Source organism: Treponema pallidum subsp. pallidum str. Nichols (assembly GCF_000410535.2).
Classification (GTDB): Bacteria; Spirochaetota; Spirochaetia; order Treponematales; family Treponemataceae; genus Treponema; species Treponema pallidum.
In genome coordinates this window covers 455,514-570,856 of the sequence record NC_021490.2, presented here as the reverse complement: position 1 = coordinate 570,856, position 115,343 = coordinate 455,514, and the positions used below count along the sequence as shown (strand labels likewise).

The window sequence follows — 115,343 nt, the reverse complement described above, 5'->3', positions numbered from 1 at the left end:
TGACTACCTCAGATAGGTCAGTGCGGTAGATTTCTTCAAGGGTGTACGGTTCACGCTGCTCAAAATCATCGCGCGAATATAGGCGATAGCACGTGCCTGCGCGTACTCTGCCTGCGCGTCCACGCCGCTGGTTACACGAAGCCTGAGAAATAGGAGTTTCGTCCAAACTTGCAGTATAGGAAAGCGGGTTATACGAATTTAACTTCACCAAACCAGAGTCAATGACGGTAGTTACATCGTCAATGGTGATGGATGTTTCTGCAATATTCGTTGCGATGACGACTTTTCTTTTTCCAAATGGCGCGCGGTTAAAAACTTGCTCTTGTTCTTCTTTACTCAATCTTCCATAGAGGGGCAAAAGAAAGAGCTTGCGGAACCAACGTTCATGGGAAAGACGGGTAATACAATTTTTAATAGAACGCTCCCCTGGCAGAAAAATGAGTATGGCACCTTTGTCCCTTGAAGCGATAACACGCTCAACGATACAAACGATCTTTTCTAGCAAGGCGGCCTCCGCTTCCTTTGTATGAGTAGATGCAGGCGTATCAGGAGGATCGAAAATAACAGTGACCGGGTATGCAACCGCATCTATTTTGATGACAGGGCACTCATTGAAATAGCGGGAAAACATGGCCGTGTTGATTGTGGCAGAGGAGATGACGATGCGGAAATCATGCCGCTGTTGCAAGACGCGCTTAAGCAATCCTAAAATAAAATCAATGTTGAGACTCCGCTCATGCGCTTCATCTACCATGATGATGGAGTATTTACTGAGGAGTGGGTCGAGCTTCATTTCTTGCAGAAGGATTCCATCAGTCATTACTTTTATTTTTGTTTCGACATCTGTGTGATCCTCAAAGCGCATTTTGTATCCGACAATGCCGGGCTGCACGTGGAGCACCTGCTTGGCAATGAACTCGCTTACAGAGAGGACAGCAATTCTACGCGGCTGGGTGACGCCGATAGCACCACCTTCATTGTATCCTGCTTCATGAAGAATGAGTGGCAGCTGGGTAGTTTTCCCAGATCCGGTGGGGCTTTCGACAACAATGACGTGATGGTGCGCGAGCGCGCTAAGAATTTTGTCTTTCTGAGAGTAGACGGGCAACTGCTTGTAACTGAACATGATTGCAAGCTCCTCTTACTGCGTGTGGATAGGACAGGATAGAAAAAAGAACCAGAAGTGGGAGTGGTGCGAACGGGCGGTAGGGAGCGTCCGCACGCGCACTGCGCGGACGGTGCTGAGAGTACAGAAAGACGGAGCGACCAAGCGCTAGTCATTGACACGTTCTTGATATTCATTCGTCTCTGTATTTATCAGGATCTTCTCTCCTTGCTTGATAAATAGGGGAACGCGCACGACAAGACCCGTTTCGGTAGTCACAGGCTTTGTGGCGCCAGAGACGGTATCCCCCTTAAGATACGGCTCGCTGTGTGCAACACGGAAAACCATTTTGGTGGGAATTTTTATGTCAATGGACTCCCCGTTCCAAATTAGGATGTCGTATTCGTCCCCTTCGCGCAAGTAGCGCTCTCTTCCTGGGACATTCCCTTTGGAAACGAAAATCTGTTCAAAACTGCGGGTATCCATAAAGACGAAGCATTCCCCGTCATCGTACTGATACTGAGCGCGGTGGCTGTCTACAACCGCATCTTCGACTGTATCTGAGGTCTTAACTGTCTGAGTGAGCACAGAGCCGTCACGAAGATGTTTCATTTTAACGCGCGCAAACGCAGCACCCTTACCCGGGTTTACGAACTCGCGCTCGACAACCAGGTACGGAGCACCTTTATGGAGCAGGACCGTCCCCTTTGCGATATCTCCCCCTCTAATCATGTAATTCCTCTCTTATCTCCTAGTAAACGTCTTGCACGACCTGCGGGGGCGCAGTATACCGCGCAGGTATATTTTTTAAAAGGCCTCGAATGGAGGCATTGACTTTTCGTCCCTTGCCTGGATACTAGGCGCCCTATGGCGAAGAACACTGATATTGAGCACGACGCGCATGAGCCGGCCGGGCACGGGGATGTGCGTGAGTCTGCCGTGGAGAATCCGTCTGCTTCGGCAGTGTCTGACGGGGAGGAGCGCGCCACGTTTGCGCCGGAGGTTGCTCCGCAAACCGATACCGAATCAGCGCAAGGTGCAGCACAGGAGTCAGAGCCAGAGGTACAGCGCGCAGGAGAAGCTGAAAAGGGTGTACCAGAGAAGGCTAAGGCAGTAGTGCCGCTTGATGAGTTGTTGCCGCAGAAGGTCCACTTAATTCCGCTCACCGGACGGCCTATCTACCCGGGTATTTTTACTCCGCTTCTGATAAGCGATGAGGACGATGTGCGTTCGGTGGAAAGTGCGTACAGCGATAGTGGTTTTATTGGGTTGTGTTTGGTGAAAACCGACACGCAAAACCCAACTATCAGTGATTTGTACGAGGTAGGATCGGTCGCTCGTATTGTGAAGAAGATTAATCTGCCAGACGGTGGGTTAAATGTTTTTATTTCTACACAAAAACGTTTTCGCATCCGCAAGCACGTGCACCACAGCAAGCCTATCGTAGCGGCAGTGCAGTACCTGTCCGATCTTATTGAGGGGGATCCACTCGAGATAAAGGCACTTGTGCGTGGCCTTATTGGGGAAATGAAGGAGCTTTCTGAGAACAATCCACTTTTCTCAGAAGAAATGCGGCTGAATATGATCAACATTGATCACCCCGGCAAAATCGCCGATTTCATCGCGAGTATCCTGAATATTTCAAAAGAAGAGCAGCAACGCACGCTAGAGATTCTGGATGTGCGCAAGCGCATGGAGGAAGTCTTTGTATATATCAAAAAAGAAAAAGACTTATTAGAAATCCAGAGAAAAATTCAAAATGATTTGAACAGTCGGGTGGAGAAAAACCAACGCGAGTATTTTCTGCGTGAAGAGCTGCGTTCCATCAAGGAAGAGCTGGGTCTTACCACCGATCCAAAGGAGCGTGATCAGCGGAAGTTCCGTGCGCTAATAGATTCGTTTCACTTTGAAGGGGAAGTGAAAGAGGCTGTGGAGAGCGAATTGGAAAAGCTCTCCCTTACAGACCCGAATTCCCCTGAATATTCAGTGGGTCGAACGTACCTCGAGACGGTGCTCTCTTTACCTTGGCACGCTCCTGAGAAGGAGGAATATGACTTAAAGAAAGCTCAGAAACTGCTTGATGAAGACCATTATGGACTCGAGAATGTCAAAGAACGGATCGTGGAGTATTTGGCGGTGCGAAAGTTACGCGCCGATACCAAAGGCTCTATCATCCTGCTGGTAGGTCCGCCGGGTGTGGGAAAAACCTCGGTGGGCAAGTCGATAGCGCGCGCCATCCACAAGCCCTTCTTCCGTTTCTCGGTTGGAGGGATAAGCGATGAGGCCGAAATCAAGGGGCACAGACGTACTTATATCGGCGCCCTGCCGGGTAAGGTGCTACAGGGGCTGAAAATAGTAAAAACTAAGGCTCCCGTGTTTATGATCGACGAGGTGGACAAGATTGGTTCTGGCGCGCGCGGCGATCCTGCGGGGGCTCTGCTGGAGGTGCTTGATCCGGAGCAGAACACTACGTTCCGCGATCATTACTTAGATTTGCCCTTTGATCTCTCTCATATCGTGTTCGTGCTCACTGCCAATAGCACCGATCCTATTCCCCGTCCACTGCTGGATCGCGCTGAGATTATCCGTCTTTCCGGTTATATCGATACGGAAAAGGTTGAGATCGCAAAGCGCCATCTGGTGCCAAAAACGCTGGAGAAGAATGGTTTAAAGCGTGCGTGCGTCTCTTATCGGAAGGAGGTGTTGCTACACCTGGTCCATTCTTATGCGCGGGAGTCTGGGGTACGGGGGCTAGAAAAAAGCCTTGACAAGCTGCATCGCAAGCTTGCCACCGAGATCGTGTTAGGGAAGCGATCGTTTGATGACAAGTGTTTGATGGATGAAGCTCTCATAGGGACCTTTTTAGGGAAGCCCGTGTTCCGCGATGATATGCTCAAAGACGCGAACAAAGTTGGTACTGCGGTGGGTTTAGCCTGGACTGGCATGGGGGGAGACACGCTCCTTGTTGAGGCAATTACTATACCAGGAAAAGCAAGTTTTAAGCTCACTGGGCAGATGGGAGCGGTTATGAAGGAATCCGCTTCTATTGCCTTGTCCTGGCTGCGCCGTTACAGCGCGCAGCAGCGTATCGCTTCGCCGAATTGGTTTGAAAAGCGCGCAATACATCTGCATATCCCCGAGGGCGCAACCCCAAAGGACGGTCCGTCCGCGGGGATTACCATGACCACCACGCTCTTCTCGTTGCTCACCCAGCAGAAAGTAAAGCCTCGCCTAGCGATGACTGGAGAACTCTCACTGACCGGACAGGTGCTCCCCATCGGGGGATTGAAGGAAAAGACTATCGCCGCACGGCGCGGTGGTATCAAGGAGATCATCATGCCAAAAGCGAATGTGCGGGATCTGGACGAAATCCCCGAGCACGTCAAGAAGGGCATGGTGTTCCACCTAGTTGAATCGATGGAAGAGGTCCTTTCTCTCGCCTTCCCCAAGGGGAAGCGTGTCCGTGCTGGCACTGCCGCCCAATCTGCTTCTCCTGAAACCCTTACAGGCTGACGTATGCGCTTTCGTGCACGCGTATCTCAGTCAACTGCGAAGTGCGTCGTGTTCACAGGAGGCGGCACGGGAGGACACATTTTCCCGGGAATTGCAGTTTTTCAAGCGCTTGCGCAGCAGGCGGCGGTGCGTGTCGTGTGGATTGGTGCAGCGCGTGGTGCTGATCGCTCCATAGTGGAATCTGCCGGATTAGAGTTTTGTGGTATCACCGCTGGCAAGTGGCGTCGGTACGCGAGTGTGCGCAATTTTTTTGATGTATTTCGAGTGCTCGTCGGTACGGTGCAATCCTATTGTATCTTGCGCGCTTTGCGCCCGCAGGCACTATTTTCTAAGGGAGGGTTTGTGTCCGTGCCGCCGTGCATCGCAGCGTGGCTTTTGCGCATACCCGTTGTCACGCATGAATCGGATATCAGTCCAGGACTTGCCACACGCATCAATGCGCGTTTCGCCGATCGTATTTTAGTCTCTTATCCGCACACGTCCTGTTATTTTCCCCGTGCGCGACGCGCAGCAGTTCACTGCACGGGGAATCCTGTGCGACAAGATTTTTTTTCTGCACAGGCAGAGCGTGCATACCAGTTTTTACGCATTGACCAAAAAAAGCCATTGCTCACAGTCCTCGGAGGAAGTAGCGGTGCGCGTGACCTAAACGCGCGTGTTCTTTCATGTAGCACCTTCCTTACCGAACGCTTCTATCTTGTCCATCAATTTGGCGCAGGCAACGAGGACCAAATGCATACTATCACCAATTCGCTTAGCGTCAATGCTCGGCATGCCTACATGTCGTTTCCTTTCATTCAGGCACATCTGCCCGATATACTCGCCGCGAGCGCACTGGTACTCTCTCGTGCTGGTGCGAACGCGGTGTGGGAGTGCGCAGTGCTCGGTAAACCAATGATTCTTTTTCCTCTCGAACGAGGGAGTTCCCGTGGGGATCAGATTGAAAATGCAGAATATTTTAGCGCACACGGTGCTGCGTGCATCCTTCGTGCTCAAGATGAAAAGGGACATCAACTGGTGTCTTTGCTCACAGAACTGTTCCATCCTTCCTGCGCTAGGATAGAGGAGATGGCACGTGCGTCTTACACACTTGGAATTGGCAATGCCGCGTATGATATTGCGCAGCAGTTGCAGACTTTCATAAAGGAGGGGATGTGACAATCAGTACCCTGGATCTCATTCTTGGAATCATCATGGGGATAGTGACCGTCCGTGCCACCATGCGCGGGTTTGTCGATGAGTTCTTTTCTAAGGCAAGTATCCTGTGCGCAGCAGTTGTTGCAATACTGTGTCATAAAAGGCTCGTGCCCTTGACACGTGTGTTGTTAGGCCACAGTATTCTGCTTCCGTGTATAACGTTCTTGATTACCTTTATGGGCGTCTATTGCGTTATGCTCTTCCTCCGTTCACGTATGCGCACGTATGCTACGCGCGATCTTATCAGTGGTTTTAATCAGGTGTTTGGCTTTTTTTTCGGGATAATTGAAGGGAGTGTACTACTCACTGTTATCCTTTTGCTTTTACACGTGCAGCCTTTTGTATCTGTTTCGCATATGTTGCATGAAAGCGTAATTAACACTGTTCTCTCTCCCCTTGTCTTAGATGGCGTTCGCTATATGCGCCTGAAGATGTAGGCGCGTTTTCGTGTTCGAGAACATTGTCGGACAGCCAGCTACTGACCTTCTGCGCGATGATGTTATGCACGCGCGTCTTCCTGCTGCGCTCTTATTTGTTGGACCACCCGCTAGTGGCAAGCTAACTGCTGCACTTGAGCTTGCGCGCGTGCTTTCCTGTACGCAGGGGGGCGTGTGGCAGTGTCCTTGTGCACCCTGTGTGCAGCATACGGAGTTACTTTCTCCAGAACTACTCGTGATGGGGATAAAAGATCTGATCCTCGAAATACGCGCGTCGGCACGTGCCTATATGTCAGTGCACACGCAGGGTACGCGCTATCTTTTTGTGCGGGCAGTGCGTAAACTCATTACACGCTTTGACGAACGACTGTGGGATAGTGATGATACTCGTTTCTCTGCCGCGGTTTCGAGCATTGCTGAGCTCGACCAGGAGCTCGCATCACTCCCCGCACAGGGAGACCGACGTACCACTCCAGAGCAAAAAGAAAGAGTGCAAAGGATATGCGTGATCGCCGAAAGGCTACAGCAGGAGTCACTCTATACCCAATTACCCGTACAGCAAATACGAAACGCAATTCAGTGGGTGCGTCTTACACCCTCAGGAAGAAAGAAAGTGCTGATCATAGAACACGCGCACGCGATGCATGAATCTGCACGAACTGCTTTTCTAAAGATATTAGAAGAACCTCCGCGCGATACGCTTTTTATCCTCACTACCGCTACAAAGTATGCAATCATGCCTACTGTCCTTTCGCGTGTGCGCAGTTATTCTTTCAGAGAAAGAAGTGTTGAACTCCAATGTGCAGTAATTACACGCGTATTTCATGACAGACCGACCGATGCAAAAAACACACAGGGTGTACTCTTGCACTATTTATATCAGTTTTTGTCGTTTTCTTTAGAAGAGGTGCAAACGTCCGTGATGTACTTTTGGCTGTATGTGTGCCAGCACGCTAGGTGTATCGGACGCATCATTCCTGATACTTGGGTTTCGGTAGGTACTCAACCTCAAGTATCAGGAATGGATCTTACCTCACTTGATTCTACGCTGCATTTTTTCCAAGCTCACAAACAGCAACACGCCGTGTCCCTTTTTTTCTCCTTACTCGTCAGGCACATGCGCACCCTGCAGCGCACCACCGAGTACTCCGCACGGAATACAGAATGCTTCGCACACATTGCTCACTGTATCGAACAGGCACATCGCAATGTGCAGTTGTGGAATCTAACAATACAAGGGACTCTCGAACACTTAGCACACACCATCGCGAATCATCTATGAGAGATTTTATTGCACGCGCGCTAAAAAAGTCAGCGAAAATGAATGACTCTCAACTGAGAAATATGATTGAACTTATTGCCAACGAGTACACCTTGTTGGATGCACTTATGGATTCTCTGAATTACGGACTTATCGTGTTGGACTGTTTACACATTCCATTAAAGACAAACCGAGCAATTGCACGGCTCTTGGGTAAACCACTGCCTTCAAATCCTCGCAGGCCACTGTGGCATTATCTTGATGACGAACACATTGCGCAGTTCATTGTGGCAATTATTAAAAATGAGGTAGGAAAAGCACGCGCAGAATTCATTGTACAAAGACAAGGTGAAACATTGTATCTGGAAGTATCCTTATTTCCGCTAATTTGTGACCAAAAGATCCGCGGAAGTATTATCGCAATACATGATATCACAGAGAAAAAACAAGAAGAAATCTATAACCGAAGGCTAGAAAGTCTTGCAAATTTAACGAATCTTGCAGCAACCGTTGCGCACGAAATCAAGAATCCCCTAGGAGCAATGAGCATTCATCTGCAATTACTACGTAAGAATTTTAGTACCTGTAGTTTCGAAACAAATAAAAGAATCCAAAAACACCTCCATGTGGTAGAGGAGGAAATCGAACGGCTCAATAGAATTGTCACCGGCTTCCTTTCTGCAGTTCGTCCCTTAAAACTAAATATCACACGGCTGAGCGTTTTTGATCTTGTTACATCCATACGAGACACATTTATGAAGCCTTCACCAAAGCAGAACTGTCTTTCTCTGTACATATGCCACACAATCTTCCCCACATACGAGGCGATGAACACCTGCTAAGACAGGCATTGGTAAACATTATCACTAATGCTAAAGAAGCCATGCAAAGAGGAGGGGCCCTTGAAGTCTTTGTCCATAAACAAACTGACCACATCAGTATCAGTATTTCGGATACAGGAGAGGGAATTGATGCCCGAAATATTCACAATATTTTTGAGCCGTACTTCACTACTAAAACTGAAGGTACGGGGTTAGGGTTAACCTTAACGTTTAAGGTGATTAAAGAACATGGCGGTGACATCAGTGTGTCCTCTACTGTTGGACGGGGTACGTGTTTTACTCTCCTTTTACCCATAGATAAATTGGGACGATCGCTTTTACAAGAAAAAATATCCACCCACCTAAGACATACGAGTAAAGAATAAGGAAATGCGATGAAATTCAGTATTCTCGTACTAGATGATGAAAAAAATATCCGTGAAGGTTTGCAAATGGCCCTCGAAGATGAAGGATATGAGGTGTTTACCGCAGAGGATGGAAATACAGGGGTAGAGATTGCCCTCAAAGGGGATATCGATCTTATTATCACTGATTTAAAAATGCCTCGTATGAGCGGGGAATTGGTGCTGCAACATGTGCACGCGGTGTTGCCCGATATTCCTATCATTATTCTCACCGGGCATGGCACAGTAGAAAATGCAGTTGAAGCAATGCACAAGGGAGCTTACGATTTTTTAACTAAACCATTGGATCTTAACCGATTGTCTTTGCTTGTGCGCCGGGCGCTACAAAACCGAGAGTTGATCGTTCAACATCGAGAGTTAATCAAACAAATAGGAAATCGCACCTCATTCGAGAACATTGTAGGAGAAAGTCCTGCAATGAACAAAGTGTTTGACATGGTAAAAAAGGCAGCCGCCTCAAAAGCGTCCGTGCTCATTACTGGAGAAAGCGGGGTCGGTAAAGAACTTATCGCGAATGCAATCCATAATCTTTCGCCGAGGAAGGCAAAACCTTTAATTAAAGTACACTGCGCTTCTTTTGCAGAAGGAGTGTTGGAAAGTGAGTTATTCGGTCATGAAAGGGGTGCCTTTACCGGTGCGGTCAATCGCATGAAAGGTCGTTTTGAACTTGCGCACGAAGGATCAATGTTTCTTGATGAAATCGGAGAAGTAAGTATGGCTGTGCAAATAAAACTACTCCGTGTGTTACAAGAACGTTCATTTGAACGTGTAGGTGGAAGAGAAACAATAAAAGTTGATGTACGCGTAATTTCTGCAACAAATCGTAATCTTTTAGAAGAAATTAAACGCAATTTGTTTCGAGAGGATCTTTATTACCGATTAAATGTTGTGCACATTCACGTTCCTGCGCTGCGCGAGCGCAAGGAGGATTTGCCATTACTGATTGCAACATTTCTTAAAGAGATTGCAGAAGAAAACGGTAAAAAAATTACCTCTATAGATCCTCAGGCCCAGTCTGCACTGCACGCGTATGATTGGCCTGGTAATATTCGTCAGCTGAGAAACTGCATTGAAAGCGCTGTCATTATGAGCTCAGGTCCTGTTATCCACATAGAGGATCTCTCAGAGCCAATTCGATCTCTCGGTGAAACCTCTTCCATACGCATTCCTATAGGAGTGAGCATGGAGGATGCAGAAAAGGAAATCATCCTCCAGACACTGGAAGCACAAAAAGGTAATAAGAGCAAAACCGCAGACGTGCTTGGCATTGGGAGAAAGACGCTCTATCTAAAATTAGATCAATACACGAATACAAGCTTTGAACCTGATGCCGCAGCAAAATCATGAAACGTGCTTTGATAATCACCGGAGGTGAATATGCACCCTATGAGTTTGTGCAATATTACCTGCCTGCGTACGATCTGCTCATTGCCGCTGATTCAGGGCTTGATACCGCATTGCAATTTGGTCTTGTGCCCGATTTTGTTATTGGAGATATGGATAGCGTTAAGGACAACCTGTTCATACAGGCGTGTGATAAAACGCGCACACACCTTTTCCCCCGAGATAAAGATTTTACTGATACTGAGCTTGCAGTCACCCTTGCGCACCAATTGGGAAGCGACGATTTGAGCATCGTCGGAGGGGGTGGGGGAAGGGCAGATCACTTTTTATATTTCATGCGTCTTTTTGCCGCACCTCTGTCACCGCGTCTGTGGCTGTACAGACATGGACTGGGATATTGCTTTGGGGAAGGATGTGTTACACAACAGTTATGTATTGGAGGAGTGGATAATACTTCTTTTTCTTTCTTTCCCGTTGGAGATGCTACAGACTATTCGCTCTCCTCTGAAGGATTGCATTGGCCCCTCGATGGGGTGCCGTGGCACACTCATGTAAGTATGAGTAATCGCAGCAGCGCACCTGTCGTGCGCGTCGAAGCACACCGGGGGAGATTTTTGCTTTTCCTTTCTCCCCTCGGACGTTACACCATTGATCATCACGAGCGGGGTATTGCGTGCACGCACAGAACGTAGATATTGCGCCGGGCAGTACCTCGACCGTTTCCATCATAGTGGGTATTGACCCAGGACTTGAATCTACCGGATACGGCGTTATAGAAGCAGGGGGAGGCAGTCTGCGCTGTCTTACCTACGGGGTGATTGTTACCCAAAGCAATCAGCCATCTGCTGCACGACTCAGACACATCTTCGATACCCTGCAACAGGTAATCTCAATATATCAACCTCAGTATTGCGCAGTGGAGACAATCTATTTCGCAAAGAATGTAACCAGTGCGTTGTGTGTTGCGCAAGCGCGTGGGGTTGTATTACTTGCTATGGCACAACAGCACATTTCAGTAGCTGAATACGCACCGAATGCGATTAAAAAAGCAATAACTGGTATTGCCCAAGCAGAAAAAAGACAGGTACAGCATTTGGTAAAAATTTTACTCAATCTTAAGGATATACCTCATCCTGATCACGCTGCTGATGCCCTAGCGGTTGCTGTTACCCATGTACACTGTTGTATGTCTTCAAACTATGCGGTAGGTTCAACGCGCTCTAGGGGAGCGTACGTTACGCTGTACAAAAAAGGTAAGAGATGAAAAGCAAGAGTTCTTTGTTGAAAAGTGGGTTGCTGCTTTCTCTTTTAACACTTGTCTCTCGTGTATTGGGTTTAGCGCGAGAAGTAGTGAAGTCTACGCTTATGGGGACCAGTGCGACAGCAGATGCATTTACCGTTGCATTTATGATCCCAAACCTTTTCCGCCGACTGTTTGCAGAAAACGCCATAAGTGTTGCCTTCATTCCCGTCTTCACACAGCACTACTCAATGCCGAGTTCAGCGCAAGTGCCATGTTCTTCTAAAACGAAGGAGTTTCTTTCAGCTATCTTCACACTGATGAGTAGTGTCACTGCAAGCATTTCTCTTATCGGTATACTCGGTGCTCCGTACATCGTGCGATTATTTGACACTGATCAGTCATTAACCGTTTCATTAACCCGCTTGATGTTTCCCTATTTATGGATGATCTCTCTCGCAGCTTTCTTTCAAGGTATGCTGCACAGTATTAAGGTATTTGTCCCCTCAGGATGTACCCCAATATTTTTTAATGTCAGTGTCATTTTTTCGATGTACTTTCTGAATGTGTCACATATGAACGTGGCTATTGCTGCAGCAATAGGTGTTCTTATAGGAGGATGTGCGCAAGCACTCTTCCAGCTAATATTTGTATATATGCATGGGTTTCGTTTTACGCTCCAGTCTCCTTTAAAAGCAATGCACGATGAAGGTGTGCGACGAATCATTGCGTTACTTCTACCGACAACTGTTGGCATTGCAACCTATCTTCTAAATGACCTGGTGTGTACTGCGCTTGCAACCTCTGTTGAGATAGGAGTTGCTGCGAGTGTGCAATATTCACTTCGTATACAAGAACTTTTATTAGGAATATTTATCGTTTCTCTAAGCTCTGTGGTACTTCCTGATCTTTCTTTCCATGTTATGAGAAAAGATTGGCAATCGTTTGAGGACCTCCTGATAACAGCGATAAAAATCGTCATGCTTATTACAATTCCTGCGACATTTTTCGTGTTATTTTCAAGTGACCGTATCATAACGCTCGTGTATAAAAATGCTATTTTTAACGAACTATCCGTGCGCATGACCGCTACCATATTTCGATGGCATAGCGTGGGAATGCTTGCTATTGCGCTGAATCGCGTTCTCATCTCCGCCTTTTACGCGCAGCACAACTCTTTTGCCCCTATGATTGCAGGAACTATTTCATTTGTGACAAATATCATTTTAGCAACACTGCTCTTTATTCCCTTAGGAGGTAAGGGCATTGCATTTTCTCTGAGCGCGGCGAGTATGGTACAGACCGTTTTTTTATGGATGTTTTTAAAACGATCGTGGCAGATAACTATCCCTTCACTGTATAAAACTTCCCTTTACTATGGAGTGAAAATAACTTTATTTTCTGTAATCGCGCTGGTACCCACATGGGCAAGTTCTTTTTTTACGGCGTATTTTTTTCCTGGCTCCCATAAAATAATTTCTCACGGTGTCCCCTTATGCGTTGAGGCTCTTATTTTTTCGTGTACTGGCTGCATACTCCTTTTACTTTCACGGGACGAATTTGCTTACAAAGCATTACGCTCCATACGTTTTTGCCGGTAAGATCACTTACACTCTAGATACCAACTTCAAACATACCTGGTGTTTTTCTCGCACGCGTTCTCACCATCGGTAATGGATTCCAATTTATTGAAAGACTAATTGAGGAAACAAGAGGAGATATTTGCCGAGACCCTGAAGAAGAGGATTCCGAGTGTAAGCGATACCCAAAACGAAGCGTCCAATCTTTTAAGTAATGTGCAAGTTCAATATTCAAGGTACGTATTGGGAACAGCGCAGAACTCTGTTTCATTTCATCCCAAAAGTATAACGATGAGACAAATGCATCCCACAGCTTAGTTTGTGGAGATTGCGATGACTGGGTGGGAAAGTAAGGCGTTAGTTTCTCATTTTTAATCACAGTGTTTATAGAAAGATCGAGAAATTTATAGATGGAAAAAGTTATTAGCGGAGAAAAACTGATATGACTTTTATCCAGATCTTTAAAATTAATCTCTAACGAGGAAGACAATGTCCCCTGTATTTTTATACGCCGCTTCCAAAAACGTACTGTCAACGGAAAATCATCATGAGACAACGTGAGCTTTAATTTACTTATAGAAAGACCATTATTTCCAGAAGGTGCAGCCTTGCCAGATTCCCCCTTTAGAAGATAAGAAAGAGAAAAATACTTCCAGCCGAGCGACACTTCATAAGAATCGCTCATACTTTTTCCAATATCGTATACGTAGGTTTGTTTACAGGTTATTTCGTAAGGCATTCGAAAATCTAATTCAGCGCGTACCTGCGGTTTATCGAGAAAGCGTGCAGAGAGCGTCGCAGAGATATACGGAAAAGAAAGAAACGTCGCAATGCTATACGCATATGGTCCGGGCGCAAAATGCACACTGACACGTATCTGCTGTGTATATCCATACAGTGAAAAAGCAGCATTTGCGGTGATGCTATGATCACGTACATGTAATGAACTTTTCCCAGTAGGTCGAGACGAGTCGTATAGCACGGGGGTAATTGACCAACCGAGAAAACTTTCTCGAAAAAAGGAATCTGCAGAAAAAGGATACACTGCAAGATTATTCGAACTCTGCACTAAAGCGGAGTTCTGAAATCCATTTTGTTTTGCAGGTGGTTGACTATGAATCGGATATCGGTGCTGCAGAGTGCACTGTATCCCGTTTGACATGCGAATTATATCATTTACACACTGAAACTGAGAGCGAATGGAAAAATCTCCTCGTATTGTCACATGCTGTGATTGCAGATCATTCCACTTTATTTTCGACGCGTCATCCCACGAACCGTGATTGAACTGTGCATCGTACACGATGTCACCTTTACCTTTGTAATCTAAAGCGTATCGCGTAAAAACATACGCATGATCAGTACCAGTACGACGTTCATTTTCTTCACGAAATTCTGGCATAAAAAAATCGAAGGTAGAATCAGTCTCGCTGTTCTCCTTTGATACTGCAGGGGACTGTTCAGGAGGAGAACCCTCCCTAGATAACCCGTCTGCAGGAGTGTATGCAAGTGGATTACGTATTTCTTTTGGCGCGTACGATTCTTTTTGTTGAGATTTTTGTCTTTCCCACACATGAGAGAACAGCGTACCAGAGAACGACAATCCTGCTCGAGATTCCATCGAATGAGGGTAGAAGAAGTTACGCTCTGGAGAAGAGTTGTTTTTTTTACTATCAGACTTCGAATTAAAATGTACGGTGAACGAAATCGGATCGAGCGAAAAATCGCGCAACCAAGGATGAAGTACAAGCCAGACAGGGCGCAGCGAAGCAGAGATTTTCCAGTCATAGCTGCTTATGGTGCTTTGCGTAAGCTCTCTGAGCGATCGAGGACTTAAAGCAAGATGAAACCAGTTGAGATCTTCACTCCGTTGTAAAAAATCAGTAGAAAAAAAGGGATCAGAAATGATTGGCACATGCACATCTACATACAAAGGTGTCTTATGAAAACGAAGTGCACATTCTGCATAATAACGAAATGGCACCTGCATCCCAAATAGATAGCTTTTATCCCACATCACTTGGCCGGTGGTATCATAGATAGAGTAGGCGCCGTTACCTCCTTGGTGCACAGTTCTCGAAGCGCCAATGTATGCTGAAAACCGCACAAATGGGAGATAGTCTTTTGCTTGAAAGAAAGTACTGATACCTGCCATACCTCCCAATGCAGAGTAATAGTCCGCACTTATTTTTAAATAGTTTGGTGCCTCCTCCTGCGCAGGAGACTGTGTTCCAAAGGAGGGTGGGTACGCACTCTTTGGCCGTTTTCCTAACAGATATGTGGTCGTCTGAATGAACGCTCCTGCTCTACTGCGCAGACCAAACACCGGATTACCAATAAACTCGTCTTTTGGGTAATAGAAAAAGGGAATGTATAAAAGAGGAACAACCCCAAATGACAATACCCCGTGTGAAAATGCTAACTGATTATTGGGCAGCAACCATATGTTCTTTGTATGAACACTCCATAGTGCTTGTTCAGGATCTTCCTCAGTGGAAAGCGTCGCTTGCTTCAAAATTACTGATGTATACGCATCGCTGTGTATGATTGGAGACTGGACGAACAAAACCTGTTGCCCTTTGATTGGTAAGGTAAGAGAACCGTCAAGAAATAATCCTTTTAAAGTTTTTAGTTCAAAAATAAAACGCGTTCCACTTATTTCAATAGTTTTCGTTTCTCCTTCAGTTCTAGAATAGCGAACGTTTCCTGTGGAATACAGAATTTGGGCAGAGGTGTTGTAGACAGTTTGATCTGAAAGAATCGTTGCGGTAACGCTCCCATCATCAATGGAAATGGAAACATTCCCGGTAAAGACTACCAACTGATCTTGCAAATCAAAGGGGGACAGCGGCACGCGGCCGGTACTTTCCAATATAGGTTGTCCAGTTTCAGAAAGGCGCGTAGTTTCCTGTGCCGAATTAATAATAATTCTTAATTTGCGTAGACCACTTTCACCAAAGAGGGGACAAAAAAGAAAGAATATGCCCCAAATTGGATACCATGCTCTCATGTCTTTTTACACAGCACCTCTTTGATGTACCAACCGGTGCGAGACTCAGTTATCTGGGATACTGCTTCAGGGCTTCCCTGTGCAACGATAGTTCCACCGTGCATTCCTCCTTCAGGACCTAAATCGATAACACAGTCTGCCTGAACAATAACATCCATGTTATGTTCGATCATCACAACCGTATTTCCCTGATCTACCAAGCGTTGAACAACCTCCATTAATTGGATGATATCGGCAAAATGCAATCCGGTAGTAGGTTCGTCAAAGATATAGAGAGTTTTTCCTGTCGCACGCTTTGAAAGCTCAAGTGCAAGTTTAACGCGCTGGGCTTCTCCCCCTGACAACGTCAGAGCAGACTGTCCTAAGCGCACATACCCAAGCCCCACCGAGCAGAGAGCTTCTAGCTTTCGTACTATAGGAGGAACAGCAGAAAAAAAAGAACGCGCTTCTTCGATCGTCATGTCCAGCACATGGGAAATGTTCTTGCCCTTATAAAACACAGCTAATGTCTCCCGGTTAAACCGGGTGCCGTGACACACATCACAGGTAATGTACACATCAGGTAAAAAATTCATTTCAATAGTGATAACGCCATCACCTTTACAATGCTCACACCGTCCTCCAGGAACATTGAAAGAAAAACGTCCTGGTTTATATCCCCGCATTTTTGCTTCAGGAACCTGGGAGAACAGCATTCTAATATCTGTAAACACACCCACATAAGTTGCAGGATTTGAACGAGGAGTTCTCCCGATAGGACTTTGGTCTACATAAATTACTTTATCTAAATGCTCCGTCCCCTCAATCGAGGAAAATTTTCCTTCAGGAAGTCTGCCGTTCATCACACGGTTGTATAACGCAGGATATAGCACATCAATTAAAAGCGTTGATTTACCCGAGCCGGATACTCCGGTAATGCAGGTAAAAGTACCGAGTCGAATACGTACAGAAATGTGTTGCAAGTTATGTTCATGGACGTCATGCACCGTAAGAACATTTCCATTTCCCGTTCTCCGTACTGCAGGAATGGGTAATGTAATTGCACCGGCAAGATACTGACCAGTAAGACTTGCTTGCACCTGCATAACTTCAGGTGGACTGCCTGCGGCGACAACATATCCTCCGTGAACACCCGCACCGGGGCCGAGATCTACAATATAATCTGCTACGCGGAGCGTTTGCTCATCGTGCTCTACCACAAGCACTGTGTTTCCCAAATCACGCAAATGAAGAAGCGTTTGGATCAGTCGTTCATTATCCCGCTGATGCAAACCAATAGACGGTTCGTCCAGTATGTACAAAACCCCTGTAAGGCGCGAACCTATCTGGGTTGCCAGTCTAATTCGTTGTGCTTCTCCGCCGGATAACGTGGCAGCAGCCCGTTCCAAGGTGAGATATCCAAGACCCACGTTCTGAAGAAACTCTAGGCGATCGGTAATTTCTTTCAGGATCTGTTGCGCAATTGTCGCTTCTACTTCTGTCAGATGGAGAGTTTTAAAAAACTCACACGAATCATCTACAGACAGCGCACTGAGTGCGTGGATGTTTTTTTTTTCTATAGTCACCGCAAGCGACTCTGGCTTTAAGCGCATCCCTCGACACGCTTCACATGTACGCACCGATAAATACCGTTCATATACCTCGCGCTGTGAGTGAGTACATGACTCTGCGTATCTCCTGTGCAGCTCGCTAAAAATTCCCGGCCACGGCTTAATGTAGCGTGCGGTACGAGAGCCATCTTTTCGTTCATGGGAAAACTCAAGAGCCTCGCTGCCACTTCCATGCAGGATAATATCCAGTGCGTGTTTTGACAGATTGCGTACCGGATCATCGAGAGAAAAATGGTACTTTTCTGCGAGTGCAGCAAACCGCACACGGTTCCACTCATGCTCAGGTTTAAATGGCAAAAAAGCACCCTCGTTAAAAGAACGGTTTTGATCAGGGACAATGCGATCTAAATCAAATGTCTGCATAATCCCCAGTCCTGCACAGCTCGGACAGGCACCAAAAGGTGCGTTAAAAGAGAACAAGCGAGGCTGCAATTCGGGTACGGAGACATTACAGTGCGCGCACGCGTTTTTTTGCGAAAAAAATAACTCAGACGGCAGGAGAGCAGATGTTTCTATCTTTCCGGAAACGGTCCCAGAATTCTCTCCCTGCACTAAGACGGTCAACAGCCCATCTGCATAGCCTAGCGTCGTCTCTACTGATTCTGTTAATCGTTTACGTACTGTATCTGACAATTGAATTCTATCGACAACTATATCGATAGAATGCTTTTTTTGCTTATCCAACGAAATGCGCTCGTGTAAGTGGAGCAAAGCCCCGTCAATACGAGCTCGTACAAAACCATCTTTGCGTGCAGCTTCCAAGACCTTGTGGTGTGTACCTTTTTTTCCTCGCACCACCGGGGCAAGCAACTGAATTCTGCTTCCCGACGGCACGGTCATGAGGGTATCAACAATTTGGTCAACGGTTTGTTCCTTGATCTCCCGCGCACAGTGCGGACAATGCGCGCGTCCTATGCGGGCAAACAGCAGACGATAGTAGTCATAAATTTCTGTGACAGTACCAACCGTTGAGCGAGGGTTACGCTGCGTAGTTTTTTGCTCGATGGCAATCGCAGGAGAAAGACCCTCGATAGAGTCAACATCCGGCTTATCTAACCGACCTAAAAACTGGCGAGCGTATGCAGAAAGGGACTCCACATACCGACGCTGTCCTTCTGCAAAAATAGTATCAAACGCAAGCGAACTCTTGCCTGAACCAGAAAGACCGGAGATCACCACAAGCGCATCTCGCGGCAACATAACATCAATATTCTTCAGATTATGCTCACGCGCACCCTTTATACACAGATTACGAGCAGCAGAGCCCACGCGAACGTCCTGCGACACGTTCTCCCTTTCTACGCGATCCCCATCCATAAGAGGGCAGACTATGCGCAATTTTTATGCTTTATGCAATTCCACTCCCTTCGCGGCAGACCGCATTACACCGTTCCTCCAAGCAACGCGACAATTTTTTCACTCTGCGCAGACTGTACGATGAACATCAGCACACTTCCCTCAAGCAGAACCGTATCTCCTGAAGGAATGAAAGAGCCACGCACCGTTGAGATGAGCAGCACCAAGAAGCTTCCGTGCACAGCGATATCCTTCAGGCGCTTGCCTACCAGGGGGGACTGCGCGGAAATAGCGAACTCAACGATTTCTAGCGATCCGTCGCCGATAGTATGTATGCCAGTGACGTGGGAACCGGCCAAATGGCTCATAATAGCGTCAACCACTACGTCTTGATAAGAAACAGCAACATCGATGCCAATTTTCCCCGCAATATCCTCCATAAGGGAGCTGTGTACCAATGCAACAGCCCGAGGCACTCCGAGCGTCTTCATGTATGCGGCTGTAATCATATTCAGCTCATAGTTATTAGTGGTGGTAATCACCAGATCAAACGTGTCCGGCGTAATCTCTGCGAAAAAAGCCTCATCTGTGACATCACCATGATAGGCAGTAACGTGCGGAAATTGAGCACACACTGCCTGGGTTGCCGTTTCACTCTTATCAACCAATACAAGACTCGCACGCTCCCTTGGAGAAAGACTGAAGGCACTACTGAAAAAGTGCGGCTTGCATTTTTCTGCTACATCCTGTGCCACGAGCGTACCTACCGCGCTCATGCCAATGAGTGCAATTTTTTTTACCGGATGTATTTTAAAACCCGCCAGCTCATAAAAACGTCCCATATGTTCAGGCGCACAGAGTACTGACAGGCGCATACCAGAAGCGAGCATGGTCTCCCCTGAGGGAATTACACTCCTCCCCCGAACTTCAAAAGCAACGGCAACAAAAGAAATTTTTACCAGACGACGCATATCAGAGAGCGTGATACCATCGAGGCCGCTGCCCTTTGCAATAGGAAAACGGGCAATTTCATACGGTGCATTTTTCAATGGGATGACATCGCTGATGGCACCCTGCTCGACGGTGCTCACTACCGCACGCATCGCTTCCTTATCCGCAGATATGAGAAAGTCAATACCAAAAATACAGCGCGACTCACGACACACCGCGTGAGCGTAGTGGTCATCGTGCGTTTGGGCTATTTTAATCACTCCGGCATTCAAGTCGGCGGCTATACCACACAGTACTATGTTAAGTTCGTCAACCTCGGTGACCGCAACAAACGCCTGTGCCTTTGCGATACCTGCCTCACCCAGGGTAGCGCGGTGATCTTTTTGATGACGCACGAGCGCTTGTGCCCCCGCGGGAATTTTACGGGGGACAGGCTCATGCGCGGCAGCAACAAGCGTAACCTGATGTCCCCTCGCGCTCAAACGACGCGTAAGTTCACGCCCATTCGTACCGCATCCAACAACAATAACCCTCATGTCCGAAGGCCATAGTAGCACGAAATTTTTTTGCATGGCCAGCGCGCAGAACACGGCGCACAACGCCTGCCACTCATATCTTTTTCAAAAGTACCACTACCTGTGCGGTAACCGCCGCACCAGATCCAACAGGTCCGAGGCGTTCGGCAGTCTTTGCCTTAACAAAAACACGTGTTACGTGCGTGTCCAGGGCCTGCGCAAGCGATGCGCGCATCGCTTCCCGAAATGGGTGTAATGCAGGCTGCTCAAGACAGACAACAGCATCGAGATTCACCAGCCGCCAGCACGCTGCGCGCACCAGTTGCCAGGTATGGCGGAGCAACGCGCAAGAATGTGCGTCTTTCCATCGTCCGTCACAAGAGGGGAAAAACGTGCCAATATCCCCCAGGCCTGCTGCACCCAAAAGGGCGTCAATGCTCGCATGCGCAAGAACGTCTGCATCCGAATGACCCTGCGCTCCCTTCTTACTGGGAATATGTATCCCTGCAAGTATCAGCGGTCTTCCTGCACACAGCGCGTGCATATCAGTCCCCAGTCCAACGCGCAGGGCACCTTCTTCCGTACACGGCAGGACTGATATCCCCCTCGTGAGAGCAGGCTCCGATGCCCGCTGCTCCAGATCCTCCGGATAGGTAATCTTTACATTACTGCGTTCACCGGCGCAGACATGTACGGTCCCTCCGTAGCGAGCGTACAGCTCGCTGTCATCAGTATACTGTTCCCCATCAGTAGCAGCGCGGTGATGGGCAGCGCACAGCGACGCGTAGCAAAAACCCTGAGGGGTTTGTGCTAAGCGCACTCGACTCCGTATAAGATGCGTTTCGATACTCCCATCGGCAGCAACACCCTTGGGAGTATCCGTCGCCTCTATAACCGGCACTGCCGCTCCATAGCGACAGGTAGCCTCAAGTACAGAATGAATAAGCGCAACACTCACAAAGGGACGTGCGCCGTCGTGCACCAGGACCACATCGGGCGCATGCGTAGCCATCGCGTCAAGCCCCGCGCGCACAGACGCACTGCGTGTATGTGCACCCGGCACGTAAAGAATGACTGGACGCGTACGAGACGGGAACGCCGAAAGACGCGAATCACACGCCACTTGACTTTCTGCGTACGCAACTTCACCTGCAGGAACGGTAACAACGACAAGGAAGAACGACCGCGCCTCAAGGGCACGCACGAGTATCTCAGAAAGGAGGCAGACACCAGGCTGCCTGGAAGTTAACGGCAAGTACTCCTTTTTCTGCACACACGCACCACCTCTGCGCATGCGTGCAGAGCTGCCTGCAGCGGTGACAAGCAACGCGGCGCGGGTCACCCGGGCACATCCACCGTACCCGACACAACTGGGTTTTCCTTTGCCTTTTCCAAATAGCCATGGATGAGCGTTTCAACCTCAGGGGGTCGCAGCCCCAGCGCAAAACACATCTCATCCTGAAAAATACGGTATGCAGAATCATAGAGCCTTCGCTCCTGGATAGGCAGTTCCTTGACTTTACTCCGGTGGTAGAGCGAGCGCACAACGGCCGCATTGTCCAAGATACCACCACTTTTAAAAAGGTTTAAATTGACCTGATAACGCATTTTCCAATCAAGAGGACTAGGATCAAAATCCTCAGACAGAAACCTCAACGCGCGCTCTGCTTCCTTCCTTTTGACAATGGTTCTAATACCCAGTTCCTGTGCTTTATCCACCGGAATAAGCACCGTCATATCTGACTCTTCCAAGTAAATGACGTAGTATAGCAGCGTCTCGTTCTTAAATGTTTTTTCGCTTATTTCCTGCACCTGACCGACGCCCTGTCCTGGATACACCACGTGATCGTGGGGACGAAACGCACACGCCTTACCCATGGGGCCAGCGTAGCACAAACACGGAAAAAAGTCAGTGGGAAGAGGAAGGGGAAAAACGAGGGAACTCCACCACGCCCGAGTAGCCATAACACAAAGAACGTGTAGACTGGCGCACCCTTTTGTACTACTATGCGCGCCATGGCTTGCGTGCGCCGAGTGCGAAATTTCTGTATTGTCGCGCACATTGACCACGGTAAATCCACCCTTGCTGACCGACTCATCGAAAGGACGCGCGCGGTAGAAGAGCGTCTGCAGCACGCGCAGATGACCGACAACATGGAACTCGAGCGAGAACGAGGTATAACTATTAAAAGCCACGCCGTGTGTATTCCCTACACGGATGCACACGGCACCGAGTATGTGTTGAACTTTGTAGACACGCCGGGACACGCGGATTTTGCATACGAGGTGTCGCGCGCAATTGCTGCCTGTGAGGGAGCGCTCCTGGTGGTAGATGCAACGCAGGGAGTTGAGTCGCAGACGATCTCAAATCTCTACTTAGTTTTAGAGCACAATTTGGAAATTATCCCTGTTATCAATAAGATCGACCTGCCTACGGCAGACGTGCCGCGTGTGCTCCAACAGGTAGAGCACGACCTGGGCTTGGATCCCGCCTCTAGTGTGTTGATTTCTGCAAAAACGGGAGAGAATGTCGACGCGCTCTTTGATGCAATTATCACGCGTATTCCTCCCCCGCAGGGGAGTGGTACGGCCGCGCTCCAAGCGTTAGTATTTGACTGTCACTATGACCAGTACCGCGGGGTAGTTGTCCACATTCGTGTTTTCGAGGGACAAGTCACAAGTGGCATGGTTATTCGTTTCATGAGCAACGGGGCAGAGTACCGTGTAGAAGAGACGGGTGTCTTTGTATTCAACCTTATTGCACGTGAAGCGCTGTGTGCAGGAGATGTCGGTTACCTGAGTGCAAATGTAAAAACGGTTTCAGATGTACAGGTGGGGGATACCATCACAGACGCGTCCTGCCCATGTGACACGCCGCGTGCTGGATTTAGACGGGTAAAGCCGGTGGTCTTTTCCTCGGTGTATCCGGTGGACACTGATGAGTGTGAGCAACTGCGCGAAGCATTGGAGCGACTTGCCCTCAACGACGCAAGTATTTCCTGGGAACGAGACTCATCCTTAGCGCTGGGGCACGGATTTCGCTGTGGTTTTCTAGGACTGCTTCATCTTGAAGTAGTGCAGCAGCGTTTAGAGCGAGAGTTCAACCAGACAGTCATTTTTACTGCGCCTCAGGTGCAATACTATGTGTTTCTAAAAACGGGACAGCGCATAGTGTGTGACAACCCAGCCCATTATCCTTTGGAGCAGGAGATTGCACAGGTGCATGAACCCTACATCCGTGCAACTATCATTACGCCGACAGAGGTGCTCGGTGCTGTCATGACGCTCTGTATTGAAAAGCGCGCGTACCAAACAGCGGTGAACTATTTAGATCAGAAGCGGGTGGAACTGGTATACGAGATGCCCCTTGCGGAAATTCTCTTTGGGTTTTACGATAGGCTCAAGAGTATTAGCCACGGCTATGCGTCTTTTGACTATGAGCTTATAGAGTCGAAGCTCACAGATCTGGTGAAAGTTGACATCCTTATTAATGGGAAGCCGGTAGACGCGCTTGCGCAGTTGTGCTATCGACCGCATGCCCGCAGAAGGGCGCAGGCGGTGTGTGCTCGCCTGAAAGAGGAGATTTCCCGTCAGCAGTTCAAGATTGCAATCCAAGGCTCAATCGGCGGGCAGATTATCTCGCGCGAGACGGTTAGTCCGTTCCGCAAAGATGTACTTGCTAAATGCTACGGAGGTGACATCACACGTAAGCGAAAGTTGCTGGAGAAACAGAAGGAAGGGAAAAAGCGAATGAAGATGGTGGGGGATGTGGAGATCCCGCAGACTGCCTTCCTGTCGGTGCTAAAAGAGGCTTCCGACGCCTAAGGGTTTCAGCGCTGTTTTTTAGAGTCCTCTCCGTCTTGCAGGGGGATGTTGCAAAAGCGATGGTCCGTCATGCTGCGGTGTAGACTTAGGTATCTGGATAAGTAGACAGAACACACATTATACGCAGCAAAAACAGAAAAAGAACAGGCGGGGAGGGCGACGCGCGCCCTCCGGGCCGCACTAAATCTTACCGATTAAATCAATACCAGGCTTCAACGTCTTTGCTCCAGGCTTCCAACGAGCAGGACAAACCTGATCCCCATGCTTAGCCACAAACTGTGCTGACTGAACCTTGCGCAAAAGCTCATCCGCATCGCGCCCAATACCCATGTCGTGTACCTCGAAAGCTTTCACAAGGCCTTCAGGATCGACCACGAACGTACCCCGCAGCGCATGCCAAGTGTCTGGCAACAACACTCCAAAGAAACCCGCAAGCTTTCCCGCCTTGTCAGAAATCATCTCGTAGGGCAGATTCTTTATCGTGTCTGTCGCATCCGCCCATGCCTTGTGCACGTACTCACTGTCCGTAGAAACCGAATATACCTTACAACCAATCTCCACAAAAGACGGATATACGCGCGCGAGATCCGCAAGCTCGGTGGGGCACACAAAGGTGAAGTCGGCCGGGTAAAACATAAACACCGCCCAGCTACCCTTAATGGATGCGTTAGAGACCTCCGTAAACTTCCCCCCGACATACGCAGGAAGCTTAAAGTCTATAACCCTCTTGCCTATGAGACTCTCCATAGCAACCTCCCAAACGTTCGCACTCTAGCGCAAACTATAGGAAACAAACGGGGAAAAGTAAAGTCTTTCACACGTATCCCCCGGGTCACCACACCATCACGCAGTACGTTCAGAAACAAGGCGAACGCTGGCTTTTTCCTCTTGTGTAACTACCTTCTTCGTAATGCATAGCTCCTTTTTCCCTTTCAGAGACGGTGCCTCAAACATAGCATCAAGCATTAATCTTTCCACAATAGAGCGCAAACCCCGCGCCCCCGTTTTTTGATCAATTGCCTGCTGAGCTATTGCGTCCAAAGCGTCCTCATCAAAGACAAGACGCACGTCATCCAACGCGAATAACGCTTCAAACTGACGGACAATAGCATTTCGCGGTCGTACCAAGATATTGCGCAGATCCTCTTTAGAAAGAGCATCCAAGGCGACCGTCACCGGCAGACGGCCGATAATCTCTGGGATTAATCCAAATTTCACCAAATCATCCGGAATGACGTCCTCGTGCATCAGTTGCAGACCTCGCTCCTTTACCGTTTTTACATCTGCTCCAAAGCCAACCGGATTCTTACACACTCTCGTACCGACAATACCATCTAACCCAACGAACGCACCACCACAGATGAACAAAATGTTCGATGTATCCACCCTGAGCATGTCTTGGTTTGGATGCTTGCGACCCCCCTGCGGAGGCACCGATGCTATCGTTCCCTCAATTATTTTCAAAAGCGCCTGCTGAACCCCTTCACCCGACACATCACGCGTAATAGACACGTTCTCGCTCTTACGCGAAATCTTATCGATTTCATCAATGAAGATAATCCCCCGTTCTGCGAGGGCAACATCTCCGTTCGCATTCTGAACGAGCTTTAATAAGATATTCTCTACGTCCTCACCCACATAACCGGCCTCGGTGAGCGTAGTAGCATCTGCTATCGCAAAGGGGACCTTCATTTTCTGAGAAAGTGTCTTAGCCAACAGCGTTTTGCCTGAACCTGTCGGCCCAATAAGCAGCACGTTAGATTTTTCAATCAATACCGAATCAATATCCAAAGACCTACCTGCCACCCGTTTGTAGTGGTTGTACACCGCAACCGATAGCACCCGCTTGGCCAAATCCTGCCCAATAACGTACTGATCAAGGTAAGCTTTCAACTCTAAAGGAGTTGGAATCTCCTCTTTGGTCATGAGCGCAAGTGCCGACGGCTTGCGATCACGCAAGTATTCTGCACACCGCTCCACACAATAATTGCAAATAGAAACCCCATGACCGGTCACAATCCGGCGTCGCTCATCTTCTTTTTTTCCACAGAAAGAGCAGCCCAATACCAGATCCCCCTTAGACCTGAGCATGCTTTCTCCTCTTCATTACCGTATCTACGATACCATACGAACACGCCTGCTCCGCGGAAAGGAAGAAATCTCGCTCCATATCCTCCCGCACCTGCTCCTCTGACTGCCCAGTGTGCAACGCGAAATACGCAATCGTCAGCGTCTTTAGGCGCAGGATCTCCTGCGCCTGGATGCACACATCACTTGCCTGCCCCTGTACGCCACCCCACGGTTGATGGATCATCACCCGAGAAGACGGAAGCGCAAAACGCTTGCCAGGCGCACCTCCTGCCAGTAACACTGCTGCCATACTCGAAGCCTGTCCTAAGCAAATGGTCTGCACCTCAGGGCAAATGTGCTGCATCGTATCGTACACTGCAAGCCCTGCAGTAACCGCCCCGCCAGGACTATTAATGTACAGGCTGATATCCTTATCTGGATTCTGAGACTCTAGAAAAAGTAACTGCGCTACAACTAAATCCGCCACCGCGTCAGTGATCTCCCCGTCTACGAAAATAATACGGTCCTTCAACAAGCGGGAAAAAATGTCATAGCTCCGCTCTCCACCCCCCGACTGTTCAATCACGTAGGGAACCAGATTATGCATACGTTCACGCACGGGACTGCTCCTGAAGAAAGTCAGTCAAAGACTGCTCCGGCCCACACTCAGTCACACATCGTCCGAGCAATTTCTGGCACAGCTTCCGTTCTCGTATTCCTTCACACAGCGCACGCCGTTTTTCCTCCCCTGCATAATACTCGCGTACCCGCTCCTCTTTGGAACCTGTTTTGGACGCAATGCGTACGTACTCCGTCTCAATTTCCTCAGCAGAAACAGACACCTGCTCCTGCTTAAGAAGGAGCTCAACAATCACACGCTGCTTCAGGTGCTCTTCCACCTCCGGACGCCACTGCTGAAAAAACTGCAGCTTATTCTGCGGGGTGCCCGACAGGCTCACCCCAAACTGACGCATCACCAACGCCCAACGAGACTCCATCTCCCCCACAACCAAAGATTCCGGCAGAGAAAAAGGATTCTCCCGCACCAATATACGCAACAGCTGCCGCCTCTTATACTCGTGCAGCGCTGCCTCCAACGCTTCCGCGAGGTTTTGCCGCACACTCCGTGTCAGATCGTCAAGTGTGCGAAAAGCATCGCTCACATCTTGCGCAAGCTCATCATCAAGACTCGGCAACTGACGCTGCTTGAGCGCCTTAAGCGTTACCCTCACCTGAGCGGCTTCGTCCTTCAGCATACCGGCCCTTTTAGCAAAGAGACACCGCTGTCCTAATTTCATACCCAATATATCTTGCCCAAGCGCAAAGGGACCTTCCTCCACCCCAAGCGTAAAGACAACGCCGGCGCGCTCAGTACCCGGACGAACGGCACCTGAATCGTCAACCTCGTGATAATCGACGGTGGCAATGTCCCCTACCTCTGCACACGAATCTGCACCCTTATCAGTAACCAGCGCATTGCGCTCCTGAATACGCGTTAACTCTCGAGAGACGTCCTCTTCTGTGACCGACACAGTGGGCACGGACAGCGAAAAGCCCGATGTGTTGCGTAGTTCAACGGAAGGAAATACGTCGTATATGACAGCAAAAGAGAAATCCTCGTCAGGATCGAACACTGGCTTTTTCTTAAGCGAAGGACGGGAGATAGGAAGAGGCTGACTGTCCTGCGACGCCTGGGCAAACCCCTCCTCCAGAGCTTTTTCCATGAGGGCCGCCGCTGCATCTTGCCGAATAGCACTTCCATACTTCCGCTCAAGCACTGCAAGAGGAACTTTCCCCTTGCGGAAACCAGGAAGCCGCGCACGCTCAAGATATTCCTCAACAAAACGCTGATAATGCCGCTGCGCATCCTCGCGCGCGACGACCACCTCTAGCTCAACCTGAGATTGTGCAAGCGCGGTGAATTTTTTTTGAAGTTCCACAAGCCCAGATCCTTAGGAAGAAATACCTACGTCCGCAACGCCTCGCACGGTCCAAGCAGGATGCAGCAAAGCGCTGAAAAAGCGGGAAACGGGGATCGAACCCGCGACTTCCACCTTGGCAAGGTGGCGCTCTACCACTGAGCTATTCCCGCACAGGCGCCCTGCGAGAGGAGGGACTTGAACCCTCATGCCAGAGGCACTAGATCCTAAGTCTAGCGTGTCTGCCGATTCCACCACTCTCGCACGGAAGAGATGCGGCAAGCAAAAACTCGCCCAACAGGATGCAGACACCCAACCGCCCCTGAGCCATGCAGGCTTCGAACCTGCGACCCACAGATTAAGAGTCTGTTGCTCTACCAACTGAGCTAATGGCCCGTCCTCCGACACCCTCCCCCCAGGATCACATATCATGCAAAAAGGATCAAGATGAATCGTATCGTCGCGTCCCACGCACCTCCTCTTTTCGCTCAACATTTCCTTCAATCAGTCCAAACCTCTAGGAAGATATCCAAGTCGCCGAACACAACAGGGGCGTAGTAGGGGATTGACTGTGCAGTCACTGGGTCCGTCGGGTTCACCCTACAAGGAACACTCCGTTTGCCGTACTCGTTCCGCATAGGCCCTGTCTTTAGGTATAAACTCCCTGCCCCATACGCCGGCACCCCTTTTTTGCAGGAACGGTTTCCTAAACGAGCTATCCGTGCTACCCTGGCAGCCGACCAGGGAGGGCGCGTATGGATCAGCATACACGTACACGCGATCTTGTTTCTGCATTTTTTGGGCGCTTTCACTTTGATGTCCAGGGACCTTCCGTCCGCACGGTTGTCGACGTGTTGCGCGCAGATATGGTGCGCGGCTTAGAGGAAGAGGCGCAGCTTCCTCCCCGTATGGGGAGTGCACTTGCGATGATTCCCACTTGGGTGGCGCCCCCCCGTGTATCCCCCTGCAACCGACGCGTGATAGTTATCGACGCTGGAGGAACCAACTTTCGCTCGTGCCTCGTACGCTTCGGCGACAGTGGCACACCTCACATCGAGAATTTAGAAAAACGTCCCATGCCCGGTACCACCCGTGAGTACTCAAGGACAGAGTTTTTTGGAGAAATTGCAGACAACCTGGCACGTCTGAAAGGTGCAGCGGACTGCATTGGCTTTTGTTTCTCTTACCCTATTCGTATCAGACCTGACGGTGACGGTGAGGTTATTCAGTTTGCGAAGGAAATCAAAGCTGCTGAGGTCATCGGCACGTGTGTCGGTGCTGGTTTGACAGAAGCGCTAAGTGCTCGGAACTGGCCTGAACTCCGTTCTCTCAAAATGCTCAATGACGCAACGAGTGCGCTGCTTGCAGGTTTTTTTGCGGCACCAGAGGGGTGTTCGTTCAGTTCATACGTAGGTTTTATTCTTGGCACTGGAATGAATTCTGCGTATCTGGAGCCAGACCCTATTCCTAAAATTCCTGCGCATCACACACCTCAGGTGGTAGTGTGCGAATCGGGAAAAAGCAACAAAGTACCGCGCAGTGTCTTTGACGAATTATTCACTCAAACTACTGCCGAGCCGGATATTGCACACCTAGAGAAGATGTCCTCGGGCACCTACCTCGGTCCCCTTGCTTCCGTTGTCGTGCGGCTTGCGGCACAAGAAGGTCTTTTCTCACACGCAGTACACGCTGCACTCAGTACGGTTTCCTTTACACTCGTGGATATGGATCGTTTTTTATTTGCTCCCTCTGTGTCCACCACCACGTTGGGCGCGTTGCTCGCACCGGGCACCGACACAGACCGAGAGATTCTCTTTCTTTTGCTCGATGCGGTAGTTGCACGTGCAGCACGCATCGCTGCGGGAGTAATCGCCGCCTCAGTATTAAAAAGCGGTGCTGGGTATGATCCGCTTCGTCCCGTGTGCGTGCTCGCAGAAGGCACCACGTTCCAACGCACCTACCGCCTACGCACCCGGGTTACTTCCCACCTGCAAGCCTTTTTGACTGAGGAGCGCGGTGTGTATTTCGATATCATTTCACTTGAAAACGCCGTAACGCTCGGCTCTGCACTCGGAGGACTCAGTTCGTAGGCATATGCCTAAACGGACTGATGATCCTGTGAGAGATAGCGCCGTGCAGTGCTTCCTGTCATCTTCTCGTCGGCCGCGTGTGGCTGAGCGGCCGTGCTCGCCTTCTGGTGCGAACGCGCTCTCCCTGTCTCTAGGGGAGTAACTTCCACGCCGAGTGTATCTTCTCAATCTTGTACACGAGTAGTGCCTTCCCTCCATGGTTCATGATTACATCCACTCGGGTCGGGCTCTCGAAGACAATGGAGTCCACCCGCACGTTTTGCCGCGACGGCACGAACACGTGTATAAAATAATCGCGTAGGTGCCGCAAACGAACACCCTTCTTTGGCAGGGCGTCCGAGCTCTGCTGCAATATGTCAGGCATTGAGTACGCGCGCCGATATGCGTCGGAAAGATACACAAGCCACTTGTGATAGTCACGTTCGGCAGTGATACGATTCAAATGCGCCACCACATCTTGCAATTCTGCCTTTGTACGCTCATAGTCTGAGCGCGTGATGCGCACGGTGCCGAAGGTGGCGACAACGCCCGCACGCTCCTGCGGACTGTGAACATTCACCTTTCCATCGTTCTGCACCCACTTCTGGACGCGGGGCTGTGTGCATGAAACACTGCCCCACAATACACTTCCGATTAAGTAGCATACTTTTCCTCTTGCAAATGCGCTCCTCACTACACGCCCACCAGCGTACACAGAGTAGGATCGTTGAAGAGCTTTGCGTACCCCTGTGCCGACAAGCCCAACTTATCCTCCAGGTACGGATTTGCACCATGATCCATCAATAGCCGAATTAATACATGATCTTTCCTACCCACTGCCAACACCAGCGCCGTTTGACCATTTGAACCTCGCACGTTTGGATCTGCTCCTGCATGCAAGAGCAGACGCGCAACAGTTCGGTTCCCAATTTGAGCTGCTTCCATCAGCGCAGAATACGCGCGATCGTCAGATAACTGATCTACTGGCGCACCGCGCGCAATAAGTTGCGCTGCCATCTCATCCTGACCCTCCCGCACTGCCAAAGACAACACAGGCGTACCGCGTGCGTCTTTCAACGCAGCGCTAAATCCTGCATCCAAAAAGAGATTGACAATATCAATATTCCCATCCATGACTGTCGCGATGAAATTTTCTTCAAAACATGGATAACCGCGCTCTAACAGCGCAGTGCGTGCGACACGCTTCTTTTTCTGCCTTACAAATCTCTCGTGCTCGACACGAAAGAAATCCTCAAACGTCTCCTCCTCAAGTAAAAAGACCAAGTCGCGAAATACATGGATATCCCTGACCTCCGTTGTTGTAGCCAAGAGCAGCACGTGCATACCACGCCCACAAGCAACTCCAGAAAAGAAAATAAAAGCCGGATCGCGCATGGGCTCATGCGCGTACAAAAAAAACACATGCGTTGCATCCTGTACCAACGCCAAAGGCGTACTGCACGGTGATGTGTCGTTCCACACCTGCTCAATCGCATGCGGTGTTACCGCGCATCCTTGTGCACAAAGCACCTCGCATATCGCAGCAACTGAATGCGCTCTTCCTTGATCATAAAAGAGAACCACCTTCATACCAAATGTCCTTTCCTTACTCTATTTACAACTGCCTTGCATTGATACTCATCAAGAGTCCCGTTGCAATCATCGCGGTCCACAGAGACGATCCACCATACGAAAGGAGCAACAGAGGAATACCCGTAATGGGCATGATTCCCATGGTCATGCCCACGTTAACTACAAAGTGAAAAAGGAACATACCCAACACACCGCTTGCGATGAGCTTACCGTACAAATCATCAACGTGACTCATGATGGAAAGCGTATGCAGAAAGAACAACAGATACAAACCAAACACTATCACCCCGCCAACAAAACCCCACTCTTCAGAAAGAATGCTGAAGATAAAATCAGTACTCTGCTGCGGTAAAAATCGATAATGGCTCTGCGGTCCTCTCAAGTACCCCATTCCAAACGCACCGCCACTGCCAATAGCGATCATTGACTGGATAATGTGCCATCCCGCTTTGAGTGGATCTACCTCGGGATTGAGAAAAATGATCAGGCGCATCATCTGATACGGTTTTAAAACCCGAACTCCCAGCAGCGATGCGCCATAAGAAATACTCACCATTCCCAAAGCGTAAGTAATCCAGTAGTAGTATTTTCTTCCAGAGAGCAGGTACCCTACCACCGCTACCGCAGACGTAGCGCTGAGAGAAAAAAACACAAACAGCGACAGCATACGCGAATCTGCAATGCGCGTAGCCACCCCCTGGTATTGCAAAAAGGTTTGCTCCCAAAGGGGCAACAGTGTAAAGAGCAAAGTCAGGAGGACCACACAAACCACCGCGAAAATCAAACGGAGAGGAAATCCTGCAATAAAACACATAACGAGAAAAATCGGCAGGTACACGGATGCAGTGCCGAGATCCGGCTGAGACAATATGAGCGCCATGGGCAGCAAGGTAATCACCCCCGCTTTCGCAAAGCGCTTAAGCATAGGCTCACTCTGAGAATAAACAAGATAGTGCGCTAAGTATAATATGTACGCGATCTTTGCAAACTCAGAAATCTGAATGCCGAATTCTCCCACACCGATCCAGCTTTTTGCACCATTTACATACCGCCCAAACAACCGCGTGTATATCAGCAGCAATATAAAACCTGCAAAAATAAGCGTTGTTCTATCCTTGAACCTGTGGTAGTCGTACATGCTCACAGAAAGCATGAGCACCACACCCATGACGGCCCACACTATTTGTTTTAGGTATTCTCTGGAAATAACGTGTCCCTCTGAATTTACCCCGGAAGAATAGATGAACAAGATACCAATGCTGGTCAACGCCAGCATGGTCAGAAGCAATAGGTAGTCAAAATCACTGACACCGCGAATCCTCATTCCTGCCGACTCCTTGCCGGCACCCCAAGGGAAATGCCGTACGACTTGAGCGACTCAACTGCTTGCTCATAATCCTCATTCGCAAAAATACCCTGAAAAATGATATTGGTTGCAAACGGCGCCCACCATTCCCATTCGTTTCTTGCCTCTACCAGTACCACAACGACCACCGCTTCATCCGGGGGGCGATGATAAGGCCCATACGCTGCCATCCACGAATGCCACCGATTGTGAAAACCTACTTCTGCAGTACCAGTTTTCCCTGCCAGGGACACGGTCTTATTTTTCATTGCATACTGGGAGGAGCCACGCGTGACAACCGAATGCATATCTGCGCGCACGTGCTCGAATATCTCTGCAGGAATTTTTGCTGTCTTTAATACCTCAGGTTTATGCCTAAATAGCACTTCGTTAGTACGAGAGTCCCGAATTTCCTTGAGTAAATGGGGCCGATAAATGACGCCATTGTTAACGGTCATCGCGACCATGTTTGCCACCTGCAGAGGCGAGACAAGCATGTAACCCTGCCCGATAGCGAGATTCATAGTGTCTCCATCCAACCATTTTTCATGAAACCGACGTTCTTTCCATTTCGGTGTTGGAACCATACCCTCTGTTTGACTGGGTAAATCGATGCGCGCCGATTTGCCAAATCCAAAATCGTTGATGTACGAAATCATGCGGTCGATGCCAAGATAGTCTCGACAGACTGTCCAGTAATAAATATCACACGACTGCTCAAGCGCACGACGGAGATCTACCTTGCCGTGCCCAGGCTTTCTGATATGACAGCGAAATAAGCGATTGCCATACTCGATCTCTCCTGGACAGTCCACCGTCTTTTCATGGGGGAATGCCTTCTCTGCCAAAATAGCGGTTGACATGACAATCTTGAACGTCGACGCAGGCGGGTAACTTGCATTCACAACACGGTTAAGCAGAGGGAACCGTGTATCATGTGAAAGCTGCGCATACAGTTCGTGGGCGTTATGCTGAGTGAAAATGTTTTGGTCAAAGTACGGATAAGATACCATAGCAAGTACTTCTCCCGTTGTCGGTTTCAGTACCACTGCCGCTCCGATACGAGGACCGAGCGCGTCTTCTGCAAGTTTTTGTATACGCCGATCGATGGTGAGCACGAGGTTATTACCCATGCGAGGAGGGTTAGTAACCGAAGTGTTTTCTATGTATCGCCCACGGGCATCGACGGTCCGGTACTCGTGTCCCTCTTTCCCTCTCAGGACCTCGTCGTATTCTTTTTCAATTCCAGCCTTTCCAATGAGACTGTTGGGCCTGTACCCTTTACTGTAAAATCGTTTGAGCTCTTCTTTTGTAATCTCCCCCACATATCCGATAACGTGAGCGAATGATCCTGTTTCAACGTAATTTCGTACTGGTTTTGAATACCAAGAAACGCCCGGCAGTTCATCAATTATTTGGGCGATAGCAGTGATGTCCTCGTAACTCACGTTACTGCGCAACTCCACCGTTTGAAATGAACGGCGGACCGCATCAGGAATTTTCTTTCGAATATCCGAAATAGGTACGCGCAGAATATGCGACAATTTGTTGAGCACCGTATCGAACTGCTCAGGCGGAACCTCTCCGGGGATCATATCAACTGCAAACGAATTGACATTCAGCACCATGGGCAGATCCGCGTGGCGATCAAAAATCTCCCCCCGTTGTGCAGGAATTACTTTACTACGCTGAGATATGTTCAGCGATTTTTTTTTGAACGAATCCCCCCGCACGATTTGAATGACAAACAGCTGCCGCATGTACAACAGCATAACCAGCACGACGAGCCAGGTGAGAACCTTTATCCTAAAAAGCATATGACGATCAGGAAGGAGAGAAAAATAACGCATCTACGAAGAAAACCTCTTATAAAGAAAAGTGGTCGGAAACATATTCAAAAGCCCGAATACAAAGGGGACAAACACAATATTCAACGTCATTTCTATCCAAAGCTGCCGTGAAAACACGCTATACACTTGGATATTTGGACCAAACACTCCTCGCAATACCAACACCAATCCCACCTTGAAAATCATTGCAAAGCCTGCCAGTACCGCGGGGGCGAATACTCTATCGATATGATATCTTCCCTGCACCTTTCCTACCATAAAGCCTATAGTGGTGAAAACGAACGAATGCAAACCAAAGGGAGAGATAGAAAGGAAGTCAAAAATAATTCCTGCAATAAATCCAGTCCATATCCCTGCCACCACGCCATTGTGAATGCTCGTGAACAGTACTACGAGCAAGACGAGATCTGGCATAATGGATAAGTACGAAACGTGTACGAACACTGCCATCTCTACAATGCTAAAAAGAAAAGAGGTACCTACAGACCAGGCGATGAGCCGTATCATCCGTGCGGTCCTTCTTGGGACAAGGACAGGTCGAGGATAAAAACGTATTCCAAACGGAAAAGGTCTAAAACGGGGTCAAGAGAAAGTTCAAGAGAAGTTTCATGGTCGTGGAGTTTAATGTCCCGCACCTTCCCGACGGGTACATCTTTCGGGAAAGGATAATTTTCCCCCGAAGTTACCACGAGGTCGCCGACACGAATACTTCCCTGTCCGTGCTTCTTCACATAACGCATTAGAAGGGGAAAGTCACTACCCCCCTGTCCACTAATCAATCCCCGATACTGAGCACGCTCAAGTTTTCCGGCAACATAGAATTGGTAGTGATAAAGCGGCACTATCATACTCGTGGTACGCGAAACCTGCACCACTTTTCCAACCAACCCCAATGTGTCACTTTGAAATGCAACAACAGGCATATTCTTGCGCACCCCGTGCCGCGCACCCCTGCTAACAACAATACCGGAGTACAAATTGTCGGGGTCAAAACCTATAATCTCTGCAGGAATGTTGCGCGTTGAAAGCTCGCGGGAAAACCCAAGCATGGCGCGTAGCCTTTGATTTTCCTTTCTCAAACTTTCGCGTGATCCTTGCAAGAATTCGTAGTCTTTCAGTTGTTCGCGCAAGACCTCGTACCGCCTTTGCACCTCTGAGAGGGTTTTCAACGTCTTGACCGTATGAGTAACAAAAAAAGAAACCGAAGCTGCAGCCTTCTCCACGCGGGAGGTAACGGAGAACCCCACATCCCTAAAGCTTACAATCAGCTCCCCTCCTGAGAAGACCAAGAGACCTGAGGAAACAAGCAAAAACACGATAAAGGTGAATAGATCAGAGTCTATTCTAAAAAAAAAAGCCTTTTCCACCTAATCATGAATTCAGTCCCGCATACAGACTACGATCCCCTGAAATATCCTTGTAGACTTCGTGGTACCTTCCTGCGCCGATAGCAACACAGTTCATGGGATTCTCTGCAAGGATAACCGGCACATGCGTTTCCTTAGAAATAAGTTTAGGGAGACCTTTGAGGAGAGAGCCTCCGCCTGTCATGACGATGCCCCGTTCGACGATATCCGCAGCCAACTCAGGAGGCGTTCGAGCAAGCGTCCGCTTAATTTCTTCCACTATCTGCGTGATAGGCTCTTTGAGCGCCTCACGTACTTCAACAGAATCTATCTCAAGCCTGCGAGGAAGACCGGTGATGGCGTCGGTTCCCTTGACCTCCACCTTTTCAATATTCTTTTCCGGAGAAGCATTCCCTATTTCAATTTTCAAACGCTCTGCAGTCTGCTCCCCAATAATCAAATTGTGAACGGATCGCACGTGCTTGATAATGGCCTGATCAAACTCATCGCCCCCAACACGAATTGCATTCGTGACCACCATACCCAAGAGCGAGATAACCGACACCTCCGTGGTACCCCCCCCGATATCACACACCATGTTCCCTGCCGGTTCTTCTATGGGAATATTAGCGCCAATGGCTGCAGCAAGTGACTCCTCAAGTACCTCCACCTCCCCAGCCCCGGCCTTACTAGCACTCTCGTGCACTGCTCTGCACTCCACATCCGTGATACAACTGGGAATCCCGATGACCATCCGCGGTTTAATGAGCCTGTGGCGCGGCAAAATTTTAGAAATAAAGTAACGAATCATCTTCTCGGTAGTATCCATGTCCGCGATCACACCGTCTTTCAACGGCCGTATCGCAACGATATTTCCCGGAGTTTTCCACAACATGCGCTTCGCGTCCGAGCCTACCGCAACTACTGACTTCGTTCCCCGCTCAACTGCCACCACAGACGGCTCATTGACGACAATCCCTCTTCCTTCCACATAGATAATGGTGTTACACGTGCCTAGATCGATACCCACGTCAGCAGAAAATCGTCTGAGAAAAAACATGGCACCTCCAAGCTATTTCAGGTTCAGCTTCACGCGTGTTGGCTCGTGCAGTGGATTCAGCCTCAGGGCACGCCGCCACTCCGCCCGCGCCCTTACCAAATCCGAACCCATCTCATACAGAACCCCGCGATGATAGTGGGCCTCCGCAGAGCGCTCATCCTTTTGCAAAACCACATCCAGCTCTCGCTCAGCCTCTGCAAGGTTGCGCTCAGACAAATACAGCGCAGCAAGCCTATTCCTGCACTTTAGCTCAAGCAAAACATCCTTTGTTTTCCCGATGGTATCATACAGATACAGCTTCGCCTTCGAAAAATCAGAAAGTTTTTCATAACACTCTGCCAGCGCGTAGAGCACAAGATCAGAGGGCTGTGCAGCGAGAGCCTGCGTGAACGACTCAACCGCCTTTTGCATATCTCCGAGCAAAGAGGCAGACATGCCACGAAACTCCGCCAAATCCGCAGCCCTGAACCCTGCGTTATAGGCAAGATCCAGGTACTTCACCGCCAAGTCAGCGTAGTAATACCCACGCTGGTAGTAGGCTTTGCCAAGGACATAAGAAACGTTGGGAACTTCTGCAGGGCGCACCACATGCAACGCGCGGCGCAAGGACACAATAGCACTATTGAGGTAGTCGTAACTGACAGAAAGGTCAGTCTGCTCTGAAAAGATATAGTAGGCAGCAAACCCATGCAGCGCGAGCATCTCAGCGTCGAACACCCGCCTCTGGAGAATTTCAGCCGCCTTATCGTACACCGCTTTGTAATTACCATTCTTCCAGTCCTCATACACGCTGCGCGCGCTCGGCAACCCACGGTAGTACCGACGGTAACGCCACGCACCAACCCCCACGCCCACTACCAGGGCGAAAAAGACCGAAAAGAGGAACACGGAATTAGGCAGTTTCCTCCGCCCCGGGAAGAAACTCTGGTGCCCGCTCCGCCTTAGTAGAAATTCCATCGATACTCTAAAAAAACAGAGAACTGGTAAGCCGGATTCTGTCAAGGATAATCATCTGTCTCACTTTATATATCGCTATATAAATTTATGCAATCAACCCGCAAAACAGGATCGGAATATCCTTTGCTGCTCGATCTTGCTCCTGATGAGGCTTGCCGTGCCGTTTTGTCGCCAAAACGCGGTGAGCTCTTACCTCGCCCTTTCACCCTTACCCAAAGGCGGTATATTTTCTGTGGCGCTTGCTGTCAGCGGCACTGCAGAGAGCCGCTGCCTAGTAATTAACTAGCATCATTTCCGAAGGAGTCCGGACTTTCCTCTGCGAGAAACCCGCAGCGACTATCTGCAGTTCTCTGTCACCCCATTTACCAACCTCTCTATATCTCTTCCCGGTCACCTCCCCCAAATCCTCCAGATTCTTCTGGATAGACAAGGTCCGACAGACTGCCCAGGTCCTCTTCATCAAAGAAGGTCATCTCAGGCTCATCTGTCTCCTCATAGTAAAGAATCCGACTGCAATAGGGGCAGTACACGATACTGTTCCCTTCACGTACGCCGGTTGAAAACTGCGCGGGCAAAATCATGTGGCACCCTGCACACACGTTCCCCCGCACGGGTACGATACCCACGCCCTGCTTACTTTTGATAATACGCTCAAACTTAAAGAGTACATCCCGGTCAAGATCTGGAGAAAGACGCCGCTCTTCCTCCTGTAAACGCAACACCTGCTCCCTTTTACCACGCACCTCTGCGTCGACGCGAGCCTTGTTCTCCGTAAGCTCCCTCTCCTGCTGCACAATGTCTTCTTGATCAAGCTTAATTTCTTCTGCCAAACGCTTATAAGCTACATCCGAGCGCGCTACCTCGGAGCGCAATGCAACCTCCTGCCGCTTCGCCTCCTGAATCTCCCTATCGAGCGCATCGTACTCCCGCTGCGTGCTAATGTTGTCCATCGCAACTTCCGCATCCTCACGCCGCTTCTCTGCCTTGCACAACTCGGTGGTCAGACGGGCAACTTCTTCGCGCACAGATTCGTATTCGACATTCTTTTCAATAAAACTTTCTTTACAACGCGTTAGCAACTCTTCCTGAGCGACTAAGAACTTCGGCGCCTCTGCAATCTCGGTTTCCAAGCGATTCTTCTGCGCAAGCACCACCTGCAGTGCCCGTAAGTTCTCGAAAACATTTGCAGGAACCATAACATACCCCTAACTGTCAAGGAAATCCTTCAATCTTCTGCTGTGTCGTGGATGACGCAAACGCTTAAGGGCCTTCGCCTCTATCTGCCGAATACGCTCACGCGTCACATCAAAGTACAAACCGACCTCTTCCAACGTTTGAGAGTAGTCTCCATCGAGACCAAAACGCATTCTCAAAACTTCGTGCTCCCTCGCAGGAAGAGCGGAGAGGATAGATCGCACTTCCTCTTTAAGCAAGACTCTTTCTGTAACTCGAGAGGGATTTTCCACGTCAGCGTCAGGGACAAAGTCACCCAAGGAAGAGTCCTCCTCCTCTCCAATTGGAGTTTCAAGAGAGATAGGCTCGCGCGCAACACTTTTTACCTGCTTAACTTTTTCAACTGTCCAACAGAGCTGCTGCGCAATTTCTTCATCAGAAGGCTCACGCCCAAACTTTTGCAACAACTGCCGAGACTCACGCGTCACTTTATTTATCTGCTCTATCATGTGTACCGGAACCCGAATGGTGCGCGCCTGATCGGAAATAGAACGGGTAATTGCCTGGCGAATCCACCACGTCGCATACGTGGAAAATTTATATCCCTTGCGATATTCAAACTTTTCTACCGCCTTAATCAGCCCAATATTGCCCTCTTGCACGAGATCAAAAAAAAGCAATCCACGGTTTGTGTACTTCTTTGCAATCGACACAACTAAACGCAGATTAGCATTAATGAGCTTATCCTTTGCCTTCTTGAGCATGACATGACCCCGGTGAATTGCCCGCGCCATGGATAAAATACCGTCGATGGTATTTTCAAAGTCATACTCGATGCGTCGCAGCCTGCGTGTCACTTTTTGAATCTGTGTATAGATCTCTTGAATACAATCTGCAGACATACCAAGCGTCTCTTCCAACTTTGCACGCTGACGGGGCACGGCCAGACCACGCCCAATCTTGCGCATGTCACACAGGTCAGCAATCATAAGTTGCTTTTCGTGGCGATCTTTACGCCGCTTGTATTCCCGTATTTTTCGCGCGGTGTCCAAAAATTTTCGAGAAAAGCGATCTATCTCCTCTAATTGCAAGTCCACCTTTTGTAAACAGGAAAGCAACTTGTCGCGCTGCTTACACACTTCTTCATCACTACTCAAAACCGTCACCGGCTCCCCACGCTCATCCAGCCGCTTTTTCATTGCCATGTAATGACGCATTTCAGGATACAAGGAGCGAAGCACCTCTCCGTATGCCTGTTTCAGACGCCGGCGATCGGCCATCTCCTCGCTGATTTCCTTTCTCGTACGTCCGCTTTCTGCAGGATCCAAAACCGCAAGAGCTTTTTTAGAAAGACTGCGCCCAATGTGATAAAACTCAGGAAGAAGGAGCCCAGACTGGGTAATAATGTCCTTTATGATGCCTTCGCCCTCTTCCATCCGCTTTGAAAGCATGACCTCTTGCTCCGCAGTGAGCAACTTTTCTTGGCCGATATCACGCAGATAGAGTTTCACCGGATCGTCAAGTGCAATATTCCGCGCGTTTGACAGCAAGTTCTGCCGTGCCCCACGGCTACTGTCGCACAGCTTATCACGCACGCGCTCAGTTGAAAGGGGGAACGACCCATCGCCATCGTCCGCGGCAGGTCCTTTCAGCCCTGCAAAGACTTCGTCTTCTAGCTCCTCCTCTTCAGAGGAGAAGACCTTTATATTCTCCTGCTCAAGCATATCAAGCACATCATGTAGCAGCTCTTCTGTCTCAACGCCATAGTGCGCGAGTATGTTCTCGACCTCATCATGCGTTATAGCCTTCTTCTCCCTCGCATATTCTAACAGGCGCATCACCGCAGGAGTACGTGACAGCTCCATCATTTCCTCACCCCTTTCAACCTTTCTAACTCCTCATCAACCCGCTGCTTTTCCATCATAAGCTCCTGCATAGACCCGCACTCCTCACCCGAAGATGCATCCCCAAATCGGCGCAGCCGCCCTACGAGCGATTCTCGCTCCTTCAGCAGTCTATTACGACGCACGAGCGCAACACCGTCACGCACAATCTGCGGCGCATTGCAAGAGAACTCACCACAGACAATTGCCTCGCTCACGAGTTTCCTTAACTCGTCGGTTGTACAACACGAAAGAACATGCGGACTTGCACGCGTGTCTGCACGATAACACTCCTCTAGGATTATGAATAACTCTTTTGCCATAGGATCTTCAAAGTCATCTGCACACACACTCTCCCGCAGGAGCTCAAATAACTCAGGATTTGCTACCACCGCTAGTACCAAACGCAGCTGCGCAGTGCGTACTCCCGTAGCAGGCTCCTTCACCTGTATCGCTGTTCCCTGTACAGACAGAACACAATTCCCTGTTGTCCCTTTCTGCGTGGTACGGGACACATAACGCAGGTAATCTGCGTGCACCGCCTGTATGCGAATGCCAAACGCCATCGCAATATCCTGCATGACTTGCTCACGCTGAATGGCAGAGTCCAAGACACTCAGATAAGGGAATAAAAAGGACACCGCACGTGATGTGTCATCTGCACCAAGGTGACTGTGCTCATGGCGTGCACACCGTATCAAATACTGCGCGTCAGTAGTGCTCCGTTCTACGCTTTTTCTCAAAGCGTCCTCTCCTTCTATACACGCACATTCTGCAGGATCAGTACCTCCATTCAATTCTACTATCCGTACCTCAAAACCCAAGGAACGACACAACAAAATCGCCTTGTACGTTGCCGCTCTGCCTGCTCCGTCGGCATCAAAACACATATATATTCGATCGACAAACGAACGCATCAAACGTGCCTGGCTTTTCGTCAGCAATGCGCCTAAAGGCGCAACAGCATACGTCAACTGCGCCTGATGAAACGCGATAACATCCATGTATCCTTCACATATAATCGCCGCGCGCGTCTTTCTCATCTGAGAAAGAGCACAGTGAAACGCAAACAAGTGCTCACCCTTTTTATACTGTGGCATATCTGCCGTGTTCAAATACTTTGCAGGTGCAGTCCCCAAGGCGCGCGCTCCGAATGCGATAACCTGACCGTAGCGGTCGGCAATCGGATACATGATCCGATCTGAAAAAACGGCGATACGCTCGCTTTTTTTTGCAAACAACCCAGAACGGGCCAGAAACTCGGGGGAGTATCCCTTGTGCCTTAAAAATTGAAACAACCATACCGGATCCGGCGGAGCGTACCCGAGCTTAAAGGTGCGTATTGAATCATCCGTTACCTTGCGCGAGGCTAGGTACGCGCGCGCACGCGCTCCTTGCGCGGTGTGCATAAGTACGTGATGGAACGTCTCTGCAATGCGCTGATACACTTCACACAGCTGCATTGTAAAGGAAGCATGAGCAGAAGGAGCGTGCACCCCGTCCTCAAAGGACATCTCGATTCCTGCACGCTTTGCAAGACGCACTGCCGCTTCGTGGAAATCAATTTTCTCGATTTCCATAAAAAACTTAATAGTGGATCCACCAACCCCACACCCAAAGCAATAGTACATCTTTTTATCCGGCACCACATGAAACGAAGGCGTACGCTCATGATGAAATGGACAGCGACCCCACCAGTCATCCCCACGCCGCTCCAGATGCGTGTAATTTCCCACCAGCGAAACCAAATCCACACGATCAGCAATCGCATCAATAACGTGCGCAGAAATCCGAGCCACTGCCTACATTCCCGTATTTTTCTTTAGCAGCATGAGCCCAGCTTGATCATGCTCGTCCAACGTCTTGGTGAACGTGTGCGTGCCCGCCTGCGGATCGGTGAGCCTAAAATAGAAAAAGTCATGCACTTCAGGATGCAGCGCAGCATTCAACGCGGTGAGCCCAGGATTTGAGATAGGAGCTGGGGGCAGCCCAGCACATTTGTACGTATTAAATGGACTGTCTATTTCAAGGTCTTTAAAGAACAAGCGCTCGGGGTGCGCTTTCCCCTCAATTTCAGTAATGACATATTCGACTGTCGCGCAAGATTGCAGTCCCATGTTTACCTTCATCCGGTTATAAAAAACACCTGCGATGCGTGCTGCCTCAGAAGCCACGCGGTACTCGCGTTCCACGATTGAAGCGAGTATGACGGTTTTAAATCGCGCAACCGGATCACCAGGAAACGACGGCAACTGGCTAGTCTTGGCCAGAAAGTTTTCGATCATGGTTCCCACCACATTGGCCGCGCGTTCCTGGTAACTAAAAAAATACGTATCAGGATAGAGAAAACCCTCCACTGAAGGAGCAGGGATCTTATAGCGCGTTCGCAATGCAGCGCTCGTGCAAGCTTCCACAAACGCCGCTGCACTTACCACTGTAGCGTCTTGCAACAGTGCAGCAATTTTCTTTACCGTCAGTCCCTCGGGGACGGTGACCTTGATAAAGCGTTGTTGTTCGACATCGTCGAGCATAGTTAAAATGCGCACCGCACTCATTGCAGGAGAAACTGCGTAGCTACCCGCCTTAAAATTAAGCGCGCGCGCGAACACGTACAACCGCGCAGCCCACTCGGATCGAATGAGCCGTGCGTTCCTCAGTTCGTGAATGACCTTCCGCGCGCCCACACCGGACTGCACAGTGAACATATGCTCCTTTTTCACAAAAGGACGCACCGGGGCAAGGCCAACTAAAAGACACAGACACAGCAGACAAAGAACACCCGCACAGAACAAACTGCCCCAGAGAACAATGCGCCTCAGCCGAACGCTGGGAGTAAAAGAAAAGGTCCGGATACTCACGACTGCCTAGCGCTCTGCACTACCGAAAAAATCCTCAGCCTCCTCAACCGTCATATGGCGACAAACAGTGCGATCGACAAACAGCGCAAGACGGCGCAGCGCCGGCGCCAATGTCTGCCCACACCGACGAAACAGAAGCGCGAGTTCCTTGATTTCTTCACCGCTAAAGCTATACATGCGCTCCTCCTCACTCATACAAAGATATCCTTTCCTTCCTGTGCGAGCAGTATTTCAAGATCGTGCGCACCAACGTACTTGCGATACCAGCAGGCATTCTGCAAAATGCTAAACAACTTTTTATCATCATACGTAGGTTCATGGTGGAACAGCGCCAGTCTTCTCACCCCCCAACTTACTGCAAAATCAACCACTATAGAGAACGTGGAGTGGCCCCACCCTTCTTTTTTGATGGATTCAGTCATGGTGTACTGCGAATCAATTATGAGCAGACTTGCGGCATCGTAAAAGCAGACATTACGCTCACTTCTATCAAAATCCTTCTGCCGTAACTCGGTGTCGGTAGAAAAAATCACCTTCTTCCCACCAGCCTCGCTCACCGCATACGATACACATCCGCCTGGATGACGCACCCGGTTCCAAGTTATCTTCGTCTTCCCAATAGCAAAGCACTCCTCATGGTTACCTATCAGGCGAAATTCAAACTTTGCGTTAAAACCGTCGCGTCCAAACATAGATATTGGAAAGTAAGGATACCTCATCTGATCTTCAAGGAATTCCTTCATTTTCTTGCGAGTGCTATAGACGATAATGGTATTACGAGGATCAAAGGCAGGATTGAAAAAGGGTAGCCCCTGGATGTGATCCCAATGAAAATGCGTAAACAGGAGGTGGTATACATGCCCCTGCGCCCTGTAGCCTGGACGGCTCATAAGATCGATACCCAGATCACGAATGCCTGTCCCTGCGTCAAAGATGAGGGTTTCCCCGCAATCAGTCTCCATCTCCACGCACGTAGTATTCCCACCCGTAGTCCCAAAGAGCCAGGCAGGCAGATCAGAAATAAAACGCTCCTTGGATCTCTGATTCCTGACATCCTTTGCACTTATGCGCTGAACGACAGCCGCTATCTTTGACTGGACCTGTCGAGGTGTCACAGGAGTAGGCACAGACCCCCGCACCCCCCAGAAGTGCACACGCACGTCCCCTCCTCCGCCACTGAAATCCTTCCGCACCGCGCGCACGCGCACGAAAAGAACATCCTGCACTCAAGAAAGTGACAAGAGGCACAGCAGCTAGCAAAAACGCCTGGAACGAAACGCCAGGGAAAGACAAGTCAGACACTACCCAAAAGCAAACGGAAGACGAAAGTGGGGAGTCAAGGATTCGAACCTTGGAAGACAACGCCAACAGATTTACAGTCTGCTCCCTTTGACCACTCGGGAAACTCCCCAAACGAACAAGCCAACTTAGGGATTCGAACCCTAGACCTCGAGATTACAAATCACGCGCTCTAGACCGACTGAGCTAAGTTGGCGATGACTACGCGCCCCGGACTGTACGCGCGAACCCACGGCTTTGTCAAGCCGCTCTCACTGCACTAAGAAAAACTACACGCGCAGAACAGCAGAGCACGTACAATGCGGACTCTATACCTTGAATTTCTCCACCTCATCTGCAAGACTGCTGATGCTCTGCTTGCTACGCTGTGTTATCTCATTAACCTCGTGTACTGCGTTATTGATCTCGATGGCACCAGCTGCCATCTCATTCATACTTCTGGCAATTTCACTAGTTAAGTCGTCCAAGCGCTGCATCTCGCGTGCAATAACCTCGCCCCCTTTGAGCATATCCGCAGACCCCTCCTTCACGTCTACGGTGGCGGCATTGATGCTCTTAATCGCAGCTAGGACCTCACGGCTTCCATCCGACTGCTCTTTCATCGCCTCTGTCAGCGACCGGCTCATTGTACGCACCTGATCGGACAAACGGAAGATGGTATCAAACTGCTCCTCAACCGCTTTTGAAGACGTGGAAAGCGTATCTATTTCCACACTGAGCGTCTTGAGCGTCTCAGTAATGGTCTTTCCTTGGGTGCTAGACTCTTCCGCAAGCTTACGGATCTCATCCGCAACCACCGCAAAACCCTTTCCTGCCTCGCCCGCATGCGCCGCCTCGATAGCGGCGTTCATTGCAAGCAGGTTCGTCTGACTTGCAATGTGCTGAATAACACTGCTCGCCTCAAGCAAGCTTCCCGATTCCTCACTGATCTTTTGCGTAATACCGCTAGAGCTAACCAGCGTGTCACGCCCATCAGCGGTGGCAATAGCAAGACTGTGCACCGCCTCATCACTCCGTTCAAGTGTCTGCGTAATAGACACAATGTTGGCAACCATTTGCTCAACTGAGGAGGAAGACTGTGCGACGTTCACCGCCTGCGTCTCAATGCTACTGTTCAGCCCCTTAATTGTCTTGATGATACGTTCCACCGTGTCCGTGGCCTCAGACACCCCACTCACCTGCAAGTCAACTCGGTGCTTGACACCATCGATATTGGCGGTAATCTCGTTTACCGCACTGGCTGTTTCAGTCATGTTACTGGCAAGCTCGTCCCCGATGCGCCGCATATCGTCAGAGCTCGACCCCACCGTGGCGATAGCAAAGCGAATCTTCTCCATCGTCTGGTTAAAGTACTGGCAAAGCAGCGATACCTCGTCCCCTCCAACCACTGGCAAACGCACGGTCAGGTCACCTTCACCGTACGCGATGTCTTCTAACACCCTGACGGTAGAGCGTAGCGGGCGCACAATCTTGCGCGCAACGGCATACACCACAATGAGGGAGAAGAGTACCACAATGATACCCACCGCAAGCAGGTAGTTCTGCAGGGTGTACACAGGCCCCATAAACTCGGAGACAGGCACAAACACCACGACGGTCCATCCTGTGCTCTTCATCTTGGCAGATGAACCGATTTTCTCTAAGCCTTCATACGAGAACACGTGAGAGGCAGTAGAGTCTGACTTGATAACCTTCTCAACGAACTCTGCGACGGACGCGTACGTGGCCGGGTCTTCCTTTGCCAGGCGGATATAATTTGTCTGCTGCGCCACTACCTCGTGACGTGGGTGCGCGACAACGGTACCAACCTCGTCAATAACGGCGATTCTCCCCACCCCCCCTACAGAAAAATCCCCTGTGATATCACACAGCCACGTCCAAATCACATCCGCTACGAGCACGGCAATAACCCGCCGATCTTCGTCATATACCGGGATGGAAAAGGTAATGACCATGTCATCCGACGAACGCGAGGGATAGGGCGCAGAGACGTAACAACGGCCTTTAACCGCCCGCTGAAAGTACTTTCGATCTTGTACGTAATGCGTGCGCCCGTCCTCCCCGTACAACACGCCTGCGAGATCTACCACCGCAAGACGCGCGATATCCCGGTTAAAAAACGCTTCCTTCTTTAGCCTGTCCACCTGGGCACGGCGCCTGTCGGACGAGCCTTGCAAAACTTCAAGACGTGCCAAACCTTCCAAAAACTGGAACAGCGCGCCGATCCGCCCTTCCACGATGGAGGAGGTATCCCGAGCACGGCCAGCAAGGTGACTAGAAATCTCCCCAACTATGGAGTTACGCGCAAAAACGACCAATATACCGCCCTGGACCAGACCAGACACGAACGCAAGCAGCCCAAACACCAGCGCGAGCTTGGTGCGCAGGGACAGAAAACCAACCTTCCTTTGGCCTGACGCATGCGGTGTAGAAGACGTTTCCTCAGCTGATGAACCGTATCCCATAAGCCACTCCCTCGGTATAATGATGTGAGAATGAAACGTCACAAGACCCTTCACCCAGCGCGGGCCGATTCTACCACAGGCGTTCTTTCGTTTGCAAGGTTTTACGGGAAAAAGCTCCGCCCCACAGGGCGCGTGGGCTCCGCGCAGGCACATATGCAGCGCATCCGGCGCCGCACGCTTGGGGCATCTCCCGTTCGACCCTACACAAAGCTCGCTACGGAGGCAACCACAGTGGGTAAAAGGATACACACCCTCCCTCAAAGAGATCAGAACCAGTACCGTGCAGAAAGGGTGCGCATACCCGTACGGTACCGCGCCCTCACAGTGTTCCTGGCGTTCTGCCTTGCAGATCCTTGCGCCGCACGCAGTGGCGCCGCACACGCCGGAAACAAGGATTCCTCCTGGAGTGTGGTCCTTGCAGGGCAGAACGTAACACAGCCGGTGCGTTACGATTCGCTCATCTATACATTTAGCGCAGATCGCGCCCTCAACTGCGTAAACTCCAAAGGATCCTTCGTGTGGCGCAGAAACTGCCCCGTAGTCGGCACTCCCTTTCTCAGCGTTTCTGACGATGGACTCGTGTACGTAAGCGAGGTTAGCGGACGCGTATGGGTTTTCTCCAGCCAGGGCATACCCGTCCGAGAATTTGCTGTCCTGCCTGCTGCCACGCGCGGTGCAAAGCGTGCGGTGAACGCGGCGAACGGGGGGCTGTGCACCGCGCCTGTAATTTTAAGAGACGGACGGCTGCTGTACACCACCGCACACGCCCTGCTGTGCTTCAGCAGTACCGGCCAGCGCCTGTGGAGTCAGAAGCTTGGCGCAAAGCCCCTCCTTCCTCCGACAGATGCAAAAACGCGCGAATTTTTCATCACGGGCCCGCAGGGAACCGTGGAGTACTGGTCCATATTTGGAGAAAAAAAAGGCGCCCTGCGCGCATCAGGGTCCGTACGTGCGCTGACGAGCACCCCACGCGGGTACGTCGTTGCCACGGATCAGGGCCTGTGGCGCGTGCGCACTGACACGCTAAACAGTACGCCTGATAAGACTCAGGCGGGAAAGACCGCGAAGCAGCACCAGGCGCCGGTGCCGGTGCGCATCAGCACACAGCGCTCTTGTGTCGCTCTTTTTGCTACTGAAAACATGCTCATCGCCCTTTTTGCAGACGGTGCGGTGCGTGCCTACGACGCAGATGGGGAAAATGAGCTTTTCTCGCTCACACTTCCGTGTACCTTTTCCTCGGCTGCCCAGTGCCGCGTACAGGGGGACGAAATAGTGCTCAGCGATACAGCGCGGGCGATTACCCTCAGCGCAGGAGGCGCGCTGAAGTGGAACATTTCGCTGTACGAAACACCGTTTACTCCGCTTATCACCACGGACGGGCTCGTAGTATCTGCAGGCGGTTGGGTACTCAACGCATACCGTGCAGAAACAAGACTCATTGACCACACGCCCATATACAACCGCGATAGCTATTTTCACGTGCTCGGTTCTTCACGCCGTGCACACGTGCAAGAGGCTCCCCCTTCTCGCCCTGCTGCCCCTGCTAAGCGGTCGCCTTATGACTCAATCTTCTCCTCCGACCCGTTCTTCTCTTCCCCCGCTCCTGCAAAAAACAGCGGAAAGACAGACAACGCGCAAGAGACGCACACAACGTCGCCGCCCGGACCGTACGCCACCCCTGAGCTTCTCCTTCAGGCAGTGCAAACATCCCTGAAGGAAGGAAATGTAGGACCTCGAGAACCGGCCTATGCCCGCTCGTTGCACGCGCTTCTTACTTCACCGCATCACGCCCGCGCACGGGCGCCTGCAGTGACCTCTGCCAGGAGAGCGCAGGCAGCAACGCTGTTAGGAGCCTTAGGCGCACACGAATACCGAGACGCGCTCCTTGAGCTTCTCAAAGAGCAGGACTACACCGTGCTCGAAGGTATCCTCAAAGGGCTCACCCGCTGCACGTTCGGCCTCGATGAGCGGGCACTACTTGCGCTGTACCGAGTCACGCGTGCTAAGGACGCACGCGCCGAGTCGCTGATGCGTGCAGCGTGCGATGCACTCGCTGCATGCGCGCGCAGTGCACCGCGCACCCTTTCTGAAAAGGCAGTCTCAGAACTCTCCCGCATCTCCACGGGGGCTTTCCCGTACACCATACGGGCCTATGCAAGAACTCTCGTTCAGAGTATGCTACGCTGATGGGGCTTTGATGACGCAGGAAGGTTGGGATCTCAGGTGTCTAGGCGTGCGGTATTCAAAAACAAAGGTGTAGAAGGGGGAGAGGGTCATGAAGAACGTGCTGCCCATGTGTGCCGTGTTGGGCGCAGGCTGTCTTTTTGCACTCGAGGTGGATCGCCGTGAGCTTGAGCGTGCAAACGCCACGGTAGAGTTTGAAAATTTTGCAGGAACCCACACGGACGTAGATAGCGCCGCCGCTATCAGGCGCATCGGGGAGGGCTTGGCCTCTGCACTGCGCGGCGGTGTTGCGGGGGATCGTGCGCGTTACGCGCTTATTCACGCAGTAGGTCCCCACACGACCAATGGCTTTGATGCAGACATCCTCATCATTGGCGCACAGGCACGGGTGGACCATATCGACAACATACGCGAGATCGTCGCCGCCTATCTTTCTGCCGCCTATGGCTATCGCCTGCAGGACGCACGCACGATAGCAACCTTCACAACGGTGTACAACGCGGTGTATCGTGCAGACCTTCCCACATTCAAGGCGCGCTACAAGGGGGTGGTAACGGCGCATCTCTCCCCCGAGCACGTCGGTATTGCGCGCCGTTTCGATCAGTGGCCGGGAAAAACGCAGCTCGTCATTCCCCTTTCCGGGCACTCTGACGCACTCAGCGCAGTGGACACCGGCGCCATTTCTGACAAGCGGGTGGTGGAGCGGCTGCGTGAAGATCCGGACAAGAACGTTGATCTGCGCAGGGACATGATTGACCTTAAAGAGCGGGAGGCGCAGGAAGGAACGCGCCGGGCCCAACAACTAGCACAGCAGTCACAGCAGGCGCAGGAGCGCGCGGCGGAGCTGTCCACTCAGGCTCAGCGCGCCCAGGCACACGCGGACAAGACACGCCGAGAAGCTCAGCAAGCTCAGCAGGCGGCGCAGAACTCACCGGACCCGGCGCGTACGCAGGAAGCAAAAGAGAAGGAGCGCGTCGCCGAGCGTGCGCAGCAGGAAGCTCAGCAGGCGGCTCACACTGCGCAGAAGGCAACCGAACAGGCCGAGAGCCTCGCGCGTGAAGCGCGCAGTCAGGAGCAGCGAGCACAGCAGAAAAGTGCAGAAGCACAACGGGAGCGGTTGGAGGTTGCCGGTGACATGCAGCGCATGATGAATGCAGGGCGCGCGAAAGCGACGCACGGCGCACAGGAAGCGCGTGAAAGTGTCACGCCCTGCTACGGCCTTAAGGTGGTGGATGCCCAGCACTTGTTATCGGAAATCGTGCTCGTTGATCCAAAGACTGAAGCGCCTTTGCGTTCTTCTTCCCTACGGACCGTCCGCAACCGGCTCCTGTACAGCGAGCCTCACGCGCTCGTCGCCATTGCTGACACGACAGGGAACGGCACCGTCCGCCTCGTGCACATAGACCCAAAGACGCTGGAGGTAACCAAAGAGAGTACCCAGCGTATAGCTGCGCAAAGTTTTCTCTTGAGGGAAGAGGAGCACTACTATGCGGTGATCGACGAAAATGGCAGCCACTTCCTGGGACGCTTTACCAAAAATCTTGAGCTGACTACTCGTTCTGCAGCGCAGGTGACGCCTTATACCGCCGTCACCGTCACTCCGCGCGGAATTATGGTGCAAACAAAAGAGAAAGGTATGGCCCTATTGCACACACGGACGCTCGCCGACGCGCTACCCAGAACATGAGCAGAAAGAACGCGAATCAGAAAATTGTGTGGCCGCTTACGACGAAACTCATCGGTATTATCAGCACGGTGGTGGTGCTCGCCACCATTGCGGTTACGGCCATGGCTTCCTGGTTCTTCGCTTCGAGTCTGCACAGTAATGCTGAGCTTAATAATCTTGCCGCTGCGGAGAACTTTGCTGCGCAAATCAAAGGGGAATTCGAAGCCATTGCCACAAGCGCCAAGTCCTTCGTTTCCCTTGGCCTCAGAAGTGGCGCGCGCATGCACTCGCGGTCCGCACTTTCTAAAGATTTTTTTTCCTTTTACCCGCGCATCGGCTACATCGGAGTCGGCGGTGTAGCCGAGCTGTGGAACGGTGACTTCTTCAAGAAAAATCAGCTGCGGGTGGCAGACGCTCGTCGCTTCCTAGCTGACAACGCACAGGTTATTTCCACACTTCAAACTGCCCCAGCCACGCTCAACGCCGCCCCCTGGTTTAAAGCGCAGATCATTGCTATCGTCGCGCCCTTTGAAGTTGACGGCGCTACGCGTAACGTTGTGGTTATCTTCTCAGCGGATGTCGTTCAGCACCTGCTAGAATCTGGAGCCTCCTCCGGAACCATGTATGCCGTCACCTGGGCGGGGAACTCCCTGTACCACCCGGAATACTCTCTCAATTACAGCAACATTAACTTGCAGGACTCGCCCGTTGTGCGCGATTTACGCGAATCTACACAGCTGACCAAACAAATCAGCTTCATCGGCACGGACAACAAGCGCTACTTCGGCGCGTTCGCCAAGCAAACCTTTGGAAAGTTCGCCATAGTCCTAGAAACGCCTATGAGTGTGGTGTACCAGGCAGTATATTACGCGATTATCCTCGACGGTATCCTCACCGGCATGGTGCTCCTCGCCTCTATCTTGCTTGTCTGGTTCATTGCGCAGTCTATCACCCGCCCTATCCTTACCCTCGTCGGCGCAACGCACGCTATCAGCTCAGGACAGTTCCTCCTGGATATCAAGCCTTCAAGCAAAGACGAAATTGGCCTCCTCACCGAAACATTCGTGAGTATGGGGCGTGGTCTGGCAGAACGGGAACGCATGAAAGAAGCGTTTGGCAAATTTGTAAATAGAGACATCGCAGAGAAGGCCATGAAGGGAGAGCTCGCACTGGGAGGGGAACGGAAAACCGCTACCATTTTTTTCTCAGACGTGCGCTCCTTTACTGAGATGTCGGAGAAGCTTCCCCCTGAGGACGTAGTAGAGTTTCTCAACGAGTACATGAGCTGTATGGTAGACTGCATCGAGCAGACAGGCGGCGTGGTGGACAAGTTTATTGGAGATGCGATTATGGCGATATGGGGAGCGCCAGTTTCCCTCGGCTCTGCACGCTTAGACGCATTGCAGAGCATGAAAGCGGTCTTCCTCATGCGCGAAAGCCTTATTCAACTGAACGAAAAGCGCGTCGCATGCTCAAAGCCTCGCATTGGCATCGGATGCGGCGTAAACACAGGCTCCTGCGTCGCAGGTCAAATCGGCTCTTCCAAACGTATGGAATACACCGTCATCGGAGACGCGGTGAACACCGCAAGCAGGATCGAAGCACTGAATAAGCCGTTCGGCACTGACTTTCTTATCTCCGAAAACACATATGAGCTTGTTAAAGATATGCTTATAGTGGAGAAAATGCCCCCCATAACGGTAAAAGGAAAACGAGAACCACTGAATGTGTACGCTGCTATCAATCTAAAGGGGCATGACGGACCGCAGACGCTCGATGAGCTGCGTGCACTTCTTTCCATTGAAAAGCCGGGGCTTTCTGCCGACCCTGACTTCGAAGAAAAGAAGTGTGAAGTTATCTAAGCAGGATGCCACGGTTACGGTCGTTATTCTCCTCCTTATCCTGCTTCTCGGCTGGGGCTACTCCCGCGCGCTCCGTCTGTCCCAGGGGAAGGGAAATCCAATCGGACGGGTTTTTTTTTATAAAAAAACCGCAACCCGCAAAAAAAACAACCAAGCCTTATGGCTCAAACTCAAAGACGGGGTGCCCGTCTACCATCGGGACGTGCTGCGCACCACCACCGGTTCTGAAGCTGTCATTGTGTTCACTGATAACAGCAGGCTCGACATTGCAGAAAATACCATGGTGCGCATCAGTCACACAGGAATGAAAAAGAAGGATGTACGTTTGGTCACAGGAGCGATACGCTACGCACGCGCCGCTGGGAATCCAGCAGCGCATACCGTACATGTAGGAAAGACAACCATCTCGCTTTCTGGAGACGGTCAGGTGAATGTGCGCGGAGGCGAACGCGATTCAACTGTCGAGATAGCACGCGGTGAGGCACTCCTTCACGATGCGCAGGGACAGACACTTCCCCTTCAGACGTTCACCCAACTTGCTACTTCCCGGGAGGATGGCACTGTGCGCATTCTGCACCCCACCTTTGTCCCTCTCCTACCCGACCAAGATGCACTTCTCCTGACTGCCGAGCACACCAGATCTGTGGGCTTTGTCTGGCTCGGCGATGCCACGACGGTACAGCCGAGCGTCCGTCTCCAAATTAGCCGATACGCGGACTTCTCGGTTATTGAAACGGAAAGAAAACTTACCCTTCCGCATGAGGCAAACGCCTCGAGGACAACATTCAAAACCAGCGAACGACTCGGGGAAGGACGCTGGTTTTGGCGCCTGGTCCCGCAGAACGGCACGGCGTCAGCGCCCCGTTCCTTTTCTGTGCGTCGCGCGCGTAAGGTGATGCTGCACACGCCGCGTGCTCAGGCAGTACTCTCCTATCGGGATGCGATTCCTCCTACCCTTTTTTCCTGGACGTCTGTAGAAGACGTGGAACAGTACCGGCTACTGCTTTCTTCCCGGGCCGACTTTAGCGCGGATGTGAAGACATTCTCTTTGCGTACGCCGGAGATCTCGGTACCCGGGCTCGGCGAGGGAACGTATTTCTGGAAGGTAGTACCTCGCTTTGATGAGGGAATAGAAGACCCAGTCTTTGCTTCTGAGGTAGGAACCTTCTCCATCAAACAGGGAAAGGAGCTGCATGCGCCCGTTGCGCTCTTTCCCGCCGAGGACGAGGTGCTCGAACACGCGGATCGGGAAAATCGCATGGTAATCTTTACCTGCGAGCCAATACCAGAAGCACGGCGCTATGTCTGGACGGTTAAAAACATGGATGCAAACGCGTCCCCGCTTGTGACTACCACGTCGGTACCCTTTCTTACCGTTCCCATGCGGAGCCTGCGTGCACGATTGCAGGAAGGAACATATCAGTGGCAGGTAGCGTGGGAAACGCGTCGGAGCGATCGCTCCCCCTACTCGGCACTGCGCGCGTTCACGGTCATTGAAGGAATGCACGCGTGGGAAGAGGAGCCAGAGACGCGTGACTTGATTGCGCTCCGCGCTCCTTCCTTTGTGCTGCGCGACATGCCAGCACTCATTACTGAAAAATACCTTTTGCAGCATCGCGCGTTGCGTTGTAAGTGGACGGCGGTGCACAACGCACAGCGGTATACGGTGACGTTAAAAAACAAGAAGACAGATGCGGTACTGCAAACGGCAACTACCACAGGGGTGGAGTTCTCATTTACCAACTTAGCGCACCTTGAGGAAGGGTCATTTCATTGGGTCATACAGGCACACACAGAGCAGGAAGGCTATGAGCCTGCAAGTGCACAGGTGGTGCGCGCGTTCACCATACGGGTGTCTGAACTTGAAAGGCCGCGCGCAAAAGAAATTGTCCATTATGAGTATCATTAGCCGCGTGTGTATACCGTGTGCGGTGCTGCTGTTTGCGCAACTGCACGCGAAGGAACTCGTCCACGTATCTCAGTTAAAAGAACAGGAAGCGCGTATCAGCTGGCAGGAAGTGCCGGGGGCGGTGAGCTACCGAGTGCTTATTCGCAATGCCCACGGCAGAATAGTGACGAACGCGGTTGCCACAACGCGCAGTTATAGTTTTTCCCGACTCAGACCGGGGTCGTACCAATACCAGATTATTGCTTACGACGTGTTGCATCGCGCGTCTGCAAGCGCGTGGACCAGCTTATCCATTGAAAAAGTACACAAACCAAAAACAGGAGGGATTACGCCGAGCACCATAGAGCACGTAGTTGGCGGAGAGGCATACACCGTGGTGCTCGACCGCTCGTGGACGTATGAAAAGGGCTGGACCATTGCGCTGTTCCCCGATGATAAGGCGGATGAGGCTGGAGCGTATGTAAAACCCCTTTCGGTTTCAAAAAACAAAGAGGGAAACTGGATGGTTGCCATTCCCAACGCGGCGCTCAAAACCGGGTCGTACACGCTGCGCGCAATAACGCCGCGGAATATTTACGCAGAGGTGCGGGGGATACTGCATGTAGTGCTCTGGCGCAGGCCCATCTTTTTCTATTATGACCTGAGCGTGGGATACGCGCCGGTGTATCGGCCGCAGGACCACGCCGCGACAATCAACGGTGTTTCTGACTTTTTCAAAATCTGTTCTCCTATCGGGTTTGTCGGCACGTTTGAGATGTGCTTTTTTAAGCGCAACAGCAGCACCATCAGCGCTGGCTTTAACGCGCAAATGCACTCCGATTCAAAACAAGTGGACGTGAAGCTCGATGGAAACTTTGCGTATCTATACGAACTTTACCCGCGCATCGAGGTAGGCGGCATGCTTGGGTTGGGGTACTCGCTGCCATTCGGACAGCGCAAGGAAGACGACAGCATGTACTCCTACGTGACAGGAACGATGAAGTATTTTTTTACTAATAGCATTTACCTGCGCGTTCAACAGCAGCACATGTTGACCGTAAAGCCGAGTTTCACAGGAGTGAGCCTGCAGCAAACGCCTAGCCTCTCGTTCGGCTATCGCTTTCATAACTGACCAAAGCGCCCGCACCGGCTCAGCCGAACCCTGAGGCCGCACCGAAAAGGGGCGGCGCCACTCCCCTAGAAAAAGGAGCGGAATGCATCTCGCGCCTTGTTCTGCAGCTCGTCTGCGGCACGCTTAGTCACCTCCCCCAGTGCCTTGCGCGCTGCAGCTTCCAGAAGGCGCTCCGCCTCAGCCCGTTTCTGCTGTATCACGCGAGAAGACACCCCCAGCTGGGCAATTGCGTCCTCCGCACGGGAAACGAGCTGCGTTACCTGCGCAATTTCCTGTGCGTACACGCGGCGTTGCTGAGCAAGAAATCGCTCCCCTTCTGCAATGACCGCGCGGCGCAATGCGTCCACCTGCTGCGCAAACGCACGGGAAAGAGCGCGCACAAACGCGCCATCTGCGTCACTCTCTACCGAAATACTCAACGCACCCTCTGCAGAGACGCGCACCGTAGCTTCAAATGCAATCTGCCGTATCTGGCGCAACACATCCGCGTACACGTCAAACAGCACGCGCGGCTCAAAAGGCGCAGCGCGCAATACGCTGTCTGAAATACGTGCCCCCATCTTGAGTTCCACCGAGTGATCTTTGCGCACAAACACCTGCGTATGCAGTCCAAGCACGCCAGAAAGCTCAGGGAATCCTTCTGCAGGTGCCGGGACAGCGAGCGGAATACCCCGCGCAGTGCACGAGACGTCTACTAAGTCCGGATGCGCCCGGCGCAGATCCACCACGCCGCGCAGCGAGGCGTCCTGTGCGCCTGCAGCCACGTCCAGGAGGAACGAAATCGGTTCGCCAAACCCGTGCGCGTCGTTTGACGCATTGCGCACACGGGCTGCAACAGAAAATCTTGCCTGCGGATCTGCGGCAGACACCCCAATGTTTCTCAGCAGCACGGAAGGGACGTTGCGCTCAAACAAAAAATTACTCCCTGCAAGGCGCTTGCGCGTCGTAAGGCTCTGAGCTGTCTTTTCTGCCTCCGCAGACGGCGATCCATCAGACGGTGTTCGCTGCGACCCCCGGACATAATCAAGCATCTGCGCCACATAGGGGTAATAATGGCTAAAGCTCCGTGCCAAAAAGACGGTGCAAAGACCAGAGATAAATTTCTTTCCTCCATCTGCCTGGATATCACGGATAGCCGCCGCGGCACGGGCGATGCGCGCACCGTCTGCCTTTACCGCCGCGGCGAACTCGCGCGCAAGACCCAATGTCGAATGCACATCCTGCTGCAATTCGTGGGAGATAGTGCGCGCAGTAGCGAGGGCTTCCTCAGTGGATCGGCGCGCTCTATCGAGCGTCTCGATACCTTGTTTTATTGCCGACACGTCTTTTAAAGCGTGAAAGTCAAGCTCAGTCACCGCACGGATCGCCGCCACCGTTTTTTCCGCACGGGCGTGTGCGTCAAACACACGCTGCGTCCAGCGCTCTGCAAGTTTGGGCGCCTGCGCACCCACGTGCTGTACGAGGGTGGGAGTTTTTAACGCCTTCACCTCGCGTTCAAGGAGAATGCGCGGGTCCACTTGCGCTTTGAGCGCAGAAAACCCTGCGCCAAAAGACACGGGGGCGGCCAGCTCCGCCGCTTTTTCCTGTATTTTTGCAATAAGCGGGTTACTACTGCGCACACGTTGACGTTTTGCGCGGCGCGGGGGCAAAGCACCAGACGTTTTGCGCGGCGTGTTCCACGTCACGCCCTCTACAACCATCGTGTGTGAGACGAACTTACCCCGCGAAAGCTCCAGGAGGTCAAAGTGGATATCGATACTTTCGATTTCAAACAGATTCCACATGGGATGATGCTTGTTTGCCACCGCATAGTTCTTCAGGCGGAAGCGCGCGTTGAATAGATCAAGATCTACCACTGCCGCTTCGCACCGCGCACCAAAGACGGCCTCAGAACCACCGATAACGACACGCCGAGCAATGACATTTCGGATCAAGTACACGAGCCCGAGAAGCGCGAGGACGCTCGCACAAGCCATGGAGAGGGACCAAAAATTAACCCGCCCCCTTTGCTTTGCTATTGACGCTGCAATGGCATTGAGCCGCTTCAGGTCCGCTGAGTGCGCGATAGCCTGCTGATCGAAGCGAACATACGTGCGAGAAAGGAGCGTGCGGCCAAACACACGGACAGGGGTGGATACGGGGTCTGCAAGGTAACGCATGCAGTACGCGCGGTCAGCAGGGATATGGATTCGGCGCAGGAACCGCTTGAGAGAACGGGGAGTGTACCGTTTGCAGAAGAACCGATGCAGCGTGCGCCTCCTTCCTGTATGCCGAATCCGGCGCGAAGGCGTCTTGGGTGTAGAATCATCGCTCATGAAAACCTCTCCCTGACGCTGAGTATCTTCTTTACCTTTTGCACAACGGGGCGTTCCGGACAAGAAAGAAAATCGTCGCATGGTGAATTTTAGGGTACAGGTATGTACGGTACGCCGTCACCGCGCAGCGTGCAAGAGCATAGCACGGCAAATAGCACAGCGCACCTGCCACCAGACCGCCGGCAATCATAGTGTTGTAAAAGCGCGCAAGCCCTACGAAGGGAATCTCAATCAGGGCGCGGTAGACGGGTTGCAGCCGTGGTAAACACAGCGCCCAATTGCCGAGGCTGTCGAGCCAGGGATCGAACGAAGGAACGACAAAACCAAACAGCACGAGCGATAGCAAGAGCAGACCACGGTTCAGCCGTATAAAAAAGCAGACGGCAAACAGTAGGTACCACAGGAGAGAACTCCGAGGAAGCAACGCGAGGGCCAGTGCCAACGCTGCCGCATGCGCGAGATCTGCCGGGTGCGTGTTTGCATGGAGGGACCGAAAGAGGGAAAAGAGGGCGCGAATCACGAGCTCCTCCTTTTTCTAAAGGCTGCGAGGCAATTATTAGGCGTTTAGCGCGCGCCGTCAAGTTTTTCTCACCGTTTGGCATACTCCTCTTCGCAAGGAAGGGGGGAGGGCTTGACACTCTCACACCCCACGCGGGAAGATCGGCCCAGTAGGCGTGTCCTACAGCTGGGGTTAGATCGTATGGGTATACAGTGGCACACGGCGAGGGGGGGGGTACGGGCGCGGTGCGTGGTGCGCGTAGGTTCTTTGCTCGCTGCGCTCGGGATGGGGGCAGGCGTTTTTGCGGCGGAGGTATTTGTTTCTCCGAAGGTAGGACAGGTAGGGGCGCATCCCTGGGGAAAGGAACCGGCCCCCAGGACCGACGTTCTTTTGTACACCCCGACGCTCGGTTTGGCAGTGGGGGTAATAGCGCACAACGGCTTCGCGTTCACGACAGAATTAGACGCGGGGCTTGCCTTTCTTATGTTCCGTGCGCAGTTCCTGGTGGGCTGGGCTATACGCAGCGGCAAGAATTTTGCATTTATTCCGTCTCTGGGCGTGGATATCCTTTCTACGCAGGACGACAAACTGGTGGGGATACCGATAAATTTGGATTTCCTCATTTTCTTTACCAAGCACGTTGGGTTGGATTTCACCTTCGGCAGCGGAGTGAACGTGCCGCTCACCAAGAATTTGAAAAAGGGCGCAAATGGGAATGGACAGGACCTGACGTGGTCGAACATATGGGCCAAGTATTGCTGCACCTCGCTGGTCATGGTAAAAATAGGGCCGGTGTTCCGCATTTAGTGCCTTAGGGAGCGGAGAGTCTGCCTGCGGCACATCCGGTGTAGGTCGCACCGTTGAAAGAAGGGGCGGTTTATGGGGAAAATCAGTGGCAGCGGCACGGTCGCGCCGCACATCCTGGTTATCTTTGGCGCTTCAGGCGACCTTGCCGCGCGGAAGCTTATCCCCTCGCTTTGGGATCTCTTTGAGCAAGAGCTCCTGCCCCGTACATTCGGTATACTCGGCGCAGGGCGTACGGCTCTGTCTACAGAGTCTTTTCGCGCACGGCTTGCAGAGGCGGTCACAAAGCATGCAGTGCGCACACCGCACGACCCGGCGCGCCTCACCGAATTCCTGCAGAAGATCCACTACTTCTCGTTCGATCCCACCGACTCTGTCGCCTTTGCCGACTTTGCCACGTACGTGCGCACCCTCGACCAGTCGCTGCACACCGAGGGCAACTTTATCTTCTATCTTGCCACTCCCCCTAGCCTGTACGAAACTATCCCCACGCAGCTTGCTATGCACCACTTGAACCGGGAACAGGGTAATTTTCGCAGGGTAGTTATTGAAAAACCCTTTGGCTACAACCTAGAAACCGCGCAGCACCTTAATGCGAGCTTGCGTGCCCACTTTCAGGAAAACCAAACCTATCGCATCGATCACTATCTGGGTAAGGAAACGGTCCAAAACATCCTGGTCACTCGCTTTGCCAATCCCCTTTTCGAGCCCACATGGAACCGGACCCATATCGATTACGTTGAAATTACTGCAAGCGAATCACTAGGTGTCGAAAACCGCGGCGGTTACTACGACCAGTCCGGTGCATTGCGCGATATGATCCAAAACCACTTGTTACTCCTCTTGGGTATTATCGCGATGGAGGCGCCCGCCGTCGTGAGTTCAAGTCGTCTACGGGATGAAATCGTAAAGGTCTTTGACTGCCTGCGCCCTATGGGAGAACGCGACGTCATGCAGCATACGGTGCGTGCCCAATACGTCGCCGGCAAGATACGCGGTGTAGCCGTCCCCGGCTACCTTGAGGAGTCAGGCGTTGACCCTCGCTCGTGCACTGAAACCTTTGCCGCACTCAAGTGCTACATCGACAATTGGCGGTGGATGGACGTTCCCTTCTACCTGCGGACGGGTAAGCGTTTGCCCACGGGCGTCACTGAGGTGATCGTCCATTACCGAACGCTCCCCATCGCGCTTTTCGAGCACATCGAACGCCCGTGCGCACGCGAGGGCAACGCGCTTGTCATTCGCATTCAACCCGACGAAGGAATTCAGCTTAAAATCGACCTCAAAGAGCCCGGCGCGGGGTTCAAGACTATTCCCGTCAGTGTTGATTTTCAGTATTCGGCTCTTACCTATTCGCACTTACCCAGCGCGTATGAGCGGCTATTGCTTGACTGCATGAATGGAGACAACACGCTCTACCATCGAGATGACGCGGTGGAGTCTGCATGGCGCTTCATAGATCCTATTCTTGCCGCATGGAAATCAAACAAGAGTCCTCTACTTACGTACCCTGCAGGAAGCTGGGGTCCGAAGGCTGCAGACGACCTGATCAAAGGGAGTGCTCCACGGTGGCATCACCCCTCTTCTACGCTGCTCAGCGATGATTTTGCCTGCCGACTCTAGCGGTAATGCCGAGCCTTGAACGACACTAGAACGTAGCGGGAGAGAGGAGGATGTTCGCCCATGAAGAAGCATATTTTTGAGGATGCGCGTGCCATCGCGGCGTTCCTCGTTTCGGTGTTTGATTCTCGGCTCAAAACACAAGAGATTCTCTGGTTGGCCCTGTCGGGGGGTTCCACTCCAAGGGAGATTTTCAGAACTTGGGCGCACGAGTTTCGACACCACCTTGATTGGAAGCGCCTCCGCTTCTTCTGGAGCGATGAGCGTTGCGTACCCCCCACGGATGCGCAGAGTAACTTCAACATGACCCATAGTGCGCTCCTTGAGCCTCTGGAAATAAATCCTGACGCGGTGTTTCGCGTCAGGGGAGAAGACGCCCCGGAGAGCGCCTGCGCCGCATACTCACAGGAAATTGAAGCACGGCTCCCAAGACAGCGTGGCGTGCCGTGCTTTGATATTATACTCCTGGGTATGGGGGCGGATGGACACACCGCGTCTATTTTCCCTCATGAAATAGAGCTGTGGGACCACAGCGGCTGTTGCGTCGTGGCAACTCACCCAGACACCGGTCAGAAACGTGTGAGTTTCACTGGGCACCTTATCAATAATGCACACGAAATCTACGTCGTAGTTACCGGGCGTGAAAAGCAGGACATGCTCGCGTCAGTCGCGTCAGATCCCCACGCGTCCGTGCCCGTTGCACGCGTGGACACTGCCAAAGCGCAGTGGCTGCTGGATACCGCTGCTGCGGGGGCTATATCCGCGTAAGCAGTGTAAGCCAACGGTGTAGGAAAGTGGCGCATTTTGCGTGTATGCTACGGTGTCCGAGAAATTACCAAAACGGTGGAGGTGTATTATGATTATCCTCACGCTAAACTGCGGCAGTTCATCTGTAAAATACCAGGTGTATAACTGGACAGAGCGTGCGGTGATTGCCGTCGGCGTGGTAGAGCGTGTTACTCAGGCAGGATCTGTTATCACGCATGAGGTGCACGGCCGAGAGAACCACGTTCGGGAAAGTCCCTGCCCTACCCATACCGAAGCGGTGCAGCTTATCATCAGCACCCTCACCGATGCGCACGTCGGTGTTATCAGCGACATGAGTCTTATCAAGGCAGTTGGACACCGCGTCCTACACGCAGCAGATCGCTTTGTAAAGTCTGTCGTTGTGACTCCTGACGTGCTAGAAACATTTCGCTCTGTTCAAGACCTTGGCCCTCTCCACAACCCCGCAAACATCCGTGGTATTGAGGCTGCCCAGGCGGTCATCCCCTCAGTTCCCCACTGTGCCATTATGGATACTGCGTGGCATCAAACCATGCCAGAAGCTAGCTTCATGTACGCAGTGCCCCGGCAGTGGTACGAAGAATACGCGGTACGTCGCTACGGCTTTCACGGCACGAGTTTTCTTTATACTGCAAAGCGCGCCTCTGTCATTCTCAAAAAAAGGGCTGAGGACACAAACATAATCATTGCGCATATTGGAAACGGCGCTTCCATGTGTTGTGTCAAAAATGGTGTCAGCTTTGACACTTCCATGGGCATCACCCCGCTAGAAGGCCTGATTATGGGAACACGCTGCGGGGACTGCGACCCTGCGCTTGCCTTTTACATTATGAGAAAAACAGGCATGTCTGTCTCAGACATCGACACCACTCTCAATAAACAGTCCGGTTTGCTAGGCATCACCGGAAAATACGTGGACCGACGCGATGTGTGTGCTGCCATGAAAAATGGAGACGCGCTTGCACGCCTTGCCTTTGACATGGAGGTACACCGCATCCGGAAATACTTCGGCGCATACGTTGCAGCTTTGGGTAAACAGCCGGACGCGCTTGTCTTTACCGCAGGTGTTGGAGAGATGTGTTGCGACGTACGCGCAGCAGCGTGCGCAGGACTCGAACACCTAGGCATCCGACTTGATGCGCGAAAAAATGAACTGGCCCGCACGCGCAATGCAGAAACTGAAATTAGTACAGACGATTCACCCGTCCGCATTCTGGTAATCCCAACAGATGAAGAATTGGTCATGACTGAGGACACGTATGCACTCATGCAGGGAACATACGACGTGCACACGCGTTTTACCTACTCGTTCCAGGATCCAACCTATGTCAATAAGGCGCGGGCAGCAGGATTAAAAAGAGATTTAGAAAAGAACCCGGCACTCGCGACGATTGTCGTGCCGCGTCTTGATACATAGAACAGCCGGCGATATGTCTGTAGGTAAACCCTACGGGGTAGAACGATAAAAGGAGAACGCGCAGTGAATTGGAGAAATCTTGACGAGTGTGCCGCATACGCCCGCCTGCAGGCGATTCGTGCGCCGTCGCTGAAGACAGTACTCTGTGGACCAGAGGGGATAGAACGTGTGCGGCGCTATTGTACCGACGCGGGGGCTGGGCTGCGCTATCACTACGCAGCGAAAACAGTGAATGAAGAAATTCTCACGGCGCTTGCTGCTCTTGCAGACGAGCAGGAATTAGTCGCAAAGTACGACGCCCTGCGCGCAGGAGCACAGATAAACACGGGGGAAAAACGTAAGGTGCTGCATCACCTAACGCGCCTCGGCGTGCAGGGGTCATCGCTTGCCTCGTTGCCGTGCGAAGTGCGCGATATGCACGCCTTTTATACAAAAGAATACGAAAGAGTATGTGCGTTCGCACGGCAAGTACACGAAGGGGGGCTGCGCACGTCTCGCGGCGCACCGTTTACCGACGTTGTACAAATTGGAATTGGTGGATCAGATCTCGGTCCACGGGCGTTGTATCTCGCGCTGGAAGGTTGGGCACAGAGGCACCAGGCGGTTAAGATGCGCACACATTTTATCTCCAACGTGGACCCAGACGACGCAGCGCTTGTACTCTCAAAACTACCGCTTGAGACCACGCTTTTTATTTTGGTATCAAAGAGTGGTACGACGCTTGAAACACTCAGTAATGAGCTTTTCGTCGCACACGTCCTTCGTCAAGCAGGTCTAGAACCGCACACACAGTTCGTGGCAGTTACCAGCGAGACCAGTCCACTTGCAAATAATCCCCAGTACCTTGCTTCCTTCTACATGGATGATTTTATCGGTGGACGCTACTCTAGTTCCTCTGTCTGTGGCGCTGTGGTACTCACGCTTGCGTTTGGACCGCAGGTGTTTGGGCACTTCCTCTCCGGTGCGGCAGAGGCGGACCGAGCAGCACAGGAACAAGACATACGGCGTAATGCAGCACTTCTTGACGCGCTCATCGGTGTGTACGAGCGCACTATTCTGGGATACGAGCACACCGCGGTGTTGCCCTATAGCCAGGCGTTGGCTCGCTTTCCTGCACATTTGCAACAACTAGATATGGAATCTAACGGCAAGAGTGTTAACCGCTTCGGCATTCCGATAACGTATAAGACCGGCCCGGTGATCTTTGGAGAGCCTGGGACAAACGGTCAGCACTCGTTCTACCAACATTTGCATCAAGGAACATCGGTGGTGCCGCTTCAGTTCATTGCCTTTCAACATAGTCAGCTCGGGCAGGATCCGATAATCCGTGGATCTACCGGTCAGCAGAAGCTCCTTGCAAATGTCGTCGCACAAATTGTCGCGTTCGCCAGGGGAAAAGAGCACGCGGATGCAAATAAAACGTTTTCCGGGGAGCGTCCATCCAGTCTGCTATACGCTAAAGCGCTTACCCCACAAACGCTCGGCGCACTTCTTGCACACTTTGAAAACAAGATTATGTTCCAAGGATTTGCGTGGAACTTGAACAGCTTTGATCAAGAAGGAGTGCAGCTGGGCAAGACGCTTGCACAACACATATTAGCAGGAGAGGTGGAAGGCGTGTTGCGCGCCTACGCAGATCTGTTTGATTTAGCACACGCGCCGACGTGCTAGGTCTGTGCTTCTTAAGCCCGCGGTAATTACGCGGGCCGTGCAATATGCGCCAGCGGGACTTGGAGAAAAGCGCACACCGTGCTAGCATCAGGCGCCCGCGTTCCGGTACGTACATTTTCGGGCATTAGGGGAAAGATCTCATGTCTGGACATAGTAAATGGGCCACTATCAAGCATGCTAAGGGAGCTGCGGACGCAAAGCGTGGGCAGTTGTTCACTAAGTTTATCAAGGAAATATCTGTTGCTGCCCGCATGGCAGGCGGTGACCCACAGGCTAATCCACGTCTGAGGACTGCAATCCTTAAGGCACGTGCCGCTAATATGCCTAAAGATAACATTGAGCGGGCTATTAAGAAGGGTACGGGGGAGTTATCTGGCAGTAGCTATGAGGAGCTCGTTTATGAAGGTTATGCGCCGGGCGGTGTTGCCGTTCTGGTCGAGGTGCTCACCGATAACAAAAACCGCGCGGCCGCGAACGTGCGCAATTTGTTTTCCCGTAATGGGGGTAATTTAGGTTCGGCAGGATCCGTTTCCTATATGTTCAATCGCAAAGGAGTTATAGAGTACGATTCCGAACAGGTTGACGAAGAGGCTCTCATGGAGCTTGCCCTCGAAGCGGGTGCTGAGGACATACAGAACGCCGGTGGTGTCCTCACCGTCACCACGGTTCCCGGTACGTTTGAGACGGTCCTAGAATCCCTTCAGGCCAAGGGGTGGGAATCACTATCTGCCGGTATATCTATGGTTCCCGACACGTACCTGGCGCTTGATGAGGAGACTGCGCGTAAGGTATTGAAGATGATTGACCGGCTCGAAGAAGAAGAGGATGTTCAGGCCGTCTACAGTAACGCTGATATTCCAAGCGAGCTTGTGCTGTAAAGCGGCGCACTTTTGATGGGCGAACGCATACCCGCGGTGATCTTTCGCCGTATGCGGTGCCCCGTTGGTTACGGTATCGATAGTGGAAATATTTCTCATTATTTCGTTGCCTCTTTTGTTCTTTTCCTCTTTCGCGGACGCTGGGGACCCACTTCAGGAACTTATTTCGTTTGTGCACGGCGCCGTGCTTGCTGTGCCTCTCCTCCTACTTCGTTCATTTTTTCTCGGGTACTATCCGCCGGATTCCGCCCTTGTGGAAGAGCAGTGGATGCGCTTTTTTCTTTTTGATTATGTTTTTCCCCTCTTTTGCCTGCCGTTTTTCCTCTTTACTTCTCGCTCACTTGAGCGTGTATCCCTCGTATCGGGCGTGTCTGCGCTCTTCGGCGCGTATACGTCGTTTTTCTTTGTGCACGTGTATACACAACTTAATGATCCTGACCTTCTGGCGCGTGTCATGACACTCGTGCTGTACATGACTAACCTGCTGCAGTTACACGCGCATGTTTCTTTTTCTATGCGCACGCGCTTGCCACTCCTCGGGTTAATCGCTGCGTTGTGTATATTCCTCCTCATGGGTGCTTTTTCTGCAACAGTCATGACACTTTGTTTTTTCAATGCGCGTACAGTGGTATACACTTCCATGCTGGCAGGAGCGGGAGGTGTGGCACTGCTCACCCACTTCTTTGCCGTGCGTATAAATGTTCGTTAGAACCAAAATAAGCCGGCATGCTTCTGCGCGTGACAGGAAAAACAGTTTCACGATTCTTGGTGGGGGCATGACCCGTGCGTCCTTCTGAATCTCTCGTGGAGACGTTGCGCATTCAGGCACTCAGTGCCCCGTCTACAAGCGGTGTATATCTGTGGAAAGACGTACACGGCGTTGTCATCTATGTCGGTAAAGCAAAATCACTCAGGACAAGACTCACTTCTTACTTTCGCTGCAGGCACGACCCAAAGACACGCGTGCTGATGTCGCGCGCCGCTGCACTTGAATATCTACAAACACAACACGAATACGAGGCGCTGCTCCTTGAGAACACACTCATAAAAAAACATACTCCGCGCTACAATATCTGCCTCAAAGACGGGAAAACCTATCCTTTGCTCAAGCTAACCTGCGAGCCATTTCCGCGTATTTTTCGCACACGCCAATTCTGTCAAGACGGTGCACGGTACTTTGGTCCCTTCCCTGACGTGCAAATCCTCGATTCTTTTCTTAAACTCATTTTACGCACCTATAAAATCCGTACGTGCACCACCTTGCGGAAGAGAAAAAATCCTTGCCTCTACTATCACCTGAAGCGCTGCGATGCCCCGTGTTGTGGATGGGTCTCTCCACGCACATATCAAAAGGACATACATGAGATTACCCTGCTGCTCGAGGGGAATATTGACGCGACTGTAGCGCGTCTAGAAAAGCGCATGAAACGAGCAGTCCGCCAAGAAGCATTCGAAGCTGCCGCGCGCATACGCGATGATATCCAGGCAATCCGCTGTATTACACACAAAAGTCTTGTTCAAGACATGGACGAACGTGCACGCGATTACATCGCCTGGTCGAGCACGGGAGCAATCGTCACCTTCGCCGTTCTACGCATGCGGGGAGGAAAATTAAACGGTAGAGAACTTTTTCGCACACGTTCATTAAAAAATGAAGAGGAAATCCTTTCAGAATTTCTCATCACTTACTACTCTGACCATACCATACCCCCACATCTATTTGTACACTCGTCTGCAGGGTTAGCAGAACACTGGCTCAGCCATAAAGCAGGTACACAATGTACCGTCACGCTCATCCCTTTGCATACCTTTCCTACGCCGCAGACCCCTTCTTCCACTGTCACCACAAACGCTCCTACCCTTGCAGCTTCGCAAAATAGCAATGCAGTACAAGATTCAGGGTTACGTTCTTGCAGCGAAACGTCCACCATGCATACGCTTCAAAAAGCACACGACGCCTGCACTGCAAGCGAAGGCACACGAGAAAACACACCGCACGAGAGCGCGCACACTCCTCATCACCGCGCCATTTTAGCCATGGCGCAGTTAAACGCTCATGAAGATATTACTCGGTATCTGAAAAATCGCGGCGCTGACGATGCACTCAAGGAATTGCAAAAGCAACTGCATCTTGCACGCATTCCAACGCTCATTGAAGGATTTGACATTTCCCATTTGGGTGGAAAGTACACTGTCGCAAGTCTCATTTGCTTCAAAAATGGGGCCCCCGACACAAAGAACTACCGATTGTTTAATTTACGTGCGCACGACACCCGTATTGACGATTTTGCATCGATGCGCGAAGCAATTGCCCGCCGTTATACCCACACACCAGAGGGCTACACTCTGCCCGATCTTATCCTTGTCGATGGGGGAATCGGTCACGTTTCTGCTGCACAGCACGTCCTCGACGCTCTTGGTCTTAGTATCCCGCTTGTAGGTCTTGCAAAACGCGCAGAAGAGCTATTTATCCCCAATTCTCCTACACCACTAGTTCTGGATCGTCGCAACCCTGCACTGCATATGCTGCAACGCATCCGAGATGAAGCACACCGCTTTGCAATCACACGGAATCGGCATCTACGCACAAAGAAAGAGCTAGTCTTAAGCTTTGAGCGTCTCCCCCATGTGGGCAAAGTGCGCGCACACAGACTGCTTGCTCACTTCGGTTCGTTCCGCAGCCTGCAGAGCGCAACTCCCCAGGACATAGCGACAGCCATTCATATACCGCTCACCCAAGCACACACCATCCTGCACGCGGCAACCCGCTCAACAACCGCCCCTGTACGAGAAGAATATAAAGAACACGAGCACGACCCCCAGGGAGAATCACCTGGACCAGGTCGGAAAACAGACTAACGCGCACCCGGCCTACGACGACGCATCCAGGAGTCGCTCAAGCTCATTCTTTCCCAGAAGCTCGAGCGGACGATTTTCTGCAAACGAAAGCGCAGCGCGTGAAAACGAAGAAGACGTCACCACCACCCCACGCGCTATACCACGCTCCTTCATGCGCTCCAAAATAGCGCGCAGGAAGCTGTCATCGAGCACCCGCGCTTCCCGGTAAAAAACAACGACTTTTGGCTGCGTACGCACGTTGCTCCAACCCTTCTCGTCCCTTTCTGTGGCCACTATTTCACAACACCCGCGCACGTCCTGCACCGAGTCTATGGATAAGCGAAGCGCCTTACTCACAATTCGCTGACACAGATCGAAAAAGGAATCGCCATCGAGGGTCAAATACTCCTTCATCCGGTCGTTCAAACGTATATCCTGATATTGCGCGAGCTTTATGGTCACATCCTTAAAACCCGCAGACCGTGCGTTGATAGCCTCCCACTGCTCAATTGCCTTTTCCACATCCCGCTTTTTTTCGTAACAGGAGGCTAAGAGATAACGTATCTGCAAATCCTCATTTTCACCCGACTGCGACTTGCAGCGCAGCGCACGGTCAAACTCAACAATGGCCCGATCCACATCCTTCGCATCCATGTAGCAACAGCCACGCTCGGTAAAACACTTCTGCCGCAGCACAGGACTCCTCGACGCCTGCTCAAAGGAGCGAAGTGCCGCCGCATACTCCCTTTCTTTCCGCAAGAGCTGCCCCTGGCAAAAGAGAGCCTCCGCATTTGCAGGTTCCAAGGCTAGCACAGTATCGAGCTCTGCCCTTGCTTCTGCAAGATGACCAGACCGAAGAAGCAACGAACCGAGCGCAGCATGCGCTGCAGGATGCGCAGCGTCCATACCGATGCACTGGCGATAGTATGCCGCAGCCCGATCGGTCACATTCTTGCGTTCAAACAGCTGCCCAATACGGTAGTGATAATCTGCACACGTAGGGTCCAAGCGAATAAGAAGGGTATACTCCTTCAGAGCCTCCTCGATTTGGTCAAACTGGAGATAAAGCTGTGCAATAGTCTTGCGAAACTCAACCTCATCTACCACCTTTCCGAACGCAGCTCTGCTGCTGGCAGCGCGCAGCTCCATAAGCGCGACGTCGCGCTTCCCTTCCGCAAGATGCGCACGACCGAGCAATACACGCACTGCCCAGTTATGGGGATCCTTAGCCAAAACCGCATGGGCATGCTTGATAGCAAGCGCGTACTTGCCGTCTCGAAAACTTTTTTCCACCAAAAGTTGTCTGCGCGGGATGGAAAAACCTCTCATCAAAAAAACGAGCAAAAAGACGATACTTGACGAGAACGCCGCTGCCAGCAGTGCCATGTACGCGGACATGCCGCCCATGGTAGCGCACCCTAGAAGGAATGTCAAATGTGCCAAAAATCCTCACCGTGCACCTACGCACGCGTACGCTCCCTTCCATCCGTTCGCTTATTCTCCTTTCTTGCGCTCGCATTTGCGTCCTTCCTGCGGGCAGAGGATGCCTTTGACCACTTTCGTGAAGGAGAGCGCCTCCTTTCCTTACAGCAGGCACAGCAGGCCATCGGTCCACTTCACAAAGCAGCACAGCAAAAACCCGCCCACCCGAAAGCAGCACTCTACTTGGGAATGGCGTACCTACAGACAGGACGCTACACGCAGGCAATCCAGTGGCTGCAAAACCCACCAGTACACAGTCAGGAATATGCGCACCTATACGCCTACAATCTCGGGAACGTATACTTCGTGCAACATCGCTACGAGGAAGCCCAACATGCGTATGAGCAGGCCCTCGCCCTCAAGCACGATTACCCTCCTGCCTTGCTCAATCGCGCAAACACTGCCATGAAGCGACAAGCCTATGCACACGCACTGGCTGACTATAAAAAGTACGTGTCCCAAAACCCGACTGCTTCACAACACTACGAAGTGCAGCGTATGATAGCGGCGCTTGAGCAGTGGCTGCAGCGCAAGGAGGCGGAGGAAGCCCGGCGCAAGGAGGCGGAGGAAGCCCGGCGCAAGGAGGCGGAGGAAGCCCGGCGCAAGGAGGCGGAGGAAGCCCGGCGCAAGGAGGCGGAGGAAGCCCGGCGCAAGGAGGCGGAGGAAGCCCGGCGCAAGGAGGCGGAGGAAGCCCGGCGCAAGGAGGCGGAGGAAGCCCGGCGCAAGGAGGCGGAGGAAGCCCGGCGCAAGGAGGCGGAGGAAGCCCGGCGCAAGGAGGCGGAGGAAGCCCGGCGCAAGGAGGCGGAGGAAGCCCGGCGCAAGGAGGCGGAGGAAGCCCGGCGCAAGGAGGCGGAGGAAGCCCGGCGCAAGGAGGCGGAGGAAGCCCGGCGCAAGGAGGCGGAGGAAGCCCGGCGCAAGGAGGCGGAGGAAGCCCGGCGCAAGGAGGCGGAGTTTGAAGCTCTCAAGCGCGCGCTTAGACTGAAACAAGCGGAGGACGCGCGTACCCTCTCCACTGGATCGGAGGACACCGTCCCCTATCAGGAGGAACACAACCTTGAATAATGTGCACAAGACGTTCATTGCACTCGCCGCGGGGCTGGTGCTGCTTCTTGCGGTAGTTGCCGGGTTCAGTCTCTTTTCCCGGGGGGTGGTGCGCGCACGCCTACCTCGTGCAGCGGGCGAGACTCTCCTTGAGGAGGAGGGCGTTTCTGAGCAAGAACTCGCCTGGCTGGAGACGAACCAGCTGCTGCAAGAGCAAGGGGAGGAACCCGGCGTGCTTGTGGACCATCACGTCCAGCTCTCAGGGAATAGTGATGAAGAACAGTTCCTACAGACCCTTTCAGAGGAGTTAGCTCCCCAGCGCCCAGTTCCTTACGCGCCTACGCCGAGAGAGCGTATGCAAGAACAAGACACGCGGCAAAAGGGCGCGCGTGTTCTCACCCCGCCCCGGGGAGTGTCTCGCACGGCGTCTTTTTCTCCTGAAAAATCGATAAAGCGGGCCGTGCAGATTGCAACGCGCCCGGAGGTGCGCGCACCTGCAGAAACTGCCACGCCACAGCACCACGTGCACGCGTTGCTTTCCGAAGGAAAAGAACTGACGGAACGACGTGATTATCCAGGAGCGGTGCGTGTGTTTAACAAAGCAATACGTGCACTCCCTGCCGGGGACGCGGTGTTCGCAGCAGACGCATACACCCGTATGGGAGAAGCTATGTACGCGCTTTCACAGCACGATAACCGTGACGGTTTTGAGCGGACACGGGCACTTGAAACGGCAACCGTGTATGTGAAGGAAGCCTTGAGGCTCAACCCACGCTCCGCAGCTGCACACTACCTTGCCGCGTGCATTGCAGATGCGCAGCCTGATGACGACCAAACAACGGCTCTCACGTTGCTTGAACGCGCCGCGGCGCTTGACCGGCGCGAATATCGCTACAGCTATGAGTTGGGTAAGCGTCTTTTCGCAGTGCGCAGGTTTGCTGAGGCGCAGGAAGCGTTCAATGCGGCGACGGTTGCGAATCCAAAGTTCGAGCCTGCATTTTTTAATCTGGGGCTCACCTGTAGGGTACGTGCAAAACACGATCTAGCCCTGCAGGCGTTTAGGGCGGTCATCCGATTGAACCCAACGCACACGCGTGCGTGGATAGAGCTTGGACGTGTGCACGATGCACAAGGAGAAGTGTCTGCTGCGCTTGCCGACTATCAAAAGGCGCAAGAATGCGCGGCTGCTGCGGAAGCGCATGATCTATACCTGACAGCCGCGCGTGAACGCGCACGTGTCCTGGCAAAAAGTGGTGCGAAGGAAGAGGCTGTGCGTCTGTTTCAAGAAATCCTAGAGCGGGATTCTGAGGACGCGCTTACTTTGTACAACCTCGCAACCGTGCTGCTTGATCTCGATAGGAACGAAGAAGCGTTAAAGCACGCGCAGCAGGCCGTCTACGCGAATGGATCGCAGGCACGCTTCCTCTACGCGTATGCGCTTGCAGCGCAAAAAACAGGGCGTGTGGATCTTGCCTTAACACAGTATCAGCTGGCTGCAGCACGGGACCCTGCACACGTGAAGGCTCACAACAATTTGGGCAAACTGTATTTGGACAAGGGAGCATTGCAAGAGGCGGAAACACACCTGCAGGCGGCTCTTGCCCACGATGCGCAAAACTTTGAGGTAAACAGCAATCTAGGGAAGTTGTATGTCCTGCGCGCGCAGTGGGAGACGGCAATAGCGCACTACCGCCGCGCCGCCACCGCACAGCCTCAAGACCGCGAGGCACAGTGCCAAGTGGCACGCGTGTATGTAGCGGCTGGACAGCCGCATGAAGCACTCCGCGCGTACCGTGCCGTGCTCGCTCAGGACGCACGCGCGTGGGACGTGTACCTAGAGGCTGGGAAACTAGCAATCAAAGTGAACGAAAAAGAGTATGCACAAGAGGTACTAACGCAGCTTTTGGATCGCAATCCCGATTATGCACAGGCGCCTCACGTGCGGCAGCTCCTATCCTCTTTGTAGCGGTCAGCACTCCGGATGCTTTTGCGCAGAACATCAGCCTTTCTCTGGGTTATTTCTGATTCCCCACCGCCCCTCCTGACTCCTTCCTGCATGCACAGGAAGGATCGGTGCGGTTCGTCTGCTACGTAGAATCTCTTTATCCCCCACCCCTCATTCCTTGATAGAATGAAAGGACGGCGGACACACTTCAACGGGAGCGCAGAAAAGTATGAGTTCAAAACATAAACGACGCATCCTGAACCTCCCACTCAAGCTCGTACTCACGCAAGAGGGCAGCGAGTTTTTTATAAAACAAAACAGGAAGCTCATGAAATTAAAACTCGCTGAGCATGTCGAGGATTATGGTATCGCACTCGATGCCTTTGCACCTAAAACGGTGCAAGGTCTTTTGCTCTCTGGATACGTTTCCCTCATTGAGGTTTCACCGCCTGAGTTTGCTTCCTCACGTCAAGAAATTATTGATCTTTCAAAGCTCATCGTGCATTCCATCCTCTACCGTCAATACGATTGCTACGTGTTCAGACAGATTCTGAACTCTGAAGTAATTAAAAAGTGGAATCGCAGTAACCCGGGGAGCAGCATTGACGAACACGCAAATCTCAATGCTCCTTTCATCTATAATCATTTAAAACAGCATGAAGCACACGTCACGCAGATTAAGCATCATATTCTTCGTTTGCTTCACGCTTCGCTCGCTGCGTGCGAAGAACGTACTCCAAAGGAGAAAAATACGCTTCTTTTCCTCGGCGAAAAGTTTTTGGATACCCTGCGCCCCTTTACGTGGTTTATCATCAGTAAGTTTCAGCACGCACCGGACATGGGGTCTGTGCTCAGTAGCATTCACACCAGCCTTGCGCAATATTTGAATAAGGCGCGCATTGCTGAGTATATTGCATTAGTCCTTGTAGAGCTCCTCATCAATGAGGAGAATACGAATTTAAAAAAAGAGGTGCAAAAGCTCTTTCCAGACCTTGAAGACGCGCAAGAGGCGCTCTGCGACGAAGGTATCCGCAGGCGTATTGTTGCAGAACTCAAACACAACGCTGAGTCTCTCTTTATTTCGTGGAAACTTCAGGGGAGGAGCGTGTCTACTGCCGGTACCCGCCGTAAGCTAAAAATTACCGTGTATGGGAGGAATGATTACCCACAAGAAATGCGCAATTGCTTACAGGATGCAAAAGTGGTAAATGCGGACACTGACACGCTTGTTGACTACTGCCAGCAAACTATAGATACCGCCAAGCACGCCAACTTGGGCGTGTACTACATTTCGTATTTGAGCGAAGCGTGCAAAGAGGCAAACGTGCGCTTTGAGTCAAGTCTTAACCGTTTTACACGCTCTGAGTTCACCACCGTGGATTTGTCTTTTGAGTTTTAATCGCATGGTTCTCGCTCGCCAGTGCGCGTTTGTACTGGTTTCTTGTGTGGTGCCGTGTGTAGCGGGCGCAGTACTTTCTTCCTGTATGCCCTTTTATGCACGCACAGAGGGGCTAACCCTAAAACGAGTGTATTTCGAAAAAGCAGGAAAGACAGACGCAACGCTGGCACTGCACGTGACGCTTGAGTACCCTGCTCCTCCTGAGGAGTACTTTTACCTTGAAGTAGAGGAGCTGCGCACCGGAATGCGATGGGTCTTTGGGGAAAAAGACACGCGCGTGTACATTGCCACTGACGAACTCCATCCTGGACGCCGTATGCTGCGCGTAGGGGGGATGCAGTATCCGTGGGGAGATTTTCCTGCCGGAACGTACGTGGTGTACGTGCGCGACAGCACAGGCACATATGCACAGCAGCGCGTTACCCTAGGCGCAGGCTACCCAGCACACGAACCCTTTCCGTTTTCCTTTTCTGTAGACGCGCAACGCTGGACGCTATCGGCGCCTGCGCAGCCGGCACTGGTCGGTCCCTTTACTGCGCACACGCACACTTCCCTGGTGCTGCTGACGCGCGACTACCGCACTGTGGCACAGCATCCCCTTTCGTTAACTTCTTTGCCCAATGCGCGCCTTTCCTCTCCCCGAGTACACACCTTCGAGGCGTCCATGGACGCACTGAAAACGACACACCAGGACGCATATTACCTGCAGTGCGTGGTTGAGGACTTTCAGCGCTCCTGGCGCTTTATTTCACAACCTCACCGTTTATATCCTGAAGACGCCCTGTCTGAGCAAGCGCCACCATGACAAACGACAGTGCACGCATGCGGAAAGTTCTCACCTTTACGCGCAGATCAAACCGCATGACCGCATGCCAAAAACGCGACTACCAGCACCTTGCGTCCCGCTGGATCATCCCGTATCAGAACACGGTGTTCGACTACGCTGCCGTATTCTGTTCACCGGCGGCACCTTCTGCGCCTGCCGGTGCTTTTCCCGCTCCGCAGGGGAAAACGGACGCAGTCGCTCCGGCGTGCGCGCCTGCACCGCTGGTAGTAGAAATTGGCTTTGGTATGGGGAGCGCAACTGCGGCAATCGCGGCACGCAACCCGCACCTTTCCTACCTCGGCATCGAGGTGTACCGCGCAGGAATCGGACGACTGCTGAGAAAAATTGAAGCCGAACGTTTACACAACCTGCGCATCATCGAGCACGATGCACTCGACGTGCTGCGCACCATGATCGCACCGCAGACACTTGCAGGCCTGCACATTTTCTTTCCAGACCCGTGGCCAAAAACGCGGCACCACAAGCGGCGCCTGCTGTATCGCCCGCGCACAGACCTACTCGCGCGCGCCCTTGCACCGGGTGGCTACCTATACGCGGTCACCGACTGGGCCGAGTACGCACGGCGCGCGCAGGAAGAGCTTGCGCGCACGCCCTCGCTCACGTGGGCACCGCAGGGTGCGCGCCCCTGGCGCCCCGCCACGGAATTTGAACGCAAGGCGCAGACGCAGGGGCGCGCCATTCACGAACTGTTTTTTATCAAAGCGTAAAGATGACCGGCGCGCGGCCTCCCGCCCCGCGCCTCCCTGCAGCACGCATCCGCCCGGGCTACTCCCGATTCCACTCCTTTTTCTGGGCGTCAAATCTCCACAGGCCCGTATACCCGTCTTGTGAATCCCCCACCACCACATACACGTCCGGCTTATTAGTGCCGCCGTTGGTGCCACCAGCTCCACTCGTGGACTCAACGGTGTAAATGTCGCTGATTGCGAAACGGCCGATGGTGCCTTCATATTGGCTTACCCTATCCTTGGGAGTGACACTGTCTTCACCCCACTGTTCCGGACCGCGCACGTTCTCTGCCTTCAGGCAGCCGGTACCGCTGCCGCTCCCCGTTTCCAGTTTTATTTCCTTGTACCCCTGGCTGCCCCCAATGAGCAAAAACTCAGTGTTGCCGTTTTTGACGTGCGCGATGCACAGGGGATTGGTGACGGTGTGCGCTACTTTGCAAGAAGTTGCCGATCCAGACGCCACAGCGCAGTGGGCGCCGTTGCCGCCCCCGCTCGCTTGGACCGTACGACAGTGGACGTCCGTGCCGTCTAACACGTAGAAGCACCCCTTTCCATCGCTCGTGCAGCCGAGGATGGGGGACGTAGTAGCGGTAAACGTGCCGTCCTTTGTGTAGGTGCAGCTCGTCCCCGAACTATTGCTTTTGGTGTACACGGCCTTGGTGGTTACCACGTACCCGGTTCCGGAGCCCAGGACGTTTTCATCACTTCCGTTTTTAATACCACCATCGGAAGAAGAGCCGCTCCCTCCGCCTCCACCGCCTGAGGACCCAGAGCTAAGTTCACAGGGCATTTGCAAAAAGGGATTGTCTGACCCGCCAATGCGGATTGCCCCATTTGTTTTGCCTAAAACGGTTGAAGGCGTCGTGGTCCCTCCCGTTCTTCCGGCGCCGTTGCTGGTGTACGTGTACACACCTTCCCCCGAAACACAGGCGTACACGCACGCGCCCTTCGAAACAATGCTGGTAATCTTTTTGCCTGGCAAAAAATTTACTGCCGTCCACTTCCCCTCAGACTTGCTCGCGTCCTTTTCCCACAGCTGACCGGCGCAGGCGTACAGCTTGTTATTGCACTTTACCAAACCCGTCACTACCCCGCGGATGCTCGGTATTTTTAACGGTACTTCTGACTGGATGGAGGCAAAAATGCCAGAAAAATCGCAGCCGGTTAAGAGACTTGCGCTTAAAAATAACACCGGCGGACAGACTATGCGGCGCACTACGCGGCTTGCGCCGTCTGCTGTGCGCGCGGCACGCCTTCGCCGCGCGCACAGCCTCCACCTGCTTGGACTACAGCTCTTTCCAATCCTTTCCATTGTTCCCCCCTATTACTGCCCTCATGCAGACGTGGCACGTCCCCGCTCCTATCACAGGCACAGAGACCCCCCTACCAAAAACAAAGCACACTGCAGCCCCCCGAGGCCGCTATCCGCGCCACCGGGGGGGGGGTATCGGAGGTTCGCGCGCTTCCTCCTCCGGTTGTACCGTTTCCTGAGGAGAGACGGCAGATGCTGAAAAGGGTTCCCCTTCCCCACTTTCTAACCAGAGACGGTTAACCGCAAACACCACACACAACAGCAACGTCAAATCACGACTGAGCGGCATCGTGCCGCGCTCAATCGCGTCGAGCTCTTCAACACCAATCCCAAGTTCCCGCGCAAAAGCCGTCTTACTTAAGTTTTGCTCACAGCGAACGCGCTCAACACGCACACCCATGCCTTCCATCTTCCCAGTATACTCTAAAACACCGCCGCGCATAGCCCCGCACGCCGCAGCTTGCAACACCTACGGGTGCAGGGCAAAAGGAGTAATGGGACCGGGCTTTTTCTCTCCCGCCGGCATCTGGGCAAGGATACGACGGCACACCGCCGCCTTGCGCGCATCACCGAGTGCATGATACGTCCTGCTTAAGTTGTACAAGGCACTCCCCGACCGCGGCAGCAAGCTCAGCGCCGTCTCAAACGCACGCTGCGCCTGATCGTACTTTTGCTCGGTGTGCAATAGCAGTCCGTAATTGTTCCAGGTAGCACCGTTCTTCGTTTCCAAGCGGATGGCGTGCTCGTACGCATTGCGCGAAGCCTCAGTGTCCCCCATATCGTGGAGCACCACCCCAAGCATGTTCCACACCGCCGCGTGATGAGGGGTGCACCGCAACGCATGATACAGCGCACCTGCTGAATCAACCGTACGCTTGAGCGCATAATAGCCAAGCGCCAGGTTCAACCACAGAAGCCCGTTGAAAGGACTGAGCCCCAATCCCTTGCGTAAACAGGCAACGGTTTCCTCATACCACCCCTTGCGCGCGCAGGAAAGCGCAAGACAGTTCAAAGACTCGGCCGTCTCCTGAACCCCACGGGGCTGCCGCCCGTGCTCAGGGCATTCAAACTCTTCAAAAAACTGATTCACGAGTCGTCCTCCTCCCCTTCTCGAGCGGGTATGCGCGCGCAGTATACCAGCAGCACCCGCAAAATACGAGCACCGCGCACACCCCACCTTCAGTCACCCTCCCCCCAGCCAGTCAAAACCACGTCCCTGCTATCGCGCACACCCTGCGCACTGCAAGAGCTGCGCAACTTCCTGCAGCCTCATGGTGCGAAATGCTCCGGGCCTCAGCGGTCCTAGACGCACCCTGCCAATGCGCACCCGCACTAAGCGCACGACATCCTGTCCCCACGCCTCGAATACCACACGGATCTCGCGCTTTTTCCCCTCAACCAGTACAAGCTGTACACACTGCGCTGCAAGATGCCGCGCGCGCACGCACCGATACCGGCACCCTTCCACCCACACCCCACGCACAAAAGAGCTCAACAGCGCTGCAGGGACTGGCTCACGCGTTTCTACAATGTACTCTTTCTCTATTCCCGAACGCGGATGGCCAAGAGCCTGCGCAAACGAACCATCATTTGTGAACAGCAGCGCGCCTTCAGACCGCACGTCCAGCCGGCCGATGTGATATAGGCGCTCCTGATACGCAGGCTGTACTAAATCGATTGCACGCGCGTATTCCTGTTTGGACGGGCCTGCCCGCACCTGCGTGTGTGCATACCCGGCAGGAAACTGCGGCGCGAGGGAACAGATATATCCAACCGGCTTATACAGGAGCACGTAGCGCTGAACTCGTTCAAGCTGCACGACGGTGCCGTCCACACACACCACATTCTGCGCACAAACGGTCCGTCCCTGTGTCGTAACCGTCTGACCATCAACGGTCACACGCCCTGAAGCAATCAAGGCCTCACAGGCACGCCGGGAGGCACAGCCACTCCTGGCTAAATAGACCTGTAACCGGAGGCGAAAAAACGGCTGCAGGCGGCACACCCTCCCCTGCACCCTCTGTTCACCCGGCTTAACGGGTAAGCTCAAAGCGCCGCTGCTCTTCTTCATCAAGTTTGGGCAAGTCTGCAATGCTGCGCAACCGGAACGCAGTCAAAAACTCCTCAGTCGTGCCATACTGCGCCGGCTTGCCGGGTATGTCCTTTTTCCCCACCTCGCAAATCAGACGGCGCTCACTCAAAAGGCGGATCATTGTATCTGCACCTACCCCTCGGATTGCCTCTATTTCAGCACGCGTCACCGGCTGCGCATAGGCCACAATAGACAGCGTTTCCATTGCCGCGCGCGAAAGGCGCCCTTCGCTCCGCTTCCCATAGAGGGTTGCAAGACGCTCCCGTACGGTCGCCGCAGGCAGCAACGCCACACCCTGCTCGTTGCAGTGAAGCTCCAGTCCACCACCACCACGCGCGCCAGAAGCGAGAGCTTCACCCAAACGCGCAACACACTCACCCACTGCCTGTTCGCTCAAACCGAGCTTTCGTGCAAGACACGCATAACTGAGCCGCACGCCTTCGACAAACAAAATAGCCTCCAGAAGCGCAAGGTCCGGTGCGGGTGCTCCGTGTAGCGTGCAAGGCTCTGCTTGGTCCATCCTGCCGATGCTACGCTCTTTCCCTCCCTCCTACAAGCACCCAATGCAATCTAACGACAGGGAAGACGGCACCCGCCTGTCTGACTTCCGTTACGGATTAAAATGACCGATCTCCGGCGCACGCACCCGCACCAACGCAAGCATCTGCTGGGGATACTGCGCTACAAACTCTTCAAGAGTGCTCAAACGCGCCGCTTCAAAAACCTCTACCTGAAATCTCCCTGACCGATCGAAATACGGCAAAAACACTGCCGCACGCTGGTATTCACGCAAACGCGGTACGCCACGCTCCTCATTGAGCACGCCAAGATAGAAGTGGCCTGGTTCCATAACTGCAAGATAGTAAAAGAGCGCACGCACATACCCGGTCTGGTATCCTGCATGCGGCAAGTACCCTAGGTACCGCGACGGCCCAGCCGCAGTTTCACCCTGCGTCACACGGGGAGGAACAGCACCCGCAGGCGTCGACGGGGGCGCAATACCCGGATGCCGCGCCTCCTGCTTTATCCTCCCTTTGGGGACACCCTCCACTGCAAAGGGTTCTACCGTTACGTCCACACCTCCCTGTGCGGGGTACACCGTGCGCCGCACATTAAGACTCAACGCTGCCGCTGCCAGGTTGCGTATCCAGTCAATGCCAAAAAAGGGTGCGCGTGCGCGCTCATGCGCCGCGTTAAAATGAGTACGCGGCATAGTCGTCTGCTTTTTTAGCGCAGACAGGTACACTCCCTGACCGGCAACCGGCGCAATGATCCCGTCTACCACCCACTTCGCAAACCCAAGAGATCCCACTCCCCCGATAATCTCCCGCGGCACTTGGTCCACACGCAGGGCACGGATAATCTCTTGGTCACTTTGACTGCTCCCGTCAGAAATGTGGACCGGGCGTCCCCATTCGTTAAAACATCCATCCTCAAGTGGAGCGAGCCGGTAACTCCTGCGCTTAATGATACTCGCCATTGACTCTACTGCGCTGTACGTGCGCGGCGGATCAAAAATACGCCACGGCACCGCATGCTCCGTAAGCGCCCGCAGCTGCAAAAGCGAGTAGGTATACAACTGTTCAAAGGACAACCCAAGCGCCACGTGCTTGCGCACGTGCACGTTAAAAAGACACACATCAAGATGCGTCTTTCCCTGCATTTCTACTGCAGTGGGCGCAGAAAGTTGTACATACAGCGACGCACTTTCGCGCGGGTATACCCGTATGCACACCGGCGCACCGGTGTGCATGTGCCGATACAGCACCCATGTGCCTTGCGCCACAGCTTGACTAGGCGCAGCGTCTGTCACAGGTGATTGCGGGGTATCTGCGCCTGTCCTTCCCGCCCGACTTGTTCCTGTGGGCGCCTCGAGCGCGAGGTGCAGCCGAGGCGCCGCTGCCACTGGCGCAGAATGCACACCATCCCTTGGGGCACGATCAGCTAAAAGAGGCGTAACGCGCACTGCAAGGTGGTCGGTTGCGGCAATCACGTACGCCTCAACGCGAAAGCTATTGCCCGTTTCGTCCGTGTAACTACGAGGTGCACGCAGCGCAACACGAGACGGCTCATCCAAAAACCAATCCTGCGCGATAACACGCCGCACATGGTGCGAGTCGGGGATGCGCTCAAAGGGCAACAGCGGCAAACGCTCCCCTGTCTCTGAAACGCCGGAGTCAACCATGATTTCTATGGAGTATTTCTTGCTCAGCTCCTCATCCACCTCACTCGCGCGCAGCAGCCCCTGCAGCATTATCACCAAACTTATGCGTAACACACCGCGCGCACGCGCACCCAGACAGCTCATACGGCCCCATATCGGCGCACGCGTGGGCGGGAAAAAGCAAGATCTAACCGTTCCCATTGCCCACAAACCCCTTGGCAGGTGCATCCTGCTGTGCTAGGGTGCGCCCGCCTTGCACCCTGCAGCTGTCCTGTGTTAAGGAAGTCAAGATACCATGAACACGCGCCTCGCTCTTGTCCTGTGTGCGGTGGGATCTGGCGTGCTGTCTTTCTCCTGTGCACGCACTGCCGAACCGACCCCCGCAGCTTCCACACACGTCCCTGTCACCACCGCCGGCGCACTCAGTGTCACACCGCCTTCGAGTACTGACCGCTGGTACCAGTTCTCACGCACGGACGGACGAGTGCACCTGCGCGCGTGCCCCGCGCCGTCTCAGCCTTCTGCACCTGAACACTTTGTACCCTGGACTGAGGCTGTACGCCTGTCGGCAGTGGATGCACAGCAAGAACTCTTGCTCATCAATCGCGCCGGAGTACTCCCAGCCACGCAGTTAGCCCGCATGCAGACCGCACCGGTTCCACGCAAAGCACCCTCCACACCCGCTGCGGAGACGACATCGCTCACTCTGACGCCCCCCGCACTCTTAGCCACACAGAGCGCTGAGGGCTTTTACTCAGAGCCAATCCCCAACAGTTCCCCCCACCCTTGCCAGGGTACCGGTGCAGTGTTTGTTCGTCTCTACACCGATCCCCTTTTTACCACTTCACCACAAGACTCTGCAGCTCCTTTTCTGGTGCGTTACGATGTGCGCACCGCTCGCTGGACTTCTGTCGCATACACGCGCGCTCTGGGATTGCCCCGGAACGCCCAATGCACCGCCCTCACCCATACTCGCGGCACCTGGTACGCTTCCTTTAAGTCCTCAGAAGCAGAACGCGTTTCCTTTGCATACTTCTCCTTTCCCTCCCTTTCTTCCCTTGAGAATTTGGGACCTACCCAGCGCAGGGAGCATCCAATAGGGGGAAAAGTGCAGGTGCCCCGTCCTATCTCCGCGGCCGCCTTTCGTGCCGCGTGCACTCCCCAGCGCCTGCACCTTCCGACGGCGTCCACTTCCTCTGATCATCACAGCGACCTGCACGAATTGCTTGTGCATCGCTTGCTTGCGCGCGTACCTCTCTCTCCCCTGTACCTTTCTGCGCGAAGCCCGTGTTGGGCAAGCGATCGCTCCTTTTTAAAGACTGCCCACCGCACTGCTGATGAGCGTGCACACCACGCGAACGCGCTCATTTTTCATCCACCGCGCGCACGGCTTTCTGCCGCACTCTTAACAGATTCAGGCCACCTCTACTTTGTACGAGAAGACGGCTCTGAAGGCCACGCACGACTGTCCGCCTTACCCCCGCAATTCGTGTACACTTCCTTCACTCTCTCCGGCCCCTCCCTCATTGCAGGGTGGGAAGAACAAGACTTCTTTCAGGTAGGTAGTACAGGTCTTTTATGCACCGAGGTAGAATCCCTTACAGGAACATAAACGCTCCCGGGAGCCTGCTCTATGTCCTACAAATTCTGTAAGGACCCCCACGTCAGGTGCCGACACTACGTTGGCAGGGGTGGCGGATGAAGCTAAAGCGCTCATTAATAGTCGGGGGAGGCCTGTTGCTTTGCTGTGCGCACGGATATGCGCAGGCGAAGGGAGCACGGGCGTCTGTGCATATTGCGTACCATAATCGCACGATTTACTTCCCCGGCACCCACGAATCTGAACCCATTTGGGTGAAAGTTTCACTTACAAATACGGGAAAGGACACGTTGCGCTTCAAACTGGCGGACGACCGTACCTTTAGTGTTGATTTTTCTATACGGACGATGAAGAACCGCGCGCTTGCGCACACGGACGAATGGATACGCAAGCGGAGCACTCATCGTCCTGTGTATTTTAGGGAGATCAGCCTTGAGCCGGGGGAAAGCTACTCTTTTGTGGAAAATGTGAAGCATTACCTTGATGTGCAGTCGGCAGGGTTGTACTTTCTAACCCTTCTCTTCTACCCCGAACTGAAAAGGGAGCGCACCGGTGACGAGGACCATCTGGCATCTAATACGCTAACTCTTGAGGTACAGCCTGCCCCTGCTGCGGCGGCGCTCGGCGCGTTGCCGGTTTCTCCCCCCGTGGGTGAAGTTCTGCAACCGCAACGTCTTTCCCCGGATAGGGTTATCGAGTACGTGCTGAATGCACGGCAAAAATCTCACTGGGAACGCTTTTTTCTGTATCTTGACTTGGCAAAAATGCTTTCTCGGGATGCGGGGCGCAGTCGCCGCTTTAACGCAGAGTCTGAGGCAGGACGCTACAACATGATTGATACCTATAAGCACGAGCTACGCCAGGAGCGTGTGGATAAGGATATTGCTGCCATACCCGTTGAATTCCGTATTGAAAAAACCGTGTATACTGCTACGGACGCGGAGGTTCGCGTGCTTGAGTGGTTTGAGTACCGGGATTTCCGGGAAAAGAAGCGCTTTACCTATCACCTGTCCTCCCGCGACGGCATCTGGTATGTACACGATTACGTAGTTGAGAATTTGGGAACAGAATGATGAAGGCACTTTTAGTCGCAGATGATCCCGTTTCGGTGAATCTGGTATTTGAAAACCACACGCAGTGCGGTTATGAGGTGATCCACTACCGTTCTGCGCTGAAAGCCTTGGACAATATGGAAGAGATTCAGCCACAGCTGCTCTTCATCAACGCCAGCGACTTTCCGCGACACTGGAGGGTCCTCACTCAGTTCTTTAAACATCAGTCGGTGTGCGGAGCGCGCGTAATCCTGCTAGTGAACACTCCGTCCTCCTCTCTCAGCGCGCGGCAGGTGGCGCAGGCAGGGGTACACGCGCTTATCGATTACACTCTATCTCCGGAGGAGGGACGAAAGGCTTTATGCGGCGTGCTCACGCCCTCCGCGTGCGCAGGCTCTGTCGACGTGGGTCATGCGCACACCTGCCAGGCAGATTTCGTGTTCACAAACCCCTGTAGCGGCTCTATTGTCACCGGGACCGTACGGGAAGTGAGCGAAGAGGGCGTAGACTTCATCCCCGACTTTCCCGCGAGCGTCAACAATCTGCAAGAGCAGGATGTACTCGAGCACTGTGCGCTAAAGGTAGCACACGACATTCTCGGTGTTCGCTGCTCGTTCCATTCATCGGACGGGCGCATCCTGCTACGTTTTATAGATCCCGATGCGTCACTGGTACATGCAGTACGCAGCGTCACAGGTACCACATAGCAACGGTACCCACACACACCCCAAGCAAGCAAATGGCTGCGTAGACCCAGGTGGGCAAGGCCTCTTCGGCACGGCGGGGGGCTCCCTTCGGTGCCGGGGGGCTGCCCTTTCTCCGGTTCTCGTTCCCGAACGCATACCCACAGGAAGGACAGCCCTTTTCGAAGTCTCTAGCGTTTCCTGCGTGTTTGCACGAGGGGCACCGGATTGAAGAAAAGAAACTCCCGCAATGCACGCACAAGCGTGCGTCCCGCTTTACCTCAGAGCCACAACTTTCACAAAAGAATCTCACTCCCACTCTCGTAGTTCGGCCATGGTCCACATCAGCTGCGGGCATGACTCCGCTCCGTGCTTACGAACTTCCCTTTTTGGAGTACAACGACGAGATCACCGACGCAAGACGCTCAGCAGAAATTGTGCCGTCTTCAATAATTAACCTGTCCCCCTCCACGTGAATGTGCGCGTTAAGCACACGAGAGATTAAAAACTGTATGGGAAAATTTATCTTTGCATTCCCCAGCTGCAAGCTCAACGTGTAAAGATACTCATTCCTCCGCGCGGTCAAGTACAGTTCCATTGCCCCAAGTGGTAAATTAAGCTGCGGAAAATTCAACAGTTTGGTAATAAAGTGTCCCCCGTTTTTTATATAGAGTGCAACAGTCTGGCTCGTACCTTCCGACGTACATTCTTTTTCAAAGCGAGGCGGTAACTGCGGTCGATCGGGGTTAACGAGCCGAGACAGCATTTTGCTCATCCGCTCCCTTTTGGAGGAACCAAAAATCACACAGGAAAAATGCGGCGCAGGAATCGAAACGTCCGTATGTTCACTTTCATAGTACGTGATTCCGTGTTCCGTTTTCGTAGATGCCCAGCCATCGGATCGAGAAAAAATCAAATTAGTAAAGGCGTATGGATACGAACCGCTTCCGAACAAACGAAACTCTTTTGATCGGGCAAAAAAAGCACCGTATACCGCGGTAGTCCTGTCCACTATTTTTTTAATATCTGCCTTTGACTCATGGTTCTCGATAATACGAGAAATCAAATTCTCGTTCCCCGCTACAGGGAAATACAGGTACACATCTGCACCAGATCCCACAACCCCCAACGGATCTACTGATGCCTTCCACGCCCCTGAAGTGCACGATGCAAATAGCATACCAACACTTACTATCCACGCTCCCTGCGTACAACCACGATATCTACGCCTTATCAATGCTCACCTCCCATAGTACTGCGTCCGATTTAACGTACACTGCAGAAGCACCGTCGCGCACGCGTGCCCATTGCACATGCGCTGCCAACGTCTCGCCAACGATATATGACCTATGCAGATCATACGCCTTGCGGGCACACACTATATCCTGATCTGAAGAAAAAACGCGCAGACAAATACGATCCACTAAGGAAAACCCACGCTCCTTGCGTAAATTTTGAACTCCGCGCACCAAGTCCCTAATTGCTCCTTCCAAGAGCAGATCTTCCGTTAAGGTGGTGTCAAGCGCGACCGTAAGTGTCCCTTCATTTATCGCTTTCAAAGACTCGCGCTCAATTCTTTGCACCAGGATCTTTTCCTCAGTCAACTCCAAACGATCTCCATCTACATCCAGATACAGCGTCGTCCCCTCGAGTATCTCCTGAATTTCTGCAGAAGACAACCGCTCAATGCTGAGCGCTGCACGCTTTGTCTTCGATCCAAGCTCTTTTCCGAGCACTCTAAAATTCGCTTTTGCACGGTACTCTACTATCTCGTCTTCTTTCTCATGAAACACGAGCTCTTTTACATTAAGCTCATCAAGCACATCTTCTTCCATTTCAAGAAGTGCTGAGCGCTCCATCGGGTTACGCGTAATAACCTGCATAGCTTTAAGTGGCTGGCGTACTTTGAGGTTACACTGCGCTCGGATCGCACGCGCCATAGAAACAACTCGCTGCACTGTTTCCATTTTAAACTCGAGTGCATCGTCTCGCACCATTGGTGTACAAACAGGATAGTCTGCAAGATGCACAGACTGCACATCATCCGCGGCGCGGATATTCTGCCATATACTCTCGGTGATGAATGGCACCACGGGAGCAATAGCGAGCACACATCTTTTCAGCACGCAATACAACGTGTTGTACGCACATCGTTTATCTTCATCGTTGATGCTTTTCCAAAATCTCCTTCGAGATCGGCGGATGTACCAGTTGTTCAGCTGATCTACATACGAAACGATAGGATCCGCAACTTTCGATACATCGTAAGCATCAAGTGCACAGGCAATGTCTTGCACCAATTTTTCTGTCAGCGACAAGATCCAACGATCTAACGGGTTATTCAAATGCGTCGCTAAACGCGTGACCGCCTGACCCATTCCGTCAACTTTTGCACATACAGGAGGATCGATACCATCGATGTTCGCATACGTAACGTAAAAACTGTAACTATTCCACAATGGGATAATCACAGTCTTCAAAATATCTTTCACCCCTTCGTCAGAATATTTTAAATCATCCGCACGGACAACCGCAGAACGAACAAGAAAGAGGCGGAGCGCGTCAGCACCGTAGCGATCCATGACTTCATTTGGATCCGCATAATTGCGCAGGGCCTTGGACATCTTCTTTCCATCAGACGCAAGTACCAACCCCGTAACGATACAGTTTTCAAACGCAGGACGCTCAAAGAGTGCCACAGCCAAGATGGTAAGGGTGTAAAACCACCCTCGCGTTTGATCTAACCCTTCAGAGATAAAATGAGCAGGGAAATACCGCTCAAAGTCAGTTGCATGTTCAAACGGATAGTGCTGCTGCGCATAAGGCATTGCACCAGATTCAAACCAACAATCTAGCACCTCAGGAACGCGTCGCATCACACTCCCACAGGCGCAAGGAATTGTTACCATATCTACAACGTGCTTATGCAAATCTTCAAGCAACATGCCGGAACGTTCATATAACTGCGTACGACTGCCAATGCAATCTGTTGCACCGCAGTGCACACACCGCCAAATAGGAAGCGGATTCCCCCAATAACGATCCCGACTAATTGCCCAATCTCTTGCACACACAAGCCACTTACCAAAACGGCCATCACGTATGTGCGATGGCTGCCAGCAAATGGATGCATTCGCCGCAAGCATTTTATCCTTTATCTTCTCAACTGCAACAAACCAACTGTGCACCGCACGGTAAATAAGTGGACTCGCACAACGCCAACAGTGTGGATATGCGTGCGAAATCTGTTCGCGTCTAAATAACGCTCCCTGTTTCTGCACACGTGCAATAATAGCCTTATCAGCAGCTTTTACAAAAAGCCCCTGATAATCTGCAACCTCTGCGGTAAAGCGACACTCTGCATCAAGAGGACACTGAATCGAAATACCCGCATCCTTAAATACTTCATAATCATCCTCTCCGAACGCAGGTGCGACGTGTACAACACCAGTGCCGTCTTCAGTAGAAACAAAATCCGCAACTCGCGTACAGAACAATCCCTCCTCTGAATCTCCTTGTACAGAAGGATCCGGTCCCTGCCCAAACACAGGATAAGAAAAAAGCGGCCGATAGCGAATCCCCGCAAGATGTTCACCTCTTTTTTCCCACACTACGCGGTACGCAGACGAATCTGGATAATAGAATTCAAGACGAGAACGAGCCAAAATATAGTGCTCATCATTCGCCTCTATTAGCACGTACAAAATTTGTGGTCCCAGCGCAAGCGCTGCGTTGCACGGAAGCGTCCAAGGCGTGGTGGTCCATGCAAGAAAGCACGTATGCGCAGGAAGTGATGCACTTCCCCAAGACGCTGCCGCACAAAACTCCCGTGCAGCAGGACTACCAGGAACAACAGATGTACACTCAAAACGCACAGTAATGGCAGGATCAGACACATCCTGATATCCACCTAAATTCAATTCGTGATTAGAAAGTGCTGTCGCACACCGTGGACAGTACGGGAGTATTTTATAACCTTCATACAGCAGTTTTCGCTGCCATAGCTGCGCCACAACCCACCACACGGACTCCATGTAGCAGACATCCATGGTTTTATAGTCATTATCGAAGTCAACCCAGCGCCCAAGACGCGTGAGTGTGCGCTGCCACTCCTTCACATATCGCAGCACACTGGAGCGACATGCCGCGTTAAACGCGCTGACACCATACGACTCAACATCACTTTTTGAATTCAAATTGAGCTCTTGCTCAATCAGGTGTTCAATGGGCAGACCATGACAATCCCATCCAAAGCGACGCGGCACGTACGCACCACGCATTGTCTGATAGCGCGGAATAATATCCTTAATCGTGCTGGGCACAAAGTGACCAAAATGTGGCAGTCCAGTTGCAAAAGGGGGACCGTCAAAGAAAACATAAGACTTCCCCTGCGCACGCTGCGCCACAGACTGCTCAAACACCCGGCGTTCCCGCCAAAAGGCGAGAATACGCCGCTCCTGCGCGACAAAATCAACCTTTGGGTCCACAGGCGTATACATACAACCTCCGTTGCTCAGAATCGCATAAGGAGCGTAAGGCATTATATCATTTTCGTCCTTCCTTTTCCCCATACGTCTTATGACCGGCGCCACACCTTTCCCCACCTGCACCAGATACCCCACGTGTGCGTAATCGCACGTGCTCTGCCAATTACTGCATTGAGTATTACGTATGCAATAATGCCCCACATTACACCTTCTGCAATCGAATACGAAAAAGGCATCATCAGAACTGCGACGAAGGCAGGAAACCCTTCCCCACATCTTGAAAATCCACATTGCTTTCCATGCAGCTCGTTACCGTAACAGTGCAGGGAGCGATGGTAGCCGACATTGCAGTTGCAGTGAGAACCGCACCCCATCCATTCCTGTATGCGAGCGTATTGCAGGATTCGCCGCAAGCACGTAAGCCAGTGCGAGAAACGAGGTATCAAAAAATGAGCGCATTCTTATGCACATGATTCAAAATGACTAAACCTCATAGTAAATGAGGCGCCACCACGGGATGCAGAACGCACATCGGTAGAAAAACCAAACATTTTCTTCATCGGAGCCTGTGCATGCACAAGCTCCCGTCCGTGTTTTGAATCCATGCCCAGAATTATTCCCCCCCGCTGTATGATCACATTCATCACATCTCCTACATTTTCTTGCGCACACGAAAGCTCCACGCTCATGATAGGCTCAAGCACGTATGGCTCAGCGGCTACACACGCCTCACCAAATGCTTGCACCGCTGCAGCTTCAAATATAAAAGGCGAAGACGTCAGTTCCTGATACTCCACCGACAGGAGATGCACCCCCACGTCTACACACGGATACCCACTCTGAATACCTCCATCCCACGCGCCGCGGATAGCATGCTCTACCGCTCCGATAATTTCTGCCGGAGCAGTATGCGCCGTGCACACTGTGCCCCGCAACTCTTTCACCTGACAAAAAAACTCATTTCCCGCACCACGCTTCCGCGCCTCCACACGCAAGGTTAACCCTGCCATATATTCTTTGCCACCGATTACTCGCTGTACTCGCAGCGTACGCTCAACTGTTTTACGAATAGATTCACGGTACGTCACGTGCGGCTTACCAACACGTACCTGCACATTAAAATCCTCGCGCATCCGGGTGGTGAGCACATCAAGATGCAACTCCCCCATACCGGAAATTAAAAGCTGCCCTGTCTCTGCATCTTCCCGAACCGAGAAAGTTGGATCCTCTCGCGAAAGAATACCAAGTGTCTCCTGTAACTTATCGCGCGATGATGCGTCCATTGGCTCAAGCGACACAGAAATAACCGGTTCAGGAAAATGCATAGACTCCAGCACTACCGGACACGAACCATCCCCCACGCTGTCCCCTGTTTGTGCAGATTTTAGTCCCACAATTACCGCAATATCCCCCGCCTGTATGCATTCAACGGTTTCAGACTTATTCGAATGCATACGCAAAATGCGATACACCCGTTCACGTTTCTTTTTCCCAATGTTAACGATACTGTCCCCCGTACGCAGTTTTCCCGAATACATGCGCACGTAGCAGAGTAAACCCGCTTCACGTTCGTACTGAATTTTAAATACAAGTGCCAGCAACGGTCCTTCAGCAGTAGGAGCGATAAAAACAGGCTCCTTTTTCTGTACGTGAAAACCTTCTACTGCTTTACGCTCCTGCGGCGCAGGCAAATACTCTACCACTGCATCGAGCAGTGGTTGCACACCCAAGTTATGACGAGAAGAACCGCACAAAAAAGGAACATATCGCCGCTCGCGCACAGCCTTTCTAATTTCTGCGTGCAGTAACTGCACTGGAACGTGCTCCCCTGCAAGCACACACTCGGTTACCTCATCCGAATATATGGAAATGACATCAAGCATTTTTTCTCGCGCTTCGCGCGCCTGGGCAATACGTGCGCTTTGAATAGGCCGGTACTCCATCTGTTCGCCACTACTTGCCGCATCCCAGAAAATCTCTTTCATGGTGATCAAATCAATTACCCCCTCAAAAGAGGTACCAGAACCAATGGGTATCTGCAACGCGACTGCATCTATACCGAATTTATTGTGGACTTGGTCCAATACTGAGAAAAAGTCAGCACCGATCCGATCCATTTTGTTAACAAAACAAACACGCGGGATATCATAACGATCTGCCTGATACCATACGGTTTCTGTCTGTGGCTGTACTCTTCCTACCGCACACAATACCACCACTACCCCATCTAACACGCGCAACGCACGTTCGACTTCTGCAGTAAAATCTACATGTCCCGGCGTATCAATAATGGTAATGTCTACTTCACGCCACCGCACCGTCGTTGCAGCACTCTGAATGGTGATACCGCGTTCCTGTTCCTGTACCATCCAATCCATCGTTGTCGCACCATCATCAATTTCCCCCATGCGGTGGATCTTGCCCGTGTAAAAAAGCATACGTTCAGTGGTAGTAGTCTTACCAGCGTCAACATGTGCCATAATGCCAATATTCCTCATCTGCTGTTGTCTCATATCTTCCTCTTTATCACGTACCTGTACGGATAAAAAACAGTGCACAGGACTACTCCCCACCATCATAGCAGCGGGAAAGAGAATACCTAAAACGTAAAACAGTGCACGCTACACCGCACGCGCATTCAGTGACAAATCACAAATCGTCTGTGGAAACAAAATCTGCAATTAAATGGGGTGGTACCGAATCTTTCAGTTTCCTTACAATAGACTGCAGCACACGCACATCTTCGGCTTCACTTAACAGAGACTTTTTTTGACGCAAAAATTCAACCGCCTGAATATATTTTTTCGCGTGCACCAATACGTTTGCATACTCAAGAATACGTTGAGTATTTTTCTGATCACGCTCATACAACTGTTGATAAAGAAGTAGCGCGCGAGCTGTTTCACCAAAAGAAAGCAACGCATACGCGTACGCGGCAGCAATGGTTGCATTGGCAGAATCCGCATCGTATAACGGTTGCAGTGCATGAACAGCAGTTTTCCAATCATTCTGCAATCCACACACACGCGCAAAATTATACTGCGCTGCATGATAGTACGCAGGGTCACGCGCTGCACGCATATAATAATCACGCGCCTCGTCATAACGATGCAGCTGCACATACGCATGGGCAAGATCAAAATACTCTGGCGCAAGAGACGACTCAGGCTTTCCGCATGCAAATAGTCCTGTATAAAACAGGTGAAACAAAAAAAAGCAAAAACACTGCTTACCGTTCATCAGTCAGCGAGAACCTAATACCGTTTCCTCTATCTTGCGGAGCTGGGACCGGTACAGGCCAGAAATATTTGAACCATAGTCTGCCAAAAGCTGGATAATATTCCGCGGATAGTCTTCAACATCAACCCCGTTAACTCGATCACCAGCATCGCCAAGACCAGGCATAATATACGCACGCGCGTTGAGTACGGGATCCATCCACAGCGTATACACCGTGCAATTCTCTAGGGAACGCACTACACGAATCGCACCTTTCAGTGCAGAAATCATGTGAAAACAGCTGATAGATTTTGGTTTCACACCGAGATCTTGCAAATAACGCACTATGGTAACCAAACTACCACCGGTGGCGTTCATGGGATCGGCGAAAACCAGATCCTTACCATCCAACTCTCGTGCAGAAAAGTATGATTTATCCAGATCAAACACATACTGCATATCGCGCTCATCACGGAGATCATCTCGCTTGATTTTAAAAAGCGCAAACGGCGTTACGTACCCATGCGAAGAATATTCTTCTATCTCCTTAGAAACAATCATCGAAGGTAACAGCGCTCCTCGTAACATGACACACATCACCGTGTTCTCAATTTTATAATCCACGTTTGCAATTTTATGTACTGCATAGTTTTGTACAGGAAAAGCAACCGGTGTTTTTGTAATAAGATATGTTTTATGCTCTTCATGAGAGCCGCCGTAGGCAAGCCTAAACAGCATTTCAAACGCACGCTGTGTGTAGTAGATGAATTCACTATATCCGGTATGAATATTACGCAGCTTTGAAACAACTCGAGAAACTTCTGCATGGTTCTCTCGTTGCGTTTCAAACGAATATACCTTCAGCGCGGGTAATTCTTTACAGATCTCCTGCATCAGATTCCCGATACTGTCATATGTAGCGATGATATTTTCTTCAGCGCGTGCGCTACGCGCTCCATTCTGCTGATCTTCAAACTGCGCAAAAGAACTCATCGCAGATGAGTACAACTCGTCCAATTTACTCAGATAATAGCTGTCACGTTCTGTCAAACAGTCATCAAGAAACTTTGCCTCCGTGATCACTCTGCGCGCCGTCTGCCCTTCCATATAAACTCCTCATCCCCCAATTCACGTTCCTCGCGCGTGTGCTATACCCTACACCACTTACAGCGTGAGAGAAAGCTTATACGCAGCACGCCGCGCGTACTCAAACGCAGGACACTTTTCTGCAAGGTTGTAATACATATCACGCGCCTGGGCGTGCAAACCCTTTTTGTATAAGAGATCTGCAAAATGGAGCAGTGTCTGCCACACTCCATGCTCATTCGCCCACTTCAAAATAGTCGGATGAGATCCAGTTCGCAAAAATAAATCAGCAAGATCCTTATACTGATACGTGAGTTCTATTTTCTGCAAAAAAGAATCGAGCGCACTGATTGCAATATCGGCTGCAAGCACCGAAACAGGCAAAGCGCGTTCTATGTTATCTGTCCGTACGTACATTTCTGTAAGCTCTTGATATGCGCGCAGTGCAAGAACATTTCGATGACGATATAATTTAAAAAATTTCTCTACCGTATTGGAGGAGCGGATAGTGCGAAGCATTGCGTGCAGCGTCTTGCCCCACACCTCACGTGCACTGTACAGAGGATCTTCGCTCAGCACAAGGAGCAAGTACTTCTCCCGTTCATCCTGCTGACTGAGCAGACGAGACACATTCGCCATTGCGTAGATAATATCAAAGCGAGCGTCGGGAACTACAAGCTGCGCTCGCGTATCCCACGCATTTCGATAATGCTGCAAAGCCTGGGCGTACTCTCCTTCACCCTCGAATACCTTTCCCAAGAGCAACTCCGCTTCTGGAAAAGCGGCTGAATCCTTCAGCCACTGGAGCAGTTTGGAAACGGAGTTTTGAAAAACGTGCGGCGCATGAGTGAGAAAAATAGCATCAAGCACTTCGCAGGCATCTGTCTCTCCTCGACTTTTTAAAAGTGCATATAAATCAGACAGTGTTTCGGGTATCCCCGCTGACTCAGCCCGTGTGCGTGCACGCAGTAGCACTCGGCACTGGTGCTCCACTTGCTCCCGCCGAAGCGCCCGTGCCCGCTGCGCATAGCGCAACGTATCGCCAAATTCCTCTCGCTCATAGACAACCTGTGCCCACTGTAACAGGTGCCACGGATCCTCCCCACGCACCCGATCGGATTCACTGCGCACCCGCCCCTCTGACCCAAAAAGAAACGCAGCACTCATGACACCCGCCGCATATGCTTTGATCAGGTTATTCATAAACTTGACAATTCCTCTTTAAACGCTGCGTCTATTATGCGCGTGCGCTCGTCTGCGCAAAGATCACGTACCTGAATGCGACGCACTATCTTTCCCCGCTTAAAAAAAATCACCGAATCCTCCGCACCGCTGATACCGAGATCCGCATGCTTTCCTTCTCCAGGACCATTCACTACACAGCCCATAACCGCAACCGTGATATCCTTTTTCAAACTGAACAGTTCCTTTTGCCACCTCCGCACAAATGCGTGTACGTCAAAACCAATCCTGCCACAGCGCGGACATGACACTAAACGAACCCCACCAGCCCGTTTACCGCATTCAGCAAGAATTTCTCGCGCAGCCAGCACCTCATGCTCCATGCTATCTGAAAGACTCACCCGCACCGTGGCACCAATATTGCGTGACAGTAATTGGGAAAATGCAAGTGTACTTTTGACAATACCGGAAACAAGCGGGCCTGCTTCTGTTACTCCAAGGTGCAAGGGAATATCAGACTGCTGCGCAAAAAGTTCGTTGGCACGTACCGTCTCTGCAACCGTAGAAGCCTTCAGAGAAAGGACAACCCGATCAAAGTGTAACTGATCTAGATACGCAGCTTCTGCAAAGGCAGTTTGCACCAACGCTTCTGCACGCGCATTCACTGACTGCATCCCATCCGCGTAACGCGCCGCAACTGCGCGCTTCACCACACCCGGCAGAGAACCGGTATTCACCCCAATACGCAAAGCAGTGCCGGTTGCTCGAGCCTTTTCTACCACCGCACGCACGCGCTCACGCACACCGATATTCCCCGGGTTAATACGCACTTTCGCTACCGGTCCGTCCATACACCGCAGCGCAAGCCGGTAATCAAAGTGAATGTCTGCAACAAGCGGCATACGCGTGCGCGCGCAAAGCGCCACAAAAAGCTCAGCCGATTCCCTGTCAGGAACGGCAAAACGCACAACGTCACACCCTAATTGTTCAAGTTCCAAAAGACGGTCCACAATGGATTGGAGATCTGCACCAATGAGCGGTTCTTTCCACATTGTTTGGATAGGAATCGGTGCGTCACCCCCAAGAGGCAACGCACGCACATGTTCCTTTCCTCCAATTACCAATGATCGTGCACGGTAGTGGGACGCACGCGGTCTTAATTTTAATGGAACATCCAAAAGTCCACTCCCATACGGACTATTGCAGGGAGACACACCGGCAGATGAATCCACCTTTTCCTCTGGCTGCCGCGCAGCACGCTCGTCCCTCTGATTCACCGGGCCACCACTTGCGCACGCACACTTTGCGCAACTTCCACTCCACAGAGTGCTTCGATAACTGCGAAAGAAAACTCTTCTGCCGCACCTGCCGCACACGCGGTCAAAAGATTTCCATCACGTACCACCCGCGCGCGCTCAGGTTTACGAAGCGCACGCGATTTCTCCTCTTCCGTCCTTTTCCCAACCCCATCGTCATGTGCGGAGAACACCGCCGGCTCCATACCCGGATAGCAGGTATAGCGACGTGACCCCAGGAGATTCCACGCAGAGAGCACTCGCGCCGGGGCAGCACACAGCGCAGCGACGAGTCCTCCGCGCAGGTGCACGCGCATGACAAAATCACGCACCGCCGCACAGGCGGCAAGCGTATGACAGTTTTCCAACCCCCCGGGAAGAAGAACCGCATCTGCGGCGCACGCGGCATCCGCGATGCCCGGAGAAGCACAAAGCGCCTCAAGACTGCAGTCGCAGCTCACACGCAAGCCACGCGTAGAAACAACCTGCTCTGCCCCAACACCCACGAGCGTTAACGCTATCCCCGCACGTCTGAGATAATCCAACGGGGTGATAGTCTCCACTTCCTCAAATCCGTGTGCAACAAAAAGGTATACCCGTACGCTCACCGCAACACCCCCGTACCTGTTCTTACAGCAACAGTGCAACCCCGCGCACACAGACTACGGATAATCGTCCTCCGTTCAAAAGCGACGTACTAGCCGTGCGCCCCGCGAGCGCAGCACTACCTTAGGATAGAAGAACTAAAAACCACGCGGAGCCTGTGCCGGATCTATTGGTTTATTTTTTTTATATACCATAAAGTACAATCGTGATCGCGCCGCTGCTGCGTCAAACCCCAAATTACCGAGCACGTCGCCGGCAGAAACATAATCTCCTGACTTTGGCAAAATACGCTCAAGTCCTCCATACACGTACACGTGCTTTCCCGCCGACTCTACAAAGAGCACCTGACCATAACCCCGATGGGTCCCCCTGGAGATTACCTTACCAGACATGAGTGCACGCACGGCAGCATTTCTTTCCGAATCAATAACAACCCCGTAGGTCTTGCCCCGCACGTACGCAAGCGAAGTCGGGCTCACCGGCCAGCGCGCATTCTTATCAACTTTCTTACTGATATACTGACGCGGATCACGCAGAGAAATTTCTCTCCTCTCGGGGGCCGGCACAGCAGCGGGGGGAGAAACAGGAGTCTGTACGGGATCGGCACGGGCACGCGCCCACTGATCCCCATCGGGCAAAGAAGACACAGATAAGATGCGGTCCGCGCCCGCCACGGTAGGAGGCGACTTTTCACGCGGAGGAATCACGAGCACATCACCTGGGTGAATAGTGTGCGCAGCAGAGATTCCGTTGGCTGCAAGAAGCGCGGCAAGTGAACAGTTTAGCATACGGGCAATCGAAAAGAGGGTGTCACCCCGGCGCACCGTGTATCCTCGTGGAACTACTATGCGCTGCCCAGGCACAAGCTGGTGTACGTTTGCCAGATTATTTGCCTGCGCAAGCGCAGAAAGGGGCACGCCATAGCGACGCGAAAGTGAAAAGAGGGTCTCGCCCTTAGCAATCACGTGCACCGTCTGCGCCGCGCCGTAGGCTGCTGCCAACAAAAAACACCCCGCAAGCGACAGAAAAAAACCGCCCATACCCGCCCCCTTCTCGGCAGATAAAAAAAAAGCATGAGCGTCACCTATGCGCGCCCGTTCCCCCTGTCGTAAATAACAAACGTTCACCCGCAGCCGAGACACTCCACAGCCGGCAGGAGCACGCACTAACCCTACTTGTCGCTTCGATCTCTCTTACGCTGATCCTTTTCCATACGCTCGCTCCACACCTTTGCTTTCTTTTTTACCTCCTCTGCATCTTGTCGCTCGTTGAGCAACAGGTGGACCCTGCGCAGCGCGTGCAGGTAGCAGACAGCCAATTTAAAATCTTCAAAACTGGAGGACGTCATCTCATACTTTTCCCGGTAACGCTCAGCTGCCTGCAGGAGTAATTTCTTTACCAAACGCAGGTGATAGACCACTGTCTCGTACTCGTCAGCCTGTGGATTCAATCCAATCTCAGAAGAATTCGCTAAATCCAGAATATTCTTCGCCACCGTTGCGTAGCGCGCCTGGAGCTCTACAAAAGACCAATACCATTTAGTATTCGTCCCATAGGCGCTAATAATGGAATCAATGGCGAGTCCCATCTTACGGATAAGATAATAACGCTGCTGCTGACTTACGTTCGCTATCTGCGCCACCTGTTCCTGGTAATCGGAAAACGGCGTGTCAATTAAATTGGTAACAATTTCTTCAAGATAGATGAGCGCCTTATAAAGCGTTTTCCGCGCCTCATTCAGCAGATCCTCCTGCTTACCACCTACTACTACAACCTGTGTCTGATATTTAGCAGCGTACAGCGTACTGAGGTAAATCATGTCATCTACCAACGCGAGCTTCTTGTACGCCGCGCCCGTCCCATCCCGCCTGATCAGTTCTAAAATGTTTTTTTCACGCGTAAAGATTTGATCAATAGTCCCTTGGTATACGTTCAACTTTTTCTGGTACAGAGCATTCTGCTCTTCCTCAGTCACCGCACTCCCCCCTTCTCTGCCGCGCACCTGCGCGCAACAACTCCTGCGCATGCGCTAGGGAGGTTGCACTGTGCGTGTCCCCTGCTAGCATGCGCGCAACTTCTTGAACCCGTCGTTCCCCCACTACATGCGCCGCGCTCGTATTCGTGTGTTCTCCACTCGACTCTTTTTTCACACACACGTGCGCATCCGCGTGCGCCGCTATCATAGCCAAATGCGTAATGCACACAACCTGCTTGTGCTCAGACAACGCTTGCAAATGCTCTGCAACCGCACGCGCCGTTTCACCTCCAATTCCCACATCAATCTCATCAAAAATCAACGTGCCCACTTCATCGACCGATGAAAGCACAGTCTTTAAAGCAAGCATCACGCGGGAGAGTTCCCCCCCTGAAGCAATCTTTGCTAGCGGACGCGCAGGCTCTCCTGCGTTGGCGCTAATTAAAAACTCAACGTCATCAAAGCCATACGGACCCGTGCGTTGTTTCGCGCATTGCTCATCGCGCGTGCATATCTGTACGTGAAACCGCGTACTCGCCATCCCCAAACGGTGTAGCACTCCCTCCACCCGCGTACGAAACGCTTCTGCCACTGCATGACGCTTAAGCGATAAGGCACGTCCCGCGTGTAATACCTGAGCCATCAGACGCTGAACATCTTGCTCAAGCGCCTCTTTATCACCCACCGCCTGTGAAAGATCCTGCATCTCTTGCTGCGCACGCGCACGGTATTCTAAAACCTGCGCAACTGTTCCTCCATATTTTTTCTTCAGCCGGTATATGAGCGCAAGACGCTCCTGAACGTGCTGCAAACGGTCGGGACAAAACTGAATACCGTCTGTATACGTACGCAGAACATGCGCTACGTCTTCGATTTCATAGTACGCACTTTCTAAACGGGCACGCGCCGGCTCAAGACTCCCATCAATCCCACAGGCGCTTTCAAGTGCACCAAGCGCTTTCTTTAAGGAAGAAAGCAGCGCGCCCTCTTGCAGGTCCACCCCCCTAATTGCAGCGTCAACCCTTTGCATCACATCACAGAGTTTTTCGTGCTGGCAGAGCTTTTGCTCTTCTCCTTCCAACGCACGCTCCTCATGCACGTCCAACGCTGCGTGCTCCAGTTCCTCAAGGGCAAAGGAGAGGAATTCTAGCCGCTCCTGCCGGTTGTGTTCACAGGAAGCGAGCCGCTGCAGCTGCGCGCGTCGCTCTGCAAGAGCCGCATAACACGCAGTAAACGCATCAACTTCTTGCTGGAGTCCTCCGTAGGTATCCAGAAAGCGGCGATGCTCTGCAACACGAAACAGCGATTGGTGTTCATGCTGTCCGTGGAGGTCTATGAAAAATGACGTGAAAAACTCCAAATCTGCGCGAGAGACCGGGACGTTTTGAATCCACGCCGTGCCACGACCGGTACGCCGCATCACCCGACGAAGGAGCACGCGGTGGTGCTCAGGCTCAATACTCCGTTCTGCCAACCATGTGTGCACCGCACGCGGTGCGTGATCACAGCGAAACACCGCAGAAACCCATGCCTCGTTCTCATCCTTGCGAATAAGATCAGGCCCTACCTTTTGCCCACAGAGAAAGGACAGCGCGCCGAGTATCATTGACTTACCCGCACCCGTCTCCCCTGAGAGGGCAGTAAACTGTGCACCAAACTCCAACGCCAAAGATTGAATGAGCGCAACGTTGCGCACCGAAAGTTGCTCAATCATCGTGACGTCTTCCCCTGCGAGAAAAAATACTCCCTGACCACGCCAGTTTCGAGCACAGTGCATGGTAGAACACGTGTGGTGTACAGAAAACCAATCGTGCGCTGCACGATGACCTGCTTGCAAGCAGCTGATCTTCTTCCTGCAACGTGCACAATTCATGTCCGTCCACAGACAGCACCGTTTCTTTGTGTCGCATAGACAACACCTTGATACGCACCACCCCTGAGGAGGGAACTACCACGGGACGATTAGAAAGGCACAGTGCGCTTATGGGAGTGAGGACAAACGCATCAAGGTCCGGATCGAGGATGGGACCGCCACAGGCCGCCGAGTACGCAGTAGATCCTGTAGGCGTCGCAAGAATAATGCCATCAGCTTCATACACGCCAAAAGAAATGTCGTTGAAGCACACCTCTGCCCGGGTAAGACGCGCGACGCGTCCACTTGAAAGGACAACATCGTTTAACGCCAGACACGAAGCAATCTCTTTACCCGCACGCGTGACGGTGCACGATATGAGCGCACGCTCAGCAGGGCGCACCCCCCCTGCCAAATAATCGCTCAACGCCTGTTGCCAATACCGTGGCTCAATAGGAGCGATAAAGCCGAAACGCCCTAAATTTATGGCAAGTATGGGAATACCAGAAGGAGAAGCACAGCGCGCGGCAAACAGTGTAGTACCATCCCCCCCAATACTGACTGCAAACATATAGCCTGCGCGAGCACAGCTTTCTTTATTCAATCCATCATACTCAATGGTGTGGCACTGGAATCCACGTATGCTCAGAAAGTTCACAACGTCCGCAGCGAGCACCGCAGCGCGCGGTTTGTACGTGCTGACAATAAGCAACACCTTCGCGTCCCCCGATGATTTTGCAACAGGCCGCTGAGGACACACGCGGCTGCTCACGGCAGTGTCCCAAGGATGCGCGCAATTTCCTGTGCGTGTGCAGGCGCAAGACGCGGGTACAACGGAAAGCGCACGCAGCGCAACAAAAGCGCAGATGCATGTGGCCAACACATCTCAGGCGTAATCTCAGACGCACGCACTTCCCTTTCCCAGCTAGAGTCCTGACAGGTTTTTTCCGCGCCCTGCGTGGTCTCTAGTACCTCCCTGTCCTCACCCTGAAAAGGTGCCGTGTGCGATGCAGAAGTAGGAAGAAACTGCGGAAAAGGCCACCGTCTGCGCATAGCAGGTAATTGAAACGCTGCCACAATGGAATGTTCAAAGGCAGGAGAAATCTCAATGGACGCCTGCCGCACGTAACGCGTCACTTCCTTCAGATCAGAAGCAAGGACAACAGGAAAAGCGTAGGCACTGTGTTCCAATTGCTCACACCGGTGAAGCGTACCGTGACGCGTACGCAAAAGCGCAGAGGAGTATCGGTCGTAGATTGCGCGCCTGAGGGCAATATTTTTTTCTTGCTGCTTTACTTGGACACACGCGAGCGCCGCGTTCATATCCGGCAGCATATCAACGGCAAGCGCTTCTGGCACAAGCGCCTGAAGCCGACGCGCGCAGGCGGCCTCAAAGGCCATGAGTACCGCGCCGCCGCCTGCGGTAAGCATATCGTGTGCCTCCAATCCCACGATGACACACGAGCCAAAGGTTCCCACCTTCTTTTCTCCCAATACTGCACCGACACTCTGAGAGCTGTCTTCGATGACGGGTATCCCCAGTTCCAAAAACACCGCTGCAGGAGGCACATTTCCAAGTGTTTCAGGCACAAGAAGCGCACGAGCGCCACGCGCGATGCCAGTTTCCACCACATCACGGGACAACAAACCGCTGTGAATGTCTACGTCAAGGACAAGCGGCTGCAGCCCCTGGTGAAGCACCTCACGGTAGTGCCAGAAGGGCGCAAGCGCAGAAAGAAGTACAGGGGAAGCAGGAGGCAATTTCAGTGCACGGAGTGCAAAGGAAAGTGCGATAGCGGGGCTGCGCAGCACGTATGCATCGATTGGAGAAAACACCTCGCGCACCAACTGGATGAGGGTGCTGCCAAGCGAACCAGGGCCAATTTTTTCATCCACCAAGCAGGTGAGCACCGCGTCCATTTCGGACCTTCGGATGGCGGGGCTGTGGACGGGGATGGACCCCGCACGGCGCTTGGAGCTGCAGGCAGGAGACAGACAGCGGTGGGGCACTAGAGGTTCGCGAGCTTTTGCAACTCTTTGGAGCTAAACAGCTTGTGGATATCCAGAACAATAAGATAACTCGTCCCCTGGCGCACGACCCCATGAATGTACTCCGCCCCGATGCCGGTGATAACCTGGGGAGGGGACTGCACGTCCTCCTGCGAGACAGCGATAACACGCGCGATGCGGTCGATGATAATGCCGAGCTTACTGTCCTCCACATTGAGAATGACAAAGCCGCCGAGATACTCGTCGCCCGACTCGAGCGTAGCCTCGCGTAGGTGAAAGCGCTTGTGCAGGTTAATAATAGGGATAATCTCGCTGCGCAGGTTAAAAATGCCCTCCACGTAAGCAGGCGCACAGGGAATAGGACGAACGTCCTGAACCTTCACAATCTCCTTGACACCCATAATGTCGATGCCATAAAGCTCCTCCCCGAGCTGGAAGGTAACGAGTTGAAACTGTTCGTCGTTTACCGCCATGGGGACCCTCCGATGGTGCAGCGTGGGGCCATGGTACAAAAAACATCGTCTTCGTACAATCCCTCCTCTCAGCTGCAGTCAAGCGCGTGTCCTGCACTCCGTTCGCTCACGCACCTTGCAGAGCACTAGGCACGATGTATGCGACGGGCACACCTCCGAGCGCGTGCATAAAATTTGTGTCTTCGGGCAGTCTGCGCGGTCTGTCCCTTACGTTGCGCACAGGGGGCGCCAGGCCGCAGCACGCCGCCGCGCGTCATACGACGAGCACCACGCAAAAGCTTTAACTCGTAGCGCAGCGCACGGGGTAGCTGCATCATGGCCAACACCTGTGCGAGGCGCAGCGCCGCAAGTGCCCGGTGAGAGACGCGGTTCTTCTCCTCAATGCTGAGCTGAGCGAACGTCCTGCCCAGGTGTGGCAACAGGAAAATCGGGTCATAGCCAAAACCTTCTACCCCAGACATTTCTGTAGTCAACACTCCCCGGCACACCCCCCGCCCAACGCACAACGGCACCGATCCCAACTTCAGTACCGCCACACACACAAAGGAACAGGCACGGTCCTGCCGTCCGTGCATACGTTCCAGAAGGAGCTGCATGCGCGCAGTGTCTGTGTGTACCCCATGCTGTGCACCAAAACGCGCCGAATGCACCCCTGGGTCCCCGTCTAAAGCATCCACACAGAGACCTGAGTCATCGGCGAGCACAGGCGCATGTACCACGTCATAGAGGGCGTCAGCCTTCTGCCTTGCATTAGCAAAGAAAGTAGACCCGTCCTCAGGCGAGAAAAAATCGATACCCTCGTCTTTCGGCAGGAGAATCGTGTGCATGGGGAAAAGTGAGGAGAACTCCGCGTGCTTGTGCGCGTTGTTTGACGCAAGATAAATGCGCATGTACCAGCATACTGTAGCTCTACGCAAGAAATCAACCGCGCGCATTTTTCACGGCGCAGTTACCTGCAAGGAGCGTGATACAGACGCTTGTATTAAGGGACACACCTAGGCTAGAATCCTGCCGCCGCGGAGGTTTTGCTATGAAATTTTCAACTCGTTGTCTACGCCTTGTGCTGTGCGCTTCTGCTGTCGCTCTGAGTGCGCAGGATGCATCTGATACTGCTGGGCGTGTGTTAGAGCCCCCTCCCCCAGGGCTCACAGAGAGCAACTCTTCTCGTATGTACTACGTCAATCTTCCTGTGGTGAAAGTCTTCTCTCACCGCTTGGGCTATCGGGTTATTTACCGGCGTGCTAACTTCGAAATGGCCGAGATCTATCTGCCGTCCGCCTGGTTCTCGCCCAGGGTGGGTAAGGCGCTCTTGCGGCACGCTCCAGTGCGCGTCGATCCCTACCTTTCGTTTTTTATGGAAGGGAACACACTTACCTACGTAAAGCTCACACTCCCTCGCAGCCTGAGCAGCCCGGTGTGGGGAACGCTGAAAAGTCCTTCTGAGTACGACGATAAGTTTGATGTTCAGTTCCAGTCCCCCGAGTTCTCTTCCTAAGTCCGTTTCCTCCCCCTCTCCGTGCGCGGCGCGTACAGGGGATCGGGGGAGGGGTCTTTCCGGGCTCATCGAGTTCATTGACGCGCATCGCGCGTTTGCGGTCGTGGGGCATGAGAAGCCGGATGGGGACTGTGTAGGTTCCAGTCTTGCGCTTGCCTCGTTCCTAAGACGCATAGGGAAAGAGGTTGAGCTTTTGTCTGCGGGTCCTTTCAAGCGTAGAGAGATCGCTGCGTACGCGACACTCTTCCGTCCAAGTCTCTCTGCGCAGATACGGCCGTCTGATCAGACGGCCGTCATCGTGGTCGACTGCTCTGAGCTCAGCCGCGTTGGCGCTGAGCTCGCCTCGCAGCTTGCCCCCTTTGCGCGCGCGTTCATAGACCATCACGAAACGTGCGGCGACCACTGCGCGCACTCGTTCGTCGTAAAAACAGCTCCGTCCACCACTACATTGGTGCAAACGTTAATCGAGACGATGGCCGGATCTCTTGAAGCAGCCGAGGCGCGCGCACTTTTTTTGGGATTGGCTACGGACACAGGTTTTTTTCGCCACCTCGACGAGCACAGTGCGGACACGTTCGCTTCTGCTGCGCGTCTTGTACGTGCAGGCGCCAATCCGAAGGACACGTTTCTTGCCATGAACGGTGGGAGATCCCTTGCTTCGCGCATGTTGATTGCGCGCGTGCTTTCTCGACTGACGCCGTATTATGGTGGCGCGCTCATGACCTCGTACGAAACTTGCGAAGACGCGGTCCAGTTGGGGCTTGATGTGCGAGACTCCGATGCTCTGTATCAGCTCATCCAGAGCATCCAGGGCGTCGAGGCAATTGTGGTGGTACGTCAGGAATCTCCCACACATTGTTCGGTGGGGTTTCGATCGCGAGGATCGATTGACGTAAGCGTTATCGCCGCTCGCTTCGGGGGTGGAGGTCATCGCTGCGCTGCTGGCCTTCGTATCGAGGGCACCGTTGATGAACTGTTACCCCGCTTTGTTGCTGCCTTTGAGGCTCAGATGCGTGCACCCGCGGCCGGGGCGCAGGTGCGCTCCTAAACCCCACGTTTGCCCCGCGTGCGCGGTGGCCTGCGCTCTTCTCTCACTTTTGGCAAGAGGGAGCGTAACTTTTGCATCGTTGGGCTTTTCTCCCCTGAGTCTTACAGACGTGACAAGGGGGTTTTCTGTGATGAAAGGATCTGTCCGCGCGCTGTGCGCGTTCCTTGGTGTTGGAGCGCTCGGTAGCGCTTTGTGTGTCTCGTGCACAACCGTGTGTCCGCACGCCGGGAAGGCCAAAGCGGAAAAGGTAGAGTGCGCGTTGAAGGGAGGTATCTTTCGGGGTACGCTACCTGCGGCCGATTGCCCGGGAATCGATACGACTGTGACGTTCAACGCGGATGGCACTGCGCAAAAGGTAGAGCTTGCCCTTGAGAAGAAGTCGGCACCTTCTCCTCTTACGTATCGCGGTACGTGGATGGTACGTGAAGACGGAATTGTCGAACTCTCGCTTGTGTCCTCGGAGCAATCGAAGGCACCGCACGAGAAAGAGCTGTACGAGCTGATAGACAGTAACTCCGTTCGCTACATGGGCGCTCCCGGCGCAGGAAAGCCTTCAAAGGAGATGGCGCCGTTTTACGTGCTCAAAAAAACAAAGAAATAGTTAAGTCTGCCCCTTCCCTTCCGTTCCTTCGGGCTCTGTGCGCCCCCTTCGGGGCGAGTCACCACGGTCACGAGGGGAAGAGGAGGGCCGACCTGATCATCGCGCCTTTTTCAGAAAGGCGTCCTTGAATCCAAACCTTTGGAAGTTCTCTAGTACCGCGCCGCGTTCGTCTTTTTGGACAGGACCGACGCATACGGTGAAACGCACCTTACCTTCATGGATGTCCTGCTCCACTGCGATGGGGTATTCTACCCCGTAACGGTGGACAATGCTCTGCACCTGGATAGCGTCATGAAAGACTGCAATCTGTACGTAGTATTCACCAGGTTGCAGTCCACGTGGCGCACCCTCGGGTATCACCTGGGGATGCGCACGTCCTTTCTGTTCCTCCGGAACCACAATTTCTGACTCGGATAGGTCAGGGAGCGTAAAGGGGAGTTCCCCCTCAGGGTTCCGAAACTGATTGGGAGCTGAGTTGGAAACCGAGTGGGATGGCTGCTTCGTATGCTGAGAAGCGACCTCACGCTCCCCTCCTTCATGCCCAGAGGCCGGCTCCACTACCCCCGGCACGTCCTCCACCTCACGCTCCCCTCCTTCATGCCCAGAGGCCGGCTCCACTACCCCCGGCACGTCCTCCACCTCACGCTCCCCTCCCTCACGCTCAGAGGCCGGCTCCACTACCTTCGGCACGTCCTCCACCTCACGCTCCCCTCCCTCACGCTCAGAGGCCGGCTCCACTACCTTCGGCACGTCCTCCACCTCACGCTCCCCTCCCTCACGCTCAGAGGCCGGCTCCACTACCTTCGGCACGTCCTCCACCTCACGCTCCCCTCCCTCACGCTCAGAGGCCGGCTCCACTACCTTCGGCACGTCCTCCACCTCACGCTCCCCTCCCTCACGCTCAGAGGCCGGCTCCACTACCTTCGGCGCGTCCTCCACCTCACGCTCCCCTCCCTCACGCTCAGAGGCCGGCTCCACTACCTTCGGCGCGTCCTCCACCTCACGCTCCCCTCCCTCACGCTCAGAGGCCGGCTCCACTACCTTCGGCACGTCCTCCACCTCACGCTCCCCTCCCTCACGCTCAGAGGCCGGCTCCACTACCTTCGGCACGTCCTCCACCTCACGCTCCCCTCCCTCACGCTCAGAGGCCGGCTCCACTACCTTCGGCGCGTCCTCCACCTCACGCTCCCCTCCCTCACGCTCAGAGGCCGGCTCCACTACCTTCGGCACGTCCTCCACCTCACGCTCCCCTCCCTCACGCTCAGAGGCCGGCTCCACTACCTTCGGCGCGTCCTCCACCTCACGCTCCCCTCCCTCACGCTCAGAGGCCGGCTCCACTACCTTCGGCGCGTCCTCCACCTCACGAGACAAAGGGGAAACCAAACGCGGGTCATCGAAAATAACCGTATCGCGATATTCCGGTACAGTGTGACCTGCCGGCGGGGATGACAGAGGATCACGCTGCGCGGGGCGCGCAGGCACACGGGACGGCAAAGATGCAAGGGACAGTCCGTCCTGACTTGTTTGAGACCCACCGCGCACGGTACCCAAGGTACGTACGCGTACACGCACAGCTTGGTATACGCCAATCCCAAGCTGTGCTGCAGCAGCGGGTGCAAGGCTAACTAGAAGACCGGGGATCCCTGCGTGCCCAATAACCACTGCCTGAGCCTTGGCATTCTTTTCTAAGTTGCTAATTTCAACAGCAGTGTTTTTGGGGAACATGTCACTGCGCACAAACATGCCGTCCTGCAGAAAACTTCCCTGGGGGCCAATTTCTGCATTCCCTTCCCACACAGCCCAAAGCGGCGTGACAGAAGCAACACAAAGCACTAAGAACGCAGTGTTCACCCTAACCAGGTAAGATCTTCCTTTGACACCCCTTTTTGCGAACATGTGGCGTTTAATCATAAGACTCCTCCCAGCTGAAGCGACGCTGCAGACACCTTACGTATTCCCTATTTTCTATAACTGAACTCCGGCTGTATCGGTGCTCGTGCCCACCCGTATGTACGAAATTGCCTGCTCCGCAATACAACGGGTAACGACGTCAACACACTCAGAAACGGGAATACTCTCCCTGTATGGGGCGACACACGCATAGACACACGCGCGCTGCGTATGCAAATCCACTAATGTCCACACAGCACGGAACCTCTCTGAAGACCAAGCGCCGCGGGCACGGGAGGTAGGGCTTTCCCCACCAGGGAGACGAGCGGAATGAAACTGCACCAACAACGCGTAATCGGGCATTACTTCAAAACATGCAGCAATTTCTGCTATAGTCTGGCCGTCGTGTACACCCGGCGGTACTGCCGTAACCACCATTCCCTCGTCGAAGAAGGCGTTAAGGAGCGTATCGCCCACTGCTGTGCTCATGCTCGAATCTTGAGAGCCCCCACTGCGATGAACGGGCACGTAAGCGATACTGACTCCCTTCGCACTGAGGTACCAGAACGCGCGCATCACCAGCGCGATACAGCACAGACGCTTCCCCACTCCTACTCCCCCCGACACCGATCCAGTATCGGAAGATGGGGAGCGCGGATAACAGTTTCCTCAATTCCCCGATGAACCTGACACTGTAGCAGGTGGCAGGAGAGATGTCGGCACCAGCCGCGCAATATGTGCAAGACCTGAGAGCGTCAGCTGTGCATCGATAGGAGGAAAGTCCACCTCTGACGAGAAAAGACGCGAAAGCCCCCCCGTTATCACCGCTGCACAGCGGCACCCTAACTCTTTCTGACACTGTGCAATCATAGCGCGAATAACAAAGAGCGTGCCCCGCACCACACCCGCCTGCACCGCATGCGTAGTATCCTTGCCCAGAACGGAATCAGGCAGGGCAAGAGGAACAAGTGGTAATTGTGCCGTTCCTGTATGGAGAGACTGCACCGCAGTGCGCAGACCAGGCGCAATTGCCACCCCTTGAATCAACCCCGTGCCATCCACCGCCGTAAAGGTGAGCGCTGTTCCACAATCCACTACCACGCAAGCAGAACGGAAATGCACATAGGCCGCCACCGCGTTGGCTACCAAGTCAGTGCCAATTTCCGCGCGCACTGGCTCTGGTATGCGCACCGGCAAGTGCTCGTACGCCCACGGGCCAAAGACAACCGGCTGGACGCCGCTAATCTGAGCGACCGCATCTGCAATGGTCTTTGTCAACACAGGCACGACGGAGGAAATAAACGCATCACGGAGAGAAGCACGGCCGACCCCCGCACGTTCGCAAAGCGCATGGATGAGAAGCGAGTACTCATCTTGGGTTTTACGCGCGTCAGGCGCAAGGCGAAACAACTCACGCACGCACACACGGCCACCATTCTCGCCTTGGATTCCGAACACTACGTGCGAGTTCCCTACGTCTATCAAAAGCATGGTCGAAGCGCTATACCACAACGTTCACCACATCTAGCAGTTGATAATACCAAAAACCATCACCAGAAGCGCCACCGTCTCACACAAACCAACGATAGTCAAATACTGGCTAAATCCTTTACCTGTTTCTGCAAGCGCATCGGCGCCGGCTGCGGCAGCCCGCCCTTGAGAAAGCGCCGAAGCGGCAATTCCCAAACCGCACGCAACCCCCGCGCCGAGTAGGTACCACGGGTCCTTTTCAGAAGAAAACATCGCCTTCATTAGCAAAAAACCATAAATAGTCTGCGTAAGGGGAGCCCCCGCAAAGGCAAGCAAGATAAAGGGAGCGGGCTTATTATTCAGATAACAGCGCTTCCACGAACCAATCGTTCCCTGCCCTGCCAAAGCCAAGCCGAGCGCAGAACCCACCGCAGAGATCCCCAGCACCGCCGCGGCGCCAAACATACCAAAATTCATAACGAGCCCTCCACTCTTTTTCTACCTCTTTCTATGCTAACGCTCCCTAAAGGGAGTATATCGTATGCCTGTCCACATCAGACCCACATGATTAGAAAACTCCAAGGTATTCAAGCGCACACCGTGCACAATCACCGACAGTATGCTCATTACGTAATTCAGCCCGTGTCCAAACAGCAGTAGCACTATCCCAAGGAACGCCAGGAAATTGGCAAACAGAGGGTGTGTCATTTCATTAACTGTCGCACTGATTGCCCCTCCGGCCAATCCCACCGCCCAAAGCCGAATATAACTCATGACATCTGCAAATACATTTACAATGCCCAGCAACGCATTAATTACGTTTTTCATACTGTCTGCAACACTCTGCCGCACACTCACCCGATAATTCACAAAGATAAAATTCAGCACAAAACCCGCTATTATAGACCCGACAATCATGCCGGTAAGCGGATAGCGCTCTTTGTCAACAATCAAGTTGAGCACTACCACGTACATACCACCCAACATGAGAAGAGAACCAAACTCTGCAAGCACCCTCAGGGAACGGAAGGTGCGCCGCACGACGATCAAATGACCGAGACACAGGTGCAATAAACCGAGAAAGAAACACACGTGCATCTGATTCTTATTCCGCTGGGCGGCATCCGCAAAGCCTGAAATCTCCCAAACTGCAATACGCGCGAGCGACGCCGGCACATACTGGACAGGCACACCAAACCAGTTACACACGAGCGCACCCCACACCATCGTGAGCGTTCCTAAGTATAGTCCCAAGCACCATGCTGGACTCACCACTGCATGTTTTCTCTTGCTGAGAACAATCCCTCCCAAGGACACAAGCGTGAGGACTGCGCCGTAGCCTGCGTCCGCAAAGATGATTGAGAAGAACACGCCAAAAAAGAGCAAAAAGAAGCCAGAAATGTCTACCTCCCAATAGCCGGGCACAGTGCCGAGGAAATTCATCAACGGGGAAATCAAATTTACCCAACGGTTATTTCTCAGCTGTGTAGGTACCGGATCCTCAGGCATAGGGTCTACACAGCAATACGCCCACGCTTCCTTCCGCGCACACTCAGAAAAGGCACGCACCCGGGAAACAGGCAGGTACCCACTGACGTGCGCAATGCGCAACGTCTCTCCTGTTTCACGCCACTGACTGACGTCTACCGAAACCATACTGAGATGCACGCGCTCAAACTCGATATCTGCGGCAATCTTCTGCCGCAAGGCGCGAATCGCCCCTTGGTATTCCGAATAAGCAAGAAGCCGTTGTGTTAGCGTAGCGCACTCCTCACGCAACTGCCTGAGCCGTACAAACAGATCAGCGGGAGAAACGTCTGGCAATTCTAGCGCGCGCGCATCGGCAGGAAGAGATGGCGGCAGCCCCGGTTTATCTGCCACAAGCACACAGCGCACCAAGCCCCCGCGACGAGCAAGACAAAGCGTCTGCAACTCATCGGGCAAGCAGCGGTATGAACGCTCAGAAAGCTCCACGGGGATAAGATGTATCCCCCGCTGTGCGAGTGCCCTCACATCTGCCGGATCGAAATCCCCCCACGGCTCACAGCGTTCCAGATGCGCAATGCACTGCGCAATGCGCTGAGCAAGTTCCACGCGGTCTGAATGAGTACGTACGATCTGTTCCACGGCCTCTGCTGCTTCTACCACCTGACCTGCAACGCGACACTCCTCTCCTCGGGTAACATTCTTTGTCTGAGCGTCAGTGACGAGCGCAATGGCCTGCACGCACCGAGCGTCCAACGCGTGCAACTCTGCAAGTTGCTCACTTGCACACTCCCGCAACTGCACATGCACAGCACCAAAGGAACGCAACGCCTGCAGCGAACGCTCTTGCTCAGAACCGAGCACCAGAAGCGTTACCTTTTTCATAGGAACTATCACCGTGTATCCTCTTGTTCCATCCGACTCACGTCTACCAGATTCTTCTTAGACATCTTCCCCCGCACTACTGCAGCAACCTGCTGATCACCGAGGTACACCGTTATTTTCCGTATGCATGCCCGCGTCTCAGGAATCTTAACTTTTTCAAAGAGGTTAACACGCTGCGTTGTAGTCCGCAACTCTGCACCCAGGAGAAGCGCCTGTTCGTCGAGAACATGCGCCTCCAAGTCTAAGCTTAGCACTTCCTGCATTTTGCGCACTGCAGTATCCACCCACAGAGGAACACGATATAAGTCATAGGGAGGACAAGCAAAGTGCACTTCTAAAAAGCAGGGAATACGCACACCTGCAATGCTAGCATACGTTTTCTTTACCTCTTGCACGCGGAGCAAACGCGCGTCGAACACACCGCTTTCAGAAAAAACTGCAACCCACTGCTGAACATCCTGACGCAGGGCATCTGCACGGGAACGTACTTCAGAAGCGCGCGCCTCAACGGCACGGATCTCAGCATACAACTGCTGCTTTTTAAGCTGAAGCGTAGGGAGAAAACGGCGAAACGTCTTGAGCGTCTCTTTTTGACGTTTCAGTTCATTTTTGGTTAAGCGCACCGCCATCGGTCACCACCCTACGCAGGCCAATACGTGTTAATCAAATCAGAGCGAATCCCCGTCTCCTCTGGGGTGAAACACCGGCCCAGAATTTTCCACCCCGTATCGAACGCCTCTTCAAGCGGAATATTCACCGAAAGATCCATGAGCTGCGCTTCAAACAGCCCACCGTATGTGAGCAGTTTCTCATCCCACTCGCTCATGGCAAAACCCATAGATCTTTTCTCAAGCGCATCACGATAGGCGGCATACAACTTAATCATATTATCCATAAGCGCGCGATGATCTGCACGCGTACGCCCGTTTACGTTCTGCTTAAGACGGGATAGACTCCCGAAAGGTTCAATGCGCCCGTTCTTCAGATAAAACTGACCCTCAGTAATGTACCCCGTGTTATCAGGAACCGGATGCGTAACATCATCCCCTGGCATGGTGGTAACGGCAAGGATAGTCACTGACCCTGCATCATCAAAATCGACCGCCTTTTCATAGCGCGACGCAAGCTGGCTGTACAAGTCACCCGGATACCCACGATTCGAGGGAACTTGTTCCTGAATAATCGCAATTTCCTTCATAGCATCAGCAAAATTAGTCATGTCGGTTAAGAGCACCAACACATCCCTACCCTTCAAGGCAAACTGCTCGGCAACTGCAAGACACATATCAGGGACCATCAAACATTCTACGGTAGGATCTGAGGCAGTGTGCACGAACAGGACTGCCCTACTCAACGCTCCTGCCTCTTCCAATGCACTTTTAAAATACAGGTAATCGTCATGCTTCAGCCCCATACCCCCGAGGACGATGACATCAACCTCCGCTTGCATTGCAATACGGGCCAGCAGTTCGTTGTACGGTTCCCCTGAGCTAGAAAAAATAGGCAACTTCTGAGAAACAACCAGCGTATTAAACACATCAATCATGGGAATACCCGTGCGAATCATACGCCGCGCGATAACCCTCTTTGCCGGATTAACCGAAGGACCGCCAATTTCCACCCTCCCTTCCTTTAAGGCCGGACCACCGTCTCGGGGAACGCCAGAGCCATTAAAAATTCTCCCCAATAAATAATCTGAGAAACTCACGAGCATACCCCTCCCCAGAAAGCGCACCTCGCTCCCGGTGGAAATACCCCGGCCTCCCGCAAACACCTGCAGGGAAACTACATCCCCTTCAAGCTTATTCACCTCAGCAAGCGAATCGCCAAACGCCGTTTTTACCCGGGCCAATTCCCCGTAATGCACCCCCTTTGCCCGCACCGTGATGACAGAACCGTTGATCGACTCAATCTTCTCGTACACCTTGTACATCGTCTACTCCATCCCCCGTATAATTCCCTCTGCTTCGCTGTCGATTTTCGTCGATTCTCCCTGGAGAAAGGCACGTATCTCCTTTTCTTTCTCCACAAACGCCTCAGAATTCCAGGCGCAACAGTTGTAATCGATAAACATATGCCCAAGCTTGCTGAAGTATGCCCGCGCGTCATCTTTTGATTCAAACGCTAAAACACTGCCAAGAACCCGCATGACGATGGCATAGCAGTGCTTTTGACGTGCAACAGGTACTGCACTATCGACTGTGTCAAAAGAATTCTGCTGCAGATACACCGAATCAAGAAACGAGCCTTTCAGATATACGAGAAAGTCCTCCATACTTGTGCCCTCTTCGCCGACGACCCTCATCATCTGCTCCACCTCTGCCCCACGGCGCAGAAAAGAGCGACCGTACGCAACAGCCCG

97 protein-coding genes, 5 tRNA genes and 1 other RNA gene (2 of these 103 cut by a window edge) are annotated in these 115,343 nt (G+C 52.5%); 37 read left to right on the top strand and 66 right to left on the bottom strand.

Annotated elements, in window-relative coordinates; genetic code table 11:
- Both TPANIC_RS02580 and efp read right to left on the bottom strand, forming a co-directional pair.
- On the bottom strand, window positions 1-1,126 hold the 5' portion of the coding sequence (locus tag TPANIC_RS02580; protein ID WP_010881974.1) for a helicase-related protein. It extends 881 nt beyond the left edge of the window; 1,126 of the gene's 2,007 nt are visible here — the first part of the coding sequence; its start codon is at window positions 1,124-1,126; its stop codon lies off the left edge, out of view.
- Window positions 1,127-1,273: 147 nt separating this feature from the next.
- Window positions 1,274-1,837, bottom strand: coding sequence for an elongation factor P (efp, locus tag TPANIC_RS02570; RefSeq protein WP_010881973.1), 564 nt, complete (start codon window positions 1,835-1,837; stop codon window positions 1,274-1,276).
- 135 nt (window positions 1,838-1,972) lie between these two features.
- On the opposite strand from efp, the gene lon reads away from it, so the two are divergent.
- The 10 genes from lon to murJ are packed head-to-tail and all read left to right on the top strand — an operon-like array spanning window position 1,973 to window position 12,944.
- Entirely contained in the window at window positions 1,973-4,618 is a 2,646-nt protein-coding gene (gene lon, locus TPANIC_RS02565; protein ID WP_010881972.1) for an endopeptidase La, read from the top strand.
- Between the two features lie 3 nt (window positions 4,619-4,621).
- The gene (gene murG / locus TPANIC_RS02560; RefSeq protein ID WP_010881971.1) at window positions 4,622-5,776 is read left to right on the top strand and encodes an undecaprenyldiphospho-muramoylpentapeptide beta-N-acetylglucosaminyltransferase; all 1,155 of its coding nucleotides are present in this window, start codon (window positions 4,622-4,624) and stop codon (window positions 5,774-5,776) included.
- Window positions 5,773-6,252, top strand: coding sequence for a CvpA family protein (locus tag TPANIC_RS02555; protein WP_010881970.1), 480 nt, complete (start codon window positions 5,773-5,775; stop codon window positions 6,250-6,252). The genes murG and TPANIC_RS02555 overlap by 4 nt, the downstream gene beginning before the upstream one ends.
- Before the next feature lie 10 nt (window positions 6,253-6,262).
- Window positions 6,263-7,534, top strand: a complete 1,272-nt coding sequence (locus TPANIC_RS02550) for a hypothetical protein (protein WP_010881969.1) — start codon at window positions 6,263-6,265, stop codon at window positions 7,532-7,534.
- Window positions 7,531-8,355, top strand: a complete 825-nt coding sequence (locus TPANIC_RS02545; RefSeq protein ID WP_235214115.1) for a histidine kinase dimerization/phospho-acceptor domain-containing protein — start codon at window positions 7,531-7,533, stop codon at window positions 8,353-8,355. Before TPANIC_RS02550 ends, TPANIC_RS02545 begins: the two co-directional genes overlap by 4 nt.
- Window positions 8,356-8,363: 8 nt before the next feature.
- Window positions 8,364-8,720, top strand: coding sequence for an ATP-binding protein (locus tag TPANIC_RS05600; RefSeq protein WP_235214114.1), 357 nt, complete (start codon window positions 8,364-8,366; stop codon window positions 8,718-8,720).
- 9 nt (window positions 8,721-8,729) lie between these two features.
- On the top strand, window positions 8,730-10,106 hold the full coding sequence (locus TPANIC_RS02540; protein WP_010881968.1) for a sigma-54-dependent transcriptional regulator: 1,377 nt from the start codon (window positions 8,730-8,732) through the stop codon (window positions 10,104-10,106).
- Window positions 10,103-10,795, top strand: coding sequence for a thiamine diphosphokinase (locus TPANIC_RS02535; RefSeq protein WP_010881967.1), 693 nt, complete (start codon window positions 10,103-10,105; stop codon window positions 10,793-10,795). Before TPANIC_RS02540 ends, TPANIC_RS02535 begins: the two co-directional genes overlap by 4 nt.
- A complete protein-coding gene (gene ruvC, locus TPANIC_RS02530) occupies window positions 10,777-11,367 on the top strand; it encodes a crossover junction endodeoxyribonuclease RuvC (protein WP_010881966.1) in 591 nt (196 codons plus the stop codon). Before TPANIC_RS02535 ends, ruvC begins: the two co-directional genes overlap by 19 nt.
- The gene (gene murJ / locus TPANIC_RS02525) at window positions 11,364-12,944 is read left to right on the top strand and encodes a murein biosynthesis integral membrane protein MurJ (protein ID WP_010881965.1); all 1,581 of its coding nucleotides are present in this window, start codon (window positions 11,364-11,366) and stop codon (window positions 12,942-12,944) included. Before ruvC ends, murJ begins: the two co-directional genes overlap by 4 nt.
- A 13-nt stretch (window positions 12,945-12,957) precedes the next feature.
- Here the strand turns inward: murJ and lptD are convergent, their stop codons facing one another.
- The 5 genes from lptD to TPANIC_RS02500 form a co-directional block, all read right to left on the bottom strand.
- The gene (gene lptD / locus TPANIC_RS02520) at window positions 12,958-15,933 is read right to left on the bottom strand and encodes an LPS-assembly protein LptD (RefSeq protein WP_010881964.1); all 2,976 of its coding nucleotides are present in this window, start codon (window positions 15,931-15,933) and stop codon (window positions 12,958-12,960) included.
- Window positions 15,930-18,812 carry an excinuclease ABC subunit UvrA gene (gene uvrA, locus TPANIC_RS02515; protein ID WP_010881963.1) on the bottom strand — a complete coding sequence of 961 codons (2,883 nt, stop codon included), beginning with the start codon at window positions 18,810-18,812 and terminating at the stop codon, window positions 15,930-15,932. Before uvrA ends, lptD begins: the two co-directional genes overlap by 4 nt.
- Window positions 18,813-18,925: 113 nt before the next feature.
- On the bottom strand, window positions 18,926-20,326 hold the full coding sequence (gene trkA / locus TPANIC_RS02510; protein ID WP_010881962.1) for a Trk system potassium transporter TrkA: 1,401 nt from the start codon (window positions 20,324-20,326) through the stop codon (window positions 18,926-18,928).
- A 73-nt stretch (window positions 20,327-20,399) separates the two neighbouring features.
- Window positions 20,400-21,647, bottom strand: a complete 1,248-nt coding sequence (gene ispF, locus TPANIC_RS02505; protein WP_012460564.1) for a 2-C-methyl-D-erythritol 2,4-cyclodiphosphate synthase — start codon at window positions 21,645-21,647, stop codon at window positions 20,400-20,402.
- Window positions 21,644-22,183, bottom strand: coding sequence for a CarD family transcriptional regulator (locus tag TPANIC_RS02500; RefSeq protein ID WP_025267583.1), 540 nt, complete (start codon window positions 22,181-22,183; stop codon window positions 21,644-21,646). The genes ispF and TPANIC_RS02500 overlap by 4 nt, the downstream gene beginning before the upstream one ends.
- A gap of 129 nt (window positions 22,184-22,312) precedes the next feature.
- Here TPANIC_RS02500 and lepA point away from each other — a divergent pair, with 129 nt between their 5' ends.
- Window positions 22,313-24,130 (top strand): translation elongation factor 4, encoded by a 1,818-nt coding sequence (gene lepA, locus TPANIC_RS02495; protein ID WP_010881959.1) that lies wholly within the window; start codon window positions 22,313-22,315, stop codon window positions 24,128-24,130.
- 180 nt (window positions 24,131-24,310) lie between these two features.
- On the opposite strand, the gene TPANIC_RS02490 is transcribed toward lepA, so the two are convergent.
- The 7 genes from TPANIC_RS02490 to TPANIC_RS02460 form a co-directional block, all read right to left on the bottom strand.
- Window positions 24,311-24,877, bottom strand: coding sequence for a redoxin domain-containing protein (locus TPANIC_RS02490; RefSeq protein WP_010881958.1), 567 nt, complete (start codon window positions 24,875-24,877; stop codon window positions 24,311-24,313).
- Window positions 24,878-24,973: 96 nt separating this feature from the next.
- Window positions 24,974-26,221 (bottom strand): ATP-dependent Clp protease ATP-binding subunit ClpX, encoded by a 1,248-nt coding sequence (clpX, locus tag TPANIC_RS02485; RefSeq protein WP_010881957.1) that lies wholly within the window; start codon window positions 26,219-26,221, stop codon window positions 24,974-24,976.
- Window positions 26,208-26,819, bottom strand: coding sequence for an ATP-dependent Clp protease proteolytic subunit (locus tag TPANIC_RS02480; protein WP_010881956.1), 612 nt, complete (start codon window positions 26,817-26,819; stop codon window positions 26,208-26,210). The genes clpX and TPANIC_RS02480 overlap by 14 nt, the downstream gene beginning before the upstream one ends.
- The gene (tig, locus tag TPANIC_RS02475) at window positions 26,812-28,140 is read right to left on the bottom strand and encodes a trigger factor (protein WP_010881955.1); all 1,329 of its coding nucleotides are present in this window, start codon (window positions 28,138-28,140) and stop codon (window positions 26,812-26,814) included. Before tig ends, TPANIC_RS02480 begins: the two co-directional genes overlap by 8 nt.
- Window positions 28,141-28,220: 80 nt before the next feature.
- Window positions 28,221-28,292 (bottom strand) — tRNA-Gly (locus TPANIC_RS02470).
- A gap of 10 nt (window positions 28,293-28,302) precedes the next feature.
- Window positions 28,303-28,383: transfer RNA gene (locus TPANIC_RS02465), tRNA-Leu, on the bottom strand.
- Window positions 28,384-28,442: 59 nt separating this feature from the next.
- Window positions 28,443-28,515: transfer RNA gene (locus TPANIC_RS02460), tRNA-Lys, on the bottom strand.
- Between the two features lie 359 nt (window positions 28,516-28,874).
- Between TPANIC_RS02460 and TPANIC_RS02455 the strand changes: the two genes are divergently transcribed.
- On the top strand, window positions 28,875-30,209 hold the full coding sequence (locus TPANIC_RS02455; RefSeq protein ID WP_010881954.1) for a hexokinase family protein: 1,335 nt from the start codon (window positions 28,875-28,877) through the stop codon (window positions 30,207-30,209).
- A 130-nt stretch (window positions 30,210-30,339) separates the two neighbouring features.
- Here the strand turns inward: TPANIC_RS02455 and TPANIC_RS02450 are convergent, their stop codons facing one another.
- The 18 genes from TPANIC_RS02450 to TPANIC_RS02370 form a co-directional block, all read right to left on the bottom strand.
- Window positions 30,340-30,903: a hypothetical protein gene (locus tag TPANIC_RS02450; RefSeq protein WP_010881952.1), complete on the bottom strand. Its 564-nt coding sequence runs from the start codon at window positions 30,901-30,903 to the stop codon at window positions 30,340-30,342.
- On the bottom strand, window positions 30,882-31,778 hold the full coding sequence (locus TPANIC_RS02445) for an ankyrin repeat domain-containing protein (protein ID WP_010881951.1): 897 nt from the start codon (window positions 31,776-31,778) through the stop codon (window positions 30,882-30,884). The genes TPANIC_RS02450 and TPANIC_RS02445 overlap by 22 nt, the downstream gene beginning before the upstream one ends.
- 25 nt (window positions 31,779-31,803) lie before the next feature.
- Entirely contained in the window at window positions 31,804-33,105 is a 1,302-nt protein-coding gene (gene rodA / locus TPANIC_RS02440; RefSeq protein WP_010881950.1) for a rod shape-determining protein RodA, read from the bottom strand.
- Window positions 33,102-34,976, bottom strand: a complete 1,875-nt coding sequence (gene mrdA / locus TPANIC_RS02435; RefSeq protein WP_010881949.1) for a penicillin-binding protein 2 — start codon at window positions 34,974-34,976, stop codon at window positions 33,102-33,104. Before mrdA ends, rodA begins: the two co-directional genes overlap by 4 nt.
- Window positions 34,977-35,483 carry a rod shape-determining protein MreD gene (mreD, locus tag TPANIC_RS02430; protein WP_010881948.1) on the bottom strand — a complete coding sequence of 169 codons (507 nt, stop codon included), beginning with the start codon at window positions 35,481-35,483 and terminating at the stop codon, window positions 34,977-34,979.
- Window positions 35,480-36,343, bottom strand: a complete 864-nt coding sequence (gene mreC / locus TPANIC_RS02425) for a rod shape-determining protein MreC (RefSeq protein ID WP_010881947.1) — start codon at window positions 36,341-36,343, stop codon at window positions 35,480-35,482. The genes mreD and mreC overlap by 4 nt, the downstream gene beginning before the upstream one ends.
- Window positions 36,344-36,347: 4 nt before the next feature.
- Complete coding sequence (locus TPANIC_RS02420) at window positions 36,348-37,382, bottom strand: rod shape-determining protein (protein ID WP_010881946.1); 1,035 nt, start codon at window positions 37,380-37,382, stop codon at window positions 36,348-36,350.
- Between the two features lie 12 nt (window positions 37,383-37,394).
- The gene (locus TPANIC_RS02415) at window positions 37,395-38,270 is read right to left on the bottom strand and encodes a tetratricopeptide repeat protein (protein ID WP_014505522.1); all 876 of its coding nucleotides are present in this window, start codon (window positions 38,268-38,270) and stop codon (window positions 37,395-37,397) included.
- 80 nt (window positions 38,271-38,350) lie between these two features.
- Window positions 38,351-38,693, bottom strand: an RNA gene (gene rnpB, locus TPANIC_RS05155) — RNase P RNA component class A.
- A 20-nt stretch (window positions 38,694-38,713) separates the two neighbouring features.
- Window positions 38,714-39,535, bottom strand: coding sequence for a zinc ribbon domain-containing protein (locus TPANIC_RS02410; protein ID WP_010881943.1), 822 nt, complete (start codon window positions 39,533-39,535; stop codon window positions 38,714-38,716).
- Window positions 39,536-39,544: 9 nt separating this feature from the next.
- A complete protein-coding gene (rpoD, locus tag TPANIC_RS02405) occupies window positions 39,545-41,380 on the bottom strand; it encodes an RNA polymerase sigma factor RpoD (RefSeq protein WP_010881942.1) in 1,836 nt (611 codons plus the stop codon).
- Window positions 41,377-43,194 carry a DNA primase gene (gene dnaG / locus TPANIC_RS02400; RefSeq protein WP_010881941.1) on the bottom strand — a complete coding sequence of 606 codons (1,818 nt, stop codon included), beginning with the start codon at window positions 43,192-43,194 and terminating at the stop codon, window positions 41,377-41,379. The genes rpoD and dnaG overlap by 4 nt, the downstream gene beginning before the upstream one ends.
- Before the next feature lie 3 nt (window positions 43,195-43,197).
- Complete coding sequence (gene mltG / locus TPANIC_RS02395; protein ID WP_014342451.1) at window positions 43,198-44,253, bottom strand: endolytic transglycosylase MltG; 1,056 nt, start codon at window positions 44,251-44,253, stop codon at window positions 43,198-43,200.
- A gap of 6 nt (window positions 44,254-44,259) precedes the next feature.
- On the bottom strand, window positions 44,260-44,448 hold the full coding sequence (locus TPANIC_RS02390) for a hypothetical protein (RefSeq protein ID WP_010881939.1): 189 nt from the start codon (window positions 44,446-44,448) through the stop codon (window positions 44,260-44,262).
- Window positions 44,445-45,413, bottom strand: a complete 969-nt coding sequence (locus tag TPANIC_RS02385) for an MBL fold metallo-hydrolase (RefSeq protein WP_010881938.1) — start codon at window positions 45,411-45,413, stop codon at window positions 44,445-44,447. The genes TPANIC_RS02390 and TPANIC_RS02385 overlap by 4 nt, the downstream gene beginning before the upstream one ends.
- 169 nt (window positions 45,414-45,582) lie before the next feature.
- Window positions 45,583-45,664: transfer RNA gene (locus tag TPANIC_RS02380), tRNA-Tyr, on the bottom strand.
- A gap of 9 nt (window positions 45,665-45,673) precedes the next feature.
- A tRNA-Thr gene (locus TPANIC_RS02375) sits at window positions 45,674-45,748 on the bottom strand.
- Between the two features lie 112 nt (window positions 45,749-45,860).
- On the bottom strand, window positions 45,861-48,398 hold the full coding sequence (locus tag TPANIC_RS02370; RefSeq protein WP_010881937.1) for a methyl-accepting chemotaxis protein: 2,538 nt from the start codon (window positions 48,396-48,398) through the stop codon (window positions 45,861-45,863).
- Between the two features lie 27 nt (window positions 48,399-48,425).
- Here TPANIC_RS02370 and TPANIC_RS02365 point away from each other — a divergent pair, with 27 nt between their 5' ends.
- From TPANIC_RS02365 to TPANIC_RS02345, 5 genes are all read left to right on the top strand, one after another.
- Window positions 48,426-50,204 carry a PQQ-binding-like beta-propeller repeat protein gene (locus TPANIC_RS02365; protein ID WP_237260094.1) on the top strand — a complete coding sequence of 593 codons (1,779 nt, stop codon included), beginning with the start codon at window positions 48,426-48,428 and terminating at the stop codon, window positions 50,202-50,204.
- Window positions 50,205-50,292: 88 nt separating this feature from the next.
- Window positions 50,293-51,888, top strand: coding sequence for a P83/100 family protein (locus TPANIC_RS02360; protein ID WP_012460559.1), 1,596 nt, complete (start codon window positions 50,293-50,295; stop codon window positions 51,886-51,888).
- Entirely contained in the window at window positions 51,885-53,729 is a 1,845-nt protein-coding gene (locus TPANIC_RS02355; RefSeq protein ID WP_010881934.1) for an adenylate/guanylate cyclase domain-containing protein, read from the top strand. The genes TPANIC_RS02360 and TPANIC_RS02355 overlap by 4 nt, the downstream gene beginning before the upstream one ends.
- The gene (locus TPANIC_RS02350; protein WP_010881933.1) at window positions 53,623-55,638 is read left to right on the top strand and encodes a FecR family protein; all 2,016 of its coding nucleotides are present in this window, start codon (window positions 53,623-53,625) and stop codon (window positions 55,636-55,638) included. The genes TPANIC_RS02355 and TPANIC_RS02350 overlap by 107 nt, the downstream gene beginning before the upstream one ends.
- Window positions 55,625-56,749, top strand: a complete 1,125-nt coding sequence (locus tag TPANIC_RS02345) for a fibronectin type III domain-containing protein (RefSeq protein ID WP_014505516.1) — start codon at window positions 55,625-55,627, stop codon at window positions 56,747-56,749. Before TPANIC_RS02350 ends, TPANIC_RS02345 begins: the two co-directional genes overlap by 14 nt.
- A gap of 65 nt (window positions 56,750-56,814) precedes the next feature.
- Here TPANIC_RS02345 and TPANIC_RS02340 read toward each other — a convergent pair whose 3' ends face one another.
- Entirely contained in the window at window positions 56,815-58,725 is a 1,911-nt protein-coding gene (locus TPANIC_RS02340) for a TIGR03545 family protein (protein ID WP_310794699.1), read from the bottom strand.
- Between the two features lie 370 nt (window positions 58,726-59,095).
- On the bottom strand, window positions 59,096-59,584 hold the full coding sequence (locus TPANIC_RS02335) for a DUF2062 domain-containing protein (protein WP_010881929.1): 489 nt from the start codon (window positions 59,582-59,584) through the stop codon (window positions 59,096-59,098).
- A 111-nt stretch (window positions 59,585-59,695) separates the two neighbouring features.
- Here TPANIC_RS02335 and TPANIC_RS02330 point away from each other — a divergent pair, with 111 nt between their 5' ends.
- The 8 genes from TPANIC_RS02330 (at window position 59,696) to uvrC (ending at window position 69,598) form a co-directional block, all read left to right on the top strand.
- Window positions 59,696-60,370 (top strand): DUF2715 domain-containing protein, encoded by a 675-nt coding sequence (locus tag TPANIC_RS02330; RefSeq protein WP_010881928.1) that lies wholly within the window; start codon window positions 59,696-59,698, stop codon window positions 60,368-60,370.
- Window positions 60,371-60,442: 72 nt separating this feature from the next.
- Window positions 60,443-61,990 (top strand): glucose-6-phosphate dehydrogenase, encoded by a 1,548-nt coding sequence (zwf, locus tag TPANIC_RS02325; RefSeq protein WP_010881927.1) that lies wholly within the window; start codon window positions 60,443-60,445, stop codon window positions 61,988-61,990.
- 60 nt (window positions 61,991-62,050) lie between these two features.
- Window positions 62,051-62,755 carry a 6-phosphogluconolactonase gene (gene pgl / locus TPANIC_RS02320; protein WP_014342443.1) on the top strand — a complete coding sequence of 235 codons (705 nt, stop codon included), beginning with the start codon at window positions 62,051-62,053 and terminating at the stop codon, window positions 62,753-62,755.
- A gap of 88 nt (window positions 62,756-62,843) precedes the next feature.
- Entirely contained in the window at window positions 62,844-64,190 is a 1,347-nt protein-coding gene (locus tag TPANIC_RS02315; protein WP_010881925.1) for an acetate kinase, read from the top strand.
- A 63-nt stretch (window positions 64,191-64,253) separates the two neighbouring features.
- Complete coding sequence (locus tag TPANIC_RS02310; RefSeq protein WP_010881924.1) at window positions 64,254-65,861, top strand: glucose-6-phosphate isomerase; 1,608 nt, start codon at window positions 64,254-64,256, stop codon at window positions 65,859-65,861.
- 140 nt (window positions 65,862-66,001) lie between these two features.
- The gene (locus TPANIC_RS02305) at window positions 66,002-66,739 is read left to right on the top strand and encodes a YebC/PmpR family DNA-binding transcriptional regulator (protein WP_010881923.1); all 738 of its coding nucleotides are present in this window, start codon (window positions 66,002-66,004) and stop codon (window positions 66,737-66,739) included.
- 64 nt (window positions 66,740-66,803) lie between these two features.
- Window positions 66,804-67,448: a hypothetical protein gene (locus TPANIC_RS02300; RefSeq protein ID WP_010881922.1), complete on the top strand. Its 645-nt coding sequence runs from the start codon at window positions 66,804-66,806 to the stop codon at window positions 67,446-67,448.
- Window positions 67,449-67,522: 74 nt separating this feature from the next.
- Window positions 67,523-69,598, top strand: a complete 2,076-nt coding sequence (gene uvrC / locus TPANIC_RS02295; RefSeq protein ID WP_010881921.1) for an excinuclease ABC subunit UvrC — start codon at window positions 67,523-67,525, stop codon at window positions 69,596-69,598.
- Between the two features lie 12 nt (window positions 69,599-69,610).
- Here uvrC and TPANIC_RS02290 read toward each other — a convergent pair whose 3' ends face one another.
- Window positions 69,611-71,020, bottom strand: a complete 1,410-nt coding sequence (locus tag TPANIC_RS02290) for a tetratricopeptide repeat protein (RefSeq protein ID WP_010881920.1) — start codon at window positions 71,018-71,020, stop codon at window positions 69,611-69,613.
- Here TPANIC_RS02290 and TPANIC_RS02285 point away from each other — a divergent pair.
- A complete protein-coding gene (locus tag TPANIC_RS02285; RefSeq protein ID WP_010881919.1) occupies window positions 71,012-72,121 on the top strand; it encodes a tetratricopeptide repeat protein in 1,110 nt (369 codons plus the stop codon). The two genes, TPANIC_RS02290 and TPANIC_RS02285, sit on opposite strands and share 9 nt — an antisense overlap.
- A gap of 1 nt (window position 72,122) precedes the next feature.
- On the top strand, window positions 72,123-74,066 hold the full coding sequence (locus TPANIC_RS02280) for a tetratricopeptide repeat protein (protein ID WP_235214122.1): 1,944 nt from the start codon (window positions 72,123-72,125) through the stop codon (window positions 74,064-74,066).
- Here TPANIC_RS02280 and TPANIC_RS05295 read toward each other — a convergent pair.
- A complete protein-coding gene (locus TPANIC_RS05295; RefSeq protein ID WP_010881916.1) occupies window positions 74,036-74,284 on the bottom strand; it encodes a hypothetical protein in 249 nt (82 codons plus the stop codon). The genes TPANIC_RS02280 and TPANIC_RS05295 overlap by 31 nt on opposite strands.
- Between TPANIC_RS05295 and TPANIC_RS02275 the strand changes: the two genes are divergently transcribed.
- From TPANIC_RS02275 to trmB, 3 genes are read left to right on the top strand one after another with little or no spacing between them, the layout of a single operon-like run.
- A complete protein-coding gene (locus tag TPANIC_RS02275) occupies window positions 74,275-75,444 on the top strand; it encodes a DUF8084 family protein (protein ID WP_010881915.1) in 1,170 nt (389 codons plus the stop codon). The two genes, TPANIC_RS05295 and TPANIC_RS02275, sit on opposite strands and share 10 nt — an antisense overlap.
- Window positions 75,377-76,249 carry a hypothetical protein gene (locus TPANIC_RS02270; RefSeq protein ID WP_010881914.1) on the top strand — a complete coding sequence of 291 codons (873 nt, stop codon included), beginning with the start codon at window positions 75,377-75,379 and terminating at the stop codon, window positions 76,247-76,249. Before TPANIC_RS02275 ends, TPANIC_RS02270 begins: the two co-directional genes overlap by 68 nt.
- A complete protein-coding gene (gene trmB / locus TPANIC_RS02265; protein ID WP_010881913.1) occupies window positions 76,246-76,998 on the top strand; it encodes a tRNA (guanosine(46)-N7)-methyltransferase TrmB in 753 nt (250 codons plus the stop codon). Before TPANIC_RS02270 ends, trmB begins: the two co-directional genes overlap by 4 nt.
- 58 nt (window positions 76,999-77,056) lie before the next feature.
- Here trmB and TPANIC_RS02260 read toward each other — a convergent pair whose 3' ends face one another.
- The 6 genes from TPANIC_RS02260 to TPANIC_RS02235 form a co-directional block, all read right to left on the bottom strand.
- Window positions 77,057-78,331, bottom strand: coding sequence for a hypothetical protein (locus TPANIC_RS02260; protein WP_014342800.1), 1,275 nt, complete (start codon window positions 78,329-78,331; stop codon window positions 77,057-77,059).
- A gap of 109 nt (window positions 78,332-78,440) precedes the next feature.
- On the bottom strand, window positions 78,441-78,773 hold the full coding sequence (locus TPANIC_RS02255; RefSeq protein ID WP_237249932.1) for a helix-turn-helix domain-containing protein: 333 nt from the start codon (window positions 78,771-78,773) through the stop codon (window positions 78,441-78,443).
- A 27-nt stretch (window positions 78,774-78,800) separates the two neighbouring features.
- Window positions 78,801-79,508, bottom strand: a complete 708-nt coding sequence (locus TPANIC_RS02250; RefSeq protein ID WP_010881909.1) for a tetratricopeptide repeat protein — start codon at window positions 79,506-79,508, stop codon at window positions 78,801-78,803.
- Between the two features lie 42 nt (window positions 79,509-79,550).
- Window positions 79,551-80,348 carry a pseudouridine synthase gene (locus tag TPANIC_RS02245; protein ID WP_014342436.1) on the bottom strand — a complete coding sequence of 266 codons (798 nt, stop codon included), beginning with the start codon at window positions 80,346-80,348 and terminating at the stop codon, window positions 79,551-79,553.
- A 16-nt stretch (window positions 80,349-80,364) separates the two neighbouring features.
- Window positions 80,365-80,943, bottom strand: coding sequence for an SMC-Scp complex subunit ScpB (gene scpB / locus TPANIC_RS02240; protein WP_010881907.1), 579 nt, complete (start codon window positions 80,941-80,943; stop codon window positions 80,365-80,367).
- 90 nt (window positions 80,944-81,033) lie between these two features.
- Window positions 81,034-82,815: a hypothetical protein gene (locus TPANIC_RS02235; RefSeq protein ID WP_010881906.1), complete on the bottom strand. Its 1,782-nt coding sequence runs from the start codon at window positions 82,813-82,815 to the stop codon at window positions 81,034-81,036.
- Between the two features lie 67 nt (window positions 82,816-82,882).
- On the opposite strand from TPANIC_RS02235, the gene TPANIC_RS02230 reads away from it, so the two are divergent.
- The 3 genes from TPANIC_RS02230 (at window position 82,883) to TPANIC_RS02220 (ending at window position 85,946) form a co-directional block, all read left to right on the top strand.
- On the top strand, window positions 82,883-84,199 hold the full coding sequence (locus TPANIC_RS02230) for a hypothetical protein (RefSeq protein WP_010881905.1): 1,317 nt from the start codon (window positions 82,883-82,885) through the stop codon (window positions 84,197-84,199).
- 86 nt (window positions 84,200-84,285) lie between these two features.
- Window positions 84,286-85,260 carry a hypothetical protein gene (locus tag TPANIC_RS02225; RefSeq protein WP_014342433.1) on the top strand — a complete coding sequence of 325 codons (975 nt, stop codon included), beginning with the start codon at window positions 84,286-84,288 and terminating at the stop codon, window positions 85,258-85,260.
- Window positions 85,257-85,946, top strand: a complete 690-nt coding sequence (locus tag TPANIC_RS02220) for an ANTAR domain-containing protein (RefSeq protein ID WP_010881903.1) — start codon at window positions 85,257-85,259, stop codon at window positions 85,944-85,946. Before TPANIC_RS02225 ends, TPANIC_RS02220 begins: the two co-directional genes overlap by 4 nt.
- Here TPANIC_RS02220 and TPANIC_RS02215 read toward each other — a convergent pair.
- The 3 genes from TPANIC_RS02215 to ileS are packed head-to-tail and all read right to left on the bottom strand — an operon-like array spanning window position 85,930 to window position 90,421.
- Window positions 85,930-86,280 (bottom strand): double zinc ribbon domain-containing protein, encoded by a 351-nt coding sequence (locus TPANIC_RS02215; protein WP_014342432.1) that lies wholly within the window; start codon window positions 86,278-86,280, stop codon window positions 85,930-85,932. The two genes, TPANIC_RS02220 and TPANIC_RS02215, sit on opposite strands and share 17 nt — an antisense overlap.
- Before the next feature lie 15 nt (window positions 86,281-86,295).
- On the bottom strand, window positions 86,296-87,159 hold the full coding sequence (locus TPANIC_RS02210; RefSeq protein WP_010881902.1) for a TP0453 family outer membrane protein: 864 nt from the start codon (window positions 87,157-87,159) through the stop codon (window positions 86,296-86,298).
- Window positions 87,146-90,421, bottom strand: coding sequence for an isoleucine--tRNA ligase (gene ileS, locus TPANIC_RS02205; protein ID WP_010881901.1), 3,276 nt, complete (start codon window positions 90,419-90,421; stop codon window positions 87,146-87,148). Before ileS ends, TPANIC_RS02210 begins: the two co-directional genes overlap by 14 nt.
- A 278-nt stretch (window positions 90,422-90,699) precedes the next feature.
- On the opposite strand from ileS, the gene TPANIC_RS05285 reads away from it, so the two are divergent.
- Window positions 90,700-90,882: a hypothetical protein gene (locus tag TPANIC_RS05285; RefSeq protein WP_010881899.1), complete on the top strand. Its 183-nt coding sequence runs from the start codon at window positions 90,700-90,702 to the stop codon at window positions 90,880-90,882.
- Here TPANIC_RS05285 and fusA read toward each other — a convergent pair.
- The 13 genes from fusA to TPANIC_RS02135 form a co-directional block, all read right to left on the bottom strand.
- Window positions 90,871-92,922: an elongation factor G gene (gene fusA / locus TPANIC_RS02195; RefSeq protein ID WP_010881898.1), complete on the bottom strand. Its 2,052-nt coding sequence runs from the start codon at window positions 92,920-92,922 to the stop codon at window positions 90,871-90,873. The two genes, TPANIC_RS05285 and fusA, sit on opposite strands and share 12 nt — an antisense overlap.
- 136 nt (window positions 92,923-93,058) lie before the next feature.
- Window positions 93,059-93,649: a tetratricopeptide repeat protein gene (locus TPANIC_RS02190; protein WP_010881897.1), complete on the bottom strand. Its 591-nt coding sequence runs from the start codon at window positions 93,647-93,649 to the stop codon at window positions 93,059-93,061.
- 3 nt (window positions 93,650-93,652) lie between these two features.
- On the bottom strand, window positions 93,653-94,735 hold the full coding sequence (locus TPANIC_RS02185; RefSeq protein WP_010881896.1) for a uracil phosphoribosyltransferase: 1,083 nt from the start codon (window positions 94,733-94,735) through the stop codon (window positions 93,653-93,655).
- 57 nt (window positions 94,736-94,792) lie between these two features.
- The gene (locus TPANIC_RS02180) at window positions 94,793-95,917 is read right to left on the bottom strand and encodes a hypothetical protein (protein WP_010881895.1); all 1,125 of its coding nucleotides are present in this window, start codon (window positions 95,915-95,917) and stop codon (window positions 94,793-94,795) included.
- Window positions 95,914-97,128: a (E)-4-hydroxy-3-methylbut-2-enyl-diphosphate synthase gene (gene ispG / locus TPANIC_RS02175; protein WP_010881894.1), complete on the bottom strand. Its 1,215-nt coding sequence runs from the start codon at window positions 97,126-97,128 to the stop codon at window positions 95,914-95,916. The genes TPANIC_RS02180 and ispG overlap by 4 nt, the downstream gene beginning before the upstream one ends.
- 41 nt (window positions 97,129-97,169) lie before the next feature.
- Window positions 97,170-97,799 (bottom strand): DJ-1/PfpI family protein, encoded by a 630-nt coding sequence (locus tag TPANIC_RS02170; protein WP_010881893.1) that lies wholly within the window; start codon window positions 97,797-97,799, stop codon window positions 97,170-97,172.
- Window positions 97,800-97,934: 135 nt separating this feature from the next.
- Window positions 97,935-98,837 carry a M23 family metallopeptidase gene (locus TPANIC_RS02165; RefSeq protein WP_235214104.1) on the bottom strand — a complete coding sequence of 301 codons (903 nt, stop codon included), beginning with the start codon at window positions 98,835-98,837 and terminating at the stop codon, window positions 97,935-97,937.
- 131 nt (window positions 98,838-98,968) lie between these two features.
- A complete protein-coding gene (locus TPANIC_RS02160) occupies window positions 98,969-99,823 on the bottom strand; it encodes a hypothetical protein (RefSeq protein ID WP_010881891.1) in 855 nt (284 codons plus the stop codon).
- Window positions 99,765-101,486, bottom strand: coding sequence for a DNA repair protein RecN (gene recN, locus TPANIC_RS02155; protein ID WP_010881890.1), 1,722 nt, complete (start codon window positions 101,484-101,486; stop codon window positions 99,765-99,767). The genes TPANIC_RS02160 and recN overlap by 59 nt, the downstream gene beginning before the upstream one ends.
- Entirely contained in the window at window positions 101,479-102,396 is a 918-nt protein-coding gene (locus TPANIC_RS02150) for an NAD(+)/NADH kinase (RefSeq protein WP_010881889.1), read from the bottom strand. Before TPANIC_RS02150 ends, recN begins: the two co-directional genes overlap by 8 nt.
- A complete protein-coding gene (locus TPANIC_RS02145; RefSeq protein ID WP_010881888.1) occupies window positions 102,393-103,544 on the bottom strand; it encodes a DegT/DnrJ/EryC1/StrS family aminotransferase in 1,152 nt (383 codons plus the stop codon). The genes TPANIC_RS02150 and TPANIC_RS02145 overlap by 4 nt, the downstream gene beginning before the upstream one ends.
- Window positions 103,545-103,633: 89 nt before the next feature.
- Window positions 103,634-104,107, bottom strand: a complete 474-nt coding sequence (locus tag TPANIC_RS02140) for a chemotaxis protein CheW (protein WP_014505499.1) — start codon at window positions 104,105-104,107, stop codon at window positions 103,634-103,636.
- Window positions 104,108-104,232: 125 nt separating this feature from the next.
- Entirely contained in the window at window positions 104,233-105,042 is an 810-nt protein-coding gene (locus TPANIC_RS02135; protein ID WP_010881886.1) for a non-canonical purine NTP pyrophosphatase, read from the bottom strand.
- Between the two features lie 95 nt (window positions 105,043-105,137).
- On the opposite strand from TPANIC_RS02135, the gene TPANIC_RS02130 reads away from it, so the two are divergent.
- The 3 genes from TPANIC_RS02130 (at window position 105,138) to TPANIC_RS02120 (ending at window position 107,251) form a co-directional block, all read left to right on the top strand.
- Window positions 105,138-105,602 (top strand): hypothetical protein, encoded by a 465-nt coding sequence (locus TPANIC_RS02130; protein ID WP_235214103.1) that lies wholly within the window; start codon window positions 105,138-105,140, stop codon window positions 105,600-105,602.
- The gene (locus TPANIC_RS02125; RefSeq protein ID WP_010881884.1) at window positions 105,568-106,650 is read left to right on the top strand and encodes a DHH family phosphoesterase; all 1,083 of its coding nucleotides are present in this window, start codon (window positions 105,568-105,570) and stop codon (window positions 106,648-106,650) included. The genes TPANIC_RS02130 and TPANIC_RS02125 overlap by 35 nt, the downstream gene beginning before the upstream one ends.
- Before the next feature lie 130 nt (window positions 106,651-106,780).
- Window positions 106,781-107,251: a copper resistance protein NlpE gene (locus tag TPANIC_RS02120; protein WP_010881883.1), complete on the top strand. Its 471-nt coding sequence runs from the start codon at window positions 106,781-106,783 to the stop codon at window positions 107,249-107,251.
- A gap of 96 nt (window positions 107,252-107,347) precedes the next feature.
- Here TPANIC_RS02120 and TPANIC_RS02115 read toward each other — a convergent pair whose 3' ends face one another.
- The 8 genes in view from TPANIC_RS02115 to TPANIC_RS02080 are tightly spaced (at most 54 nt apart) and all read right to left on the bottom strand, a layout consistent with a single transcriptional unit that may run on beyond the window.
- The gene (locus TPANIC_RS02115) at window positions 107,348-109,162 is read right to left on the bottom strand and encodes an SPOR domain-containing protein (RefSeq protein WP_014342796.1); all 1,815 of its coding nucleotides are present in this window, start codon (window positions 109,160-109,162) and stop codon (window positions 107,348-107,350) included.
- 54 nt (window positions 109,163-109,216) lie between these two features.
- Complete coding sequence (locus TPANIC_RS02110) at window positions 109,217-109,768, bottom strand: hypothetical protein (protein ID WP_010881880.1); 552 nt, start codon at window positions 109,766-109,768, stop codon at window positions 109,217-109,219.
- A gap of 42 nt (window positions 109,769-109,810) precedes the next feature.
- Complete coding sequence (locus TPANIC_RS02105) at window positions 109,811-110,632, bottom strand: type III pantothenate kinase (protein ID WP_010881879.1); 822 nt, start codon at window positions 110,630-110,632, stop codon at window positions 109,811-109,813.
- A gap of 33 nt (window positions 110,633-110,665) precedes the next feature.
- Complete coding sequence (locus TPANIC_RS02100) at window positions 110,666-111,088, bottom strand: ATP synthase subunit K (RefSeq protein WP_010881878.1); 423 nt, start codon at window positions 111,086-111,088, stop codon at window positions 110,666-110,668.
- A gap of 36 nt (window positions 111,089-111,124) precedes the next feature.
- Window positions 111,125-112,981 carry a V-type ATP synthase subunit I gene (locus tag TPANIC_RS02095; RefSeq protein WP_235214102.1) on the bottom strand — a complete coding sequence of 619 codons (1,857 nt, stop codon included), beginning with the start codon at window positions 112,979-112,981 and terminating at the stop codon, window positions 111,125-111,127.
- Window positions 112,982-112,989: 8 nt separating this feature from the next.
- Window positions 112,990-113,610 (bottom strand): V-type ATP synthase subunit D, encoded by a 621-nt coding sequence (locus tag TPANIC_RS02090; RefSeq protein ID WP_010881876.1) that lies wholly within the window; start codon window positions 113,608-113,610, stop codon window positions 112,990-112,992.
- 11 nt (window positions 113,611-113,621) lie between these two features.
- A complete protein-coding gene (locus TPANIC_RS02085; RefSeq protein ID WP_010881875.1) occupies window positions 113,622-114,914 on the bottom strand; it encodes a V-type ATP synthase subunit B in 1,293 nt (430 codons plus the stop codon).
- Window positions 114,915-114,917: 3 nt separating this feature from the next.
- Window positions 114,918-115,343, bottom strand: partial view of a V-type ATP synthase subunit A gene (locus TPANIC_RS02080; protein WP_010881874.1) — the end only. Its footprint extends 1,344 nt past the window's final position; the window shows 426 of its 1,770 coding nt (coding positions 1,345-1,770); the start codon falls outside the window, past its right edge — the gene reads right to left on this strand; its stop codon occupies window positions 114,918-114,920.

Coding starts and splice junctions, on each gene's coding strand:
- TPANIC_RS02315 (WP_010881925.1), top strand. CDS start 62,844: ATGATTATCCTCACGCTAAACTGCGGCAGTTCATCTGTAAAATACCAG.
- TPANIC_RS02540 (WP_010881968.1), top strand. CDS start 8,730: ATGAAATTCAGTATTCTCGTACTAGATGATGAAAAAAATATCCGTGAA.
- TPANIC_RS02180 (WP_010881895.1), bottom strand. CDS start 95,917: ATGAATAACCTGATCAAAGCATATGCGGCGGGTGTCATGAGTGCTGCG.
- TPANIC_RS02545 (WP_235214115.1), top strand. CDS start 7,531: ATGAGAGATTTTATTGCACGCGCGCTAAAAAAGTCAGCGAAAATGAAT.
- lepA (WP_010881959.1), top strand. CDS start 22,313: ATGCGCGCCATGGCTTGCGTGCGCCGAGTGCGAAATTTCTGTATTGTC.
- TPANIC_RS02145 (WP_010881888.1), bottom strand. CDS start 103,544: ATGGACGCGGTGCTCACCTGCTTGGTGGATGAAAAAATTGGCCCTGGT.
- fusA (WP_010881898.1), bottom strand. CDS start 92,922: ATGAGACAACAGCAGATGAGGAATATTGGCATTATGGCACATGTTGAC.
- scpB (WP_010881907.1), bottom strand. CDS start 80,943: ATGGACCAAGCAGAGCCTTGCACGCTACACGGAGCACCCGCACCGGAC.
- rpoD (WP_010881942.1), bottom strand. CDS start 41,380: ATGATGGAGCTGTCACGTACTCCTGCGGTGATGCGCCTGTTAGAATAT.
- TPANIC_RS02390 (WP_010881939.1), bottom strand. CDS start 44,448: ATGAGTGAGGAGGAGCGCATGTATAGCTTTAGCGGTGAAGAAATCAAG.
- TPANIC_RS02535 (WP_010881967.1), top strand. CDS start 10,103: ATGAAACGTGCTTTGATAATCACCGGAGGTGAATATGCACCCTATGAG.
- murJ (WP_010881965.1), top strand. CDS start 11,364: ATGAAAAGCAAGAGTTCTTTGTTGAAAAGTGGGTTGCTGCTTTCTCTT.
- trkA (WP_010881962.1), bottom strand. CDS start 20,326: ATGAGGGTTATTGTTGTTGGATGCGGTACGAATGGGCGTGAACTTACG.
- lptD (WP_010881964.1), bottom strand. CDS start 15,933: ATGAGAGCATGGTATCCAATTTGGGGCATATTCTTTCTTTTTTGTCCC.
- TPANIC_RS02215 (WP_014342432.1), bottom strand. CDS start 86,280: ATGCCCGCAGCTGATGTGGACCATGGCCGAACTACGAGAGTGGGAGTG.
- TPANIC_RS02455 (WP_010881954.1), top strand. CDS start 28,875: ATGGATCAGCATACACGTACACGCGATCTTGTTTCTGCATTTTTTGGG.
- TPANIC_RS02125 (WP_010881884.1), top strand. CDS start 105,568: ATGTTCAGTTCCAGTCCCCCGAGTTCTCTTCCTAAGTCCGTTTCCTCC.
- mrdA (WP_010881949.1), bottom strand. CDS start 34,976: ATGCGTTATTTTTCTCTCCTTCCTGATCGTCATATGCTTTTTAGGATA.
- TPANIC_RS02350 (WP_010881933.1), top strand. CDS start 53,623: ATGACGGACCGCAGACGCTCGATGAGCTGCGTGCACTTCTTTCCATTG.
- TPANIC_RS02140 (WP_014505499.1), bottom strand. CDS start 104,107: ATGGCGGTAAACGACGAACAGTTTCAACTCGTTACCTTCCAGCTCGGG.
- TPANIC_RS02260 (WP_014342800.1), bottom strand. CDS start 78,331: ATGGAAAGGATTGGAAAGAGCTGTAGTCCAAGCAGGTGGAGGCTGTGC.
- TPANIC_RS02220 (WP_010881903.1), top strand. CDS start 85,257: ATGATGAAGGCACTTTTAGTCGCAGATGATCCCGTTTCGGTGAATCTG.
- pgl (WP_014342443.1), top strand. CDS start 62,051: ATGAAGAAGCATATTTTTGAGGATGCGCGTGCCATCGCGGCGTTCCTC.
- TPANIC_RS02345 (WP_014505516.1), top strand. CDS start 55,625: ATGAGTATCATTAGCCGCGTGTGTATACCGTGTGCGGTGCTGCTGTTT.
- TPANIC_RS02355 (WP_010881934.1), top strand. CDS start 51,885: ATGAGCAGAAAGAACGCGAATCAGAAAATTGTGTGGCCGCTTACGACG.
- lon (WP_010881972.1), top strand. CDS start 1,973: ATGGCGAAGAACACTGATATTGAGCACGACGCGCATGAGCCGGCCGGG.
- zwf (WP_010881927.1), top strand. CDS start 60,443: ATGGGGAAAATCAGTGGCAGCGGCACGGTCGCGCCGCACATCCTGGTT.
- TPANIC_RS02225 (WP_014342433.1), top strand. CDS start 84,286: ATGAAGCTAAAGCGCTCATTAATAGTCGGGGGAGGCCTGTTGCTTTGC.
- TPANIC_RS02410 (WP_010881943.1), bottom strand. CDS start 39,535: ATGGTTCCTGCAAATGTTTTCGAGAACTTACGGGCACTGCAGGTGGTG.
- TPANIC_RS02090 (WP_010881876.1), bottom strand. CDS start 113,610: ATGGCGGTGCGCTTAACCAAAAATGAACTGAAACGTCAAAAAGAGACG.
- TPANIC_RS02105 (WP_010881879.1), bottom strand. CDS start 110,632: ATGCTTTTGATAGACGTAGGGAACTCGCACGTAGTGTTCGGAATCCAA.
- TPANIC_RS02095 (WP_235214102.1), bottom strand. CDS start 112,981: ATGAAAAAGGTAACGCTTCTGGTGCTCGGTTCTGAGCAAGAGCGTTCG.
- TPANIC_RS02160 (WP_010881891.1), bottom strand. CDS start 99,823: ATGCGCAGGAGTTGTTGCGCGCAGGTGCGCGGCAGAGAAGGGGGGAGT.
- TPANIC_RS02130 (WP_235214103.1), top strand. CDS start 105,138: ATGAAATTTTCAACTCGTTGTCTACGCCTTGTGCTGTGCGCTTCTGCT.
- TPANIC_RS02115 (WP_014342796.1), bottom strand. CDS start 109,162: ATGATTAAACGCCACATGTTCGCAAAAAGGGGTGTCAAAGGAAGATCT.
- ileS (WP_010881901.1), bottom strand. CDS start 90,421: ATGTATACGCCTGTGGACCCAAAGGTTGATTTTGTCGCGCAGGAGCGG.
- TPANIC_RS02420 (WP_010881946.1), bottom strand. CDS start 37,382: ATGTTTTTTCTCAGACGATTTTCTGCTGACGTGGGTATCGATCTAGGC.
- TPANIC_RS02500 (WP_025267583.1), bottom strand. CDS start 22,183: ATGGGTAAGGCGTGTGCGTTTCGTCCCCACGATCACGTGGTGTATCCA.
- TPANIC_RS02340 (WP_310794699.1), bottom strand. CDS start 58,725: ATGGCTTGTGCGAGCGTCCTCGCGCTTCTCGGGCTCGTGTACTTGATC.
- mreD (WP_010881948.1), bottom strand. CDS start 35,483: ATGATACGGCTCATCGCCTGGTCTGTAGGTACCTCTTTTCTTTTTAGC.
- clpX (WP_010881957.1), bottom strand. CDS start 26,221: ATGCTCAGGTCTAAGGGGGATCTGGTATTGGGCTGCTCTTTCTGTGGA.
- murG (WP_010881971.1), top strand. CDS start 4,622: ATGCGCTTTCGTGCACGCGTATCTCAGTCAACTGCGAAGTGCGTCGTG.
- TPANIC_RS02165 (WP_235214104.1), bottom strand. CDS start 98,837: ATGGGCGGTTTTTTTCTGTCGCTTGCGGGGTGTTTTTTGTTGGCAGCA.
- efp (WP_010881973.1), bottom strand. CDS start 1,837: ATGATTAGAGGGGGAGATATCGCAAAGGGGACGGTCCTGCTCCATAAA.
- TPANIC_RS02100 (WP_010881878.1), bottom strand. CDS start 111,088: ATGAATTTTGGTATGTTTGGCGCCGCGGCGGTGCTGGGGATCTCTGCG.
- TPANIC_RS02360 (WP_012460559.1), top strand. CDS start 50,293: ATGAAGAACGTGCTGCCCATGTGTGCCGTGTTGGGCGCAGGCTGTCTT.
- TPANIC_RS02255 (WP_237249932.1), bottom strand. CDS start 78,773: ATGCGCGGCGGTGTTTTAGAGTATACTGGGAAGATGGAAGGCATGGGT.
- TPANIC_RS02120 (WP_010881883.1), top strand. CDS start 106,781: ATGAAAGGATCTGTCCGCGCGCTGTGCGCGTTCCTTGGTGTTGGAGCG.
- TPANIC_RS02235 (WP_010881906.1), bottom strand. CDS start 82,815: ATGCACCTGCCAAGGGGTTTGTGGGCAATGGGAACGGTTAGATCTTGC.
- TPANIC_RS02275 (WP_010881915.1), top strand. CDS start 74,275: ATGAGTTCAAAACATAAACGACGCATCCTGAACCTCCCACTCAAGCTC.
- recN (WP_010881890.1), bottom strand. CDS start 101,486: ATGATTGAGCAACTTTCGGTGCGCAACGTTGCGCTCATTCAATCTTTG.
- TPANIC_RS02445 (WP_010881951.1), bottom strand. CDS start 31,778: ATGAAGGTGGTTCTCTTTTATGATCAAGGAAGAGCGCATTCAGTTGCT.
- TPANIC_RS02135 (WP_010881886.1), bottom strand. CDS start 105,042: ATGCGCGCGGTTGATTTCTTGCGTAGAGCTACAGTATGCTGGTACATG.
- TPANIC_RS02190 (WP_010881897.1), bottom strand. CDS start 93,649: ATGAACGGTAAGCAGTGTTTTTGCTTTTTTTTGTTTCACCTGTTTTAT.
- TPANIC_RS02490 (WP_010881958.1), bottom strand. CDS start 24,877: ATGGAGAGTCTCATAGGCAAGAGGGTTATAGACTTTAAGCTTCCTGCG.
- trmB (WP_010881913.1), top strand. CDS start 76,246: ATGACAAACGACAGTGCACGCATGCGGAAAGTTCTCACCTTTACGCGC.
- TPANIC_RS02185 (WP_010881896.1), bottom strand. CDS start 94,735: ATGGAAGGGCAGACGGCGCGCAGAGTGATCACGGAGGCAAAGTTTCTT.
- TPANIC_RS02305 (WP_010881923.1), top strand. CDS start 66,002: ATGTCTGGACATAGTAAATGGGCCACTATCAAGCATGCTAAGGGAGCT.
- TPANIC_RS02285 (WP_010881919.1), top strand. CDS start 71,012: ATGTGCCAAAAATCCTCACCGTGCACCTACGCACGCGTACGCTCCCTT.
- TPANIC_RS02230 (WP_010881905.1), top strand. CDS start 82,883: ATGAACACGCGCCTCGCTCTTGTCCTGTGTGCGGTGGGATCTGGCGTG.
- TPANIC_RS02085 (WP_010881875.1), bottom strand. CDS start 114,914: ATGTACAAGGTGTACGAGAAGATTGAGTCGATCAACGGTTCTGTCATC.
- rodA (WP_010881950.1), bottom strand. CDS start 33,105: ATGAGGATTCGCGGTGTCAGTGATTTTGACTACCTATTGCTTCTGACC.